The organism is Roseibium algicola (assembly GCF_001999245.1).
GTDB classification, from domain to species: domain Bacteria; phylum Pseudomonadota; class Alphaproteobacteria; order Rhizobiales; family Stappiaceae; genus Roseibium; species Roseibium algicola.
In genome coordinates, this window is the sequence record NZ_CP019630.1 from 1,709,714 (window position 1) to 1,823,874 (window position 114,161).

Here is a 114,161-nt window from a genome sequence, read left to right on the forward strand (position 1 = left end):
CTTCGCACGCGCGCCGGAAGCCTTTGCCGTCGACATGCAAGGACGGCAATGGACCGCAGGCGCCGCATCGGGCGCGAGCTGACCCGGGCCCGTCATGTCCTCTGCCCCAGCCTTCGCGGCACCACTGCCGATCGACGGTGTCCTGCCGGAGCTTCTGGCAACGCTTGATACAGGGCTGAACGCGGTTCTTGTTGCCGAACCGGGCGCGGGCAAGACGACCCGCGTGCCGCTGGCTCTTTTGAACGCGACCTGGCGCGGCGACGGCAAGATCCTGGTGCTGGAACCGAGACGTCTTGCTGCCCGTGCCGCTGCACGCCGGATGGCAGCCGAACTTGGCGAAAAGCCCGGCGAGACCGTCGGCTACCGTGTGCGCATGGAAACGAAAGTCAGCGCCCGTACCCGGATCGAGGTCATCACGGAAGGTGTATTCACTCGACTGATCCTGGACGATCCGGAACTGACGGGCGTTGCCGCCATTCTCTTTGACGAATTTCACGAACGCTCGCTTGACGGCGACCTCGGGCTGGCGCTGGCGCTGGATGTGCAGGCTGCACTGCGCGACGACCTGCGTCTGCTGCCGATGTCCGCAACGCTCGATGCTGCAGGAATTTCAGCCCTGCTTGGCGACGCGCCGGTTATCGAAAGCACGGGGCGCAGCTACCCGGTTGAAACGCGTTACCTGGGGCGAACACCCAACGAGCGCATCGAACCGCAGATGGTGAGGGCGATCCGGCAGGCTCTTTCTGAAGAAACAGGTTCCATGCTGGTGTTTCTGCCCGGCCAGGGCGAAATCCGCCGCACCGCTGAGATGCTGGAGGGCAAGCTCCCTGCCGGCTGCCAGGTGGCACCACTTTACGGCGGACTGGACGCCAAAGCCCAGGACGCAGCCATTCGGCCGGCCGATGCCGGCAGCCGCAAGATCGTGCTGGCCAGTGCCATCGCACAGACCTCGCTGACCATCGAAGGTGTGCGTGTCGTTATCGACAGCGGTCTGGCACGGGTGCCGAAATATGAACCGCAGACCGGACTGACCCGGCTGGAAACCGTGCGCGTCTCCCGCGCTTCCGCTGATCAGCGACGAGGCCGCGCCGGACGTACCGAGCCCGGTGTCTGCTACAGGCTCTGGGACGAAGCCCAGACCGTGGCCCTGCCACAGGCAGAGGCTCCGGAAATCCTGGAAGCGGATCTCACCGGCCTGGTGCTGGACCTGGCGGCCTGGGGGACGCTCGATCCGGCAGCCCTCGCCTTTGCCGACCAGCCCCCACTTGCGGCCTGGAGCGAAGCGAAGCTTCTGCTTCAGGATCTGCACGCTCTGGATGACCACGGACGTCTGACCAATGACGGCAAGGCACTGGCGAAACTCCCGCTGCATCCACGCCTGGCCCACATGGTGATCGAAGGTGTTGCCCGCGATCTCGGCTTTACCGCCGCGATGATCGCGCTGGTGCTGTCCGAACCGGGTCTTGGCGGCCGGGATCCCGACCTGCGTGCGCGTTTGCAGGCTTTGCGCCACGACAAGAGCCAACGTGTAAAAGACGGCCGCCAACTTGCCGAGCGCTGGCTGAAGCAGGCAGGCGGCACAGGCAGGGAGATAGATCCGGAAAGCGCCGGACTTCTGCTCGCCCTTGCCTATCCTGACCGGGTGGCCCAGCAGCGCGGGCAGACAGGACGCTTCCGCCTTGCGAACGGCCGTGGCGCAGAATTGGAGGCGGAACATGCCCTTTCCCGGCAAGCCTTCCTGACTGTTGCCGATACTCAGGGCAAGGCGGCAAGCGGGCGTATCCAGCTCTGCGCGCCAATTTCCAAATCCGATATCGAAGACCTGTTTGCTGCAGACATCGTCGAGCAGGATGAAGTCCAGTTGACAGGAGATGGTGCGCTGAAGGCGCGGCGTGTCACCCGCTACAAGGCGGTTGAACTGAAGTCCGTCCAGATCCAGTCAGCAGATCCGGCAGCTGTCGAACGGGCCCTGATTGCCGAGATCCGCCGGCGCGGCGTCTCCCGCCTGCCCTGGAGCAAGGAACAGGAACGGCTGAAGAAACGTGTCGCCTATGCCCGGGAGAACGGCGCGCAGGATCTGCCGGACCTTTCCGACGGCACCTTGACGGAAACCCTGGAAACCTGGCTGCAGCCCTATCTCGCCGGCTGCACGAGCCTTGCCGCAATCGATACCGCCGTGCTGGGCAACGCGCTTGCGGCGCTCCTGCCCTATGATGCATCTGCACGGCTGGACAACCTTGCCCCCTCGCACTTCACGGCCCCGACAGGCAGCAAGGTGCCGATCGACTATGGTGCGGCCGCAGGTCCGACGCTTTCCATTCGCGTGCAGGAACTCTTCGGCCTCAAGGATCATCCGAGCGTCTGTGACGGCAGACTGCCGCTGATCCTGGAACTACTCTCCCCGGCACAGCGCCCGATCCAGATCACGAAGGATCTCCCCGGCTTCTGGCAGGGTTCCTGGGCGGATGTGAAAGCCGACATGAAAGGCCGCTACCCCAGGCACCCCTGGCCGGACGACCCGACCGCAGCCGAGGCAACGCGCAGGGCGAAGCCGCGGGGAACCTAGCTCCGCATTTCAGCCTCGCACGGCCTTCCCTTCAGGAGAGAAAACGGCATGAATCCCGTGGTCGAACTATGGGAAGACACAGGAGGGACTGACGCTTCAGAAGTCCCCTGTCCCGCGACCTGCCGCAGCCGAGTCCTCCTCCCCCTTGTGGGGAGGGGTTAGGGGTGGGGGTATGAAGCCCCGGCCCTAGTTACCGCTTTGCGGTTCACCCCCATCCCTACCCCTTCCCCACAAGGGGGAAGGGAACCGGTCCGTATATGGGCGAAACCCAGGTTGCAAATCGGACTATGCTTAGCTCCGAGAAGGCCTTGGCCCTCAATCGTCCGAGGCTGCCACCAGGCTGGCGTTACCGCCGGCAGCGGCCGTGTTGATGGAGACCACCTGTTCCAGGGCAAACCGGGTCAGGTAGGCCGGGCCGCCGGCCTTGGGGCCGGTGCCGGACAGGCCGGAGCCGCCGAAGGGCTGGGTGCCGACAACCGCGCCGATGGTGTTGCGGTTGACATAGACATTGCCGACAGAGAGCCGGTCAACCACCTTCTTCACCGTTGCATCAATACGGCTGTGAACACCGAGTGTCAGACCGTAGCCGGTACCGGCAATCTGGTTCAGCACCTTGTCCAGGTCGCCCGCCTTGTATCGAACCACATGCAGGACAGGTCCGAAGACTTCCCGGGTCAGGGCCTCGGCCTTGTCCAGCTCGATGATGTGCGGGGCAACCCAGGAGCCATTGGCCAGCTTCCCGTGCGGCGTCTTGCCGGCATAGCGCAGTTTCTGGCTCTCCTTCATGTCGTCGACATGGGAGAGAATGTTGTCGCGTGCTTCCTCATCAATCACCGGACCGATGTCTGTCGACGGCAGCCGCGGGTCGCCCAGGCTGAGTTCTTTCGCTGCGCCTTCCAGCATGTCCAGCAGATGATCGGCGACGTCTTCCTGCACATAAAGCAAACGCAGTGCCGAGCAGCGCTGACCGGCGGAGCGAAAGGCGGACATCATGACGTCATCGCAGACCTGTTCCGGCAGAGCCGTCGCGTCGACGATCATCGCGTTGATCCCGCCCGTTTCGGCAACGAGCGGAACGATCGGGCCGCGTTTTGCGGCCAGCGTGCCGTTGATCAGCCAGGCGGTTTCGGTCGATCCGGTAAAGGCCACCCCGGCAACAGCCGGATGGGACGTCAGCGCCGCACCGACATCGCCTTCTCCCGGGAGCAGGTAAAAGACATCTTCCGGGACACCGGCCTGATACATCAGCTTGGCCGTTTCATAAGCGATCAGCGGTGTCTGTTCCGCGGGCTTGGCGATGACGGCGTTGCCCGCCATCAAAGCTGCGCTGACCTGACCGAGGAAGATCGCCAGCGGGAAGTTCCAGGGAGAAATGCAGACGAAGACGCCGCGGCCACGATAGCGGTAGCGGTTTTCCTCGCCTGTCGGTCCGGGCATCAGCTTGCCTTCACCGAAAAGGTTTCTGGCTTCGGCCGCGTAGTATCGGCAGAAGTCGACTGCCTCGCGGATTTCGGCAATGCCATCGGTCAGGCACTTGCCGGCTTCCAATGAGAGGATCGTCATCAGACGGTCCCGGTTGGCCTCCAGCAGGTCGCCAACCTTGTCGATGGCAGCTGCCCGCTCTTCAACCGGTCTGCGCGACCATTTCTCGAACCCCTTCTGGGCATTTTCGACAGCAAGGCGGGCCGTTTCGCTGTCCGCGAAGCGCACCGTGCCGACCTTGGTCGAGCCGTCCATCGGGGCAAACACCGGATTGGCGTCGCCCGACGGTTTCAGCCCCGCTCCAAGCGGGGCGGCTTCGGTGAACGGTGCTGTGGTTTTCGCCATGCCGGACGTCAGCAAATTGCGTTCTGCCGCACAGCCGAATTCCACGCCGTCGGAATTTTGCCGGCTATCACCGTAAAGGTCCTTCGGCAGCGGGATCGAACGGTTGATGGAATGGTGGCCGCTATCCAGCAGTTCCTTCGGCCGCTTGAGCATCTTTTCAACCGGCACGGAGGCATCGCCCACGATGGTGACGAAGGAGGAGTTGGCACCGTTTTCCAGAAGGCGGCGGACGAGATAGGCCAAGAGGTCCTTGTGACCACCGACCGGGGCATAGATCCGGCACGGGAAGCCGTCGCGTTCGACAACGGATTTGTAAAGGCTTTCGCCCATGCCGTGCAGGCGCTGGAACTCGTACCCTTCCGCCTTGCCACCGGAGAGTTCGATGATCTGGGCAACTGTCAGTGCGTTGTGGGTGGCGAACTGCGGGTAGAGCACATCCCGTGCCGCCAGCATCCGCTTGGCGCAGCACAGATAGGACAGATCCGTCGCCGCCTTGCGCGAGAACACCGGATAGCCTTCCGCGCCGCCTTCCTGAGCGTGCTTGATTTCCGTATCCCAATAGGCGCCCTTTACGAGACGCACCATCAGTTTGCGGTTGGTCTTGCGGGCTGCGTTGACCAGCCAGTCGATCACGTGAATGCCGCGCTTCTGATAGGCCTGAACCGCCAGTCCAAAGCCATCCCAGCCCTCGGTGACCGGATCGGTCAGCATGGCCGCGATGATATCCAGAGAGATCTCCAGCCGGTCGGCTTCTTCAGCGTCGACGGTGAAGTTCAGGTTGTGGTCCTTGGCCATCTGCGCCAGTTCGCGCAACTTCGGCAGGAGTTCGTCGCGCACGCGTTCGCCGTTGACGGCCTGATAGCGCGGATGCAGCGCGGAAAGCTTCACCGAAATACCCGGACGGTCCGGCAGCTGCTTGTCACCGGCGGCCTTGCCGATGGCGGCAATCGCCTTGGCATAGGACTGGAAGTAACGCTCTGCATCCTTCTGGGTACGCGCTCCCTCGCCCAGCATGTCATAGGAATAGCGATAGCCCTTCGCTTCCTGGGTCCTGGCGCGTTCCAGAGCCTTTTGGATGGTTTCGCCAAGCACGAACTGATGACCGAGCAGGCGCATCGCCTTGCGGGTTGCCATGCGCACGGTCGGCATGCCCATGCGCTTGACGAGGCTCGACAGGATCGACTGGGGCGTGTCGCCCGGATGCAGCAGACGAGAGGTGACGCCCAGCGCCCAGGAAGAGGCGGAGACAAGCCAGGTGTCGGATTTCGGGCCTGAGAGATCATCGAAGCGGGCTGCCGCCAGCTTGTCTTCGATCAGCTTGTCCGCGGTCTTTGCGTCAGGAACGCGCAGCAGCGCTTCTGCCAGCACCATCATGGCCAGGCCTTCACGGGTGGTCAGACCGAATTCGCGCATGAAGTCTTCCACGCCGCCGAGACCGACCTGGACCGAGCGCATGTCCTGAATATAACCGCGGGTGCGCTGGTCGATCAGTTTCTCCACCACGGGGTCGGTGTTGGCTTCCTTTAGAAGCGCTTCGACAAGCGTCTTGTCATCGGGGGCGTAAGCCGGGCGAAATGGCTCGAGTTCGGTCGAATTGATTGTCTTCATGGCTGCAACAGTTGCGGTCATGAGAGCCTCCCAAAGGGGCCCCGCGGGGCCAGGTCACTAGATGCCTCCAAAATATCTTGAATCGAAGTCCGCTTTTCGCTGTTTTTGAAGCCAATCTCCGTGTATTTCTCTGCAAATTTCTTTTTTCTAGGGAAATTCGCCATGCTTGATGCAACAGACCGGAGGATTCTGAAGGTTCTCCAACAGGACGGCCGCATTACCAATACGGACCTTGCCGAACGGGTGCATCTTTCGGCAACCGCGACCGCCGAACGCATGAAGCGGCTGGTGCGCGAAGGGTACATCGAGCACTTCTCCGCCAGCCTCAATCCGAAGATGGTGGACCGGGGTTTGCTGGTCTTCGTCGAAATCCGGCTTGACCGCACCTCACCGGAAATTTTCGACGCCTTCAAGATTGCCGTCGAACGTTCGACCGACATCATGGAATGTCACATGGTGGCAGGCGGCTTCGACTACCTCATGAAAAGCCGCGTCAAGGACATGGAAGCCTATCGGGCCTTCCTGTCTGATGTGGTTTTGGCGCTGCCAGGCGTGCGTGAAACACATACTTACGCCGTCATGGAAGAGATCAAGGACACCCATATCTTGCCGGTCTGATTTGCGCTGGAACCTAACGGACACGAACACTCATCGTTCACAAAGCCTTGTCTTGACCATGCCATGCGCCTTGCGCGAGGGAACGAGGACCGGACACGATCCGCAACAGGGGAAATTCTGATGAAACGCATGCTTGCCGCAACGCTTGGTCTTCTCGGATCACTGATGGCACCGGTGGCTGCTTCTGCACAGGAAGCGGCCAATGATCCGGCGTGGCAGGCAGTGCTGGATGAGGCCAGAGGCGAGACCGTTTATTTCCACGCCTGGGGCGGCGAGCCGCGCATCAACGCCTATATCGCCTGGGCTGCCCGGGAAGTGGCAAATGAATTTGACGTTCGCGTGCTTCAGGTGAAGGTCAGTGACACCGCATCTGTGGTCTCACAGGTGCTTGCCGAAAAATCGGTTGGCAAGGTCTCTGGCGGCGCGGTCGATCTGGTCTGGATCAACGGCGAAAATTTCGCGGCCATGAAGGAACAGGGGCTGCTGGCAGCACCTGGATGGGCGCAGACGTTGCCGAACTGGGATTACGTCGACGTGGAAAACAAGCCGACGGTCGTCCAGGATTTCACCGTGCCTACGGATGGCCAGGAAAGCCCGTGGGGGATGGCCAAGCTCGTGTTCATGTATGACAGTGCCCGCCTGGACACCCCACCTGCGACGCTCGATGCGCTGCTGAGCTACGCCAAGGCGAACCCGGGCCGATTTGCCTATCCGCAACCGCCCAATTTCTATGGCACGACCTTTCTGAAACAGGTTCTCGTCAGCACGGTTCCGGACAAGGCCGCTCTGACGAAACCGGTGGATGAAGCCCGCTTCGAAGAAATGACTGCACCGTTGTTTGCCTATCTGGACGCATTGAACGGCTCGCTCTGGCGCCAGGGCCGCGCTTTCCCGAAGGATGCAGCGCATATGCGCCAGCTGCTTGCCGACGGAGAACTGGATATTGCATTTTCCTTCAATCCGTCCGATGCCTCGAGCGCAATTGCCAACGGCGAACAGCCGCCCAGCGTGCGCACCTTCGTTCTGGATGGCGGCACCATCGGCAACACCCACTTCGTTGCAATTCCGTTCAACAGTTCCAGCCAGGCAGGCGCCAAGGTCTTCGCCAACTTCCTGTTGTCACCCGCGGCACAGGCTCGCAAGCAGGATCCCGGTATCTGGGGCGACCCGACAGTTCTGAACGTTGCCGGACTGCCTGAAACCGAAAAGGTTCTCTTCGATACACTCGACCTTGGGCCTGCGACCTTGACGCCCGAACAGCTCGGCCCGGTCCTGCCGGAACCGCATCCGAGCTGGGTCAGTGCGCTTGAAGAGGCCTGGACCACCCGCTACGGCGCCGAGTGAGCCGGAGTACGTGGCAACCCAGCCGAAAGCCGTCCCGGCCATACCGATCATCCTTGTGTCGGTTCTTCTGGCCGGGCCGGTTCTTGCCGGCCTGGCGGGTACGATCCTGCCTGCCATCGGTTACCTGCCCGCGCTGGGCCACAACAGCTTCTCCCTTGAACCCGTCCGGCACCTGTTCCAACAACCCGGTCTGCTAACTTCCGTTTGGCTCAGTATTGCCACCGGCCTGACGGCCTCCGTCGCGTCGCTGGCGATCGTGCTCCTGTTCGTGGCAGGCTGGTCCGGAACGGCGGCGTTCCGGCGCCTGACCCGGTTTCTGTCGCCACTGCTTTCGGTACCACACGCGGCGGCGGCCATCGGTCTTGCTTTTCTGATTGCGCCATCGGGATTTCTGGTTCGCCTCGTTTCGCCCTGGGCGACTGGCTGGACCAGGCCACCCGACGTTCTGATCCTCAACGATCCGTTCGGCATCGCCATGACGGTTGGTCTTGTCGCCAAGGAAGTGCCTTTTCTGTTCCTGATGACGCTCGCCGCGCTAAACCGCCCTCACGTTCAGGAGTATTTCAAGGCAGGTGCCAGCCTTGGCTATGGCCGTGTCGCAACCTTCTTCAAGATCGTTCTGCCGCAGATCTACCCGCTCATCCGCCTGCCGGTGCTGGCAGTGGTCGCCTATGCCACATCCGTCGTTGATGTCGCCGCTATCCTTGGGCCAACGACACCGGCTCCGCTCGCCCCGCGTCTCGTCAGCTGGATGAACGACCCGGATCTGACCAAACGTCTGATGGCATCTGCCGGGGCGTTGCTGCAACTTGCCGTCAGCGCGACTGCTCTGGCCACCTATCTGGCAGGCGAACGGCTGGTCGCCTCGGCCTCCAGGCGTCGCCTCGTTACAGGGCATCGTCACTTGCGCGAGCGTGCGGCAAGATATGGCGGACTTCTGGTGATGGTAATCATCATCGTGGCCATGATCCTCTCGCTTCTGCTGCTCGGGATCTGGTCTGCCGCCCGCTCATGGTGGTTTCCCTCCGTTCTGCCGCAGGTCTGGAATGTCATGCAAATGACCGACACGCTTGGCATGAGCCTCGGGCTACTCGGAACAACCGTCGCTCTGGCCTGTGCCTCCGCGCTTGTTGCAACAGCGCTGACACTTTGGGTTCTGGAAGCGCGTGATCACCGCAAGTCAGCCTCTTCGCGCCGCCTCAAGACACTCGTCTTCCTGCCGCTGCTGCTGCCGCAGATCAGCTTTCTGTTCGGTCTGCAGCTGCTTTTCCTGTCAGCGGATTTCAGCGGCACATTCTCCGCTGTTTTGCTGGCCCACCTGGTTTTCGTCCTGCCCTACGCCTTCCTTGCCTTGAGCGATCCCTGGGCCCGGCTCGATCCGCGCTTTGCCAAGGCCGCAGCCTCCATCGGCGCGTCGCGTGCCCGCATCTTCTGGCAGATCCGTTTGCCATTGCTGCTGCGGCCTGTTCTGGTAACGCTTGCAGTGGCAGCCGCGGTTTCCGTCGGCCAGTATCTGCCGACCTTGATGATCGGTGCCGGACGGGTCGCCACGGTCACGACCGAGAGTGTCGCCCTGGCCAGCGGCGGCAGCCGGCAGGCAACTGCGCTGCTGGCCCTGCTGCAACTTGGCATACCACTGGCCGGATTTACGCTGGCCGCACTGTTACCGGCGTTGCTTCATCGCAACCGGGCCGCCATGCGGCTGGAAAGGTGAGGCAAGCAATGCAAACCCCAAACGAGCCATTGGGCCTGGTTCTTCAGGACGTCACCCTCCACCTGGACGGAGCGCCCCTGCTTGGGATCGACTGCCGGATAGAACCGGGAACAGTACTCACCGTGATGGGCGAAAGCGGCAGCGGCAAATCCAGCCTGCTCGACTTCATTGCCGGTTTCCTCCGGCCGGATTTCAAGGCGAGCGGCAAGGTGATGCTTGATGGCAAGGACCTGACACCTCTGCCTGCACAGGAGCGGCATATCGGCCTGATGTTCCAGACGCCGCTGTTGTTCCCGCATATGTCCGTGCTGCAGAACCTGATGTTCGCCATTCCCGCTGCAATCCGCAAAAGATCCCTCCGGCGGGACATGGCTCAACAGGCACTCGCCGATGTCGGGCTTTCCGGTTTCGGCAGCCGGGACCCTGCGACGCTGTCCGGCGGTCAGCAGACCCGCGTCGCCCTGATGCGAACGCTTCTTGCCGAGCCGCATGCGCTGCTGCTGGACGAACCTTTCTCAAGTCTCGACAAGGCCCGGCGAGCCGACATCCGGGCATTGGTCTTCGACGCAGCCAGACAAAAGGGCTTGCCCGTCCTGCTTGTCACGCACGACGAGGAAGACGCTGTGGCAGCCGGCGGCAAGGTGCATTTTCTTGATGAAAGCGGATCAAGCAACGGCTGCGCCTGAGAAGGGGTCACATAGGTGCAATTGTCGGCGAACAGGGCGTACGGCCAAAACGCGCGGAAGAACTGAGCCGCCTAAATAGTCTTCTGATGGCAGACAGAAGATGTCTGCCGTTGCCGGGTTAGCTCCGACGACGGCAGACGGAAATCAGGTTTGTGAACCTTGGTGCTTATTCGGCGGTGTCCGCAGACTTGGCCTGCAGCAGGGAATAGTTGTCGATGCCGATCCGTTCGATCAGTTCGAGCTGCGTTTCGAGGAAATCGATGTGGCTTTCCTCGTCGCTCAGAAGCTGTTCAAACAGCGCCATGGAAACATAGTCGCCGAGCTCGCGGCAGACTTCGCGGGCTTCGTGGTAAAGGGCCCGGGCGACGTATTCCGCTGCAAGGTCGCCTTCAAGGCATTCCTTGACCGACTGGCCGATCCGCAGCGGGTCCAGGGTCTGAAGATTGGGCAGACCTTCCAGGAAGATGATCCGGTCCATCAGATCCTGTGCATGCTGACGCTCTTCTTCAGCTTCCGCCAGTTCCTTGTCGGCCAGCTTGCCGAAGCCCCAGTCGGCCAGCAGCCGGGCATGGACCCAATATTGGTTCACTGCCGTCAACTCGTGCCGCAGGGCCTTGTTGAGATACTCGATTACGCGCGCTTCGCCCTTCATGACCCTCTCCCTGCGAGATCCCCCCGGGGTGCTCTGTCACTTGGACATGTGCCCGGATGTTGATCGAAATCCATGTTCCGGACCAAGCCATTTCTCTGGCAGGGGCCGGTAAGTCCTAGCGGTTTGAAGCCTGCTTCAATTCTGCAGGCGACTCTTCCGACTTTGGTTGCTCTTCAGAACTTTTTTCGTGAATGATGTCAATGACCGACGGAAAACAGCTTCCGCAACGCGGCCTGCACCCCAGATGACGGAACACCGCTCCGGGCGTTGGCACCTTGCCATTCGGGTCTGCACGCATTTCTTCCGCGGCTTCGCGAAGTTGCTTGTCAGACAGTACGTTACAGGAGCAAATGATCATTGTAGGATCCGGCGCGCGTCCTCATATGCGAACATATTGGCATTGACGAATTCCAGCGCAATAACGAAACTCGACTGCAAGAGTCAACTTTTTCCACGACTTTTGCACGCCAGCAGGGAAATAACATGACCGGCCAGGGTATCCCCGACGAGCGTCCGACACTCGTGCTGACAGGCGCGAGCCGCGGCATCGGACATGCCACCGTCAAGCGGTTTTCCGCGGAAGGCTGGCGGGTGATCACCTGCTCCCGGCAGGCGTTTTCGGACAAGTGTCCATGGCCGATGGGGCCTGAGGACCATATCCAGGTGGATCTTTCCGATCCGGAAAACCTCGGGTTTGCCACCCAGGAAATCCGCAAGCGTCTGGAGCCCAACGGTTCGCGCCTTCATGCGCTGGTCAACAATGCGGGGATAAGCCCCAAGGGGCCCGACGGGGAACGACTGGATTCGCTGACAACGGCCATGCACGAATGGCGAACCGTTTTTCAGGTCAACTTCTTTGCCCCCATCCTTCTCGGCCGGGGCCTTTTCAAGGAACTGAAGAATGCCAAGGGTTCGGTCGTCAACGTGACGTCGATCGCCGGCATGAAGGTGCATCCCTTCGCCGGTACCGCCTATTCCACCTCGAAGGCAGCCCTCGCATCGCTTACGCGGGAGATGGCGGCCGACTTCGGTCCGCACGGCATTCGCGTCAATGCAATCGCACCGGGCGAAATCGATACATCCATCCTGTCACCTGGCACCGAAAAGATGATCGAAGACATTCCGCTCCGCCGCCTTGGCCTACCGAATGAAGTTGCCGACACGATCTATTACTTGTGCTCCGAGAAGTCTTCCTACGTCAGTGGATCAGAAATTCACATCAACGGCGGTCAGCATGTATAAATCATTTATACAACCTGCCCTTCGTCTAGCTTGCCGATATATTTGCGGCACCTAAACCTGACTTTCAAAATGACGCATTTATTCTTCAGCTAAATATTACCTGAAGCTAAAAATGCGTGATTTACCTAATGTTCATTGCGCTCCGCAATACTGACAGAACGACAATGCAGTTGTTCCGGCTGTGCGGGGATAAAATGAAACGAATATTGAAAGTTCTGACCGACCTGAAATTTGGCTTCAAGGTCGGCGGCGGTTTTCTGGCTGTCTTGCTGCTGACGGCAGTCGTAGGTGGCGTGGGATTTCTGGCCATCCATGGTCTGTCCGCGCGGTTCGTCGTTGCCGATCAGGCGGCCAAGGTTGCCGGACAGGTCCAGGCAACGTCCCTGCTTCGTGAAGACTATCTCAACAATCCTTCGGCAGACCTTCGCAATTCCGTGCTTGAAGGCGTGGCGACGCTGCAAGGCGAACTGGACCTCCTGACCAACGAGATTGCGGGCGACACCGCCTCTGAAGCTCAGGTTGCGGGGGCCAAGGGCGCGGTCTCCAGTTTCTCGACCACTTTCGATCAGGTCGCCGAGCAGACGGTGCAGCAGGCCGAGCGTATCGCGACACTTCAGAAAAGCACCAATGATCTGGAAGCACTGGCGACCAACATCAGTGACGCCGTTCTGACGGAAGAAAAACGCATCAGCGCCGAAGCCTTCGCGGCGAACAGCCAGCTGGACGATGCCAATCAGCTTCAGAGAACCGTGTTCGAACTGAAAGACGAAGTCGTCAAGGTTCACATGCTTTACCTGCAGGGCAGTGGCAATATTGACGGTGAAGATCTTACCTCAGCCATCGACACCGCACGCAACCTCGTCTCTTCCACGAAGCAGATGAAGTACAAGCAGATCGACGGTATCGACCGCAAGACCGTGAGCAAGCTGGCCTCGCAGGCGAACAAGCTCAACGCGGCTCTGGAGAACCTCACCAAGGATCTCGGCTTTTCCGAAGCCTATGAAGCACGCCAGGCCGTCGGCAATGCAATCGACGGGATGAACGGCTTTACAGAAGAAATTCTCGGGCAAGTCCACCCGGTCGTTTCCAAGGCAAAAACCGACGCACTGACCGCCTCCACCCGCCTTGCAACGGTGCGCTCCATTGCCGAAAAAGCTACCAGCCTGAATGAGATGGCGCTGGCTGCCCGTGCGGAAACACTCTACCTCTTCGGCGCCTTTGGTGTCAGCGACCAGTCGGCCGTGGAAGAACAGATCGCCAATCTGCAGGGCCTGGAAAAGGACATGGTCAAATACGCCATGATCCTTCCCTCCGCCGCAGACGCGATCAACGCCATCCCTGAATCCGTTGCAACGCTCGACAAGTCTTTCCGCGAGATGCTTGTCACCAAGGCTGATCTGGCCGCCAAACGAGTGGAACTTGACGATCTGACCCGCAAGGTCAGCGCCGACATCACGTCCATCTCCGCTGCCCAGTCGCAGGCCGCCAATTCCGCCGCCACGGCTGCAAAGGTCCAGATTGCCGTCACGATCCTGCTCGCCATCCTGGGCGGCATCGGTCTTGCCTTCATTCTCAACCTGGCCATCACGCGTCCGATCCGCACGATCACCGGCGTCATGGACCGCCTGGCAAACGGCAACAATGAAGTTGTGATCCCGGGTATCGATCGCGGCGACGAGATCGGCGACATGAGCCGCACGGTGCAGGTGTTCCGCGACAACGCTGTCGAACGCGCTCAGCTGCAGGGGCAGAATGCCCGCGAGGAAGCCTCCCGCCAGGAACGCCAGGCCCGTATCGACAGTCTGATCCATTCATTCCGCACCAAGGCGGAAGAAGCGCTCGGCTCCGTGGAAACCACCGCGGGCGGCCTCGACAACACCGCACAGGCCCTGACGGAAATCGCCCGGGACAGCGCCGGTTACGCCAGCGAAACCCAGGCATCGTCCAACGAGACCACCAACAACGTTCAGACCGTGGCAAGCGCCGCCGAAGAACTGGCGGCTTCGATCGGCGAGATCTCCCGCCAGGTTGCCCAGACGACAGAAATCGTCGACCGGGCCACCACCGGAACACGGATCACCAACCAGAAGGTCGAAGGGCTGGCAGAAGCCGCCACAAAGATCGGCGAAGTGGTGACCCTCATCCAGGCGATTGCCGAACAGACCAACCTTCTGGCCCTCAACGCCACCATCGAAGCGGCACGCGCCGGTGAAGCCGGAAGAGGTTTCGCGGTTGTTGCTGCCGAGGTGAAGGAACTGGCGACACAGACGTCCAAGGCAACGGAGGAGATCTCCAGCCAGATCACCGAGATCCAGAACGCGACCAAGGAATCCGTCGTTGCCATTGGCGAGATCGCGGAGACCATGACCGAGGTGAACACCTACACCACAGCCATCGCATCGGCTGTCGAACAGCAGGGTGCCGCCACCGCGGAGATTTCGCAGAACGTGCAGCGCGCGGCGGAAGGAACCGGTGCCGTGTCCTCTTCCATGTCGCAGCTTTCGCAGGCCGTTGACCAGACCTCCTCGTCTGCGGACATGGTGCTGTCGGCTTCCGGAGAACTGACCCAGAAGACCCACGAACTGAAGCGTGAAGTCGAGCAGTTCCTCTCCGAGGTTGCCGCGGCCTGATCGCACACATCTGACCAAAGAGGGCGGGTGAGCTTCGGCTCCCCGCCCTTTTCTTTTGCGCTCGACAGGATTGCCGACCGCAGTGGGAAATTGCCTTTGCGGTGCTGTTGTGGCCGGTCACGAAACCTTTGGACCGGAGGGGTTCAAAAGCCGGCCAGCAAACCTTTTCGACCACACAGGAACGTCTAATCTACTTTCAAATGAAGGCAGGATGTTCTATGGCGGAACAACTTCAAACCTGACAGAAAACGAGTGAGACCCGTGGCGGATCAGACCAGTGCCTCCACCTATGCCCCGTCCGGCGAGCCTGCACACCAGAGCTGGCCGGTGATCCTTGAAACCAAGGGCTGGAAGGACTATCGGCTGCTGGACATGGGCCAGGGCGAAAAGCTGGAGCGTTATGGCCGGTTCACCATCGTGCGTCCGGAACCGCAGGCCATGGGGGCTCGGCGGCAGAAGGAAAGTGTCTGGAACCGTGCCGATGCCGTCTTTTCCGGCGACACGGAAGAAGAAGGCCCGGGCCGCTGGAAGTTTTCCGGAAGCGTGCCGGAAACCTGGCCGATGTCATATGGCCCTGTTCGCTACAAAGGTCGCTTCATGTCGTTCCGCCACGTCGGCGTCTTCCCCGAGCAGGCCGCCCATTGGGACTGGGTCAACGGCAAGATCCGCGCTGAACGCGAGCGCGCACCGGAAAAGCCGCTGAAGATCCTGAACCTTTTCGGCTACACCGGCCTTGCCTCGTTGCTGCCGGCGACGGAAGGGGCGCAGGTGACCCATGTGGACGCCTCCAAGAAGGCGATTGGTTATGCCCGCGAGAACCAGGAAATGTCAGGTCTCGAAGACCTGCCGATCCGATGGATCTGCGAGGACGCCTCGAAATTTGTTGCCCGCGAAGTGCGGCGCGGCAACACCTATGACGGCATCATTCTCGACCCACCGAAATACGGCCGCGGCCCGAAGGGGGAAGTCTGGGACATCTACACCAGCCTGCCCGGCATGCTTGCGGACCTGAAGCAGCTTCTGGACAAGGACGCATTGTTCATGATCCTGACCGCCTATGCGATCCGCTCCAGTTTCGTGTCCATTCACGAACTCATGGCCGAAACCCTGGACACCGAAGGCGGCCTGCTGGAATCCGGCGAACTGGTCATCCGCGAGGAGGACGGCAAGCGCGCGCTGTCCACGTCGCTCTTTTCGCGCTGGAGCAGCAGATGATCGAAAAACGCCAGGGGGCGGTGAAACAGATCACCAGCCATTCCAACCCGATCGTCAAGGAGATCAAGGGGCTCGTCGCGCAGCGCAAGCACCGCAGCCAGTCGGGCCTGTTCGTGGCCGAAGGCCTGAAGCTGGCCACCGATGCCCTGGAAGCCGGCTGGGGCGTGCGTTATCTCGCGCTCGGCCCGGAAGCGCGGGACAATCCTGTCGCGCAGAAGGCTGCTGCTGCCGCGAAGGCGCGCGGCGCCCTGATCCTGGAAGCATCGACCGCCGTCATGTCCGCCATGACGCGCAAGGACAATCCGCAGATGGTTGTCGGTGTTTACGAGCAGAAGCTTCTGGGAGCCCGCGACATTGATCCCGCCGGTACCACGCTCTGGGTCGCTCTCGACCGGGTGCGCGATCCGGGCAACCTTGGCACGATCATCCGCACGGTCGATGCGGTCGGTGGCGCAGGTGTCATGCTGGTCGGCGATTGCACGGATCCCTTCGCGGTTGAAGCGGTGCGCGCCACCATGGGCTCGCTGTTTCATGTGCCGCTGGCCAAACTCGGCAAGGACGAATTCAAGTCACTGGCCGAAAAGTGGCCCGGCACCGTTGCGGCCACCCACCTGAAGGGATCGGTCGACTATCGCACGCCCGACTATGCCGAGCCGGTGCTGCTGGTCATGGGCAACGAGCAGAAGGGCCTGGAAGACGACATGGCAGCTGCCTGCCGTACCTTGATCCGTATTCCGCAGGTCGGACAGGCCGACAGCCTGAACCTGGCCGTTGCCACGGGCGTTGCGCTTTATGAAATCCGCCGCAAGCATCTGGAGCTTTAGAACCTATGCGTCTGTTTATCTTTGGCACCGGGTTTTCCTCCAAGGCGTTCGTGGAAGAAGTGCGTGACCAGTTCGACTGGATCGGCGGCACAACGCGTTCTTCGGACAAAATGGAGGCGCTCCGGACACTGGGTGTCGAACCGTTTCTCTTCGACGGCAATTCTCAAGGCGACGGCGTTGCCGAAGCACTGAAGCAAGCGACGCATATACTGGTCTCGATTGCTCCGAATGAGGCCGGCGACCCGGTGCTGAACCAGTACGCCAATGAGATTGTCGGTGCGAAACCGCGCTGGATAGGATACCTCTCCACAGTCGGTGTCTACGGCAATCACGACGGTGCCTGGGTCGATGAGGAAACTCCGCTCAACCCCGTTTCCAAACGCTCCGTCCAGCGTGTCGCGGCAGAAGAGGCCTGGTTGGCATTTGCCGAACAGAATGACCTGCCGGTGCAGATTTTCCGCCTTTCGGGCATTTATGGCCCGGGCCGGAATGCATTCGAGAATTTCAGGAAGGGCACGGCGCGGCGGCTGGTGAAGCCGGGTCAGGTCTTCAACCGCATTCACGTTGCCGATATTGCGGGCGCATTGAAGGCTGCCATGGCAAAGCCGTCGACGCGGGTTTTCAACGTCACGGACGATGAACCGGCCCCGCCGCAGGATGTGGTGGCCTTTGCCGCGGAGCTGCTCGGCGTCGAAGCCCCGCCCGAGATCCCGTTCGAAACCGCGGATCTCACACCGATGGCCAGGTCCTTCTACGGCGAAAACAAGCGGGTTTCCAACCAGCGCGTCAAGGACGAGCTTGGGTTTACATTCCGCTATCCGGACTACCGTGTTGCCCTGAAGGCCTTGTTGGAGACGGTGTGATCCCGTCGCAGGTCCCTGCCCTGACCAGCCCCTGACACGGCGGCGCCTTTTTTCATGCGCCGCCAGCCGTTTCATCCATTCATTTCAGCCGTTATTTGGGCTGCGGCACGACGCGCAGATAAGGCTTCAGAGTCTTCCAGCCTTCAGGGAATTTCTCCTTCGCCTCTTCATCGCTCACCGCCGGGACGATGATGACATCCTCACCGGACACCCAGTTGGCCGGGGTGGCGACCTTGTGGGCGGAGGTGAGCTGCAGACTGTCGATCACGCGGATGACTTCATCGAAGTTTCTGCCCGTGGAGGCCGGGTATTCGATCTTGAGCTTGATCTTCTTGTCCGGGCCGATAACGAACAGCGACCGCACGGTCAGCGTGTCATTGGCATTGGGATGGATCATGCCGTATGCGGTGGCCACCTTACGATCCGGATCGGCAATCAGCGGGAAGTTCAGGGCAACGCCTTGCGTATCCGCGATGTCACCAACCCAGGCGTGGTGATCCTCGATGGGATCGACCGAAACGCCGAAAACCTTGACGCCACGGGCTGCGAACTTGTCCTTGAGCTTGGCGGTCATTCCCAGTTCGGTGGTGCAGACCGGCGTGAAATCCTTGGGGTGGGAAAACAGAACCGCCCAGGACCCTTCGATCGCCTCATGAAAACGGATCGGACCATCCGTGCTGTCGGCTTCGAAATCCGGTGCCTCGTCTCCGAGCAAAAGTGCAGACATGAATGAGCTCCTTAAAATTACGGACCGCAATCTCAGTTTTGCGGCGGTTTACCCTTCAGTTTTTGCGCAGACTTGTCGAGTCTCCCGGCCCCTTCCACCAAGGGGCAAATGAACGCAGGGGTTGACGTTGCCTGGTTCAGCCCCCAGTTTCGGATCACAACAAGGCGGGGATTTTCGCCACATAATTCAAAAGCTTGCATGGGAGAACCTTATGACCACCTGGCGCGTCTACTTATCCGGCGAAATCCATACCGACTGGCGTGACAGGATCATGGAAGGCACATCCGCACTCAAGTTGCCGGTGGAATTTTCCTCTCCCGTAACGGATCACGATGCCAGCGACGATTGCGGCGCGACCATCCTGGGTGGTGAGGACAACAAGTTCTGGTACGACCACAAGGGCGCAAAGGTGAACGCGATCCGCACACGGACGCTGCTGGAAAAAGCCGACATCGTCGTGGTCCGCTTCGGCGATAAATACAAGCAATGGAACGCAGCCTTCGATGCCGGCTATGCTGCCGCGCTCGGCAAGTCTCTGATTGTCGTTCATGACCCGTCGCTGACCCACCCGCTCAAGGAAGTTGACGCAGCTGCTCTTGCGGTCGCCGAGACCTCCGAACAAGTCGTCGATATCCTCAAATATGTTATACTTGGGAAGCTCGATCGGTGAGCAGGTCTTGAAATTAACAATTTCATTACCATACTAATAGACACTATGGAAAAGCCCGGGTGTTTTTACCGGGCAACCAGACCTCCGCCAAATGGAACGGCTTCTTGAAGTGAGGCAGTCGCGAAAAGACTGCGCACGTCGATGTCCAGTTCCGAGCAGGGTCTGAAAAGTACTTTAGTATTATCATCAACACTGTCATCAAGGCGTTGAAAAAGGCAGCTATGGAAGCCGTCGTATGCCAAGATGCCAAGAATTGGAAAGAAGACTCCATGCTACATGGAAACGTGAAATGGTTTGATCAGCGCCGAGGTATCGGCACGATCGAACCGCAGGACGGCGAGGACATCCTTGTCGACATCTCGGCCCTGCGCCGGTCCGGTATTGACACTCTGAAGGAAGGCCAGCTTGTGGCATTCGACCTGGAGTGGCGCCGCGGTCAAATGGTGGCTGAAGACCTGAAAGTCCTGTAAGGTCACTTACAGGTCATTACCGGGTACAAGGGCGGTTCGACCGCCCTTTTTTATTGGATTTTTTTCAGATGCAAATTGACGAGAGATTACAACAGGGCATCTCCGCCCACCGCAGCGGCAATCTGGAAGCCGCCCTCAGCGCCTACAAGGATGTGCTATCGGAAGATCCCGACCATGCGGACGGCCTGCATTTCCTGGGGCTGCTCCATTTCGATGCCGGCAAGGCGGACAATGCGGTTGCGCTTATCCATGCTTCCCTGGAAAGGAACCCGCGCAATTTCTCCGCCTGGAACAACCTCGGCAACATCCTGAAGCTTTCAGGCGACAAGGACGAAGCCTTGAAGGCCTATTTGCGCGCAGTTGAAATTGAAGTCCGCCACGAGGAAGCCTGGAAGAACATCTCGATGATGCTGCAGGAAGCCAGCAACAACGACGAGCTTCTGCCCATGCTGCGAGAAGTCGTGCGCCTCGACCCGAACAATCACAGCGGCTGGCACAACTTCGGCATATCGCTGATGCTTGCCGGCAAAAGAGAGGAAGCGGCAGACGCTTTCGAACGGTGTCTGCAGTTCCCGCCAGACGTCTGGAGCGACAAGGGCTGGCATCCGCGCGTACTGTGCGCGCTTGGACGGGCCGAAGTCGCCACACGGCATATGGAGATGCTTGTCGCAACCTACCCCGACGACCCGGTCATCCGCTATCAGTTTGCTGCGATCCGCGGAGAAGACCTGTCGCTTGCCCCCGCGGACTATGTCCGGGATCATTTCGACAGCTTTTCGGAAAGCTTTGACGACGTCCTGAACGGGCTCGGCTACCAGGCGCCGAAGCTTGTTGCCGAGGAAGTCGCGGAGCTGGCCAGGGAGCGCGACTTGCCGTTTGCCCATGTGGTCGACCTTGGCTGCGGGACCGGCCTTTGTGGACCACTGATCCGCGACCACTGTGCCCGGCTCACCGGCATCGACCTGTCACCGGGCATGCTGCGCAAGGCCGCGGCACTGAAGGTCTACGACTTCCTGGTCGAGGGGGAGCTCGTTGGATTTCTGTCCTCCGACCTGCCGGCCCAATTCGATCTGGCAGTCTGTGTCGACACGCTGTGTTATCTCGGCGAGCTGGAGCCTTTCATGCGGGCGCTTGCAGGAGCCCTTGCCCCGGGTGGCATGCTCGTCGCGAGCGTCGAGCATCTCGACACGTCAGACGGGCCGGACTACCGCGTGGATGCTACGGGGCGCTACGCCCACCGGCCCGAATATCTAAAGCGCTGCGCGGAGGCCGCGGGCCTTCTCTATGCGCTGGAGAAACGGGATATTCTGCGCAAAGAACTCGGCAAGGATGTGCAAGGGCTCGTTTTTCACATCCGCAAGCCAGGCGCCAGCCAAACGTGACAGTCTGTCCGCGCGGACGGCAAGTGAATTCGTGCAAGGACATTCAAAGCGGTTGTGCCGGGGCGTAAAGTTGTTACGGTGTCGCCGTTGGGAACGAGTGTCCGTTTGGAGGGACCGTTAATGTCGGAATGCAATGTTCTGCTGGTGTATCCGCGCTTCAATGCCGGGTCATTCTGGAACTATGGTGCGACCTGCGAAATGGTCGGCGCCAAATATCCCGCTCCTCCTCTCGGCCTGATCACAGTTGCGGCAATGCTGCCGGAAAACTGGAATGTCCGGCTGATCGACCGCAACACCGGCGCCCTGACGAACGACGATCTCGCCTGGGCCGACATGGTGATGACCGGCGGCATGCTGCCCCAGCAGGCCGATTGCCTCGCCGTCATCCGCCGTTCGCAGGAAAAGAATGTTCCCGTCGTGGTCGGCGGTCCGGACGCAACCTCTTCTCCGGAAGTTTATGAAGCGGCCGACTTCCTGGTCCTTGGGGAAGCCGAAGGCATTCTCACCACCTTTGTCGACGCCTGGAAGGAAGGTGTCCGCAACGGCCGTTTCTCGGCCGAGAAATTCAAGGCAGACGTTTCCTCCAGCCCCGTACCGCGCTTTGACCTTCTGAGATTCGACGATTATGTCCAGATCGGCGTGCAATATTCGCGCGGCTGCCCGTTTACCTGCGAATTCTGCGACATCATCGAGCTGTATGGCCGGGTGCCGCGCACCAAGACCAACGACCAGATGCTGGCCGAACTCGACCGGCTGTACGAACTTGGCTACCGGGGTCACGTCGACTTCGTCGATGACAACCTCATCGGCAACAAGAAGGCCGTGAAGGGCTTCCTGCCCGAACTGGCGAAATGGCAGAAGGAACGCAGCTACCCGTTCGAAATGTCGACCGAGGCTTCCCTCAACCTGGCGGATGACGAAGCCTTGTTGAAGATGATGCAGCAGGCCGGATATTTCTCGGTCTTCATCGGCATCGAAAGCCCGGACCCGGACGTTCTGGTCGCGACACGCAAGAAACAGAACACACGCCGCGACATCGCCAAGAGCGTGCACAAGATTTACGATGCCGGCATCTTCGTGCTGGCCGGCTTCATTGTCGGCTTCGACGAGGAAAGCGACAAGGTGGCGGACGAGATCTCGGCACTGATCGAGGAGGCCGCAATCCCTGTCGCGATGACCGGTCTGCTCTATGCCCTGCCGAACACCCAGCTGACGCGCCGGCTCGCCAAGGAAGGCCGTCTGCATGCGGATTTCGCCACCGATGATCCGGATACGGAACATGGCGATCAGTGCACCGCCGGGCTCAACTTCACCACAGTGCGCCCGCGCGCGCAGATCCTGGAAGACTTCAAGCAGGTCATCGACCGGGTCTATGGTCCGGAAGCCTACTTCGGCCGCGTTCAGAAGGTGGCTTCCATGCTCGACATGAGCGGCGCTAACGGCTCGATCTTTGGCGCCGGGTTCTTCCACGATATCAAGCTGTTCGGCCGTCTTATCCTGGCAATGACCTTCAAGGAAACCACCTATCGCGGGCCCTTCTGGAAAACCCTGATCAAGACCGCCTTCACCAATTTCAGGGCGATCAAGCCGGTCATGATGATGCTTGCGCTCTATGTGCATCTGGGGCCGTTCTCCCGGTTCGTGGTTGCCCAGATCGACAAGCAGATTGCCGATATCGAAAAGGGCAACTGGGAACAGCCGGCGCTGGTGGCCGCCGAGTAATCGGATAAGGTCACCCTCCTTCAGCTGACGGGATTGGCGGGAAAAGAGTTGCGGTCCGGTATCTCCAAACGCAGCGCGCTGGGGTTCATCCTGGTCACGCTGGTTCTCAATTCCATGGGCATCGGCCTGATGATGCCGGTCATGCCCTCGCTCCTGACCGAACTCACCTCGCTGCCTGTGAGCGAAGCCGCCCGCTGGGGCGGTGCACTGAGCGTCGTCTACGCCTTGATGCAGTTCGCCTTCGGTCCGACGCTCGGCAATCTGTCCGACCGCTTTGGCCGCCGTCCGGTGCTGCTGGTGTCCATGTTCGCCATGGCTGTCGACTACCTGATCATGGCCTTCTCCTGGCATCTGGCCGTGCTGTTCATCGGCAGAACCCTGTCAGGTGTTGCCGGAGCAACCTTCTCGGCCGCATCAGCCTTCATTGCCGACGTGTCGTCCAAGGAAGATAGGGCCAAGAACTTCGGCCTTGTCGGGGCCGGATTTGGTGTCGGCTTCGTACTCGGGCCGATGATCGGCGGTTACCTCGGCGAATACGGACCGCGTGCGCCCTTTTATGCCGCCGCAGGCCTTTCCTTCGTCAATTTCCTCTTCGGCTATTTCATGCTGCCGGAAACGCTGAAGGACGAAAACAGAAGAGATTTTGACTGGAAACGGGCCAATCCATTCGGGGCCTTCAAGCAGATCGCCGCCTATCCGGCGGTGCGCACGCTGCTTCTGGCCATCTTCCTGTTCGACATCGCCCATTACGTCTACCCGTCCGTCTGGAGCTACTATGCGGAGGAGGTCTTCGCCTGGAGCCCCGGAGACATCGGTCTGTCACTTGCGGCCGTCGGTGTCGGGTTTGCCTTCGTTCAGGGATACCTGATCCGTGTCCTGGAACCAAAGCTCGGGCCCGGCCGGACACTCTTCATCGGGCTGGCCGCCAATCTCGTGGCCTTTGCCGGTCTCGCCGTCGCCGATACCGGCTGGATGGCCTATCTGCTGATCTCGTTCGCGGCGCTTGGTGCGATGGCAACGCCTGCCTTCACCGGTCTGATGTCGGTCCGTGTCCCGGACAATGCGCAAGGCGAATTGCAGGGCCTGATTGCCAGTGCCGCCGGCCTTTCCATGGTGGTGAGCCCGCTGGTGATGACCCAGGTCTTTGCCACGTTTTCAGGTCCTGATGCGGCGATTTCTTTTCCCGGCGCGCCGTTTGCCCTGGCAGGCGTGCTGATCCTCGCCGCCATGCTGATCGCCCTTCCCTTCATGCGTCTTCAGGAAAGACTGCCGTCACCTTCCGAGGCGGCAGACCGGAAGACACCAGCCGAATAATCAGGTTTCCCCAAAAGTGACAGGCACCTTTCCTCCCCTTCTCGACGGTCCACGTCTTGCACCGGCCTCCGGCAAACCCGCTCGTCAGCTGGTTGTGATCCTGCATGGCTACGGCGCGGATGGCCTTGACCTGATCGACCTCGGGCGCGCCTGGCAGGGACAGCTTCCCGATGCGGCTTTCGTTGCGCCGAACGCTCCTGAACACCTTCCCTTCGAAGCGCTCGGCGGACGGCAATGGTTTGCGCTCGAAGAGCGCGATCCCAATGAATACCGCCTCGGCGCGCAGGCCGCCCAACCGGTGCTCGACCGGTTTCTGGACGACGAACTGGCCCGCCATTCGCTGGACGGCAGCGCGTTGGCATTGGTCGGCTTCAGCCAGGGAGCCATGATGACCTTTCAATGCGGCCTGCGCCGCCCGTCTCCGCCAGCGGCCCTGATCGGTTTTTCCGGACTGTTGCCGGGAGCCGGCCAGCTGGGTCCGGTCAACACGCAAAGCCCGGTGCTGATTGTTCATGGCGAGGAAGACGATGTCGTTGCCAGCTATCATGCCCAGGCAGCACAAAAGGCGCTTGACGATGCCGGGGTTTCCTCAAGCCTGCACCTTTTGGCCGGCCTCGGCCATTCGATCGACGAGCGCGGCATGGTGCTGGGCGGGCGGTTTCTGGAAAAGGCATTTGGCCCGGCAATGCCGGTCTGAAGACGGTCTTGCATTGGTTAATAGCCTGTTAACGGTTTTGCAGGATGCTTTCTGCAACTGTGCCGGACCAGAAAGGGCCGGACAAGCCGGGATCCGAAGCCATGCAGATTTCCATCGAAACCACTACGCAAAGCGCGAGCCTTTTTACGGCTTCCTTTTCGAATGGCGGCGCTGAAGGCCCGAAGAACGATCCCAAGGGCAACGCCTACGGCCACGAGATCGGCCAGCGGAATGGCCACGACAAGTCCCCCGCCGTCAATGCTCTGGAAGCAGCCAGCAAACAGGCCGAGGAAGACGCGGTCGTGATCGCCGCCCTTCAGGATGCGGTCGAAAAAGGCAAAGGCAAGGACGACGACAAGGAAAAGGACGGCGCGCTGGCGACCGTCGAGGACTATCAGAAGACCGCCGGCAAACTGAAGGTGGCTCTTGGTGAAGAGGAAAGCGGCGCTTCGGCGAATGTCGCCTATGAAAGCGCGACGATTTCAACGACCACTATTGAAGCTGAAATCGGTGGTGAAACCGTTTCAGCGCAGTTCGTATCCTTCGAGCGGGTGTCCTACGACAGCGAAACCGGGCTGTCCGTCCGCTCCGCAAACGCCTCTTCCATCGAAGGCAACTTCGACAACGGCTCCTTCAGCTACCAGAGCGCTGCCGTCAGCGAGCTTTATGCAGGCACCGGCGACCAGGTTTCGAACCTCCTCGGCCTGGTAGCCTGAGCAGGCAGCCCTTCCGCGTACGCTCCGGTTGGGACGTGGGCTGGACCGGACTGCCGGATCAAGTCCGGCAATGACGCACGTTGGAAAAAGCCAGATCTGACACCTGACTTAAAAAGGGGAGCCGAGCTCCCCTTTTCCATGCCTTACGCCTTTTTCAGGTAGGCGACGATGATGTCCAGAGCCGCCTGAAGGTCACCCTTGTCGATCATTTCAGTGACCGTGTGGATGTAGCGGGTGCCGACGACGATGCCGATTGCCTTGGCACCGGCAGCCGCCTGCTGGGCAGCCGCGCCGTCCTGGCCACCAGCCGCCAGCATGGTGCGCTGGAACGGGATCTTTTCCTTGACCGCAATGGCTTCGATTTCCTTCACCAGATCGCGGTCCGCGATGAAGCTGGAATCCTTGACGTGCAGACCGAAGCCTTCGCCCTGCACCGTGGTGCGGTCCTGCTCGGGAACGCCCGGCGTGTCGCAGGCAAGCGTGGTATCGATGCCAAGCCCGATATCCGGCGCAATGGCGAAGGACGCGGTGCGCGCGCCGCGCAGGCCGACTTCTTCCTGGCAGGTGAAGGCGACGTGAATTTCGCAATCATGCTTGGCCTTGCCCAGACCCCTGATCGCCTCGATGCCGAGCCAGCAGGCGATGCGGTTGTCGAGCGCCTTGGAGACGACCTTGTCGCCGACCTCGATCAGCGGCTCGTCCATGGTCACCATGTCGCCGACCTTGACGATCTCCTTGGTCTTTTCGCCAAGGCCCATGTCGATGACGAATTCCTTGGGCTCCGGCACCTTCTTGCGCTCTTCCGGAGAAGAGATGTGGATCGGCTTGCCGCCCGGGTTCATCACCCCCTTGAAGTCGCCTTCATCGGTAGACACCAGCACGCGGCGGGAGAACAGGTTACGGGCATCGAAGCCACCAACCGGCTGCACGTGAACGAAGCCCTTGTCCGTGACATGTGACACCAGGAAGCCGATCTCATCCATGTGGCACAGAAGCATGACCTTCTTCGGGGTTCCCTTCTTGGAAGCCTTGCGGCTGTCGCGGCGGCAAAGCAGCGAACCCATCGGATCGACGGTAACCTCGTCGAACAAGCCCTTGATTTCCGCCTGAATCAGGTCGCGGACCCGGTGTTCGTGACCCGGTACACCCGGCGTTTCGCAAAGTCGGCGAAGCAGATCGATATTCATGGAACTTCCTGTGAAGGTTGGAAAATCGGCACGATCCTAGTCCGAAAGACCGCGCGGGATAAAGAGCCAAGACAGATTAGTTCGAAAAGAGAGGCTTGTTGCAGGTGCATGGCCTGCGATAAGCCTCGGCAGGAAACCGCATCCCCCATGCGAATCCTGACAGACCGTTCCGCCGTTTTCCGGCACAGCCCTTCAATGCGAATGGAAAGGTTTTCTTCTTTGACCACTCTCTTGTCCGGCACCGTCCATGTCGAAACGCGCGCCGTCACGGTCGGCAACTACACCGTTCACGTTCGCTGCTGGACACCTGAAGTTCGTTTGCCCGGCAAGGTGCCGGTGCTTCTGTTTCACGATTCTCTTGGCTGTATCGCCCTCTGGCGCGATTTTCCCGAGCGCCTTGCCGTGGCCAGCGGACGGGTCGTGATTGCCTATGACAGGCCCGGCTTCGGCCAGTCGTCGGTGCGCGAAGACATCCTGCCCGCAAGCTTCATTGCGGATGAAGGCAGAACGGTTGTGCCCGCGCTGTGCGAGCAGCTGGACCTCACGCGATTTGTTGTCTGTGGGCATAGCGTCGGTGGTGGCATGGCGGTGCATACGGCCGCACAGCATCCCGAGAAGGTCACGGCCCTGGTCACGATTGCCGCTCAAGCGCTTATCGAGGACCGCACCCTGGAAGGTGTCCGCGAAGCCCGCACCGCATTTGCCGATCCAGGCGCGTTCGACAGACTTGCGCTCTATCACGGCGACAAGGCGCGCTGGGTGCTGGATGCCTGGACGGAATCATGGCTTTCGCCCGCCTTCGCCCATTGGTCCCTTGACGATGCGCTTGCCGGTGTCCGCTGCAGCACCCTTGCGATCCACGGCGCAATGGACGAATACGGATCAATCCGCCACCCGGAACACATCGCCAATAGCACCGGCGGACAAAAGGTCATCCTGGAAGGAAGAGGGCACACGCCTCACAGGGAATGCCCGGACCTGCTGGTTGAAACCATTTCCAGTTTCCTGGTGAATATTTCGTGATCCGGCACCCGGGCAGGCTGCTTGCCGTCGCAAGAAAAGGAAAACTGCGGTCGGTCTTCGCAGATTAGCGAAGTCGGTTTAACTTCTTGCTCGCCAATTTCGAAAAATCGTCCACCTGTTTTTCGCTTTGCCATTGCAGTGTCGCAATTGATGACAACATTCTAAAGGTAAGCAAAAAGCGTCTCCCGTCTTCTCGGAGAGATGTAGCGCCTTCCATTGCGACGATCCCGGGGAATCCCATGACCCAGAAAAAACGTTTTATTCTTTCCATTGACGGCGGCGGCATTCGTGGCCTCATTCCGCTTCGGCTGCTTGAGACACTTGAAAGCCGATTGAGCCAGCGCGGCGTTAGCGAGCCGCTGCACCAGGTTTTCGATCTGATGGCCGGTTCTTCTACCGGCGGCCTCATTGCTGCAGGCCTATCCGCCCCGCGCCCAGGCGGCACCGCTGGCGCACCTGCCGCGACCATTGATGAGCTGCGCAGCTTCTTCGAACGCGACGCGCGGGAAATCTTCAAATCATCAATCTCGGCACGACTGGCCAGAACCGTCACCAGTTCGCTTGGCCTGTTCGATGAAACCTACGATCCGCGGCCGCTTGAAAAGCTGCTGAAGGAACGCTTCGGCTGGACCTCCATGGCCAGTGGCCTGACCCATCTTGTCCTGACCGCCTACGATCTGGAACAGCGCAAGCCTGTGTTCCTGACAAACGGCCTTGAAGCAAGCAGCGGCCGGCCGGATGACTACTACTTCTGGCAGGCTGTGCGTGCGACCACCGCCACCCCCTCGTATTTCGAACCGGCACGCGTTGAAAATCTCAGTCGCCGGCGCGAGGAAGCCCTGATCGATGGAACGGTCTTCATGAAAGACCCGACAGTGGCAGCGTATCTGGAAGCCCGCAATCTTGGCTGGGGCGACGACGAGATCGTCATCCTGTCGCTTGGCACCGGCAGGGCACCGGCACGGTCGTTCCTTTACAAGGACGCCGTTGGCTGGGGTGCCCTCGGCTGGCTGCAGCCCTCCAAGGGCGCGCCGCTGATGTCGATCCTGGCCGACGCGCAAAGCCAGACGACCTCCGATCAGGCACGGCAGCTCTTTGCAGAACTGCCGAACGTGACCTATCACAGGCTCGACGCCGATCTTCCACCGGAAGCCGAAGACATCGACAATGCCCGTCCCGGCAACATCATCACGCTGAATGGTGCTGCAGACAGGGTGATCCGCGACAACACTGTTTTCCTCGACGCGTTCGCCGACATGATCGCGGCGCATGTGGATAATAGCGAATCGGATGCGGAAGCACCCGATTTAGTGCATGCTGCCTGACGAGTGAGGTGATCGTCGCGGCGGGAGCAACGACGGCGGAACACCCAGACTGGCGCACGAGGTTTCGACGTGAGAACGGGGAAAACAGGCAAGCGAAATCGCTGGGCACCCTCGGTGTCCGGCTTCATGGCATTTGCAGCCGCGTTCCAGGTATCCTGTCTCGTTGCGTCAGCCGCGCCGGTGCCGACAGCCAAACCGGCCGATCCTGTCTCCGAGGACTATTCGCCGACCGTCGAACTGGTTGCAGGTGTGCCTGTCCCGGTAAAGAAGCGCGATGTGCCGGAAGGCTATGTCGCGAACAAGCCCAAGCTGGTGCTTTATGGGGACCAGCCGGCACGAGACTATTTCGGCGCCGCCACCGGCCCCGCTCAACTGAAAGCCCGCTCGATCGGATCCTACGCCAAGGGTTGCCTCGCAGGCGGAGCGGAACTGCCGACGGACGGCCCGACCTGGCAGGCAATGCGCCTGTCGCGCAATCGCAATTGGGGCCACCCTGTCCTGATCGATTATCTCAAGGATCTGGCGAGCGATGCCCCCAAGGTCGGCTGGAACGGTTTGCTTGTCGGCGATATCGCGCAGCCGCGCGGCGGGCCGATGACATCCGGCCATGCCAGCCACCAGATTGGCCTCGATGCCGATATCTGGCTGACGGAAATGCCGAACCGGCGCCTGACCGCCCAGGAACGCGAAGACATCTCCGCTATTTCGATGCTGATCGGTCCGATGGACGTCAAGGGTGCAGACCGGCGTGTCGACCCCAGGAAATGGTCGGATGACCATGCTCGGCTGATCCGGCGCGCCGCATCGGACCAGCGTGTTGCACGCATCTTCGTCAGCCCGACGATCAAGAAAGCTCTGTGCGATTTCGAGAAGGGCGGCAACCGCGCCTGGTTGCGCAAGGTACGGCCGTGGTGGGGGCACCACTATCACTTCCACGTACGCCTTTCCTGCCCTGCAGGCAGTGCCGGCTGCAAGAACCAGAACCCGCCGCCCCCGGGCGATGGCTGTGGCGCGGACCTTGCCTATTGGCTGTCCGACGAACCCTGGGTTCCCAAAAATCCCCCCAAGCCTGGAGAACCTCCGAAGGTGGTCAAGAAACGGCCCATGGCTCTGGCAGCCCTGCCGAATGACTGCCGGTCGGTGCTGACGGCCAATTGAGACCGGCTGGGTGACGCCTAGGCGTTCGGCGATTGCATCGGCCCCAGAACCCTGGCAACGAAGACCAGATCCAGCCAGCGGCCGAACTTGGTGCCGGCTTCCGGCAGACGGCCGGCAACATGAAAACCAAGTTTCTCGTGAAGGGCGATGGAGGCAGAATTGTCCCCGTCGATGACGCCGACCAGCACATGTAATTTCATGTCGGTGGCAATGTCGACCAACCGCTCCAGAAGCGCCTTCCCAATGCCGCGCCGCTGTGCCGCCGGGTCGACATAGACGGAATGTTCCGCCGTCAGACGGTACCCTTCGCGAGGCCGGAACGGCCCGAAGCTGGCGAACCCGAGAACAGTATCTGCATCGTCCACGGCCACCAGAACCGGCAGCCCCTGCTTTACCCGGCCTTCGTACCAGGTCAGCCTGTCGTCCAGCGTTTCCTCACGATTTGTCCAGGCAGCCGTCGTCTCGCGCACAGCCTGGTTATAAAGCGCCAGGATCGACGGGACATCCTTCGGTTCTGCATTACGGATCAACATCATGCTCTCTTGTCAGGCTGCTCGACACATCAGTGCCGCTGCAATCTAGATCACACTTTGAGGTTGATTTGCCACGACAAATGTCACCTGCGGGCTACGTCATTTGCCGGAGGCGCCATATCCCTGTCGGAGCGGTGAAACCCGGCATTCGCCCGAGGGTGCAAAAAAGCACCGGAATTCAACGCCCGAAGGCTTCAATCTACTAGGCGAAATCGAATTGCAATGGTAAAGGGGCGGCCATGACGACGAAGAAGCTTTCCAACATCCGCAACTTTTCCATCGTGGCTCATATCGATCACGGCAAGTCGACGCTGGCCGACCGCCTGATCCAGATGACCGGCACGCTGACCGACCGCGAAATGACCGAGCAGGTGCTCGATTCGATGGACATCGAACGCGAGCGCGGCATCACGATCAAGGCGCAAACAGTGCGACTGATCTACAATGCCAAGGACGGCGAACAATATACGCTGAACCTGATCGACACGCCGGGCCACGTGGACTTTGCCTATGAAGTGTCCCGCTCGCTGGCGGCCTGTGAAGGCTCGCTGCTGGTGGTCGACGCCTCTCAGGGTGTGGAAGCCCAGACGCTCGCCAACGTGTATCAGGCCATCGACAACGATCATGAGATCGTCACCGTCCTCAACAAGATCGACCTGCCTGCGGCCGAACCGGACCGCATCAAGGAACAGATCGAGGACGTGATCGGCATTGATGCGTCAGAAGCCTGCATGATCTCCGCCAAGACCGGCCTTGGTGTCGACGACGTGCTGGAAGCGATCGTTTCCAAGCTGCCGCCTCCGGAAGGTGACCCGGAAGCGACACTGAAGGCGATGCTGGTCGACAGCTGGTACGACACCTATCTCGGCGTGATGGTGCTCGTCCGTGTCATCGACGGCTCCCTGAAGCGGGGCCAGAAGATCAAGATGATGGGTACGGGCGCTGCCTATGATGTCGACCGCGTCGGCGTCATGACCCCGAAATTCCTGCAAGTGGACGAGCTGAAGGCCGGCGAGATCGGCGTCATCACCGGGTCCATCAAGGAAGTGGCCGACACCCGTGTCGGTGATACCATCACCCTGGAAAAGAAACCCTGCACGGAAGCCCTTCCGGGCTTCAAGCCGGCTCAGCCGGTCGTGTTCTGCGGTCTCTTCCCGGTCGACGCGAACGACTTCGAGGATCTGCGCGCTGCCATGGGCAAGCTGCGCCTCAACGATGCCTCGTTCTCGTTTGAAATGGAAACATCCGCAGCTCTTGGCTTCGGCTTCCGCTGTGGCTTCCTCGGTCTGCTGCACCTGGAAATCATCCAGGAACGTCTCTACCGCGAATTCGACCTCGACCTGATCGCGACCGCGCCGTCGGTGGTCTACCAGATGTCCCTGACGGACGGTGCGGAAGTCGAACTTCACAACCCGGCTGACATGCCGGATGTGGTGAAGATTTCCGAAATCCGCGAGCCCTGGATCCGCGCAACCATCATGACGCCGGACGAGTATCTGGGCGGCATCCTGAAACTGTGCCAGGAACGGCGCGGTCTTCAGATCGACCTGTCCTATGTCGGCTCCCGCGCGATGGTAACCTACGACCTGCCGCTCAACGAAGTCGTGTTCGACTTCTACGATCGCCTGAAGTCGATCTCCAAGGGCTACGCGTCGTTCGACTATCAGATTTCGGACTACCGGGCCGGCGATCTGGTCAGGATGTCGATCCTGGTCAACGAAGAGCCGGTGGATGCGCTTTCCGTGCTCGTGCACCGCAGCCAGGCGGAACGCCGTGGCCGCGCCATGTGCGAAAAGCTGAAAGAGCTGATCCCGCGGCACATGTTCAAGATACCGATCCAGGCTGCCATCGGTGGCCGCGTGATCGCCCGCGAGACCATCTCCGCCCTGCGCAAGGACGTGACTGCCAAGTGTTATGGCGGCGACGCCACCCGTAAGCGCAAGCTGCTTGAGAAGCAGAAGGCCGGCAAGAAGAAGATGCGTCAGTTCGGCAAGGTCGAGATCCCGCAGGAAGCCTTTATCCAGGCCCTGAAGATGGACGAGTGAGAAACCGATTGGCGCGCCGCGCCAATCCCAGCAAGGCCTTGCCATGAGTATTGAACAGACCCTTTCCGACCGCGCCGGCGACGTTTGCGAGTTCTGCGGCGCTACCGAGGCGCTGCGGCCGCTGGATGTCGGCCCCGATACGGATGGCACGGCCGAAATGGCGGTTCTGGCTTGCACCACATGTGCCGACCAGATTTCAGGTGCCGCCGATATCGACCCGAAGCATTGGCTCTGCCTCAACGAAGCCGCCTGGAGCCAGGTTCCCCCGGTTCAGGTTGTCGCCTACCGCATGCTTTCCAGAATGCGCGACGAGAGCTGGGCGCGTGATCTTCTGGACGTGCTGTATCTGGACGACGAAACGCTTGCCTGGGCCAAGGCCGGCCTTGGCGGCAGCGCGGGCGAAGGTGACGACGGCGTGGTCCACAAGGATACGCACGGTGCTGTTCTTGCCGCGGGCGACACGGTGACATTGATCAAGGATCTCAAGGTCAAGGGCGCCAACTTCACCGCCAAGCGCGGCACCGCCGTGCGCAACATCTCCCTTGTTGCGGACAATGCCTCCCAGATCGAAGGCCGCGTGAACGATCAGCGGATCGTCATCCTGACAGAGTTCGTGAAGAAGGCCTGATCAGTTCGTTTCTGAGCTGATCAACACGCCCCGGGAGAGCGCTTACGCCGCATCCCGGAAGACCTGAAGGATAGCCGAAACAATTGTCGGGTCTTCCCGGCAGAAGAGCGTCATCCTTGTTTTCGGCAATTCTGGCAGCCGATAGAGTTCCCCGACTTCGCGGCATCCCTCCGGAATATTTCGCCGGTCGAGACAGGCAATGCCGAGCCCTGCGCTGACCGCCCCCTGTATTGCGCCGACACCGGTGCCGGTGAAGGCGTCTTCAAAAACGATCCCCGCATCCTTGAGCGTGCCAGTTGCCAGGCGCCGGAGGGCGCAGGTTTCCGAAAGCGCCACCAAGGGGAACGGCGTACCGGTTTCCCAGGTGAAATCCCTGGCGGCTGTCCAGACGAGATTTTCCTCGAAAGCCATGTGACCCGTGCCCTCGACGTCCTCAGAGCGCACCATGATCGCGCTGAACAGACCTGCCTTGAAGTCGTTGTACAGCGTATCCGAATAACCGACCGCAACATGGAGACGATGTTCCGGCAAGGCCTTGCTGAGGGAGGCGATAATCTCCGGGAGGCGGCCACCCGCCGCGTGATCGCTGATACCGCACCGAAGCCGCTTTTGAACGGAAGGACCTGAAACGCGGGCCGTCACCCTGTCATGCAGATCGATCAGACTGCGGGCGTCACTTAAAAAACGAGCACCGAAGCTCGTCAATCGGACGGACCGGGGCGATCGGCTGAGCAAGGCGCTGCCGAGACGGTCTTCCAGTTTCTTGATCTTGACGCTGACAGCAGACTGGCTTGCCCCCGTCATCTGTCCTGCCCGGGTAAAGCTGCCTGTTTCGGCAACTCGAACAAAAGCGCGCAAGAGATCCATGTCGAGATCGGTCATGCAATCATTCTAATTTATGATTTTTGAAATATCAAAGATTTGTTTCTGTTATCTTTGATGCCACAATAAGGTTGGCAGCATCACCGAATGACGGAGGACAAGATGCCGCTTACCAATGTTTCCCTGCTGAAAGGCTCCAGGACCGCTGCACAGAAATCAGCAATCCTGGACGAGATCTATCAGGCAATGCGCGAGACCTTCGGCGTGCCGCAGGACGACAAGTTCATGATGATCACCGAACATCCACGCGAAGATTTCCTGTTCGGCCGCCACTTCATGAATATCGACCGGTCGGACGACCTGATCATCATCCAGCTGACGGTCAGCGATACCCGCAGCGTCGACCAGAAGAAAGCGCTGTTTGCCCGGATCGCAAAGGGCCTGGCCCGCGAAGTCGGCATCCGTTCCGAAGACATCTTCATCAACCTGGTCGAGACAAGGCTTGAGAACTGGTCGTTCGGCCATGGCGTCGCGCAATATGCCGACAGGCAACCGGTCGCCATTTGATCCGAACCGGACAGGAAGCCGGTCGACCTGATCACCAGGCAAGATAGCGAACGCACTAAAATGCGGGATTGCCTCCCAAAGACAGAAACGGCGCCGGGCTTGCCGCCCAGGCGCCGTTTTCTGGTTTGGAAGTCTTGTCCAACCGGCCTGTCCTTGCGGAGGGTCGATAGGAAGGTTTGGGGACCGGCCTTTCAGCCGGTCTTCAGCCTTAGCGCCGGTTGAGCGGAAGGTCGGCCAGTTCACGCTGGGACATGCGCACGATTGCCGGATGGGACATCGGGTCGGTGCGGTCATATGCGGAAGCCGGACGAGCCGTCAGGTGTCGGCGCATAAACAGTTTCATCATGAGTTTCATTCTCCTTATTATTGTTTTTTGCATGGCCAAATTCCTTCTTTGAATTTAGCTATGCTCCTTATATAGACGCCACTACTCGCTAAAAAAATCGACTTATTCTGATTTTCAGTTTAGCTTTTCTAAAATGAAAAACCTCAATCGCATTCACCTCTCCGGCCTTCGCGCCGTGGAAGCCGTCGCCCGGTTGGGCTCTGTCAAGGCGGCCGCGGACGAACTTGGCGTTACCGTGGGCGCCGTCAGCCAGCAGGTTCACAAGACCGAGGCCCAGCTTGGCGTGCAGCTGTTCGAGCGGCAGAACCGTATGCTGTTGCCAACTGCTCATGTGCTTGCAATGCAGCCACATCTGACCAGCGCCATGTCCTCGCTCTCGACCGCGATCGCCACCACCCAGCGCGGACGGGAAGATGCGTTGACGATTTCGGTTGCCCCGGTCTTCGCCGGAAAATGGCTGGTTTGGCATCTCAAGAACTTCAACAAGATGCATCCAGGCATCCGGGTTCGGGTAGAAGCGACGGTGGATCTGGTCGATCCGGACATGAGCGATGTCGATCTGTGTATCCGTGTCGGCAAGGGACCCTATCCGGGCGTCAAGGCAGAGCAATTGCTGCACCAGCGGGTGTTTCCCGTCTGCAGCCCGGCGCTGGCCAGACAGATCAAGGTGCCGAAGGACATCGGCAAGCTGCCGATCATCCGTGACCCCGGACAAATGTTTACCTGGAAAACGTGGCTTGATCTCTTCGGCCTCGATGAGAGCATCCTGCAGGACGGCCCGACCTTTTCAGACGGTTCACTGTGCCTGGATGCGGCAATCGCCGGCCACGGGGTGTTTCTGGCCTGGGAAACGCTTGCGGTTTATGCAGTGAAGTCCGGCCAGGTGATTGCCCCCTTCCCCGAGCGCCCCGCCACGGGCAGCGCCTACTGGCTGGTCAGCGGTAAAAACGCCCCTCAGACAAAGGCCAAGAAGGCTTTCGGCGACTGGCTGCGGGAAGAGCTGCAAGGCTCCATCGGCAGACCGAAAGGAGCCGATATGGTAGAGGCGTGAGCGTTTTTCGCTCATCGCGCACATCTACTCGGCACCTGCAATGGATTTGCCCAGTATGTCGGCCTTCACGGCACCACGTGTGCCCATTGGCCGGTCCGGACCAACGGTGCTGTCGCGGCGGGTCTGCGCTTCCATCTCGCCATTCAACTCGGCCCCGAGCAAGATGATATACGCCGAAATCCAGAGCCACATCAGCAGGATGATGACGCCGGCAAGGCTGCCGAACGTTTTGTTGTAGCTGGCAAAGTTCGCCACATAGACCGAGAACCCGTAGGACGCGGCAAGCCACAGGAGGCAGGCGATGACTGCCCCGGGCGTGATCCATTTCCATTTGGCATCGGTTCGAGACGGCCCGAACCTGTAAACGAAGGAAAGACCGGTGACGGTCAGAAATCCCAGGATGATCCAGCGGGCCGATGACAGGACCTTCTCCAACCAGTCCGGCAAGGCGAGATAACTGAAGACAACCGGCAGCAGAAGGGCGGACACCAACCCCAGCACCAGAGCGAAAACAAGCAGGATCGTCATCACGAAGGTTCGGGCTTTCAGCGCAATGAAGCCCCGCTTCTCAACCTCGTCATAGGCGATGTTAAGTCCTTCCATGAGGCTGGCCATGCCCTTGGAGGTGGAATAGAGCGCGATGCCCAGACCGATAACGAAGGCGAAGCCGAGCCCCGCATTCTCGCTGCCCGCTACATCTGCGGCCTGCGCCAGAATGATTTGCGACGCCTCCTTCGGCAGAAAGTTCTCGATCATTTCAAGCTGACGACTGACCTCAACTGGTTCAACCACAAGCCCTGACAGTGCCGTGAACGCAGTTATGGTCGGGAAGATCGCAAGAAGACCGTAGAAGGCAACGCCGGCGGCAATCAGGTCGATGTGGTCGCGCTGGACCGCGTTCCACACCCGGTAGCTGATATCCAACCAGCCCATTGGCGGGATCTTTTCCGGACTGCCCGCATCTCTTCCACGTGCCATGTTACCCCCTCAGTTGCCTGCCCACGCCCTTCTGTCCACGGACGTTGGCAAACAGCAGGGAGTTCAAGGGTAAACGCCCAGGTGGGGATTGAGTTCCGGTGCCTAGGGGCTCGCCGCTACGTGTTGGCCAGATTGAGGCGCAAGGCTGCCTCTCCTTTTCCGCTTGCCAACGCCTCGCCTTTCGCTACATTGACGCCCCATGAGCGACCTTACCGCACATATCCGCCGTTCCGGCCTTTGCAGTGGCTCTCAGCCTCTCTCCGGGATCGACGTGCGCCTCATCGAGCTGCAGGGCCCCGCCTGCGGTCGATTTACGCGCTAACGCGCTTTAATTCCGGCGCTTTTCTTCTCTTCGGGAACTCACGCAATAATGCGCATGAGGCCGTGGCAATCACCGCCATTATTCGCTAAAAGACCCCGACTTTCTGTTTCGACACCTCCGCGCGCACCGCGCGAACCGACGACCGAGTACGCATGTCCAACCTCGACACACTTGAATCCGATCTTCTGGCCGCCATCGAAGGCGCCGGGACCGAAGCCGCCCTGGAAGACATCCGCGTTGCCGCCCTTGGCAAGAAGGGCTCAATTTCCGAGCAGATGAAAACGCTCGGCAAGATGACGCCTGAAGAGCGCCAGGTGATGGGCCCTGCCCTCAACGGCCTCAAGGCGAAGGTCACCGACGCCATCGCCGCCCGCAAGGATGTGCTGGCGGAAGCGGCCCTGGAAGCACGGCTGGCCAGCGAGAAGGTGGATATCACCCTGCCGCTGCGCGCAACATCGGCGGAGACCGGCCGTATTCACCCGGTCAGCCAGGTCATCGACGAACTGACGGCGATCTTCGCCGACATGGGCTTTTCCATTGCGGAAGGCCCGGACATCGAGACCGACGAGCTGAACTTCACCGCGCTGAACTTTCCAGAAGGCCACCCGGCGCGCGAGATGCACGACACGTTCTTCTTCAATCCGAAGGAAGACGGCGAACGGCTGCTGCTGCGCACGCACACCTCGCCGGTGCAGATCCGCACCATGCGCAATCAGGAACCACCGATCCGCGTCATCATTCCGGGCCGGACCTATCGCTGCGACAGTGACCAGACCCACACGCCGATGTTCCACCAGGTGGAAGGCCTCGTGATCGACAAGGACAGCCATTTCGGTCATCTGAAATGGGTGCTGCGGGAATTCTGCAAGGCCTTCTTCGAAGTCGACGACATCAAGATGCGCTTCCGTCCGAGCTTCTTCCCGTTCACCGAACCGTCCATGGAAGTCGACATCCAGTGTGACCGGTCCGGCGGCGAAGTGAAGATCGGCCAGGGCGAAGACTGGCTGGAAATTCTCGGCTGCGGCATGGTTCATCCGAACGTCATCCGCAACTGCGGCCTCGACCCGGATGTCTACCAGGGTTTTGCCTGGGGCATGGGGATCGACCGCATCGCGATGCTGAAATACGGCATGCCGGACCTGCGCGCCTTCTTCGACGCCGACGTCCGCTGGATCCAGCATTACGGCTTCCGCCCACTCGACCTGCCGACACTGTTCGGCGGTCTGTCCAGTTAACCGCCTGAATTTGGGGGCGCCATCATGTCATTGCTGATCCGCATCGTTCTTGCCGCCATGCTGACCGTTGCCGCCCTGTTGCCGGCAGCCGCGCAGACCAGCGACCAGGAAACACGCGTCGCGACGCCGACCTCGTTCCTCGAGGCCTGCGCGGACAAGATCGAGAACCGGGGCCGGCTGCGGTTCTGCGATACCTATTTCCGGGAGAAGCTGGGCACCGAAGCCGATGCGCTGCTTTATCTCCGTGACCGGATCACGCGTCTGCGTGCCGGCCACGAGGCAAGCTCGGCCGAAAAGTACCAGAGCTTCCTGCAGGCAATCTATATCGTGGCGTTCCTGACCATTGCTTCGATCGTTCTGATCGCCAGCGACCGGCGGATCGGCGGTACCGCCAAGTGGGCCGGCTTGACCAGCACCGCGGCCCTTCTGGTGATGGTTTTGATTGTCGCCATGGGCTGGCTCGGAAAGTACCGGGCCGAATATGCCGCCCAGGTCGAACTCGGCATCCTGCGGGACCGGATCGAGACGGAAGCTGCCCAGGCGATTGCCACCAAACAGCAGATCACGCCCGAGATCGTGCGCGGCTGGACCCGCGACTTTTCCGACATCGGCCGCCGCTTTGCCGAAAACTACGGCGCTGCGACCATCATTCCCGAAGTGGACCGGCTCGGCAACTGAGGCCTCCACGTCCCGTTTCGCGGTCCTGAGACCGCACCAAGTTTGAAGAGATCGAAAGATGAAATTCACCCTTTCCTGGCTCAAGGAGCATCTGGAAACCGACGCCAGCCTGGAAGAGATCGTTGAACGTCTCACCCTGATCGGACTGGAAGTCGAGGAAGTCACCAACCGCGCCGACCGCCTGAAGCCGTTCAGAATCGCAAAGGTTCTGGAAGCCGAACAGCACCCGAATGCCGACCGGCTGCGCGTCCTGAAGGTTGACACCGGCGAGGGCGACCCGGTGCAGGTTGTGTGCGGTGCGCCGAATGCCCGCGCCGGCCTTGTCGGCGTGCTCGGCAAGCCGGGCGACTATGTTCCCGGCCTTGATGTCACGCTTTCCGTCGGCAAGATCCGCGACGTGGAAAGCTTCGGCATGATGTGCTCGGAGCGCGAGCTGGAACTTTCCAACGAACATGACGGCATCATTGACCTGCCGGCGGATGCACCGGTCGGCATGGCCTATGCCGAATGGGCCGGCCTGGATGAGCCGGTCATCGAAATCGGCCTGACGCCGAACCGCCCGGACTGCACCGGCGTATACGGCATTGCCCGTGATCTTGCCGCAGCCGGCCTCGGCAAGCTGAAGGAACGCAGCAACGAACAGGTTCGCGGCAGTTTCCCCTGCCCGGTCGACGTGACGCTCGATTTCGGCGACACCAAGCCGATGTGCAAGGCCTTCGGCCTGCGCCTGGTCAAGGGCGTGAAGAACGGCCCCTCGCCGAAATGGCTGCAGGACCGCCTGACCGCCATCGGCTTGCGTCCGATCAACGCCCTCGTCGATATGACCAACTACATCACCTTCGATCAGGGCCGGCCGCTGCACGTGTTCGACGCCGACAAGGTTCACGGCAATCTGGTTGTCCGCCGCGGAAAGCAGGGCGAGAAGATCGACGGCCTCAACGGCAAGAGCTACGAACTCGATGACACGATCTGCGTCATTTCCGACGACAACGGCGTTGAAAGTCTCGGCGGCATCCTGGGTGGCGAGCCTTCCGGCTGCACGGAAGAGACTGTCAATGTGCTGATCGAATCCGCCCTTTGGGACGAGGACGACATTGCCGCCACCGGGCGCAAGCTCGGCGTCAATACGGATGCACGCTATCGCTTCGAACGTGGTGTCGATCCCAACTACATGATGCCGGGTCTGGAATATGCCACGCGCATGGTCATGGACCTGTGCGGCGGCGAGCCGTCCGAAACGGTGCAGGCCGGCTCCGTGCCGGATACCAGCAACATCATCGATTTCCCCTATTCGGAAATCAGGCGCCTGTCCGGCGTCGATGTTCTGCCTGCTGAAGCAAACGTCACCCTGAAGTCGCTCGGTTTCTGGATCTCAGGCGCCGGTGACACGGTCAAGGTGGCCGCGCCCAGCTGGCGACCGGACATCGAAGGCAAGGCCGACCTCGTGGAAGAGGTGGTGCGCATCATCGGTCTGGAGCGTGTTCCGTTCACACCACTGCCGCGCACCGGTACCGTCGGCCAGAAGGTGCTGACCACCGGACAGATCCGCCGCAACAAGGCGCGCCGGGCACTGGCCGCCCGTGGCTTCAATGAAGCGGTTACCTGGTCGTTCATTGCCAAGGATCACGCTGAACTCTTCGGTGGCGGCAGCGCTGCGCTTGCGCTGGCCAATCCGATTTCCAGCGAGATGTCCGACATGCGCCCGAGCCTGCTTCCGGGCCTTTTGTTGGCGGCACAGCGCAATGCCGACCGGGGCTATGGCAACGTCGCCCTGTTCGAAGTCGGTCAGGTGTTCGAGAACGATACTCCGGAAGGCCAGAAGATGGTCGCAACCGGCGTGCGCCGCGGGTCTGCCAAGCTTCAGGGTTCCGGCCGGCACTGGTCGGGTGTTTCCCAGGCCGTTGACGTGTTCGACGCCAAGGCGGACGCCGAAGCAGCGTTGGCGGCCATCGGCGCACCGGTAGACAAACTGATGGTGTCTGCAGATGCCCCGGCGACGTTCCACCCGGGCCGGTCCGGCTGTCTCAAGCTTGGCCCGAAAAACGTTCTGGCGGTGTTCGGTGAAGTTCATCCGCGCACGCTGCAGCTGCTCGACATCGAAGGACCGCTGGTCGCCTTCGAGATCTTCCTTGATGCGTTGCCCGAACCCAAAGGCAAGGGTGGCCGTTCCAAGGGTGCCCTCAATGTCAGTGGCCTTATGCCGGTTCAACGCGACTTCGCGTTCCTTGTCGGCAAGGACATTTCGGCCGAGGCCTTGCTCAAAGCGGCTCGTGGCGCGGAAAAGACGCTGATCAGCGATGTCACGCTATTCGACATTTACGAAGGTCAGGGTGTGCCGGAGGGCCAGAAGTCAGTCGCCATCGACGTGACACTGCAGCCGCGTCAGAAGACCCTTACGGACGAGGAAATCGACGCCGTGGCAAAGAAGATCATTGCCAATGTCGAGAAGGCAACCGGTGGCACGCTGAGAGGCTGAGCCGGCGTTTCACAAGACTGGAAAAAAGGCTGCGCGAACACCATCGCGCGGCCTTTTTTACTGGCGGGCCTGCCCCATCTCTGCACAGACAAGGACGGAACATTTCGGGTTGTCCTTGGTCGGCACGAATGTCGGCCGCACCGTCTGGCCCGAGAAACACTGGTTCCGACCGACGACAAACCGGTCGAACTTGTAAGGGCCTGATTTCAGATTGATGCCCCCGAATCTCTTGATCAGGTCCTGCGTCTGGTCACAGGTCAGTTGCGTGGTATCGGGCTGACGCCGGGTTTGCGCTTCCGCCTGCAGCACAGGGACAAGAGCCGCACACATAAACAGGCCTGCCTGAAGTGCGGACTTCGCAATTAACAGTTGTTTTCTTGTATTATTCTCGTTCATCGCAAGGCCTTTCCTGAGTATTCAGGCGAAGTCATGTATTAAATGGCTATGATTTCCAGCAGTAGGCAATCCGTATTTCATATTTGTGAAACGGTTTCCAAATGCAACACAGCGTTGCCCCGTCCGCGCATGAAATAGCAAGAAAAGCCTGCAAGGCGGTTAAGACTTGTGCCTCTTTATCCTGTTTTTGCAGAAGGATCCCGTTTACCGCTGCGTCCGGTTCTGGAAACACCTGTAGCCGACGGAGCACTGCGGATTGTCGCGCGTGGGAGCAAATTTCGCACGGACCTGCCCCGTTTGCGGCCGGCAATAGCTACCGTTTGCAACGAAGCGGTCAAAGGTCGACTGGCCGGTCGTCAGGACGATGCTGCCACTTTTCCTGACCAGTTCCTGAGCCTGGGCACATGTCATTGAACGCGTGTCCGGACGCCCGGCCTGGGCCATGGCCGGTTCTACGGCGGCAGTGCCCCCGAGCCAGGTAAACGCCAGGAAGCCGAAACATGCGCTTCTGGAAAGTCGGTTCACATGACGTCTCCTGTTGAAGTCCGGGAGGGCAACCGGCCCGGATACGGCTCAGTCATACCGCCAGGGTTGGGGATTGATACAGCGAAGCACGTAGCATTTCGCATTGTCCTTCGTTGGAATGTAGTCCCGGCGCGTGACCTCGCCATGCTGGCAGTAGCTCCGGTTGGCCACATACCGGTCGAACGTATAGCGCCCGGTGCTGAGCACGACAGCCCCACGCTGATTGATCATGGACTGAACCTGTCCGCAGGACATGGCGGTAGAATTCGGCCGTCCGGATTGGGCCGCGGATGGCAGAGCGGTGACAAGCACCGCCCCGCAAGCGGCCAGTGCGGCGATCATTTGTGTGCGTGGCAAGAGGTACATCGGCAATTCCTGAAAAGACCAAACGTCTCCGAAGGAGATGGCGCCTACCCGCTTCATGTCAAGACGGTGCCCCTCTCATCCGCTGGCGGCACTTATCTGCGAAGGACACATTCGCGTGCATGGTCCTCATCATGCACGGCGCGCGATACGTTGAGAATCGGATAGGTTGCCCCTTCGCGAAAAGAGGATCCGGAAATGACCGCCGATTTGCAGATGGATGTACGCGACGCAAGGCTGGGCGATCCCTATGCCGCCAGTGAGGAGACGCGGCTGGCAGGTCTTGAGCAGATCCTCAGGACCGTGCCTCATGTGATGGAAATCCTGACCACCGTCCGCAACCTTGCCCTTCCTGATGCCTGGCTGGTGTCGGGCGGTATCTACCAGACTGTCTGGAACGTCCTCACCAACCGCCCCCTGCTGCACGGCATCAAGGATTTCGACATCATCTATTTCGACGGAACCGATCTATCCTATGAGGCCGAGGACGCTGTTATCGGCAAGGTCAACCAGGCCCTGCCCGACTTGGCGAGCCTTCTGGAAGTGAGAAATCAGGCTCGCGTCCACCTGTGGTACGAGAGCCGTTTCGGCAGGCCATACCGCCCTCTCGACTGTGCCATGGATTCGCTGACGACCTATGCCTCGCGCACCCATTCGGTGGCGGCACGGCTCGAAGAAGACGGGCGCATGGTGTTGCATGCGCCTTTCGGCCTTGCCAACCTGTTCGGCATGCGGCTGGTGCCCAATTACACACAGCCGAACCCGGAAACCTATGCGGAAAAGGCGGCGCGGATGATGGCCCTCTGGCCGGAGCTGACAGTCATTCCCTGGGACAATGCCTGAGACGTCAGCGCTGCTCTGTTAGCGTACCGGTTATCACCCTGCCTTGCGGGTGGCTTCATTGTGTTGCCCGGCTTCCATGTGCCACGAACGACTCGCTTGTTCCGAAAGCAGGCGAGCGCGTATCAGACCGCGCACGGAATTGCCGACGTAGACTTCTTCGGCCTCTTGCAGATCCTGAAGCGTAAGGTCTGCCTCGCTTGCCAGACCACGTTCCAGAAGCCCCGCCCGGAAGGTGCCGGGGAGAAGCCCGTGACGAAGCGCAGGCGTCTGCAAGCTGCCGTTCCGTTTCACGAAAAGAGTGGTGTAGCTGCCCTCGGTGAGATAGCCGTTCTCGTTCAGGAACAGCACCTCCTGGCAACCGGTTTCCGCCTGATACCGCTGGCGCGTGTCATCGTAGAAGGCCCGGTTGGTGGTCTTGTGGAACAGGAACCTGTCGGTTGACCACGTGGTTTCTTGCGCAATCACCAGATTGAAAACGGCCTCCTGACCGGCCGGCGGAAGATCCGTCGACGTGACCGAAATGCCGCCATCCGCCGACAGCAACAGCCGCACACGCCTGGAAGCGGCAAAGGTGCGAACATGCTGCAGAAGCTCCTCACGCACATCTTCTTCGCGGAAAGGAAAGCCGAAATAGGCCGCTGAGGCCTGCAGGCGCTGCATGTGCCGTTCCAGAAGCAAATAGCCGTCGCCCGGGTGATAAGCCAGCGTCTCGATCAGATCGAAGCCGGGCGTGTCCTCGCTCATGAACCTCAGTTTCAGGGCGCATTCGTCGTATTCGGGAGACGCGCCACTGTCGAAGATCACACCGGACCCGCTTCCGGCTTCGCCGCTGCCGTCGTTTCGCAGCACCAGCGTCCGGATGGCGACATTCAACCGGAAATCGCCTCCAGGCGCGAGATAGCCGATCGAACCGGTGTAGACGCCACGCGGGCCGGTTTCCAGATCCTGGGCAATCTGCATGGCGCTGAGTTTCGGCGCTCCCGTAATCGAACCGCAGGGGAAGAGATGTTCGGCGATGCGTGCAAAGCCGACGTCATCGGGAACTTCAGCTTCGACCGTCGAGGTCATCTGGTGAAGGCTTTGGTAGCGCTCCACCTCGCACAGTTTGGTCACCTTGACCGTGCCGGTGTCGGCGATGCGTGAAAGGTCGTTGCGCATCAGGTCGACGATCATGGTGTTTTCGGACCGCTGCTTGGGATCGCTTGAGAGCGTGCGCGCAATCTTGGCGTCCTCGGAAGCGTAACGCCCTCGGGGCGCGGTGCCCTTCATGGGTTTGGTCCGCAGGCAGGTGCCCCGGCGCTCCAGGAAGAGTTCCGGCGAGAGAGACAGGATCGTCCGGTCTTCAAGGCGCAGGAAAGCGGCAAATTCCACCGGCTGGCGACGCAGAAGGGTCTGGAAGATCCGTTCAGGAGCCCCCTGGTGCCGGAACCGCGCGCGCATGGTCAGGTTGACCTGATAGATGTCGCCCTTCGCCAGATGGTCGCGGACGCGGGCAAAGGCCGTATCGTAAGCGGCCCTGTCCATATCGAACTCCGGCTTGCCGATGGCAGCCTCGCCATCGCCAGTCACGCTTTCCAGCATAGCTTTGGCTTCGTCGAGACCCAGTTCCGCCGGCGCGCCATACAGCCCGAACCAGAGCAACGGCTCTTCTGTTTGATGAAACCGTTTCCGCAGCTTTTCCTCGAAGGCAAAACCCAGTTCATAGGCAAGGTAGCCTGCCGCATGGCGCCCGTCCGCTTGGGCGGCCTCAAGCTGTTCGAGGCAGCCCTGAACCTCCTCGAGCCGGGAGCAGGTGATCACCTCATCCGGCGCCTGAAACAACAGCGCAGACCGCTGCTTCAACAGGTCCAGCAGCAGGACCGTTCCGGGCGCGAAGGAGGATGCAGGCATCGTTTGGCGTCAGTGTCCGCAAGGGTGAAGAATGCTGCCAGCGTGGCACGTTTTCATTCGCAACGCTGGTTCGTTAGGGGCGGCTCATGGCATTCAAGCGACATCAGGTCAAGCATGCAGGACAGGAGAGCACCCCAAGAACGAAAAAACCGGCGGACTGGCCGCCGGTTTCAGAAGATCACGATCTGTTGCGGCCGTACTCTCAGGCCGCGACATCCTTCAGGAAGGCAGTGATTGCCCGGCGCATGTCCTGGGTCTCCAGATCGAGGGTCTCGGCCGCCTCGACCATGGAGCCGACCGAGTGGCTGGTGCGTTCGACAGATTCCCGCACACCGTCGATGTTGTTGGCAACCCGTCCCGTGCCGTCCGCGGCTTCCGCCACATTGCGCGAGATTTCCTGGGTCGCCGCGCCTTGTTCACCAACGGCGGCAGCAATGGCGGCCGTATAGCTGTTGACCTCGTCCATCGTCGTCGCAATCACTCCGATGGATTCCACCGCGTCCTTGGTTTCCGCCTGGATCGCCGCGATCTGGGCGCCGATTTCTTCCGTTGCCTTGGACGTCTGTGTCGCCAGTTCCTTCACTTCGGCAGCAACAACCGCAAAGCCCCTGCCAGCTTCGCCCGCGCGGGCCGCCTCGATGGTGGCATTGAGAGCCAGAAGGTTGGTCTGTTCGGCGATCGCCTGAATCAGCGTGACGACCTCGCCGATCCGATTGGCCGCATTCGCAAGGCCCGCGACCTTGCTGTTGCTGGTTTGCGCATTTTCCGTCGCCCGGTTGACGATGCCGGTGGTCTGTTCGACCTGGCGCGAAATCTCCGCGATCGAGGACGACAGCTCTTCTGCGGCGGAAGCAACCATCTGCACGTTTGAGGACGCCGTTTCGGACGCATCCGATACGGAGCCTGCACGCGACGAGGTGTTTTCGGCAACTGTGCCCAGCTCGGTTGCGGCATCCCGCATTTCGCGCACCTTCAGGCCGACACCGTCCAGCTTGGCAGCGATATCACTTTCAAACGCCATGATGCGTTCGTTGATGACCTTCTGCTTGGCGCGCTCCATTTCGTCATTTTCAGCGGTCCGGTGCTGCAGCACCATTGCCTGGGCCCGAGCGGCCTCGGCCTCCTCGCGTGCCTTGTCGGAAGCGGCAAACGCTCGTGCCAGGCTGTCGGTCATCCACCAGAGTGCCCCGACTTCCGCAACCACGACAAGCGCATGAAAGACCACGCGGCTGAAATCCGCCCCACCGGGAAACACGGCCCAGGGCATCGCGAAATTCAACACAAGGTGGTGCACGGCGACGACGGCTGCATAGGCAACCAGCGCCCGCCAGTCGACCCAGCTGGCCAGGATCGCCAGAACGGCGAAGAAATACATATGTGCGTCGAGCTGATAGGTGATCTGCCCATCCGGCGTCGCCAGAGCGGCCACGAACAGGGCAACCAGCCCGGCAAGGGACATGGAGGTGGCAAGGCGCGTTTCGACGCCGGCTCCGAACTTGATCCATGTACCGGTGGCCGCAACACCCAGGAGCAAGGCTGCCCCGCAAACCGCCACGAGCGAAACATAGCCAACCCACCAGGCCGTTCCCATGACCAGGAAGACATTCACCCAGATAAAATGGATCAGCATCCGCGCAAACTTCTGCCGGAACTGGTCCAGACCGGAAAGCTGACCCGACATCTGATCCGCTTGAGACATTTCCACACCGTTCATTTCAACTGCTCCAGGGAGACACCGCTCAATCGCGCACAGGCTTGCGCGATGAAGGAAGACGCCACAAAACCGGCGCCTGACCGGTAAAGATTTGCGATGGACTGTTGTTCACCGGCTTCGGTGAGCGCCACCCAGCTTCTGTCCCCGACGAACAGTACCGGGCCACCCGATCTGGCGATGACACTGACCGCGCTTTCACCCCAGGGCCATGCGAATACCGCGACCGGCCCTTCGCGCGCTGGCATCAACGAGCCGACCAGCATCAACAGGCAGCTGGCCAGGAAGTATCCGGTTGCAAAAATTTTTGCCGAACGGCTCACGAAGTCGATCCTTAAACGCCCATGCGTCAGGTCAATCCTCGCAGCGCAAATTTAAAAAAGCCTGAAACTTCCCTAGAGTACTGAAAGATATAAGCTATCTACGAAATTGTACTTATATAGATCCTGACTTTCTTGACCCGCGACAGCTGGCTTTCAATATGGGCGATCCTGGCAAGGAAAAGACTGAGACACTGCCAGCCTCAAGAGCCGGAGAATTCAAAAAGACGGGGCAGCGCCGTCACTGGCACTGCCCCGTCTTGAACTCAACCGGAACCAAGCTAGCGATCGGACAGCCTTCAGGCGGTCTGGCCCAGCCCGGCCGGGCACGAGATGCCCGTGCCGCCGATCCCGCAATAGCCGGCCGGGTTCTTGGCCAGATACTGCTGATGGTAATCCTCGGCGAAATAGAATGTATCCAGCTCCCGGATTTCCGTCGTGATGGTGCTTGCCACGCCGCCGGCCTTCAGGGCGGCCTGATAGGCTTGCCTCGACTGTTCGGCACCGGCAAGGTCGTCTCCTTCGCTCACGTAGACGGCCGAGCGATACTGGGTACCGGTATCATTGCCCTGGCGCATGCCTTGGGTCGGGTCGTGATTTTCCCAGAAGACTTTCAGAAGATCTCCGAGGGAAATCTCTGCCGGGTCATAAACGACCAGGACCACTTCCGTGTGGCCCGTGCGCCCGGTGCAGGTTTCATGGTAGGTCGGGTTGGGCGTATATCCGCCCGCGTAGCCGACCGCGGTGACATAGACACCGGGTAGCTGCCAGAACAGGCGTTCAGCGCCCCAGAAGCAGCCCATTCCGACAACAAGGGTTTTCATGTTGTCCGGATAGGGGCCTGCGAGCGGCCGTCCGTTGACGAAATGCGGCTCAGCCGGCCGGATCGCTTCGGAACGCCCCGGCAGGGCCTCGTCCTTGGCCGGCAGCGAAAATTTCTTGGTCAGCATCGTCATGAACGACATGGCTTTCTCCCACACATGCCAACAAAGCCTATCGAGGATCCCGGGAAGCAGTCGGCTTAATTCAGGAGCTAATGTGGCGCAGCTGCGCCCGCTTTCCAAGAGGCCCGTCACGCAACGGTGTTCGCGTGTGAGCGGAAACTGCCGTTTTGCGACACCTCGTCTGGTTCTGCAAGAAGCAGCGTCAGGCGTAAAGCGCACGCTGGCTGCGGCGCTTGGCTCCCAGCCAAAGCAGCGCCAGGCCGATCGGAGCGAAGACCGCCCAGACCGGCCAGGTCAGAACAGTCTCTTTCAAGGTCTGCCAGACCGTCGGGTCAAAAGACGCCACGATGTGGGCTTCCGCCATTTCGAGAGAGACAGGCGACAGGTTCTGCCAGACCTGGCCAAGCTGGGCCAGACGGATTTCGGACAGGGCAATGGAAGAACTGGCATCGGAAATGCCGGCAATAATGGCGACGGCGACAAAGCCGTAGCCGAGGATGCGGAATAAAAACTTCAAAACACTGATCATCGCTTTGCTTTCAGCTTCGCCAAAATATTAAACGGAGCGCTCGTTCCAGTCAGGCCTTCAAATAGTAGCCGCCGGATGTTGAGCATTCCTTTAGGGTAATATCACCCCGCGCAGGAACAAGATTTGATATTCAACACATTCTTGTGACTTTGGTTCCCGGCTTTCGCAAGTGTTTTCGTTTCAAATGCTTCGAAATTAATTCAGGCAGCGCGTTAGTTGCAGTGCAGCATTTCTCGAATACGCAAGCACAAAGCCGCCTGCTCAGACCTGTGTCACACCGTGGCCACCTCGTCTCCCCGGCCTATCGCAATGCCGAACCCCAAGCGAGGTTATCTTCCCGCACAGAGACTGAGCCATGCCATGACCTTGCCTGCGAGACGTCTCTCGACCTTCGAAAACACCAGACGCTGATTCTGCGCGGCCATACATGCGCCCGGCCAGCCTCCAGCCGCAGACAAACCGCCTTGGTACTGCCACGACAGGAAAGATTTTTTCGGTCCAGGCATTGCCGGCTGCTTGGCACGTTACAGCCGTTTTTTGCAGCTCGTCCGAGCCCCGCAACCCCTCGACAATCCACAGCGGCGAGGCACCGAAAAAAAAACTTGTTCAAGTGCTTGCACTTGATCGCGCCATGGGTATATTGCGCCCCACTCAAGCGGGTGACGCTTGCGACGGACAGGTGGCCGAGTGGTTGAAGGCGCACGCCTGGAACGCGTGTATACGGGCAACCGTATCGAGGGTTCGAATCCCTCTCTGTCCGCCATTTCTCTTTCCAAGACATTGAAATTTTTTGTTTTTAAGGTTGGCCTATCGATCAACCCATCATTCTGGCCGTGGCAGGCCCGGTCTTTCCACAATCTGTCCAAATTATGCTCATGCCGCACTATTTCAGCTGCAACCTGAAGCATCGCTGCTTATCGCTTGAGGCGTAGGTGGCAACCAAGACGCACGCAGCGTGCTGGAGACCGAGGCCCGCGTTGTATGTCAGCGCCTGGCGAGCGAAGAAGGCATCTTCGCCGGAACATCGACTGGAATAAACGTGCTGGAAGCAATCGAGCTCGCCAAAGAACTCGGACCGACCGCGACCGTCGTTACAGTCGCTTGTGACAGCGGCCTCAAATACACGAACGGAGTGTTGTTCAACAGTTCGCGGTCAATCACTTCCTAAGTGGCTTACCTCTTAAAAGACATCGAATGTTAGCTGCTGGAATTCAAATCAATTCCCGACAGGAGTTGCGCTGCCTATGTCTGCTTCAGGGAAACTTGCATACGGAACTAAACGACCTATGTGGGGCCGCGAAGCCGCCATTGAACCAATCGAAGGTGAATGTCCGGAATAGGCCGTTTGTGTCGACCAGCACCACGAGATAGGGATACGCGCGTCACGACGGCGAAAGGCAGCTTTGAGCCCAAACCTACCGGTCTTTCGGCCAATTATGGTGCATGTAAGCTGCCAGTTCTTCCTTTTCCGAATACACTTCGAAACGGTGTCTAATACCCGAGTTCGCAAGTGTCCTCGACACACGGTGAGAGAAGGCCACAAGTTCTTCGGTCGACCTGTGATCGGCGCTTACAGAACCAAGACTCAGATCGCCACCTAATTCTCTGAAAACAAAGTGATTGAAGTCCGCCAACCTTAACGAGAACTTTCCTTCAATGACGGCGTAGCCATCAGACCTAAAAATGCTCGCCAGTTCATTCATTGAAGGCCATCTGGATATCTCAGCGGCAAGTAGCGCGTATCCATTGCTCATGCATTCGAACCCTTGCTGAAAAACGTTCGACAAGAGTATCTGGGCGGATTTCAAATGTCAGCTAAGTCCCCTAAGTGGGCCTTGGCAGTGAGGTAGATAACGCAGCAGCGGATGGGTGGTATGGCGGGCCGGCGCGCAGCATGCAGTTCCACCGATGAACGGCAGCGGACCGTCGGATAATGCCCGCAGCGATTAACAATGCGGACATTGGTGCGCCACGCAGCCAAGGTCCGGATCGTGTCAGAGAGTAGGTTGTCGGGAATTGCGCGCCTTCTCACTGCAACTGAGATGACCCCAGCCAACAGAAAGTCAATTCAATCCGTTCAAATAGCCTGACGCAGAACCGCTTCCGGACATGGAGAAAAAGACGCCGCTATCACGCTCAGCGCTGTTTGGCTTCTGCCGAACCCTGTTCCTCAGGGCTTCCGCTGTAATGGATACCCCAACCTCAAGATTTGAATGGTGTTCACCAAGGCTCGGATCAATCAGGCCATGCTGGTAACGGTCGACAAGCGTTTCTGGGAGGTCAACCAGCCAGAAGTTTTCGTCAGAATGGAAGGACAGAAGGATCGTATAAGGGGCAATCCCATGTTCTTTGATCATCGCCTCAATCAGAAGCATGCCGCCATCAGGCGATAGGCCCACCTCCTCGCGAATGGCCTGGGGTGCTTCTGTGTATCTGTAGGCGGGTGGTGCCCTGCGCGGCATTCGAAAAAACAATGGTGGCTTTTCAAGCAGGCTGGGGCAGAAAGTGCCAATTTTTTCGATGAAGACCTTTCCTATGCCAAACTCATCGCCATGAAAGGCTATCATGTGTTCAACCGACTTGTAGGCAATGTGTTCGTGCCCAACGAATTCGGCTGAATTCGCATCACCAACCAAAACGTCGTTCTGGTAATCGACATCCAAAAGCGTGAATTCACATCCGGTGATCCCAATACTGAAATTCCATTGGTGCTCAAAAAGACGATTTACGTCTCCGGGATTGTGCACCAGGATCTTGATCCCAATGACACCAAATGGCGCTTCGCGTGAGATCATCTTTTGAACGGCGCCGTCTTGAATATCAAAGACTGTGGAGGTGTTCCGCAAGTCGATGAGATGAGACTGAAATTCTGCGCCTATCCTATCAATCAGTCTTTCAACGCGGCCCTTACTTGGTGACACATCAGTCTCCGGTCTCTTTCTGGTCGCTCATGCTTCAGACCAATATATGTGATCCGCGCATTGTCGGTAACTCCCTGCCTTTGAAAATAGCGCACCTGGTAAGGTTTAGAAGGTCCTACCCATAGCACCTTCACCCGACGCGAAATGAACGGTCAATCCGTATGCGATGAATGATGGCTTTTGGGAGCAAACGGAAAGCCGACGAACGACCAAAATGGGGACGCATTCCGGACCACCAGCTTCCATAAATACCGACACCGCGTTTCTGGGCGATTCTGGGTGGTGCTGTGGTCCGGAGAGCGCTCAAGGGAGTTTCAGAGACGGTCCCGTCAATAAGAAGCTTGCAGCATCCTGAGATAGTCGTCGGCGGTTGCGTCAATGGGGTTGGTCTTGTGGCTGTGGTCGGCCAATGCACCCTGAATGATGCGGTCGAAGAGATCTTCCGAAACACCCAGCTCCGACAGGCTGACGGGCAACCCGATGGCCGCCGTCATCTCCTTGATGGCCGCGCCGATATCCGTTCCGGTTGCCAGCCCCATGGCACCGGCCATCCGGGCATACTTGTTCTCGCTGACGGATGTCGGGGCCGCCTTGTTGAATTCCAGAACCGCAGGCATGAACACCGCGTTCAAGGTGCCGTGGTGCAGTTTCGGATTGAGCCCGCCGAGCGCATGACTGAGACTGTGCACACAGCCCAGCCCTTTTTGGAAGGCCATGGCGCCCATGGTTGCGGCGATTGCCATGTTGGCGCGGGCGTCCTTGTCATCCGGTGTTTCCGTCGCCTTGCGGATATTCGCCCAGGCGCGGCGCAGTCCTTCAAGTGCGATGCCGTCTGCCGGAGGATTGAAGGACGGGGCAAGATAGGTCTCGATGCAGTGCGAGATAGCGTCCATTCCGGTGGCTGCAGTCAAAACGGGCGGCAGCGTCATGGTCAATTCCGGATCGACAATCGCGGCTTTCGGAACAAGGAATGGAGACAACAAGCCGACTTTTCGGCCATCATCCAGTATCACAATCGCCCCGCGTCCAACTTCGCTACCTGTGCCTGACGTTGTCGGAATAGCGATGGTCGGCCAGGTCTTGGCCGTGATTTTTTGCAGGCCACCCTCGATGACCGCATAGGTCTTCAGGGCGCCACCATGTGCGGCGAGGATGGCAACCGCCTTTGCAAGATCGATCGCCGATCCGCCACCAATGGCGATAATTCCGTCGGCTTCAACCTCTTTGAACAAGTCAGTCGCGACACGAACGGCCGCCTCATTCGGATTTCCGGGGGTCTCGTCGTAGACGCCTGCCAGCTCCTTGCCGAGGACGGCTTCAATCTTGTCGAGAAATCCGAGCCCGCGCACGCCCTTGTCCGTCACTACGAGCGGGCGCGAAATTCCGGCGAGCGCCAGTTCCTCCTTCAACGTGGCAAGCTCGCCAAAACCGAACTGGACCCGGGTTACGTAATTGATCAGAGGCATGCCGCTCCCTTTGCTGATATGCCCAATGGAAACCGATCCGGATTGAAGGCTAGCCATTTGGGCGAATATTTTTGGTTCGCCGCAAGATAAACTCTAAATGTGACCTGTAAATCCACTCTCTTTCAATTCGGGTATAACGAGAAGAGAATTGACGCTTCCCGCAATGCCGTCTCTCTCGAGAGAGACAGACTTGGTTTGCTTTCAGTCATTTCGGCGATCGAAGACAACGGATGACTGGCAACGGCTTATCCGCCAAGGGTCAGCAGCGAACTGGCGGCTTGCGTGCTTCGATCGGGTTTAGCTGCGTCCACAAGCGCTCTCCATTCCAACGACCTTCATCTTACCTGTCTTCTGACGAGTGCTCTGAAAGGTACTTCAGGACGGCAAGTCTGCGGCCCGTGGGCTCGCCTGGCAGGCGCTGAAATGGTCTGTGTCCCGGCATCGCCGGTGACCCGTTTAAATTCTGAACTAAAAATTCAACTTTTTTAATCCGGACCGGTTCCCTCACCCGCTGCTTTCGGTGTAAAGATCGATTAGCCAGGGCAGCGACGGTCTTGATGAGGATCGCGCAGACCGCCTCAGCCTTCAAAAAACTCCAGCAGTTCTGAAAGCCAATCGTGCGTTTCGTGCGTCCCGACAGGACAGCCCTTTTCGCGGATTGATACCCCCATCCGGCTTCGCCGATGCCACCCACGTGCTGCCCTGGAGACAAGTCTTTAACTCGAATGGCGCGCGGTCGGAGTTCTTTTCCGGAACCAGGCCGCGAGCCGCTACGGGAGAGCGAAGGGATGAAGAGATCTTTGGTTTCGGCGCCGGTTCGGGCGGTTGCGCTCGCCTTGATGCTGAGCAGTCAGTTTGCTGCCGCAGCCAACGCGCAATCGGCGTCTCAGGCAGCGTCCCAAACCGCCTCCAAGACAAGCGAAGCAATCTCCGTCCAGTTGAACGATGCGGAGACGGTCGACGGGTCCTGCCGGTTGACCTTCGTCATCCGCAACACCTTGCCAACACCCGTCAACGCCCTTGGCCTCGACCTGGTGATGTTCGACACGTCCGACGGCGTTTCCGGCTATGCGGCGATCGACTTCGGCGATCTCCCCACCGGCAAGACGCGTGTCCGGCAATATGACGTTGCCAAGGGAGACTGTACCGGCATCTCTCGCGTCCTTGTGAACGAGGTGCGCGCCTGTGACCTTCAGGACACCGCCCAACAGGACTGCCTGCCGCTGCTGCGGATCGACTCGCGGTCGGAAATCGACCTGATCCTCTGATGAAAACCCAAGCGTGATCAAAATGCCTGATGTCCCTACCGCGGCCCTGCCGCACTTCCTGTCTCCGTTGACCGGCCTCGTCGATCAGGGCGGCCCGGTGGTGTTGTTCCTGCTTGCCCTTTCCCTGGTGGCGGCAGCGCTGATTGCCGCCAAGCTGCTGCAGTTCCTGTATCTGGGTGTCGGCCGTTTCGGTACTGCCCGCAAGGCGCTGGACCTTTGGCTGGACGGCCGGCCTCAGGAAGCGAAAACGATAGCGTCCGGCGGAAAATCCGTGGTTGCCGACATCATGCTGAAGCTCGTGCAGGGCAGCGCTCGCAGCGACACCAGGACCGAGCTTCTGAAAGAGGACGTCGAGCGGATCTGCATTCAGCGGATCAACACGCTGAGGGCATACCTTCGCCCGCTCGACATGATCGCGCAGACTGCACCGCTGATCGGCCTTCTGGGGACCGTACTCGGCATGATCGAGGCCTTTCAGGCCATGCAGGGCGCCGGCGCGGCGGTGGACCCTTCCGTTCTCGCCGGCGGTATTTGGGTAGCCTTGCTGACGACCGCCGTCGGCCTTTCGGTCGCAATACCCGTGTCGGCCATTGTCGGCTGGTTCGACAGCCGTATCGAGGCGGAGCAATCCGAGATGGAAGCGCTGGTCACGGCGTTCTTCACCGGGGCGATCGCCGAACGCGGTGCGGCCCGGATCGTGGCCCTGGAGGCTTCGGAGACGAGGCATGCAGTTTAAAGCAAGAGTGCGGCGCAAGCCCGTCGGCCTGACCTCGCTGATCGACGTCATCTTCCTGCTGCTGCTGTTCTTCATGCTGGCGTCCAGCTTCACACGGTACCAGTCGCTGGACATTTCCAGCGGTGCTGAAGGTGGCGGCGCGGCGGAAAGGCCCGCCTATCTGCGTATTCACACGTCGGAAAAGCTGGACCTGAATGGCCGCCCCCTGATGAAGGCGGACATGGCGGAACTGTTTTCCGCGCTCAAGGAAAACAGTGTCGTCGCGATCTGGTCCGGCCCGGATGCAAACGTCCAGGACGTGGTTGATGTCATGTCCGAGGTTCGCAGAAGCGGGCTGAAGAGCGTTCTGGTGACGGGACAATAGGTGACCTCATGCGCACGAAATCCCCACAGCGCCGCGAACCGCCGGAAAACACCATTCCGCTGATCAACGTCGTTTTCCTGATGCTGATCTTCTTCCTGTTTGCAGGGTCGGTTGCCCGGGACGATGCCAGGAAAATCGAACCGCCGCTGAACATACTGGAAGACGAGACCATCCGGTCCACCGGCGCACTCATTGTTGACCCGCAAGGCCGCACCTTTGCCGGAGAGGCTGAAGTCGACGTTGCCGACTGGCTTGCGCAGCAGGAAGAGCCAGGCGGCACTGACGGCCCGATCAAGGTGGCTGCGGACGGCACGCTGAAGGCGGACGCCCTGGAAAAGGTGTTGCGCGAGCTGAAGGATGCCGGACGCACCGACATCGTGCTCATAACAAGAAGAGGCTCTAAGTGAGTTTCGCGCGTTTCCTGGCTGCCGGGGCCATCCTTTCTCTGGTGCTGCACGGCACCGGCGCCGCCTTTTTCGCGAAAGATCCGAATGAGATCTCCATTGCAGCTTCTGAAGGCGGCGGCGTTTCGGTGATCGGGTCCATCGAGGATCTTGTAGCCGGAGCACAAGTGGATGCCGTAGCCGATCCTCAGCCTGTCGAGGACGTGAAGCCGGACGTAGAGCCAATCGAAGAAGTACAGGTGGACACCGCAAAGCCCGAGGTGCGGTCCGGCACGCCGGTGAGACCGGTAGAAGTGCAGCCAAGCCCGGCCGTTGCCGAGGCAGTGCCTGACACGCCAGCTTCAGAACCTGCTCCGTCCGTTCCGATGGTCGCAAGCGTTACTTCATTGGAACCGGTGAAAGCGCCGGCGACAACGCCGGAGGTGGCGACGGCGTCCGAAACGTTGCAGGGCAGTGTCACACCGGAACCGGTCAAGCCGCCAGTAGAGCCAGTCGAGCCGGCACCGGAGCAAAAACCTGTCGAAATTGCACGGGTGGAGCCAGCCGCACCGGTCGAGACTGTTCAGCCGGTGGACCTGCAAACCGAAGTGCAACAGCCTGTTGCCGATCCGCTGGCCGAGGTCACGCAGACACCGAACCGCAAACCCAAGCCGCCCGTGCGAAATGCGGAAGCCCCCAAGACCGAAGAGCGGGAAAAAGCCAGGAAGGTTGTGAAAGCGCAGAGGAAGGGTGTGGAAACCAGCGCCCGAAAGGGTGGTGAACGCGTCACCAGCCAGAACGCAAAATCCAACACCAATGGCCGGGCGAATGCCCGTACCAATGATGGCGGCACCAGAGCAACGTCCAACTATCAGGGCAAGGTGGTGGCCAAACTGCGCCGCGCAAAACGTTATCCCCGTGAAGCGAAACGTCAGAGACTGGAGGGAACGGTGAGTGTCGGCTTCACGATTTCATCCAACGGTGCTGTTTCCGGTATTCGCGTGACCCGGTCTTCCGGGCACCCGGTGCTGGACCAGGCCGCGCTCGACATGGTGCGCAGGGCTTCGCCCATGCCCAAGTTTCCGGGTGATATTCGTGTTGCGCGCATGAACATGCAGGTGCCAGTCCGCTTCGACCACTAACACGCCGAACCAAAACGAGGGCAAGGCGAGCACCGTCAAGCAGCAGGGGTCTGCCGGTAGCTCTGCTCCAGTTCGATCAGGCGTTGCTTGCGCCAGAGCCCCCCACCATACCCGGTGAGGGAGCCGTCCGCGCCGATCACCCTGTGGCACGGCACGACGAGAGCCAGTTGGTTGGCCCCGTTGGCCCGGGCAACCGCCCGCACAGCTTCCGGCCTCCCCAGCGCCCTTGCCAGTTCGGAATAGCTGCGGGTCTCGCCAGGCGGAATGGTCAGCAGCTCGCGCCAGACATCCCGCGTGAAGGCAGAACCGTGAAGGGCAAGCCTTGTCTGGAATTGGCCGCCGGTTCCGGCAAAGAAACGATCGAGTTCTCCCTGGATCTGGTCGGTGACCTCCGTTCGCCCAAAGCCGATCTCACCCTTGGCGTAGGTCTGCAGCTTCCTGAACTCTGTCGGAAAGGCCTTTCGGTCGAGAAATTCCAACAGATGCAGCTGGGTCCTGTCGGTGACGGCAATCAGCGGACCGAGCGGCGATGCCACCCAGTCGGCGAAAAGCAGGGGCTTGGCGGAAAAGACCCCAGGAGACTGGCCAAGAATCCTGGCAAAGGCTTCGCGAAACGCGCTCGGCGAGTCGAACCCGGCCGTGATCTGCGCATCGATCACCTTGCCGCCGTCGGCAAGTGTCGAGAACCCTTCCTGCAGGCGCCGCTGGCGCGCCATTTCCAGAAAGGTCATGCCGAAATGCCGCTTGAAGGCCCGGCGCACCGTTGAGGTGTCGAACCCCATGCGCACGAGATCCGGTTCGCCCCAGCGGTAGGATGGACGCTTTTCCAGTGCCTCGATCAACGGCTTCACCACCGGGTCGGCAGTGGCCTCCGGCGTGGTTGGACGGCAGCGCTTGCAAGGGCGGAAACCGGCGTCAAAACATTCGGACACGGTGTCATAGAAGGTGCAGTTCTCCCGCTTCGGCTTGCGCGCCGGACAGGTTAGCCGGCAGAAAATCCCGGTAGAAGCTACACAGACAAAAACGCGTCCGTCGTAGGACGGATCACGGTTCAGAAGCGCTTCATAGAGCATGTCGAAACTGGGTCGGGTCATAAGCATGACCCGACCTTACGCCCGGCGAGAATTCACTGCAGCCGGAAATCGGGCGTTAATTTCATTCCATCGGTTAGCGCCGGAAAACCAACCTTTCCGTCGTCATCCTGGCAAGCGTCAGCGCGAGCCGGGATCGGAGAGCCACCGGCGGTCGGCGTGGGCACGCGTTCAAAAGGCAAGGCGCGGGCGCTCCGATCCCGGATCTCCGTTTCACTGCGTCCGGGATGACCAACTGAGAGGAGAGAAGTCACGCGGCCAGATATTTCGTGAAACACCATGGCAAACCCACTCCATCGTCATCCCGGCCAAGCGCAGCGCGAGCCGGGATCGGAGAGCCACCGGCGGTCGGTGTGAGCACACGTGCAAAAGGCAAGGCACGGGCGCCCCGATCCCGGATCTCCGTTTCACTGCGTCCGGGATGACCAACTGAGAGGAGAGAAGTCACGCGGCCAGATATTTCGTGAAACACCATGGCAAACCCACTCCATCGTCATCCCGGCCAAGCGCAGCGCGAGCCGGGATCGGAGAGCCACCGGCGGTCGGTGTGAGCACACGTGCAAAAGGCAAGGCACGGGCGCCCCGATCCCGGATCTCCGTTTCACTGCGTCCGGGATGACCAACCGAGAGGTAAAAAACTGGTCTTACCGGTAAACCTCGCTCTCACCGGGGAAGCTGCGGTCCTTGACCTCTTCCGAATAGGCTTTCACCGCTGCCTCGATCTGGCCGCCAAGATTGCCGTAGACCTTGACGAATTTCGGTGGCGTCGGATTAAGGCCGAGCATGTCCTCCAGCACCAGGATCTGACCGTCGCACTCCGCGGACGCTCCGATTCCGATGGTCGGTATCGCGATCTGTTTGGTGATCCTCGCCGCCAGCGGCTCGACCATACCTTCCAGAACCAGCGCGAAAGCACCGGCCTCGGCAACGGCCTTTGCGTCTTCCTCGTGGCTGGCCCAGCTGTCCTCGTCGCGCCCTTGCGTCTTGAAACCGCCCATGACGTTGACCGATTGCGGCGTCAGACCGATGTGGGCCATCACCGGAATGCCTCGCTCGCTCAGGAAGCGGATGGTTTCGGCCATGCGCGCACCCCCTTCAAGCTTGACGGCCCCGCACTGGGTTTCCTTCATCACGCGGGCAGCGTTGCGGAAGGCCACCGACGGGCTTTCCTCATAGGTGCCAAACGGCATGTCGACCACCACCAGCGCCCGGCTGGTGCCGCGTACCACGGCCTTGCCGTGCATGATCATCAGTTCCAGCGAGACACCGACGGTGGATTCCATGCCGTGCATGACCATGCCGAGGCTGTCACCCACCAGGATGAAATCGGCGTATTTGTCGACGATGGCCGCCGTATGCGCGTGATAGGAGGTCAGCGAGACGATGGGATCACCGCCCTTGCGGCGGGTGATCTGCGGGGCCGTGATGCGGCGAACGGGTTTCTGGGTGCTCATGCGGCGTCCTTTCGATAAGGGGCTTGAGACGGATTGTCAGGCGGCAGGTGCAATCACCCGCTGGTCGATCAGGAGAACAGTGCCGAAGCGCACGGCCAGCAGCACCACGGCCGGGCGGTCAAGCATGCCGGAAAGCTCTTCAAGGGTTTCCGCATCGCGAATGTCGACGCTTTCCACCTTTCCCGAGGGCGCTTCGGCAAGGCTTTTGCGGACAGCAGCTTCCAGCACCGAAATTGCCGGGGCCGATTTCGCGAGTTCCTCCGCAGCGCTGAGCGACCGGCTGAGCTGGACAGCGTCGGCCCGGTGCGCCGCCGTCAGGCGAACGTTGCGCGACGACATCGCGAGCCCATCTGCCTCACGCACCGTCTTGTGCGGCACGATTTCCAGCGGCATGTCGAGATCACGGACCATCTGCCGGATCAAGGTCAGCTGCTGATAGTCCTTTTCGCCGAAGACAGCGAAATCCGGCGTGACAATGTTGAAGAGCTTGGTGACGACCGTAGAGACACCCCGGAAATGACCAGGCCTGAGAGCGCCCTGCAAAATGGCGGAGAGGCCCGGAACCTCGACGAAGGTATCTCCGCCGACGCCGTACATTTCCTCAACGCTCGGCAGAAACACGGCGTCGGTGCCTTCCGCCTCCAGAAGCGCCAGATCACGCGCTTCATCACGCGGATAGGTCGACAGATCCTCATTGGCGCCAAACTGGGTGGGGTTGACGAAAATGGTGGCAACCACGCGGCCTGCCTTTTGCCGCGCCATGCGCACGAGGCCGAGATGGCCCTCATGCAGATAGCCCATTGTCGGCACCACCCCGACGGTTTCACCCGCGCGTTTCCAGCCTCGCACAGCTTCGCGCATCTCCGCCTTCGTCCGGCAGATGATCATCTGTTTCATCCTCCCGCGACCCCGTTTCCCGCCCGGGGTTTCTTTTCGCAGGTGCAGCATAGTGACGGCGAAACGAAAGTCCAGTGGGCAAAGAGGGGAACAGACCTTGCCAGGTGCCGCCTCCATGTCGTTTGGTGCATGCTGGATCCGCAGGCTGGGGAAGTCGATGGAACCTGTCCGAACAAGAATAATAGCCGGCTCGCAAAGACCGGTTAAACGAGCAGTATTGTCAGGAGAGAAAAATAAAGAACCGCCTGAACCGACTGGTGATCTATTTTCCTGGCTATGATTTGCGTCCGGCCCGTTACTGCTTCCCGTTGCTCCGCAAGGAGTTCGACACCCTCCTGAAGATCCGGAAGGTGAACGGTGCCCTTTCCCAGCTCACCGAAGGTCTTGATCCCGGCGGCACCACGGCCAGTTGGAGCGGGCATGTCGACTGGCCGGACAGCCGTGTCGAGACAACGTTTGTGCAGCTTGGCTGGCGGGACGTCATCAAGGCCGATTTTCGGCGCTCCTGGCCACGCACGATTGCAGATGCCATCCGGTCCTTCATGATGATCGCCCAGGCGGGCGGATATCGGGCTGCATTGAAAAGCAACTGGGCGCATGGGGTCTTCTGTCTTTATCCCCCCGTTGGACTGCTTCTCTATTTCCTGGCCAGCCTGTTGCCACCCATTCTTCTGGCACCGGTCATTCTGCGCAATGTGGGCGCGGCGGTTCGGCAAGGCCATGCCGAAGAAATCGCCTGGTCCGTGTTGCTGGGAGGCAGCGCGGCGTGGATGCTCGCGGTTTACCTGCTCATGACCTGGCTGGAACCCAGGTCCTACTTCCGGTACCTGGTCAACAGCTGGCACTTCATGGCCCGGCTTGCCCGTAACGACCACCCCGAGATGCTTGCCCGTATCGAAGAAAGCGCCGACCTCATCGTTGCCGCGGCCGCGGAAGCGGACGAAGATACGGACCTGGTGTTCGTGTCGCACAGCTGCGGCACGTTCGTGGCGATCTACATTCTTGCCGCTGTCCTGCGCCGGCAGCCGGATATCGTTCGACGCCCCGGCGGCTTCTCTTTTGTCACGATGGGACCGGCGTTCGATTGCCTCGGCGGGTTCGGGGCGCAAGACGGCTTTGGTGATGCCATGACGGCGGTGGCACGGTCCGGTGTCGACTGGACGGATCTTTACGGCCCGCATGACCCGCTTTGCGGTGGCCGCACCACGCCTGTGGCGCGTTATGCGCAGCCGAACAAATCGGGCGAGACGTTGCCGGAACCCAGACGGTACAGCGTGTGCATTCCGGACCGAATGACCGCAAAGAGGTTTCGCTACCTGCGCTTTCGCTTCTTTGCGCTTCACTTCAATTACTTTTTCGCCTCGGTGCGTCCGGGTCTCTTCGACTTCTACCGCCTGACCCTTGGCCCCAAACGGGCCGTGGACCAGCTCAAGGCCTGGGACAACGGGCGGGATTAGTGGGCGACGCGATCTCCCGAGAGCTATCCAAACCTAGCGATCACCGGGGAAGCTAACGGTCTGCAAGAGTTCGATGATCTCGCCGGCCGGCCCTTCAAAAATTGCGTTGCGAACCCGCACTTCGGGTTGGCCAAGTGTCAGTGCTTCCGGGCCGTGCAGATGCCTCGCACCGGCTTCGACAATCCGCACGCAAGCCTGATCAAGATCCGTCACGCTCAAGCAGAGATGTGCGAGCGCACCTGTCGAAACCTTTTGCCCTTGCTGCGCACCAACACCTTGCATCGGGATCTCGGCCCTCAGGTCGAACAATTCGATCCAGCTTTTCCTGTCGGGTGCCTGCATCATTATCGCGCGATCGATGCCGTAGCTCGGCAGTCTCCAGTCGTGCACCTGGTGGAAACCGATTTCCTCATAAAAGGAAACGGAGCGCTGAAGGTCCGGCGAGCGGATCGCAGAGTGATGAAATCCGGTGAAAACTTGTACTGACATCGCGTGGTCTCCATGTTTCGGGAGACACCTATCGGAGTTTCCCGCGCATGGACCAGTCTGACAATTTTGACACAGCCCGCCGGACCTGGTCGACGATCCAGGAGCGAAACCGAGGGAACCTCCACGGATGGTGTGATCTTGCAGCCGGCCTCCAGACCGTGAGCGGACAATGGAAAGCGTCGATCCTGATTGTGCTGTCCGAGAAGGATAGCGGCCTACCGGACATTCAGCGCCGCCTAGAATTTGCAAGCCGCCGCGTCCTCGTCCGGGCATTGCGCGAACTTGAAAAAGATGGGTTGGTGTCCCGATCGGCACATGTTGCAACCGGCTATTCATTGACACGCGATGGCCTCGCCCTGGTGCCAATCCTGCGGCACCTTGCGGATTGGAACGCCGCACGGGCGGGCTGATTACAAGAAGACGATACTCAATGAATTGACGCTTGAACTGCCCTGCGTCTTAAACCGCTGCAATTGCCAGAAAATCTGTGGAGTCAGGTCGGCTTGAAGGGTCTGCAAAACTGTCCTTCGGGATCAGGACGTGCCTCGCTCATGCGCCACGGGATGCAGGAATGCTTCGATTTCCCTCCCTCCACAACCTTTGATCGAATTCGCCCAAGCCTCCTTGTCGATTGAATAGATTGGATTTCTTTCCACAGGCCCGGGATATTAACTAATGCAAAGAAGCTCCCTTTACACGCTTCACGCGATACGGGAGTTTGCGCTGGGGGCATTCATTCTCGACAGACTCATTTGAGAGGTCCGATGCGGATTCTGAGATTGTTGCTTGCAGGCCTGGTCATCGTCGCCGCGGGGTTTGTGATTGCAGGGGAGCAGTTGTCAGGCACCAGCGCAGATGCGGTTATCAATGCAAGGCTCACAACGGTACGGGCGCCGACAGCCGGACAACTGACGCTGGAGCACCGGCTGCTCGGATCGTCTGTTACAGAGGGTGAACAACTGGGGTCGATTGATGATCCCCTTGTCGACAACATCTACCTCAACGACATGATCCGCGAAAAGGCGTTTGCGACAGCCGAGGTCGACCGACTGTCGACCGTGATAGCCGCGATCGAACAGTCCGTCAGTGATTTGCAGGCGAGATCGGAGCGCTATCAGCAGCAGCGGATCCTGCAGCTTCAAGCGGAGCTGCGTGCCTTGACCTTCGAAATCGGTGCTGCTGAAGCCAGGGGGGATGAGGCGGAGGCGGCTTTCCAGCGCTCCAAACAGCTGACAGATCGCGGCCTGGAGGCCTCAGCCTCCTTCGAGCGGATCAGAGCGACGCAAAGGGTTGCAGCGCAGGATCTGGAAAGTGCACGCCAACGGGCGGCCGTTGTCGAAATCGAACTGCAGGCGGCTCAAGACGGAACGTTTCTGGGCGATGGTTACAATGATGCTCCCTACTCCGAACAACGCATTTCGGAACTGACACTGGAACAATCCGAAAACCAGGCCTTGCTCAATGCGGAAAAGGAAAAGGCAAAGGCCTTGGACAATCGCATCAATGTCGAGCGGCTGAGAGTGAACCGGCTGGCCTCCTCGAAACTCATTTCGAACGTCGACGGAACCGTTTGGGAAGTGCTGACGGCAAACGGCGAGACGGTTGAACGAGGCGAGCCGTTGATGCGCCTGGTGAATTGCACCTCCACGATCATCACCTTGAGTGTCGCGGAATCCGTCTATAACCGCCTCAAGATCGGAGACCTTGCCAAGTTTCGCGTGAGCAACGACCAGAAGGTTCTGGAAGGTACAATCACGCGTCTGGCCGGTTCCGGGGCAGAGACGATTTACCGAAACCTTGCCGTTGCGCCCAGCGAAAGACACCTGCAGCGCTTCGACGTGACGCTTGTCGTACCCGCAATCCGCGAAGATCCGGCACTCGCCTGTGCGATCGGAAGGACGGGCCGGGTTTTCTTCGAAGCAAGACCTCTCGATTTCCTGCGCACCCTCTGGCTCTGAGATGTTCCCGGTCCTTTACCTAAGCGACACCGTTTCCAGCATCGTGCAGCTCAACCTTGTGCTGGCGCTTGGAATGCTTGTTCCTTTGCTTCTGTCCCGGGAAAAAACCTGGCACAGGGCCCTGCTCTTTGCAGTCTGCGCCGTGCTGACAGCGCGATATCTGTATTGGCGCGCCGCCTACACGCTCGCACCGCTGGACCTGACCTTCGACTGCCTCGCAAGCTGGTCCTTCTTCGCGATCGAATGCGCAGCGTGCCTGTCCTCGCTCAGTGCATTTCTTATCCTGTCGAGGCACCGCGACCGCAAGCAGGAGGCAGACCGGCAGCAAGACTGGTGGGAACCGGAGCCCGCTCCAAAGGTGGCCGTTCTCATTCCCACCTACAACGAAGAGCGGGACGTTCTGGAACGGACGATCGTTGGAGCACTTGCCCTCGATTATCCGGATTTCAGCGTCCATGTGCTTGATGACAGCAGGCGCGACTGGCTGAAGGACTATTGTGTTGCGCAAGGGGTTACCTACGTCAGCCGGCCTGAAAACACAGGGGCCAAGGCAGGCAACATGAACCATGCGCTTCGCCAAATGGCCGAAGAAGATACAGCGCCCAGTTACATTGCCGTCCTCGATGCAGACTTCGTTCCACACAGCAATTTCCTGAAAAGAACGGTCGCTCTTCTCAAGGATGAAAAGGTTGGACTGGTTCAAACGCCGCAACATTTCTTCAACTCGGATCCGATCCAGCACAATCTCGGCCTCAGCCGGTCCTATCCGGACGAACAGCGCTTTTTCTTCGACTACCTGCAGCCGTCGCGTGATGCCTGGGGCATTGCCTTTTGTTGCGGAACCTCTTCCGTCATCCGCTGGAACGCGCTTCAGAAGATCGGATGGTTTTCGACGGAAAGCATTACAGAGGATTTCCTTCTGACGCTTTGCCTGAAGGATGCCGGTTACAACACGGTCTACCTGAATGAAGCCCTTTCCGAGGGCCTCGCACCGGAAGGTCTCAAGGAATACATCAGCCAGCGCGCCAGATGGTGCCTCGGCATGATGCAGATCGCCCGCAGCCGGTTCGGCCCCTTTTCCAACAATCGCTTGGGACTTGCCGATCGGTGGAGCGTGATCGACAGCGTGCTTTACTGGACGACCAACTTTCCGTTCCGGATCGCAATCCTCGTCTACCCGCTGCTCTACTGGTACTTCAACATCATGGTCGTCGATGCGACCTTGCAGGAAGTGCTGCGCTATTTCGGCACCTATTACCTCTGGATCCTGATCACCTTGAACTTTGTGTCCGGAGGCCTGGTCGTTCCGATCGTCAACGACATCAGCCAGCTGCTCGGCGCAGTGCCGATTACCAGGGCCGCCTTCACGGGACTGTTCTTTCCGAAGGGACATCCCTTCTCGGTGACCGCAAAAGGCGGCGACAGAAGCCGTGTGGTCGTTCAGTGGCGCTTGATTGGCCTCTTCGGCACGTTCTTCCTGCTGACCATTCTCGGCTTGCTGCTCGGCATCATCTCCGATCACTTTGCGTATAATGACGCGGGCGATGGCAAGCTCGTGATCATGTTCTGGACGTTCTACAACCTGATTGTCCTCGGCGTGACGATGATTGTCTGCGTGGAACTTCCCAGGCGCGAGATCCATTTCCAGGACAAACCCGAACGGGCCATTCTTCATTCAGACACTGGCAGAACCCGGGTCTGGATCGTGGGATTGACGCAGAACTCCGTCAGGATCCGAGGTGCGTCCATACACGACGATACCCCGGTCCGGATCGAAATCGACGGTGTTGGCATCGTCAATGCCATTGTGACGATGCCGGACGACGACGGCGCCCGCCTCCTGCTGGAGCCGCAACCGGAACAGCATGAAGCCCTGCTACGCCGCTTCTACACAACGGGAGAAGCCCCGGGCGTAACCAAAACCCGGTACCGCGCGTTGCTTGGTGACCTTGCACAAAGGCTGTCAGCGCCACAGCGCTGACAGCACAAGATCTTACGGCTGCATCTTGTTTTGTAACCGTGCGACAGCCGCACTCAGCACGCTCGCTTCCGCCGTGGTCCTTGCTTCATAGGGGTAGATGTCCTCACCGCGCATGACAGCCCTGGCGGTTTTTGCCAGTTTGCGAAAAGGTCGAACGAAAATCAGGATGAACAAGGCCGTAAGAGCGGCAAGGACGATGCCGAGGGTCACGAAGTAGACGATGAAAAGGTTCGTGAATTCGCCGATGGGGTGCGCAGTGTTGTTGATGCGCGCGATCATGCTCCAGCCGAATGCGGGCAGGTCCGCATAGCCGAGCACCGGGATCACTGTCGTAAAGTAAGTTGCGCCATCCGGCCATTTCTCCACCCCGGTTTGCCGGGCACCGGTCATTGCGGACCGAAAACTCTGCAGCTTGTCGATCGGCTCGGAAAGGCCATCTGTTCGTGCAACAATGTTCCCTGTCCGGTCGATCACATAGACATCCAGCCCCATGGAATGGGCGGTTTCAGTCAGATATTGCTCGACCCAGTGGTGATTGATATGGAAGGCTAACACCCCTTCGACCGACCCGAACTCATCCGTTACAGGCGTTGCCATATCGAGAAAGCGGCGAGGCTCGTTTCCAATGGGTGGCAGCAGCTCCGCCAGAAGAACGGCTGGATGAACATCCCCGGCGAAATCTCCTCCAAGTCCATTCGTGAACCAGGGGCGCGAGGAAACATCGGCCCCTTCCAGCATGCCTGATGAGGCCGTCAGGACCTTTCCATCGACCGACGCAAGACCGGCCCAGGAGATTCGCTCCTTTTCGGCGACGATCAGATCCAATGCTGTTCTGACGGCAGGCTCGCCGCGCCCTGTCATCTCAACCGCAACAAGCCGAAGATTGCGCCAATCCTGGTGAAGTTCCCGGGCAAAATCCAGCCCAACACCCCTGGCCCTGACCGAGACGGCTTCCGCAAGTGCAGCGTCGCGGCTTTCCTTCAGCCGCTGGCCGACGAACGACCAGGCACTGAGCACCGCGATCACACCTCCAAGTGCAACAAAACCACATATGGCCACCACCAAAGAGGGGTAGCCAGTTCTGGCACGCTTCTCCGTCATCAATCACTCCTCATCCCACGGAAAGTGAATCAGACACAGCGAATAGGGGAAATTGTGTGACACCCACGACCACCGATAGTGGGTAACAATGCTTGGCAGGCGGTTTCAGGCTCGATGGTTAAGGGTTTCTTGCCAGACTGATTAAAATTCACCCCGTCGTGGAGGCTAGCGAACTAGGTAATAATGGCAGCGTCGCTACACATGGATGCATCAGGCAGTCACTCCGCCAATGCCTTCCACCACAAGTCGCACAATCTTGCGAATGTCTGCCTCTGGAACCACGCCAGCCTGCAAACCGTTCAGCATGGCCTGTCCATAGACACCCAGTACGATCAGGGCCATGAATTCCGGTCCTTCATCCTTGCGGATCAACCCCTGGGCCTGGCCGAGAGCCAGGATGTCCCGCACGAGCCCCTGAAACGAGGGGCGGTCTGACGGTGGCTCGAGGGAAGGTCTTTGAACCGGCACCAGTGCAAGCCGCGCCACTGCGGGGTTGGCCATGCACCAATGGGCACTGTCTATCAGCACCGCTTCGAGCAACGTTACCGCATGCTGCCCCTCGGCCATGCGGTCACGATAGTCTGTGTCCCGGGCTTCCACCCGCGCTATGAGGCTGAGAGCAATGTCTTCCTTCGACCCGAAGAGATTATAGACGGTCTTGCGCGTCAGACCTGCTCGCTCGGCAATCACATGAACCGTAGCCCCTTCGAACCCAAGTTCGCGAAACGCGATTTCCGCAGCATCGAGGATGAGTGCGCGCGAGCGCTCGGTGCGTTTCAGACTTGTCATTTTTATACTCTAGTGTAATTTTACACTCGTGTAAACAAATGGAACCAAGCGATGCTCGAGGAATTCGGACCGGAAATCTGGATTGCGGAAGGCCCGACAGTGAGAGCCGCTGCCGGATTTCACTATCCCACGCGCATGGCGATCATCCGCCTTTCCAACGAAGGGTTAGTCGTCTGGTCGCCCGTTGCCTTTTCTCCGGAGCTCGGTTGTGCCGTCGATGCGCTCGGCACGGTCCGATACATCGTTCCGCCGAACAGTCTGCATGACACCTTCCTTGCCGAATGGCAGCAGGCCTATCCCGACGCCGAAATTCTCGCACCACCGGGTCTGCGTAAAAAGCGCCCGGATCTTGTCTTCGCTGGCGAGCTCGCTGGCATCACGGTGCCCGGCTGGCAGGCAGAGATTGATGTCGTGGTGGTTCCAGGAAACCGGATTACCAGCGAAGCCGTATTGTTCCACCGGGCCAGCGGCACGGCTATCTTCGCGGATCTGCTGCAGCAGTTTTCACCGGGCTGGTTCAAGGGATGGCGTGCCCTGGTAGCCCGCCTCGACCTGATGACAAGGCAAACGCCTTCTGTTCCACGGAAATTCCGGCTCGCTTTCACGAACCGGGATGCCGCCCGGTTTGCCGTGCGGCAAATCTTGGACTGGCCCAGCAAGAGGGTTCTGATCGCGCACGGCACCCCGGTGTCCGAAAACGGCCAGGCCTTTCTCCGGGATGCCTTCCACTGGCTAATCAAATCGTGACGTCCAGAGACATTGCGCAAATCTCAGCTAGGTCTAGCCTTCTCTAAAACGTCCCGTCATATGCCCGCCGCTCAATCCGGCAGGCCAGCAGGGTGAAACCTTCGCGGGCGAGCGCGTCCTCGGCCTCACGGTGCAAAGTTTCTGCATCCTCCACCCACACACCGTGGCCGCCATAGGCCCTGGCGACGGCCGGGAAATCCGTTTCGCCGAAATCCACACCCACATTCGGGCGCTGGCTGGAGCGCTGTTTCAACTCGATCAGCGACAGGCTTGTGTCGACCAGCACACAGATGATGACGGGGATCTTGAGGTCACGCAGGGTGGAAAGTTCACCGAGGCACATTTCCAGACCTGCGTCGCCGACAAAGGCAATCACAGGGGACGCGCCTTCGACAACGCGATGGCCCATAGCCAGCGGCACGGCGCAGCCCATGGTGCAGAGCGCGGAAGACTGCAGCATCTGACGAGGCATCGGACAGCGCCAGATCTGGCTGACAAGAATGCGGTGAGCACCGCTGTCGGCGGTTGCCACCGTGTCGGCCGGCAAGGCCGCGCGCAGCGTGTGGAAGACCGTGCCCGGGCCCCAGCCGGACGCTTCCGGTGCGAAGGCCTTGTCCAGCTCGGCCCGGACGGCGGCAGGTTCCCCTTCCGGCCAGGAGGGCTTTGCCGGCTGGCGCGCGGCGCCCAATAGATCAAGCGCCGGCTGCACTGCGCTGCGCAGCGTTGACCGTACACTGTGCATGCCATGGGTGCGCAGCACCGGAGTGATGTCGACCACAGGCGCGTCGGCATCCCACGGATTGCGCCAGTTGATACGCATCTCGATGGGGTCGTAGCCGAGCAGTAGAATGCAGTCGCTCTTGTTGATGAGCGGCAGCAGCAGGCCATCGGCCTTGGGTGAGAGGCCGGCTCCGCCAAGGGCAAGCGAATTGTTTTCGTCGAGCAGGCCCTTGCCCTTGTAGCTGGTGACAAGCGGGATTTGGAACGCTTCGCAGAATTCGGAAATTGCAGCCGAAGCTGCCTCGTTGACGGCATCGACACCGGCGATCGCAATCGGCCGTTCGGCCTTTCTGAAAAGGTCCAGCGCAGTGTCGAGATCCGGGCCGGGCACCGGTGCGGTTGCGACCGGTGAAGACTGGAACACACGGCTCCAGGCTTCCTGTGTTTCCCCCTCGGCAACACGGATCGGTACGTCGATGTGCACCGGGCCAGGCTGGCCGTCGAGCGCAATGGCCAGCGCCTTTTCCATCATCACGTCCAGAGCGCCCAGGCGAGCAGAGAAGCTGGCCTTGACGATGGGGCGCAGCAACTGTTGATGATCGAACACCTGGTGGGTGTAGCTTTCCGCCTCTCCCTGGTCGACACACCCGGTGAGGAAGATCAGCGGCACCCGGTCCTGCCAGGCATTGGCAACGACGTTGACCGCATTGGCCGCCCCCGGCCCGAGCGTTGCCAGAAGCACGCCTGGCGCGCCGTCGGCATGCCAGCCGCCTTCGGCCATGAAGCCACCCGCATTCTCGTGCTTCACCAGCACGAAGTTGAGGCCCGCCTCGTCCAGCGCCTGCATGAGGGCTAGCACCTCGCCGCCCGGAATGCCGAAGGCGTGACGGCAGCCTGCCGCGTGAAGTTTGCCTGCGATGATATCCGCACCGGTGGTCATTTGCTGCTGTGTCCTTCAGTCGCCGTGTCTGGCGGGGTTGGGCCGAGGTCGAGAATGCCTCTGCCGGCAAGATCGGAAAGGGTGTCTGCACCAAGTCCAAGCAGACGGGTCAGAACATCCGCAGTATCCGCTCCCACAAGCGGTGGCGCGCTGCGGTAGGCAACCGGCGTCTTTTCCAGGTTGATGGGCGAGCCGATCAGATCGACTTCGCCGCCAAGCGGATGCGGCAGGGTGATCCGCATCTGGCGCGCCAGCACCTGCGGATCGGCAAAAACCTGTTCCAGATCGTTCACCGGGCCGCAGGGAACGCCTGCAGCTTCAAGCTCGGCAATCCACTCTGCCGCGGCCTTCTCGATTGTCAGACGCCGGATCTTCGGGACCAGCTCCGCACGGTTGCGCACCCGGTCGGCATTCCTGGCATAACGCGGATCTTCGGCCAGTTCCGGCGCACCGGCAACCTTGCAGAACTTGCCGAACTGGCTGTCATTGCCAACTGCCAGAATGAAGGACTGATCGCTCGCCGGAAACGTCTCGTAGGGCACGATGGTGGGATGGCCGTTGCCGAGGCGGCCCGGCACCTTGCCGGAGGTAAGATAGGCCACACCCTGGTTGATCAGCCAGGAGACCTGAGCATCCAGCAGCGAGATATCGATGGACTGACCTTCTCCGGTGCTGTTGCGGTGGTTGAGTGCGGCGAGGATGGAGACGGTCGCATACATCCCGCACATGACGTCGGCGATGCCGACACCGCATTTGGTTTCCGTGCCGCCGTCCTCATCCGCAAAGCCTGTCAGCGACATGATCCCGCCCATGCCCTGGATCAGGAAATCATATCCTGCCCGCTGTGCGTAGGGGCCGGTTTGCCCGAAGCCGGTTATGGAACAGTATATCAGGCGCGGGTTGCGGACCTTCAGCGTGTCATAATCAAGCCCACGCCGCTTCAGGTCACCGACCTTGAAGTTCTCCACCAGAATGTCGGCCTTTGCCGCCAGATCGGCAATTAGCCGCTGCCCTTCGGGGCTGGCGAGATCAATGGCGACGGACGCCTTGTTGCGATTGGAGGAAAGGTAGTAGGCGCTTTCGCCGGTCTCCCTGCCCTCACCATCTTTCAGGAAGGGCGGTCCCCAACCGCGCGTGTCGTCCCCCCGGCCCGGCCGTTCGATCTTGATCACCTCCGCACCGAGATCGCCCAGGATCTGGGTGCAGGTCGGTCCGGCGAGAATGCGGGAAAGGTCGAGGACAACAAGGCCGGACAAGGCGCCGGATGCGGCAGGAGACGGCTGGGACAAGGCTCACCTTCAAAATGACGTTTCCCGGTAAAGGCCACAGGCTGATGGGCGCCGTCAACAAGCCAGCATCAGCCCCCCGGACAAGCCGCCTCACTTTCTCGTTAGAAAACGAGAAGGAGGGGCGTTCGGAAAAGAACGTCTGGCAGGCAGAGGAATGGCCCAGACCGGGCAAAGGGATTGTCGGGATCAACACACCTAAGTGCCAGGAGAAGCGGTTGCGAGACAATTGATGCCCTGGAACCGAGTAGGCCCCGGGTCTCGCGGTGCTCGCCCGGGAGGACGACGGAGAGGGTTTTCTTGCGGCAGGTCAGTTTCCAACCCTATGAATATCCAACCATCTTTGGTGCCCCCATCCAGTTCGTCATGCCTTGAAATCCAACTTGGCTCAGCGCACGCCTCGTTCTTGCCTAGGTCGTCCAGCCCTTCATCTCGGCAAGCTCGTTCCAGGCGCGTTTGATCCAGCTGGCGCTCACGCTGTGGCCGCCGTCGTGGAGGCAAAGCTCCAGGAAGCCGTGTTTCGGCTGCCAGGTTTCACAGGTGAGGTTGCCTTCGGTATGGGTCTTCGGCGCGGTTTCAGAGAGACCGTCCTTGCGGCGCCAGACGTCGAAACTCTTGAAAACGTCCCCCTGTTTCCACTTGCCCCCGCCAAGCCAGCGTCCCTCGAGCGGCACAACGGTGTCCGACGTGCCATGCACGTGGAAAAGATAGGGGGTCTCCGTCACGCAGGACTGCGGCAAAGGTTCCCAGAAGGCGCCCGCGATCGGTGCATATCCTGCAAACATGCCGGAATCCTCGCAGGCCATGTACCAGGTCATGAAACCGCCGGAGGAAAAGCCGGACAGCATGGTGCGGCTTCGGTCGATGCCGAAGCGGTCGGATAGATCCTGAAGGACGCTGTCGAAGAACGCCGGTTCGTTCCGCAGGTTGCGCGGCGCTGTCGGGAAAGACCAAGTGCCGTTCATGCCCTGAACAGCAACGAAGGCAACACCCAGATCGTCCGCCATCTTGCGGAAGCTCTGGTTGCGGATCTCGTTGATGGCCTTGCCGCGATGGCCATGCAGGAAGAAGATTGCACCCAGAGGCTTGTCGACCGGCCGGTTCTCCGGCAGGTGGATGAAATATTCGCCGTTCGTGACGTCGCAGGGTTTTTCCTCGCCGCAGGCTGCGGTGCCTGCCGCGTGCGATGGTGCGCCGAATGCGCCCAGAGCCAGAACCACGGCGCCCGCCAGCAGGCCGAGGCGTCTGGAAAACCCGGTAACTGTCGCCAATGACATGAAGTGCTCCTTGCACGGTAAAAACCATTGCCCCGCTCCGCCGGTAAGGATGGCTCCCGGACGGCGTTTGTCCAGCGGTTCGTCTTCACAAATCGGCGAGAGGGCTTAAGGCCTGCAAGGTGGCTAGTCCCACGTGCCTTCAGTCGGAATATTGAGAATTCGGCCACAATGCTTGCAGTGCACCGCATCCGGATCGTGCCTGTTGAGACCGCAATCGGGGCACGACAGATTGACCTTTGCCGGGCGGAAGATCGTCTGCACCAGTCGCAGGAACAGGGCGACGCCGAAGATCATGATCACCACCGTCATCAGCCGGCCGACGCTGTCGGTCATGGTGATGTCGCCGAAGCCGGTTGTCGTCAGCGTGGTTACGGTGAAATAGAGCGCGTCGAGATAGTTGTTGATGTTGGCGTTGCGGTCGTTCTCGACCACGAAGACGAGGGCCGTCACGACAAAAATGAAGACGATCAGGTTGATGCCCGACTGAAAAATCTCCTCGTTGCGGCGGAACCACTTCGACGCCTGGCGCAGCTCCTTCAGCAGGTGATAGGAGCGCATTAGCCGCAGCATGCGCACAACGCGCAGGAAGGCGAAATTCTCGAAGAAGGCCGGAGCGACCAGAGAGACGATCACGACAAGATCAGCAAGCGATGTGAAGCTGAAGACGTATTTGGTCCGCCGTCTTTCGGCGATCAGACGCGCAACATAGTCGAGAGCAAGAACCGCGGCGATCGCATAATCCAGCTCATGATGGATGCGGTCCTTGTCGATCATCGACGAGACGATGAAATAGCCGATGGTGACCAGGTCGAACAGCAAAAGCGCATACCGGAACGCCCGCGACCCGACCGTGTCGCCAAAATAGAGCTGGCGCAGGATCGTCTGCAAACTCCGCTTCGTGTCCGCCATCGGCTTCCCCTGTTTCCTTGCGAACTGACCGGCATACGCTTTGCGCGCTGGCTGGATCATTCGTGCAGATGCCGCACGATGCTGTTGCAAACAAGCTGTTTATTCTCGCGGCCGACCGCACTAATGTCCGCTGTCGATCAACCAGAGCCTCCTGAATTCCGCTGAATGCAGGACGCTCGAACCTTTGTCAGAACCCGCCCGCATTCCGACGTTTGTGCAAACGTCCGCGAATACCGGCAGGTCCAGAGGCCGTAAAGGCCCATCCAGAACGGGAACGTTACATGTTTGATTTGTCGGGACAAGTTGCCCTGGTGACGGGCGCGAGCCGAGGCATTGGAGAAGCTGCCGCCCGCAGCCTGGCGAAATATGGTGCCAAGGTCCTTCTGGCGGCACGCTCCGGCACGGATATCGAACGCATCGCCAGCGAAATCCGCGCGGAAGGTCGCGATGCGACGGCAGTCGTTTGCGACGTCGCGGATTATGACGAGGTGGTCAAGGCAGTACAGACGGCCATCGACACCTATGGTGGCCTCGACATCCTGGTGAACAATGCCGGCGTGATCGAACCGATCTCCCGGATCGAGGACAGCGATCCGGCGGAGTGGGGCAAGGTCATCGATATCAATGTGAAGGGCGTCTACTACGGCCTGCGTGCCGTGGCGCCGCATATGCTGGCCAAGGGCGCCGGTACCGTTGTCAACATCAGCTCGGGAGCTGCGGTCAGTGCGCTGGAAGGCTGGAGCCATTACTGTGCTTCCAAGGCGGCTGCGCTTTCCCTCACCCGCTGTGCGGACAAGGAATTCGGTGACAAGGGCCTGCGCATCGTCGGCCTCAGCCCGGGCACGGTCGCAACGCAGATGCAGGTCGATATCAAGGCCTCCGGACTGAACCCGGTCAGCCAGCTGGATCCGTCGGTGCATATTCCGGCCAGTTGGGTCGGTGAAGCCATCTGCTGGCTGTGCACGCCCGCGGGCGATGCCTACCGTGGTGTGGATTGCTCGCTGCGCGACGAGGATGTACGCAAGTCTGTCGGCCTGATCTGAGTTCCGTCAGCACGCCGGTCGGCTGTCCAGCCCCCAAGATCCCGGATCTCCGCTGCGCTGCGTCCGGGATGACCGTCTGAAATATGGAACGAGGTAGGCCCTCAACAGGCCAACGAGGCTTCAAAAACAAAAGAGGGCCGCGCTAGCGGCCCTCCCATGAGATCGACGTGACACAGGTCCCGGATCAGATCCCAGCGAAATCTCTCACTACCAGAGGCTGCTCCAGCACCGTTCGATTCCGCCCAGACACTTGGGCCACGCACCGATACTCATTAGACATGGGCACACCTCCTTTCAGTTGTTGAACACACTAAGAGTGTGGGGTCGCCCAGACAGTTTCACAAGCCCAAAAACAAGGCGTGGTTGCCAATCGATTACGCAATTCACAGGACTGTCACTGTGCGGCAACAGCCTTGTCGGCGATAGAGGTGAAGACCTGATCGAGTTCCCTTGCAAGTTCTTGCAAGGCCGGGCCGCCCTCGTCCATGTAGGGTGCGAAGACAAAACCGGGCGTTTTCCAGGAAAGCGTTGCGGTGCCGTCGGTGTTTTCGGTGACATAGAACCGGATCGGTGCTTCGATACCCGCGGCAACGGAGGCTTCCAGCATCCGGACGGCATAATCATTGCGATAGACGCCAATGATGCGGTTGCCGGGAATGGTAATTCCCCTGCCCTTCGCACCGTCCGAGGCACTGGCCTGGGTTACCAGCAACATGCCTTCTCCCTCGATCGCACTTTTGAGATCATAAACCAGCGCAGGGTAACTTTTGGTCGTGGGCAGGACCTGCCAGCCTTCGCGATCGGTCAGGCTGTCCGCTCTGGCCAATCCGACGGCAAACAGGCTTGTGACGACAACCAGGGCAAACAGACGCATTTTCTTTCTCCCGCAGGCGATGTTGCAATGCCGCGCACTCTAGCGGGGCCTGCCTCACGAACGCGTCACAATGCGGTGTGCTTCAGGACGTCTTCAGTCCATGCCAAGCCGCAAGCGCAAGCGGGTTCCGGCAAGACTGCCGAGGAAGCCAAAGACCAGCCACAGCCAGCCGTGCAGCGAGCCCGACGCCAGACCGCCCAGGTAAGCACCGATATTGCAGCCATACGCCAGGCGGGCGCCGTAGCCCATCATCAACCCGCCCGCGATTGCCGTCAGCACGTCGCGGCGGTTCAGACGCCAGACCGGAGCAAAGCGTCCGGCGAGGCCCGCCGCCGCCATTGCACCCAGAATGATGCCGAAGTCCATGACGGAGGTCGTGTCGCGCAGCACGGGGTTTTCCAAAGCTCCGCGCTGCCAGGTCCAGTAGGGCCAGCTGTCCACCGGCACGCCTGCCGCGTGAAAAAGCTTGCCGCCCCAAAGCGCAAAGGCAGAGGTGATGCCCCAGGGGCGTCCAATCACCACGAATGTGGCAATGCCGACGATCGCCAGCATCACCGCACCCAGCATGGGGGACCAGGGACCGCTGAGAAACGAAACTGTCGGCTTCGGTTGGGCAATCGAGCCATGAGCGCGCCGCTCTATGATGATGGTTGCAATTGCCAACAGGCCGAGGATGAGCGCGGTCAGAAGAAAAGCGCCATGCGGGCCGAATTCCCGGATGAGGGACTTCGGCGGCAATTTGGGCAAGCGGCCCCAGAGATGCAGATGCGCCGTGGCAGCCACTGACCCGAGGACAAAGCACGCCAGGGTAATCATCATGCGGGTGGAACCGCCACCGGCGGTAAACAGCGTGCCGGATCCGCAGCCGCCGCCCAGTTGCATGCCGAGACCGAACAGGAAGGCACCGAAGGCAGCTGCCACCCCGAAGGGAAAGACGAAGCCGCCCGTGGGCCAGCCAAGCGCGTGTCCCCAGGCAATCAGGGGAAAGGAAACCGCGCTGGTCAGAAGAATGAGAACGAATTGCGCCCTGAGCCCCCCGCCGCGTTTTTCCGTGACGATCCGTCGCCATGCGGCCGTGAAACCAAAGCTTGCATGATAGAGCGACAGGCCTGCGAGACCGCCGATCAGGACCGCCACTGCCTGGCGCGGTCCGGCTTCGCCATAGGCCCCCAGTGCGACCATGGCCAGAAGGCCGCCCGCAATGGCGACAACAGCTGCTTGAGTTTTCCCGATGGCCAAGGCCATGTGTTCCTGCTCCCGCGCAGATCCGACTTTAAAACCTCGATACGAAGACTTGCACTTCCCGCCTTAATTTCGCAACGAAGGTATCTTTTCTTCACCTACACATTGCCAACACCTTTTTGTGTTTTGCAGTTCAAGTGCCGCCTGCGGATTTTGGATAGGAATATTCAGCCATCCGGCCATTTACAGCCGCAGTTGGCGGGACCCGGTTTCAGAGGACCGGAATGAGAAACAAAAAGGCCTGTTATGCGTCTAACTGATCAATTCGGATATGAGCTTACCCTGTCGGACAAGGAAGCCTTGACCGCCTGGAACGAGACCGTGAAAGCCTTTCTGGCGCATGGCAGGACTACTCCCCAACATCTCGAGACATGCCTCGCCCTGGCGCCGGACTTCGCGCTTGGGCATGCAGCACGCGGGATTTTCTGCCTGCTGCTCGGCCGAAAGGAACTGACAGCGACGGCACAGGAATGCCTGGCGATTGCCAGAACCTCGGTCCAGCATACGCCGGTCACGGCACGCGAACTTGCCGTGGTCGACGCCCTCGGGTCCTGGTTGCAGGGATATCCCACAAGATCTGCCGACCTTCTAGATACCGTGCTGGTAACGGTTCCCGAAGATGCCCTGATCATGAAACTGGTTCACGCTATCCGCTTCGTGCTGGGCGATGCCACGGGTATGCGCCAGTCGATCGAGCGGGTGCATGCGGCCTATGGCGAAACCCACCCGGCCTATGGCTACATGCTTGGCTGCCGGGCGTTTTCTCTGGAAGAAACCGGCGACTACCGCCTGGCAGAAGCTGCCGGCCGCAAGGGACTGGAATTTGCCCGCGATGATGCCTGGGGCCTTCACGCCGTCGCCCATGTGCACGACATGACCGGCCGCTCCGAAGAAGGGGCTGGCTGGCTGGAAACACAGCCGGAAGGCTGGGCCCACTGCAACAACTTCGGCTATCACGTTTGGTGGCACCTGGCGTTGATGTATCTGGACCAGGGCCAGGCCGACAAGGCGCTTGCGCTCTATGACACCGACATCCGCAAGGACAAGACCGACGACTACCGGGACATTTCCAATGCGGCCTCGCTGCTTGTCCGCCTGGAGCTTGAAGGGGTCGATACTGGCCCCCGCTGGGACGAGCTGGCACTTTTGTCCGACAAGCGCGCCGAAGACGGCTGCAATGTCTTCGCCGACCTGCATTACCTGCTGGCCCTGTTGAACGGTGGTCGCCGCATGGGTGCCGAGCGGTTGCTGACCGGACTGAAGGAACGGGCGCAAACCGAAACGGATCTTGGCCGAATTACCGCGGAAACCGGACTGCCGACCGGCCTCGGCCTGGAACAGTACCGGAAGGGCAATTATGCCTCCGCCTTTGCCCTGCTGGACTCGGCGAGAGACAATCTATACATGGTCGGCGGCTCGCACGCTCAGCGCGATGTCTTCGAGCGAATCACAATCGATGCAGCCCTGCGGGCAGGCATGCCGGAAGATGCGGAACGGCTGCTCAACAGCCGGACGCACAAACGCGGTGCACTGGACAGATTCGCCGAACAACGTCTTGAAATATGCGACAAAATGCACCGCGCCCACCGAGTGATGGAAGACCAAAAACTCAGGGCTACCGGCTCGGTCTGACCCACTGCCGGCACTCGACTGACCAATTATCTCTGGACCCAACGTGAACGCTCACACACAAACGAAACGCCCACGCGATCCGCGGCTAGATTTCTTCCGCGGCCTTGGAATGTTCATTATCTACGTTGCCCACCTGCCCTGGAACTGGTGGACGCTCTGGATTCCCGCCCGGTTCGGGTTTTCCGATGCGACTGAAATCTTCGTCTTCTGTTCGGGCATGGCCTCCGCGCTCGCCTTCGGCAAGATCTTCGACGTTCATGGCTGGGGCATGGGGGCAGCACGCATCCTGCACCGCATGTGGCAGGTGTACTGGGCGCATATCGGCCAGTTCCTGGTCCTCGCCGTCGGCCTTGTCATGCTTCAGAACAGCGGTTACCTGGCTGAGTGCTGCGGCCTGGAAGAAAATTATGTCGCCTCGCTCAACCTCCTGCATCTCTATGACAACGCCGAAATGGCCCTGCCCGGGTTGCTGACGATGACCTGGGTGCCCAACTACTTCGACATTCTGCCGATGTATGTGGTGATCCTGTCGCTGATCCCGGCGATCATGCTTGTCGCCCGCTATTCCGTACCGGGCGCTTTCGCATTGTCGATCGGCCTGTGGCTGGCTGCCCAGTTCGACCTTCTGAGCCTGCCGGCCGAGCCCTGGTCGGACCGGGAATGGTTCTTCAATCCCTTCGCCTGGCAGATGCTGTTCTTCACCGGCTTTGCGTTCATGCGTGGCTGGATACCGGCACCTCCCGTCAGCAAGACGTTGATCGTGCTTTGCGCGGTGGTGCTTGTCGCCACGGTTCCCTTCGCCTACTTCCGCGCCTATCAGGAAAATCACCTGAACCTGGTCTGGGCCCGCGAAATCCGCGAGATCATCAAGCCGCTCTGGATCAAGACGGAATTCGGCCTGTTCCGCTACCTGCACTTCCTGGCCCTAGCCTATCTGGCCTGGGTTGCTGCCGGTGAGCACGGCAGACGCCTGCTCGGACATGGCGAGATCTGGGGCCGGTTCGTGCGTGTTGTCCAGAAGGTCGGACAGCAGTCACTGCCCGTGTTCATGGCAAGCCTGGTCATTGCCCAGGCTGCGGGCATCCTGCGCGACATGGTCTGGGGCCGCGGCGAATGGCTTCCGCAGATCCTGTCGAACCTGCTCGGTTTCGTGGCGCTGATTGCCGTTGCCTATGTGGCTGGCTGGTACAAGAGCCAGCCCTGGCGCAAACCGCCTGCGACTTCCTCCACCGGACCGTCCGAACGACCGAAGACACCTCCGGCAGATGGCGGTGAACCTGCTGCCAAGGCAAAGGCCGAAACCCGGGAACCGGCCCTCACCTGATCAGGCCGGCCTCCCGCCCGACACAAGAACGCCCGCAGAAGTCCTGCTCCTGCGGGCGTTTCGTTTGTGGGGAATACCTTCATTCGATAACCAAAGGCCCCGAGCTTCACCATTTGGAAGCGCTCACCTGTGAAGCAGTAAGACCCGGCCCCACTCAATACAGGGCCTCAAAAACAAAAACACCGGCCAGATGGCCGGTGTCGCATTCGTTACGCAGTCTTGTCAGTTGACGTCAGTGCAGTGACGCCATTTCCAGTTCTGCTTCAAAGGCATTGGCAACGGCAGCTTCGCGGCTGTCTGCCAGCAGGATCGGCGTACCGTCCGCATTGAGAAGCGCGTAAAGCGTCATGTTGTCGTGCAGCGGCGGGACATCCGGAAACATTTCCTTCAGATCCCGGGCCTTGATCGGCTTGATGTAGGCGACATCTCCGGTGCCCAGTTCGGTCAGTTCATCGACCGACATGAATTCGGAAAGTAGCGTGCGGTCTGCCCATGACGGGCTATTGGGGTTTTGCATCAGTCATTCTCCATATGTTGGCCGACGAGCGTTCATTCGCCGCTGGAGATTTCTATTTTTCTGATGACACGCTCCGGTTCCGGGCGTGCCAGGTCGATGGACAGGAGCCCATCTTTCAAGTCGGCTCCGAGGATCTCGATCCCCTCGGCCAGGACAAAGGCCCGCTGGAACTGACGGGCGGCAATGCCGCGATGCAGATACTGCCGGGTCTTGTCGTCTACCTGACGCCCCCGGATGACCAGCTGACTCTCTTCTACCGAGACTTCAAGCTGCTCTCGTGTGAACCCTGCCACCGCCAGGGTGATCCGAATGACATCGCCTTGATCTTCTGTTTTCGGAAGTCTCTCGATGTTATAGGGCGGATAACCGTCGTTGGCGGCCTTGGAGACGCGATCGAGCACGCGCTCGATATCGTCGAACCCGAGCATGAACGGGCTAGAAAACGCTGACATGCGTGACATCCTCAAAGTCCTTGTCGAAGCGACCTTGCGCCCGGACCCTTTCAAGGCATCCGGACCGGAACCAACCGGTTCCTTTCATGATTAAATATGGAGCTTCGTTAAAATTGATTCAAGGAGCCATGCTTTCACCCATTTTTGCTTTCACTGTTCTGTGAATTTTTCAGGAGAATGAAGACAAAATCGGGTTCTCTTTCAAGAACTTCGTCAGAGCGGATACCGCTTGGCGAACTGTTGGTACATGGCGCTCGTCCTGATGCATGACCAGCCACCGCTCGGTTTCCATGGTGTCGAACGGGCCGTCGATGCGCATCAGATCGGGATATGCATCGCCGACAAAGGTCGGCAACAGCATGCGGGCATTGCCTTTTCGTACGAGTGAAAGAGCAAGCGAGGCCTTGTTGACGGTGATTACCGCATCAGTGCCATGGTTCTCCTTCAGCCAGAGACCCGTCGGCGAATGGGCATCGTCTTCCACCAGCCCGACCCAACCAAGCTCCGCAGCGTTCGAAACCTTTGCAGCCTGATAGGCGGCATATTGGACCTTTCCAACCTTCTGTCCGGCCAACCAGGCCTGTTTGGGCCGGCTGTTGCGGATACCGATATCGATCTGCCGGCGGGCAATGTCCCGGTTTCTGAGATCCGCAAGGATTTCCGGCAGCCAGCCCGCGTCTGGGGTCCAGAAGGACGACAGGTTGTCGATGAGCAGCCGCGCGGTCCAGTCTCCCGCCGATATCCGGATCCTCCGGCGCAGGCCTTCTCCTTCTTTCCACGCATCGATGCTGCGGGCGGTCTGGTCCATGTCTTCCAGGTAGCGCAGGAGATCATGTGCGGCAGCGGTCAGCTGGTAACCTCGCGCCTCGCGCTCCACAAGGCGAACGTCGAGGCTTTTCTCCAGAGCGGCAACCCGGCGGCCGAGCGTTGCGGAGCTGACGCCGGTCTTGTCAGCCGCTCCGGCAAGGCCGCCTGCTTTCGCGACAGCCAGGAACAGTCGAAGATCTTCCCAATCGATATTTCGTTTCATTTTTGAAATCTCGTTTTCAATTAGAAAACATGGGAATAGACGCGTCTCGTGAGACTATCTGCAAATACCTCTTCAACAAAATCAAAATTGAAGGGAGCAGCAGATGCTCATTCCCTATTCCTTGCCATTGCGAAAAAAACACTGTGTGAGCCGCCTGCCCGCCTGGGACGATCCTGTCAGATCGCTCTATCCGCATCATGCGGAATTCTGGCCGCAGCAGATCCCGGAGCATGTCCGGCTGCTCAAACTCGGAAAGAGGCTGGCCCGTAAACGACGCCGGCTGGCCGTGATGAAATTCCTGAGGATGTGCCTTGGTCATCCCCGCAGACGGAAGAGGCCCCGGAGTATCTCCGAGGCCCCTTGCGGCGACCCGCCTGGCAAGCGCGCAACAGATCGTGGCTGCGCAGGCCAGGCCCGTGTCACCGTTTCTCCGGCAGTACCGGCTAACTGACGCGGCTCAGTTCGCGACCGGGATCAGGCGGCTGCCATAAGGATTGTCGATCACCATCTTCCAGCTGCCATCGGGCTGCCGCCGCAACACGGCGATGGAAAGGCCTTCGCCGGCCACCGGTTTTCCTTCCGGATCGGTGCCGGTCATCGTCCAGGGCGCAATGTGGACAGCAAGATCGCCTTCCACGATCACTTCGTGGCCGGAATAGGTGAATTTCGGCGAAACGGAGCGGAACTGGTGAAACAGTTCGCGCGCCAGGGTGCTGTCGGACACCGGATTTCCGGGCTCGAACGCAATGCTCTGGCTTGGTTCATAGGTCTGCATCACCGTATCGATGTCTCCCTTTTCAAAGGAGGTCGTCATTTTTTCGATAAGGGTGATGACGTTCTGTTGTTCCGGGCTCATGTCTTTCGTTCCTTCTGCGAGGCTGGGTTGGGAAAAGGTGACGACGGCAACGGTGGCCGCCATGGCTGCGAGCTGTTTCAACTGGGTCACGGAGGTCTTCCTTTCGATCGGCAAGGCGGTGCCAGTCCCGCCCGTTGCCGGGCTGGTTGATGCATTGTGCGATTACTGGCGGGTCTGGTTGCGTCAGTGGCCGGGGGACAGGATCTCGGTCAGCTGAACGCGGATGTCTTCAGGGCAACGTTGCCGGGGAACCGCATTCTGAAGTTCAAAGGCCTTCAGACCGTCGATCACCGATGCGACCTGCCGCCGGGCGTCGTGATAGGTTTGCGCCCCTCCGGCGGAATTGGGATAGGATCCGGGTTGAATTCGGCCGGAAGCGACGGCTGCAGGAAGCCGCTTCGGACAAATGCATTTCGCCTTTGCCGAAACGATGCCGCAGTGGCGCGAGGTAAACGCCATCACTTCTTCCCGCGCCCGCGACAACCGCTTGCGGTAGGCCGCAGGAGCAATTTCCAGAATGCTGGAAGCTTCGCCGTGTTCCAGTTCCAGGATATCGCCCAGCACATAGGCCAGTCTCAGGTCCATGGTCAGACAAAGCAGCATGGCCATGGTGCAGGAAATCCTGAGTTCATTCAGCAGAAGCACATCGTCCGGCGCCTTGGGCGGCTCAGACACCAGGCCGTCTTCCAGATCGGCGGCAAAGGCATCGAATGTCAGTCCGAGATCCCGGTCGCGAACCTTCTTGGCGCTCACCAGGTAGCGAACGGCTACGCGGTAAACCCAGGTCGAAAACCGGCTCTCGCCCTTGAAGGTTGAAAGTTTGGTCAGGATCAGGATGAGAATTTCCTGCGTCGCCTCGCGTGCATCTTCCGGATTGACCAGAATGCGGCGGGCCAGATGATGGATCTGGTCCTGTACGCCCTCCAGAACCCGTTCCAGAGCAATCCTGTCACCTTCCTGGGCCGCCTGGACCGTTTCCGTTTTTACGCTGATTGCCGTCATGTCGTGTTCCGTCTCTTGGTGTCTTGTAATGTTAGAGAGCGCGGGGCTGGAATGTGTGACACGTTTTTTTCATTGCGATGCAGCTTGCGTGATTCAGCTGGAAAAGCCACTCTGCCGCTCCTGCCGACGGACCCCGTTTCCGGTCCCACGACTTTACGAGCACGCCAATGACCCGCGACGAGTTTGACGCCTTCTGCAAAAAGCTTCCGGCAACCACGCATGTGATCCAATGGGGCAATGCATCGGTCTGGAAGGTTGGCGGCAAGATTTTCGCCATCTGCTCTGGTTGGGGCGAAGGCGATTTTCCGCGGTTCAGCTTCAAATGCTCCGATATTTCCTATTCCCTGCTCATCCAGCAGGTAGGAATGATCCCCGCGCCTTATCTTGCCCGTGCCAAATGGGTGCAGATGGAAGAAGAAGGCGCGCTGTCCGATGCGGACCTGAAGGCCTATATCGAAGCCGCGCACAAGATCATCGCGGCCAAGCTGACCAGGAAGCAGCAGAAGGAACTGGGTCTTGCCGGGTGAGATGGCGGGCAAATGGCGATCACTCGGCCTGCTGATGCTGGCCGAGATCGCCGCCATGAGCCTGTGGTTCATGTCCGCAGCGATCCTGCCCGATCTGACCCGTGAATTTCCCATATCCGACTTTGCCCAGGCCGCTCTCTCCAGCGCCGTCCAGATCGGCTTCGTGTTCGGCGCCGTCGCGTCGGCCTTTCTTGGCCTCGCCGACAGGATCGACCCTCGGCGGTTCTTCGCTTTCAGCGCGATCACCGCTGCCCTGTTCAACGCAAGCCTGCTGGTGGTCGAGCCGGGTGGCCTGGCCTCTATCCTTGCGCGTTTTGCAACCGGCGTCCTGCTGGCTGGCGTCTATCCGGTCGGCATGAAGATCGCCGTCGGCTGGGGCCAGAAGGATCGCGGGTTTCTGGTCGGTACGCTTGTCGGCGCGCTCACCTTCGGTTCCGCCGCCCCTCATCTTCTGGCCTTGCTTGGTGGCACCGACTGGCGCTGGAGCCTGAGCGTTGCCTCTCTTGCGTCCGCTGCAGGAGGCGTGCTGTGCCTTTTTGCCGGCCTCGGGCCGTTCCATGCCAAGGCGCCCCGCATGAAGATGAAGGCCATCTTCACCGCGTGGACAAACCCAAAGATCCGCTACGCCTATGCAGGCTATCTCGGCCACATGTGGGAGCTTTACGCCATGTGGGCCTGGATCGGCGTTGCCCTTGCCGTTTCCTTCTCCGCCCATATGCCCGCAGAAACCGCGATCCCGCTGTCTCGCCTGATCGCGTTTCTGACCATTGCAGCGGGTGGTGCTGCCTGCGTTGTCGCGGGGATCATGGCCGACCGCGTCGGCAAGGCGAATATCGCGATTGCCGCCATGGTCATCAGTGGCACGGCCGCGCTCGCCTCGGCCCTCACCTTCGGCGGTCCCGTCTGGCTGACAATCCTGTGCGTCCTCATCTGGGGTGCCTCCATCCTGCCGGATTCGGCCCAGTTCTCGGCCCTTGTCGCCGACTACGCTCCGCCCGACCAGGCCGGCAGCCTGATGAGCTTCCAGACCGCCCTCGGCTTCGCGCTGACTTTCTTCACGGTGCAACTGACGCCGCTTGGCGCAGAACTGATCGGCTGGCCCGGCGTGTTTGTCCTGATGGCCATCGGCCCGGCGCTCGGAATTTTGGGGATGCTCAGGCTTAAGCGGCTTTCCTGAACCGCGATCAGTTCATTGCCGTCGGCATCACCAGCTCGAACTCCGAAAATCCGAAATCCTGACCGTTGATCCTGAGGCTGACCGCCTGCGTGCCTCCGTAATAGACCCGCGTTGTGATCGGCCGGATGGCGTGGCTGCGGGACAGCGTCAGCCGCTCCCCCGGAGCCAGTGTCAGCTTGGTCCATTTGAACACCTTGGGCGCCAGTGTGCCGTTGGCCTTCTTGAAATGGATCAGGTAGTCGATCACCAGATCCTGCGTTTTACTGCTGGTCGAAACCAGCTCGATGTTGAAGCCGAGGGCGCCTCCATAAGCAACCTCTGACGTCAGGACATGCGGGCCTTCGACCCGGATCTCCGGCGGATTGAGCCCGAAGGCTTCCAGTGTTGCCGTGTGGCCCTGCTTGATCAGCGACCGGCAGGCGTGACGTACGAGTTTTTCACGGTTCCTGTCCGCCCCCTTCAGCCAACGTTTCGCGATATCGGCCACCAGTTCAGGATGGTCCTTGGCGATATCGTTGAGGTGATTGGCTACGGACCGGCGAACATAGTCCTCCGGGTCGTCCTTCAGGGCTTCCAGAAGCGGCAGAGTGGGTGTGGGGTCTGCCACCAGAGCCTGGAGCCGCATGCCCCACGGCAGGCGCGGCCGGGTTCCTTCGGAAACCAGCCGGCGGACATGGACACTTTCGTCCTTCACCCAGGGCGCCATGATGGCGAGTGCCTGGTCCTGGTCGCTGGCCAGGAAGGGGCGCACATCGAATTCGGCCGTCGCCCGCTTGGTCATTTCCTTCAGCAGTGCGAACGAGGCGTCGAAATCCTCCAGTCCGCTGGCCGCGACGACCATGCCGAGCGGCATCATGCCCCATCCTCGGATACCCTGCTCGTCGCTGCCCCTGTCGAAGGCGACTTCCGTCATCGGATGCAGCATAGCCTGCATGATGGCAAAGCGGGCAGACAGTTCCCGTGGCAGATGATGATCCAGATGCCTTGCGATCAGGGCGGCACGCTGCTTGAGTTCCAGACTGTCCAGCTCTTCCAGGATATCCGCTTCAAAACCCAACCGGTCAAAATCGGCATGATGTTGCGCGACATGGCCACCGATGCAGCGCACCAGATCCGGTGAAATGTTGTTCTTGAAGGGTTCCAAAGGTTTCTCCCTGAAGCGGTTTCGAGGTGTTTGCCAGAGCTTCCGAAGGAGTTCCAGACATCTCCTGCCGCTCTCCTGACAAGCACCGTCAGGAGGATGTTCGAATGGCCAAAAACAAAAAGCCACCCCGGTTGCCCGGGGTGGCTCTGTCCTGGTCCGGCGGCCCTCGTTAAACCGCCTCGCCTGACGTTTCCTGATCAGTCGATCCGCCGTCCGGTTTCAGCGTCGAAGTAGTGAACGTTTTCCGGAGCCGCCCGCAGATAAAGCTTCTCGCCCGGCTCATGACGGGCATGGCTCGATACGCGAACCAGGATCTCGTCGCCGCCATCGGCAAAGCTGGAATAGAGATAGCTTTCCGCGCCGACCGGCTCGAGCACGTTGACGCTGGCTTCCAGATGAAGGCCTTCGCCTTCACCGGGTGCAGTCACCACTTCGAGATGCTCCGGCCGAATACCGATGGTGTAGGCATCACGGCCCTTTGCATTGGCGCCCTTGAGGCCGGTGCCGGTTGCAAGAGCAAGACCGTTCCCATCCGCCTTGACCTTCAGAAGGTTCATGGCGGGTGAACCGATGAAGCTGGCCACAAAGGTTGAGGCCGGCTTGTCGTAGACATCGATCGGCGCGCCGATCTGCTCGATGTTGCCGCCATTCAGAACCACGAGCCGGTCTGCCAGTGTCATCGCTTCCAGCTGGTCGTGGGTGACGTAGACGCTGGTGGTGCCGAGCGAGCGCTGCAGGCGCTTGATCTCGACGCGCATCTGCACACGCAGCTTGGCATCAAGGTTGGACAGCGGTTCATCGAAGAGAAAGGCCGCCGGTTCGCGCACGATGGCGCGGCCCATGGCAACGCGCTGGCGCTGGCCGCCGGAAAGTGCGCGCGGCTTGCGTTCCAGGTAGTCGCCGATTTCCAGGATGCGCGCGGCTTCCTTGACCCGGCGGTCGATCTCGTCCTTGGCCATGCCGCGGTTTTTGAGGCCGTAGGCAAGGTTGTTGTAGACCGACATGTGCGGATAGAGCGCGTAGTTCTGGAACACCATCGCGATATCGCGATCCGCCGGATCGACATTGTTGACGACGCGGTCGCCGATCTTGATGTCACCGGTGGTGATTTCCTCAAGGCCTGCCATCATGCGCAGCAGTGTGGACTTGCCGCAGCCGGACGGACCGACCAGGACGATGAATTCACCGTCCGCGATGTCGATGGAAACGCCTTTGACCGCTTCCACACTGCCGCCGTAGACCTTGCGGACCTTGTCGAGAGTTATCGTTGCCATTTATCTAAAAACCTCACTTGTCGCTCTCGACGAGCCCTTTGACGAACCAGCTCTGGAAAATCACCACGATGAGCACCGGCGGCACGATGGCGAGGATCGCCAGTGCCATGGCCTCGTTGAAGTCCGGGATCTGGGCTCCGACCCAGACCTGCAGGATCTGCTTGATGCCGCGAACCAGGGTAAACAGGCTCTCGTCGGTGGTGATCAGCGTCGGCCAGAGGTACTGGTTCCAGCCATAGACGAACATGATGATGAAGATTGCCGCGATCATGGTCTGCGACAGCGGTACCAGGATGTCCTTGAAGAACTTCCAGGGACCGGCTCCGTCGATGCGGGCGGCTTCCAGAAGTTCGTCCGGTACCGACATGAAAAACTGCCGGAAGAAGAAGGTGCCGGTTGCCGAAGCGATGAGCGGCACGATCAGGCCGGAATAGGTGTTCACCATGCCGAGGGACTGGACGATTTCGTAAGACGGCAAAATGCGCACTTCCAGCGGCAGCAGGAGCGTTGCGAAGATCACCCAGAAGCAGAGGGTTGCCATCGGAAAGCGGAAATAGACGATGGCATAGGCCGCAAGCATGGAGATGACGATCTTGCCGATGGCAAAGCCAAGGCCGAGGATCATCGAGTTCTTGAGCATGACGAAGCCGTCGACTTCCTTGGTGAAGCCACCGGCCTCGAACAGGACCGTCTGATAGTTCTCGAAGAACTTGCCACCCGGCGTGAACTGGATGCCTTCCTTGTAGATGGTGATCGCATCGTGCGTGCTGGTCAGAAACGCCAGCACGACCGGAGTGACCATGAAGAAGACGCCGAGAAGAAGAATGACGTGATCCGAGATCTGCAATTTTTTCATCGTCGCCTCCCTTACGTGTAGTGCACGCGCCGCTCGATCAGGCGGAACTGGATGATTGTCAGGATGAACACCATCAGCATCAGGATCACGGACTGGGCCGAGGACCCGCCGAGGTCGTTGCCGCGGAAGCCGTCCAGGTAGACCTTGTAAACAAGTGTCACCGGGTTGTTGCCGGGCTCATTCTTCACGATGACGTCGATGATGCCGAACGTGTCGAAGAAGGCGTAGGTGATGTTGATGATCAGTAGGAAGAAGCCGGTGGGAGCCAGCAGCGGGAAGGTAACGGTCCAGAAACGCCTGAAGCCGGACCGGCAGTCGATGCTGGCGGCTTCCTGAACAGATTTGGAAATGCCCTGCAGACCGGACAGGAAGAAGATGAAGTTCACCGGGATCTGCTTCCAGACGGCGGTGACGATCATGGCAAAGCTGGTGTCGAAATAGCTTACGCCTATCTGCATCTTCCAGCCGAACAGGGCGAACAAGTCAACGATGGGGCCGACATGCTGGTCGAACAGAAGCACGCCGATCAGGCCGGCGACGGGCGGCGCAACCGCGTAGACCCACATCAGCAGGGTCTTGTAGGAAGACGCACCGCGCAGAACCTTGTCTGCCTTGACCGCCAGCAGAAGAGCAAGCCCTAGCGACAGGAATGTCACGAAGAAGGTGAAGACCGCCGTGAACCGCGCCACCCGGCCGTAGTCGGTCGAGGTGATCATGTCCTTGAAATTATCGAGCCCGACGTAGGTCGAGCCGAAACCGAACGGATCTTCGAGATAGAAGGAGGACTGGATCGCTTGCGCGGCCGGCCACAGGAAGAAAACCGTCACGATGCCGAGCTGCGGCAGAAGCAGCAGGTAAGGCAGCCACGGAGACTGAAACTGGACTTTTTTCATTATTTCGTTTCTCGACCACCGGGAACGATTGGCGCCGGCCTCCCCTTGTGGGACGACCTGCCCGAAACATCAGGCATTGGATCTAATGCCGGAGGCTTCATTCATTTCGCTGCGGATCGACATCCGACCACCCAGACCCCTCTGGCTGAATGTCGGTCGATCCGGGCCATAAACGCATGATATTCGGCTGAATTGGTATGCGTATACAGCCACGCTCAAAGGTCGATAGGGGCGCAAGGCGCCCCTATCGGTCTGGCGACTAAGTCGAGCTTAGTTGCTGGTGGTCTTGGCGAAACGCTCAAGGAGCTTGTCGCCGTCGGCCTTGATGGTCGCGAATGCGTCGTCAACGCTGGTCTCACCGGAGAAGACCTTGCCGAGTTCGCGGTTCATGACGTCGCGGATCTGGACGTAGAAGCCCATGCGGTAGCCCTTGGTCCACTCGCCGCCTTCCAGGGAAAGCTGCTGGATGCCAACTTCAGCTGCCGGGGTGCGCTCGTAGTGGCCGTCCTTCTTGGCCAGCTCATAGGCAGCTTCGGTGACCGGCACGTAACCGGTTTCCTTGTGCCACATGTACTGGACTTCCGGAGAGGTCAGGTATTCGAAGAAAGATGCAACGCAGTTGTTTTCTTCAGCCGGCTTGCCGGACATTGCAAACAGAGCCGCGCCACCGATGAAGGAAGCCTTGTTGGCGCCTTCAACTGCTTCCCAGTAAGGCAGGTAGGTTGCGGAGAACGGGAAGTCGACCGTGTCGGCGATGCCGCCGAAGGACCCGGAAGAACCGATCCACAGAGCCACTTTGCCTTCGTTGAACGGGGTCTGGTTGTCACCCCAGCCGGTGCCGTAGTAGCCGAACAGACCTTCGTCGAGCCACTTCTTGGCAGCCTTGAAGTGGTTCTTGATCGGCTCGCCGAAGACCAGCTCGGTGCCTTCTGCGCCGTCGTAACCGTTGTTGTTGGTTGCGAACTGCAGGTTATGACGGGACTTGAAGTTCTCGACGAATTCCCACGGCAGGTGCGACTGAACGAGCGGCACGTAACCGGCTTCCTTCAGCTTCGGAGCGATTGCTTCGAACTCTTCGTAGGTCTTCGGAGCTTCGACACCGGCCTTCTTCATCGCATCGTCGTTGATGTAGAGGATCGGAGCGGAGGAGTTGAACGGCATGCCGATCATCTTGCCGTTGCTGTCGGCATAGAAATAACGGACACCGGCGATGTAATCTTCGATGTTGAACTCGGCACCGCTCTCGTTGAGCAGGTCTTCAACCGGAACGACAGCACCCTTGGCACCGATGATGGTGGCGGCGCCAGCGTCGAACACCTGCAGGATGTTCGGCTGTTCGCCAGCGCGGAACGCTGCGATACCGGCGGTCAGGGTTTCTTCGTAGGTGCCCTTGAATACCGGCGTGATCTGGCAGGCGTCCTGGGATCCGTTGTAGCCGTTGGAAATTTCGACAACCACTTCGCCGAGCTTGCCGCCCATGGCGTGCCACCAGGTGATGTCAGTGGCCGCATAAGAAGCGGAGGACGTGCCCAGGAGGGCGGCCGCAGCCACGAGGCTGGCGACGGTCTTGCGATAAGCCATGTTCATTTGCTCCCATCTAGCAGGGCGTCTTTGCCCCGGTCAGCAGTTGGTTCTCTCTCGGTGCCGAAATGGCTTCATCGGCACCCGAAACGATAACGCCTGCGTTTCGTATTGTTTTCATATGAACGTTATATGACGCTCATATGAACATTAAAAGACGCCTTGACCGCGTCCGCAAGAGGGAACGCAGGAAATTTGAAGAATCCCGACCCTTGATGGGATCCAGGGCTGCATTTCCTACGGAAGCCAAGTTCTCGTCCGACAGTAAAAGCGTGCCCCCGGACACGGCTCCACCCTTGCCGCAATCCCGGCTAATGCTGGACTTTTTGCAGAATTTAGTTGGCTCATATGAAACTGTTCCGTCGTTCATATGAACTCTTGGTGACATTCACCGGCCTGTGGAAAGTGCAGATTTTTTCAATCGCCTGCAGGCCCGAAGCTGGAGCTGCGGACACGGCAAGGCACTTTGCGGGTGCTTGTCAGATACCTTTATGATGCTTTTGGCGCCTCAGGCGTCCTGTCCGAAGATCCGGCGTTTCGTGCTTTCGGAGGAATGCAGGATCTTGTTGTGGAGATAATGCTTGGCCCGCTTCTCCAGAAACCGGAAGGCGTATTCCAGCTTGCCCTTGAGGCTCCGCCGGGGCTTCGGCCCTGGTGTCAGGTGTTTGTGGATCCGTCCCTCGTCGCTGAGCTGCTGGACCCACTGCTTTTCCGCATCCCAGTCGTGGGTGTGCTGCTTGCCCTGATGGGTGAAGCCGAAGAGGTGAATTTCGGCGTCCGGCAGAACATCCAGGAATTCGGCGATGATGGACGCGCCCGATGTCGGGTTGCTGCGGTCGAACGGATCGAATCTCTTCAGGTGTTCCCGCGCCTTGTTCGTTGGGCCGAAGCCCAGATAGCGCGGCTTGCATTCGTGCGCGAACAGCCAGTCGACCTCGCCGTTTTCCTTTATGTCGTTCACCCAGACTTCCGGCGCGCGTTCAAGGGCAAGCGGGTTGATCCGCTTCGACATATAGACCCTGGCCCGGTTGAGCATCAGAACGTCGACCCGCTGGCCCGCAACCCCGAGGGCCGGCGCACTGTTGAAGCGCAGCACCAGGTCCGCCTTGTCGATTTCCGGCGCATCGGCCTCGGAAATCGGTCCGTTGCCGACGATGGAAATCGTCCTGATCTTCCGGCCGTCCAGAAGGCTGCTGGTCATTGGTGCTTTCCTGCCTGTTGTGCCGGGCGTATAGCAACCCGGGTCGCGCCCGGCAACGGCTGTTTGGAATGGATACTGACCGTATCCGGTTCCGCAAACAGCTTCCATGAGTTAGGCTTTGCTCAACCGATTGCTACAAACGATCCTTGCATGTCCTTGAAATTTTCCTCCGTCTTTCCGTTGAAACACGCCCGCGCGCACGAAGTGTGCGGCGACAGCGCGTTGAGCTTTGCCGCGATCGCCGCCGGAATGGCAAAGGGGGCCGTCGTGTGGATTTCGGAAGACTGGCGCCCGACGGTGAACCCGGAAGGCCTTGCGGCGTACTGCGATCCGGGCCGGCTGCTTCTGACCCGCGCCGGCAACCAGCTGACTGCTCTGGCAAGTGCGGAAACCGCGCTCAGGTCCGGCGCCGCCGGGCTGGTGGTGGCTGAACTTTCCGGCACCGTCGGACTGACGGAGGGCCGCCGGCTGCAGCTGGCGGCCGAGGCCGGACGCACCACGGCCATCCTGCTGATCCCGGAAGGCGCGGGCAGCAATGCCGCCGAAACCCGCTGGCGCAGCACCTGTCTTCCGGCCCAATCCGCCCCCTCTTCCGGTCTTGCACCGGAGCCTCGTCAAAATGGTCACGACTCGACTCATTGGCGCTGGTCGCTTATAAAGAACAAAATAGGAACATTGTCGGAATGGGTAGTACGTTGGGATGCAGCGGCGCATCGTGTCATTGTGGTTTCCGAGGCTGGCGGCTGAGCGCTCCCTGCGTGCCCGGCCCGTCGACGCACCCTTTGCGCTGAGCCTCTTCGACCGCAATTCCGAACGCCTTTACGACCTGTGCCCGCGTGCCGAAAGCTTCGGTCTCAACCGCGGCATGACGCTGGTTCACGCGCGCAGCTTCTGCCCCGGTCTGCTGACCCGCCCGGCGGACCCGGCCGCCGACCAGCGTTTTTTGAGGCTGCTGGCCCGGTGGGCAACCCGCTACTGCCCCTGGGTCGGCCTTGACGGGCGCAACGGCCTCTTTCTCGACATCACCGGCTCGGCTCACCTGCTTGGCGGCGAGGAGCCGCTGCTGGACGATATCCGTGCCCGGCTCGCCCGGGCGGGGCTGACCGCCCGGCTCGGCCTTGCCGATACCCCGGGAACGGCCTGGGCGCTGTCCCGGTTTGCGGAAGGCATTGCCGGGACCGGCGAGACCCTTGCCCGCATCGGCCCGCTGCCCTTGTCGGCCCTGCGGCTGTCCGACCAGACCTGCACCAGTCTGGAACGGCTCGGCATCGCCACGGTTTCGCAGCTCTACAATCTGCCGCGCGCCACTGTTGCCCGGCGATACGAGCCTGATGTCCTGCGCCGCCTCGACCAGGCGCTGGGGGCGCTGCCCGAGCAGATTTCTCCCCTTGGCGAGGAGCCGGGCTTTGCCGTGCGCATGACCCTGCCCGACCCCATCGGCCTTCTGGACGATGTCATGGCTGCGGCACGCCGGCTGACCGCGCATCTGTGCCAGCGGCTCGACACCGCGCAGAAAGGCGCCCGCAGCCTGAAGCTGACCTTTCGCCGGGTCGATCAGGAAAACCAGGCGGTGGAACTGAAACTCGCCCGGCCGATGCGCGACCCGGAACGGATCCTGGCCCTTTTCGAGCGCGGGGTCAGCGCGGTCGATGCGGGCTATGGCATCGACATGATCCGCCTGGAGGCAACAGAGGTGGAACCGCTCGGCATGCGCCAGCTGGACCGCACCGAAGGCCTGGAGAAAGACGGGTTAGATGATCTCATCACCCAGCTCGGCAACCGGGTGGGCCTCGACAACATCCTGCGGTTCCAGCCGGTCGACAGCCACATTCCCGAGCGCAGCTTCAAGCTGGTGCCCGCCGCCTACAGCCGCCCGGCGCAAGCCTGGCCCGCCAACCGGCCGCGGCCGATCCGCCTGTTCGCGCCCGAGCCGATTTCCGGCACCGGCTTCGAACCGCCCCGGCGCTTTCGCTGGCGCGGCCGGGCCCTGACCGTGTTCGAGGCCGAAGGGCCGGAACGGATCACCCCCGCCTGGTGGGACCTGGACGACAGCTGGGCCAAGGGCCTGCGCGACTACTGGCGCATCGCCACCCACCAGGGCCAGCGCCTGTGGCTGTTCCACACGCCCCAGCACCCGGCCTGGTTCGTACAAGGGGAGTTCGGCTGATGGGTTTCCGCAGTTTGCGCCCCGCCTCTATCGCCTTCCCGGTCCCGGGCTCGCAGATCCTGGGCTCGCAGATCCTGGTCTCCCCGGTCCCGGATCTCCGCTGCGCTGCGTCCGGGATGACGGCGGAGAGGACGGTTGTTGTTCCGGCCCTCGCCACCCCTTGCCCGGTGTCACTCCAGACGGGCATCGCGAGATCCGGGGCCCACTCGTTTGCAGAGCGGTGCCGGCAGGGGCTTCCGGTGCCTGAAGGGCAAGCGGACCGGCGATTGGGACCGGGCTTTGCGCTTTTGCTTTGCCAGGACGGCACGCGGGGACACGGGGATCCCGCGCATCTGTCCTGCAAGGACAGCTTTGGAAAGAACAGGGAGGCCCTTCGGTGAGCGTGCTTCCGTCGCCTGACGAGTTCCAGCCCGAGCCGGTCCGTTATGCGGAGCTGGCCGTGACGTCGAATTTTTCGTTCCTGCGGGGGGCCTCCCATCCGGAGGAGCTGGTGACCCGTGCCGCCATGCTCAATCTCGATGCGGTTGCCATTACCGACCGCAATTCGCTGGCCGGGGTTGTCCGGGCCTATTCGGCGCTGAAAGAGATCAAGCGGGCGGCGGCCGAGGAAGGCGTTCAGATCCGCTCGCATTCGCAGATCGACACCTCCTCCCGCAAGGAGACGAACACGAGCCCGCCCCTGCCTGCCCCGCAGACGCTGAAGCTGCCGCGGCTGATCGTCGGCGCGCGGCTTTGCCTGCAGGACAGCCCGCTGCACTGGGTGGCGCTGCCGACCGACCGCGCCGCCTATGAGCGGCTGAGCCAGTTGCTTACCCTCGGCAAGCGGCGTGCGGAAAAGGGCGAGTGTCACCTGAATTTCACCGACCTGATGAACGCCTGCAAGGGCATGATCCTGATTGCCCTGCCGCAGCCGGAGATGGCGCGCGAGACGATTTGTGAGACGGCTAAGGATCACATTCGCCGCCTGCGCCAGGAAGCGCCGGGACATGTGTTTCTGGGCGCGGCGCCCCGCTATGACGGCACCGACCAGGCCTGGTTCCGCACCTGCGCCCGCGCGGCGCATTCGCTTGCCGCGCCGATGGTCGCCGTCGGCGACGTGATGATGCACCATGCCGGCCGGCGCCGGCTGGCCGATGTGCTGACGTGCCTGCGCGAAGGCTGTACCATCGACGATATCGGCACACGGGCCCTGCCCAATGGCGAACGCCGGCTGAAGGCGCCGGAGGATATGGCCAGGCTGTTCCGCCACCATCCGGCAGCCCTGCGCCGGACGCTTGAGATCGCCACCCGCTGCAGCTTCGATCTTTCCGAACTTTCCTACCAATATCCGGACGAGATCACGGGCAACGAACCGCCCCAGGAGCGGTTGGAACGGCTGACCTACGAGGGGCTGGAAAGACGGTATCCCGCGGGCGTGCCGGACCATGCGCTGGCGCTGGCGGAAAAGGAACTGAAGCTGATCCGCAAACTTGCCTTTGCCGCCTATTTCCTGACCGTGCATGACATCATCCGCTTTGCCCGCAGCAAGAACATCCTGTGCCAGGGGCGCGGCTCGGCGGCCAATTCCATCATCTGCTATGCGCTCGGCATCACCGATGTGGGGCCGGAAACCATCACCATGGTGTCGGAGCGCTTCATCTCCGAGCACCGGGGCGAGCCGCCGGACATCGATGTCGATTTCGAGCATGAACGCCGCGAGGAGGTGATCCAGTATGTCTATGAAAAATACGGCCGCCACCGCGCCGGGCTCTGCGCCACGGTGATCCACTTCCGCACCCGCGCGGCGATCCGCGAGGTCGGCAAGGTGATGGGCCTGAATGCGGATGTCACCGCCGCGCTGGCCGGGCAGATCTGGGGCAGTTCCAGCAAGGGGCCGGAAGAAACGCGGATGCGGGAGATCGGGCTCGATCTCGACAATTCGCGCGTTCGCCAGACCATCGAGCTGATCCGCGAAATCATCGGCTTTCCGCGCCATCTCAGCCAGCATGTCGGCGGGTTCGTGATCACGCAGGGGCGGCTCGACGCGCTCTGCCCGATCGAGAACGCGGCCATGGAAAACCGCACGGTGATCGAATGGGACAAGGACGATATCGACGCGCTCGGCATCCTGAAGGTGGATCTGCTCAGCCTCGGCATGCTGACCTGCATCCGCAAGTGCTTCGAGCTGATCGACACCCACCATGGCCAGGAACTGACACTCGGCACCGTGCCCCAGGCCGACAGGAAGACCTATGACATGCTGTGCGTAGCCGATGCCATCGGCGTCTTTCAGGTGGAAAGCCGGGCGCAGATGAACTTCCTGCCGCGCATGCGCCCGCGCCAGTTCTACGACCTCGTCATCGAGGTGGCGATCGTGCGCCCCGGCCCGATCCAGGGCGGCATGGTGCACCCTTACATCAACCGCCGCCAGGGCCGGGAGAAGGTCACCTTCCCCTCAAAGGCGCTGGAGGAGGTGCTGGGCAAGACGCTTGGCGTGCCGCTGTTCCAGGAACAGGCGATGCAGATTGCCGTGGTTGCCGCCGGGTTCACACCGTCGGAAGCCGACAAGCTGCGCCGCTCCATGGCCACCTTTCGGCGCATGGGCACCATCGGGCAGCTGAAGGACAAGTTCATCTCCGGCATGCTGGAGCGCGGCTACGAGCTGGAATTCGCCCAGAACTGCTTCGGCCAGATCGAAGGGTTCGGCGAATACGGCTTTCCGGAAAGCCATGCCGCCGCCTTTGCCATGCTGGCCTATGTCTCGGCCTATCTGAAATGCCACTTCCCGGCAGAGTTCGCCTGCGCGCTGCTGAACGCCCAGCCGATGGGCTTCTATGCCCCGGCGCAGATCGTGCGCGATGCCCGCGAGCACCAGGTGGAGGTGCGCCCGGTGTGCGTCAACACCAGCCTGTGGGACAACACCCTGGAGCGGCGCAGCGACGGCGCGCTGGCGCTGCGCCTGGGGTTTCGCCAGATCAAGGGCCTGCGCGAGGAGGACGCGGCCTGGATCGTCGCGGCCCGCGGCAACGGCTATCCGGATACGGAAACCCTGTGGCTGCGCACCGGCGTCATGCCGGCCACGCTGGAGCGGCTGGCCGAAGCCGATGCCTTTGCCGGCATGGGGCTCAGCCGCCGGGCCGCGCTCTGGCAGGTGAAGACCATCCGCAGCCCCAAGCCGCTGCCGCTCTTCAACGACCCCATCGACGGCGAGGCGATCTTCGAGCCGGATGTCCTCCTGCCCACCATGCATCTGGGGCAGGAAGTGGTGGAGGATTACCTGTCCACCCGGCTGACCTTGCGCGCCCACCCGATGGAGCTGCTGCGCCCGCATATCGCGCATCTGACCCCGCATGACCGGCTGGCGGCGCTGACCCCGCGCGAGGCGCGCCGCGTTTCCGTCTGCGGGCTGGTGATCACCCGCCAGCGCCCGGGCACGGCCTCGGGCGTGATCTTCCTGACGCTGGAGGACGAGACCGGCGTTTCCAACGTGGTCGTCTGGCCGAAGATGTACGAAAAATTCCGGCCCGCCGTTCTCGGCGGACGGCTCCTCAAGGTCACCGGGCGGCTGGAGCGCGAAGGCATGGTCGTTCACCTGATCGCCGACCACATCGAAGACCGCTCCCGCGACCTGTCGCTTCTCGGCCACCCGAACGACGACGTTCTGGGCCAGACGACCACCAAGACCGACGACGTGCCGGTGCACCTGAAATCAGACGCACAACGCACCCGCGCCATGCACCCGCGCGAACAGGCCAAGCGGCTGTTCCCGAGCCGGGATTTTCATTGAGGAGTGGTGTCTTGGATGGGCGGGGAGCGGACGTTTGCTGCGCGAGAAGCGGACAGACCGAAAAGCGCAGAAAACAGACTGACTGCTTTCAATCATTAAAAGCATTGGCTTGCCGTTCAGAATCCTATCGTAACTCAATCAGCTCACGGCCAACAAAATTAGTTTAAAAACTGACCGTGTCACCACCACTCTTTCACCCGCCACACCGAGCGCGATATTGATCGCGGCTACTTGATCGCAGGCACCGTGGCAGGACAGCCTAGCCTTTCGTTTTCAGCTGAAGCAGCCTCGTCTCCATCTCTGCGACGAACTGCCTGTCGTGCGACCGGCCAAGGTATTTCTCGGCCCATTCACCCGTAACCACATAACGACGCAGCCAGACTTCAAGTGCTGGCACATCCTCGGCGTTCTTGTCCAGTAAACCCGAGAAATAGTTGCCAGCCTGTGCAGCGAGCTGAGCCATCTCTTGGAGTACGGCCTTCATCAGTGGTGCATCAAAAAAAGGTCCCATGACGACTTGGCCGCCACCGGTCGGTCGCATCAGCGCGAAGCCATGCAAAGTCGCATGTGCAGCATACTCGCAGAATAACTTGTATGCCGCGCCGCGCTTGCGTTCCTTGAAATTATCAAAGTTATCGAGGAACTCACGAACCTTTACCGGCGCAAAAATCTGTCGGCGCTTTTTATCGTCAGATTCCCGCCACTCAGTTATCTTGCTTGGATCGCGATCGAACCAGCCCCACAAATATACAATCTCCATAATGTCGCGCAAAGTCGCTGCTGCAAGCTGATAGTAACCTCGGGTGAGCTGGCCAAACGCCGATCCGAGGTCATTGAATATCCGAGCGCCGAGCAGCTGTATGGTTTCCTGATCGAGATCGACTGCATCGCGCTTTGCAAAGAAATCTATATGATCCATCACCGCTTCAATTAATTCGACATGGTTCAGAAGTTCTACATCGGCCTCAATCACGGCAATTGACTGTTTGCGGATGTACTCCTCGCCTTCATTAAGCCGTGCCATGTTCTTAGGAATTTTACCGCCTTGGGCAGGCATCAGCGACACCTTTCAATTTAGCCAGGAGGGGACTGGCGGCTCTTGCACATGGATAGGCAAAGCTGCTGACCTGTTCGCCTTTCGCGGGCCGATCATAAATATCGGCCCTGAGCGAGTGTTCATAGCGTAGCAACGAATGGAGATCTCGCGTCTCAACCTACTTAATCGGAGCTGCAAAAACTGAGATTTCTGCTTCCATTTTGGCGATCAATTGTGCGGCCAGTTCGATGTATTCAATTGCCTGAGCTTCTGTAGCGGTAAATTCAGAGTGGGTAATTTTGTTTCTAAGTTGACGTAGATCACGGAATATTTTCAGCTCTCTCGTTCCCAGGGCTTTAGTCTTCTCGAGTACACGCTCGATTAACCTGTACGGCGCTGCCACCTTATAGTCTGGTGTGACCCCTTTCACTTCAAGAAGCTTTTTCGCTGACCTCTCAATTTCTCGAAATGCTTCTACTATTGCCGCATTTGGAGAGATTCTTGAAATTTGTTTTAAGTTCTCTTGAAAGTCCTCAATTACTTCATCGTCTTGAATGTTCTCAAATCCTGCTTCCTTGGCTTCTTTTTCAATTCTAACCAGCTCGCGATCAAACTCTGCCTCCAATTCTTTATATTTGAGCTTGTGAAGACGGGGGATCGCTCTTTCTATTGGCTCTTTGAGAACCAAAAGAGTAACTACGACAACAACAGGCCAAGCCAATGAACTAACAACCGAGGCTATGAAATCTAACCAATTCATGCGTACACACTCTGTTTGTGGTGACTAACGGCCAGTCCAATTTCCTTCCTCATCGAAATAAGGGCATCTCTCAAAATCAAAGGCGTTCCAAAGATAATTCATCTGTTCGGCGACAACGTTCTGATAGTTGCCATCATCTCGATGGTTAGCAATGATAGTAGACGGTAGGTGTAACTCCTCACGTTCGTAAGGTGGAGGTGTATCGAAATACTCTTGAGGAACAGCCAGCTGCACGCCGTTCATCCTAAAGAATGACAGTTGCAGCAAAACAGGCGTTGACGTTTCCAGAGCCTGAAGTCCGCCCATATATGATGAAACAGCTTCGAAAATTCTCCGAGGTTGCACACCACCAGCGAAGTACTGTCCCTCGTTTCTGTTCGAAATAACGCTTGCGCTTGTTGCCTCGACACTTCCGTTACGGAAAATCTGGGTATATCCATGACAAACTTCGCCTGGCCGGAATACAACAAAGCCGTCCAAATTAATTCGAAACGAGTCCCCAGACGATCCTAGGGGGCGAAACGCTGCTCTTTGCCGACCAAGCGTCGTGACATCAAGCCGACGATCCGCACCAAAATCTGGCAAAGGAATTAAATGCACAACCAGGACAGCTCTGTCCGATGGCAGAGTTAAGGCACCATCGTTTGCTTGAATCCGCAAAAACCTTTCATTAACAAAACTTCTGGCTCGTTCCTCAATAGAGCGCTGCTGACCAAAAAGGGCACGCAACTCCTCCAAAGAAAGCTCATACGCGCCTGAAGAATTCCTAGAATAGTAACGATTTCTGTTCTTAAAAATTACTCTGTGAGGGGGATTGTAACTGTGAGGAACGTGAATGACAATGCAGTCTCCATCGTCAACTTGTACACGTTTCATGCGCAAGCCTATGATCGACGGCTCTAACCCCGTGCGGGCAATATTCTCTAGGCGTAGTAGTTCGCTGTCTACATCAATTCCGGAGAGAGGCATCAACTCCCTTGCCACTCCGTTTTCTTCGTTAATACCGATAATTAAATGTCCACCAAGGCTGTTGGCCAAGGATGAAATGTCTTTTAGAAACTCTTTCTTATCATTATCGGAATTGCCGTAGGTTTCGCGCTTAAACTCAAGGTGGACTGATTCCGTTGCACCCGCATCCAACAAACCTTGCATGGTTGTAAGATCAATGTTGTCAAAATTCGTTCCAAGCAACATGTATTCGGTGTTCCTCAGTGTGCCTCACGGTGCCGTTAGCATTCCGAAATTGAATTGATTTCTATTTATGGTAGCGACCCCACTCCTCTACAGTCAAATAGGTTGGAAGTGCTCTCTGTATTGGAAGCAGGAATATCCAAGCGGCCTGAGGTAAACGTTATCCTTATTGCTCGATATTGGTCTTCGGTGCAGAGAAAAATCACTTTCCGTCTATATGAAACTTCACAGCCTGCGCAATCAATGGCAGCTTTACAGATCAGGCTGAATCCTGCGAACTATCGAAGTGAAAGCGTAGACTGGCAGCACACAGCAGGACCTGTTTTTGCTTGGGGCAAATTCCTGATATTCTGACTTTGAAGAAGCGAAATTTTTAAGCTGCCGCTGCGCAGCCTTCATTTGCACACCGCCAACCGCCCTCGGTCCATCCTATCAAACAAAATTTTCGAAGAGTCAAAGCCGCAACCAGTCACTTCACGCATTGATGCGGTCTATACTACATTTGGTTAATGGGCCTAGGAGAACTGCTATGGCGAAGAAACCTACAGGTAATGAAGGATCCAACCGGCTAGAGATCAAGAAGGATGGCTCAGCGGAGTTGTCATTCGAGCGTGTCAGTCTCGGCGATGACAAGGCAGAGATCGAACGCAACATCATGGAACGTTTCGCGGCCGCTATGAAGGCGATGGGCTCTAGTTTCACATGGGTCCAAAACGAAGAGAATGATCTGGACTTTACCCTCACTTTTGAAGGCGGTGACTGCGTCGATTTAGATTTAACTGAGTTGATCTTGCCCGCCGCCAGAGGGGCGCCATTTGATCAGCCTAATCGCAGCCGTACATTTGGCATGGTGGCCGACACAATCGAAGACCTCGTTCGGAGAAAAGACGACCACTACCCTCCAGCTGGGCGTCCCAAGCATCTGTTAGTTTACACAACCCACTGGTCTTTCATGCCAACGTGGCAAGTTCTACGACTTGTTCAGGCTAACTTTCTAAAAGTTCCGCCAAAGGCGCTTGAGAACGTATTCTTTCTGTACAATGTCGGCGAAGGTGACCGCCCCGTACCATTACATCCGGCAGTAGCAGAATTAGTGGCGACCTTCGACGCAGAAGGGGCGCGAGATTTGGAATTTGTCCGCCTAGACCCATCTCTTGCAACGCTGGATACGCAGTAGCGTCTGGGTGAGAACGATGTCTGATTCCTGAGCTTGGTAACGACTGTCTTTATGGCCGGAATGGTAGATGAAGCAGCCATTGATTGAGACCACGGCCCATGTCGGCTCCGCACCGAGTGCACAAGACCGCCCTGAAAGACCAGTCCACGCTTACCCAGCAAATCAACACCGGCTGAGCTGCCACTTCCGCCCTTTCAGCGCCCGGGACAATGGCTTAAGAAAAGAACTCTTCAGCTTTTCCAGCGCTTAGAGGGAACACATGGAACAACGCAGATTGGGCGCCAACGGGCCGGAAGTGGGTGCCATCGGCTATGGGGCGATGTCCTTCTCCGACATGTACGGGCCGACGAACGAAACGGAAAGCCACGCCATTTTGAATGCCTGCCGCGATCTGGGAGTCACGCATCTGGACACGGCCAATGTCTACGGCATGGGCAAATCGGAAAGCGCCCTCGGCACCTATCTGAAAGCCAATCCGGGTGCGCGGGACGAATTCGTGATCGCGACAAAGGCCACGATCACCACCGATGCGGACGGCAACCGCAGCTTCGACAATTCGGCGGAGCACCTTGAAGCCGAGCTGGACAAGTCTCTGCAGCGGCTCGGCGTGGAGTGTGTGGACCTGTTCTACGCCCATCGCCGCGACCCGCGCTTCACGCCGGAAGAAACGGCGGCCAATCTCGGCCGGCTGGTTGAAAAGGGCAAGACCCGCGCCATCGGCCTGTCGGAAATCGCGCCATCTACCCTGCGGCGCGCCATGAAGGTGTTTCCTGTCGCGGCCGTTCAATCGGAATATTCGCTTTCCACGCGCGCGCCCGATCTCGGGCTGGTGCAGGCCTGCGCCGAGCTTGGTGTTGCCATGGTGGCGTTCTCGCCCGTCGGCCGCTCGCTGCTGACGGACCATCCGATCCCGCGCGAGCGGATCGCCGAGCTGCCGTTCCTCAGCACCAACCCGCGGTTCATGGAGCCGAACCTGACGGAGAACCTGCGCATCATGGAAGGCTTCCGCAAGCTTGCGGCGGACATGGGCACGACGGCGGCGGGGCTTGCGAATGCCTGGCTGCTGACCCGCGGGCCGCATGTGATCCCGATCCCGGGAACGCGCTCCGTGGAGCACCTGCGGGAATGCATCTCGGGCGCGGCGCTGAACCTGACGGCAGCGGATCTGGAGCGTATCGAGGCCGTGCTGCCCGTTGGCTGGGCCCACGGCGACCGTTACTCGGACGTGCAAAGCATCGGGCCGGAGCGCTATTGCTGAGATGAGCAAGCTGTTTGAAGAACTGGACTACGCGCCGACACCGATCGGCGCGATTTCCCTGCGCCGCCGGCATATCCTGGCGCTGAAGACCGACGTCTTCGAAATCCTCCTTGGCGAGGAACACCTGATGTCGAGCCTTTTTACCGCGTCGGAAATCGCGCTGGCGGACAAGGGGCTTGCGGCCCTTAGCGGCGACAAGCTGGACGTGCTGGTGGGCGGACTTGGGCTTGGTTATACAGCGCAGGCCGTCCTGGCCCATGAGAGCGTTGCCGACCTTACCGTGGTTGACCTCTTGGCACCCGTCATTCGCTGGCATGAGGAAGGTCTCGTGCCGATGAAAACCGAGCTTGCCGACAACCCACGCTGCCGGCTGGTGCAGGGCGATTTCTTCGCCATGGCAGCCTCGGAAGACGGCTTCGATGCCGACAGGCCCGGCCGCCAGTATGACGCGCTGCTGATCGACATCGACCACACTCCGGAACGTCTGCTGCACGGCGGATCCAAAGGCTTTTACACGCCCGAGGGCCTGCGCGCCGTCCAGCGTTTCGTGAAGCCGGGCGGGATCGTCGGGTTGTGGTCGGACGAGGCCCCGGACGAGGCCATCACGACCTTGCTTGGCCAGGCGTTTGACGCGGCCTGGGCCGAACCGGTGGTGTTCGCAAACCCCCTGCAGGACGGGCGCGAGGTGACCCAGGCGGTCTATCTGGGGCGCAAGGGGTGAGTTGCTTGCGCTCAGGCGCGCGGGAAATAGCTTTCCCGCTCGGCATCCATGGCCTTCCGCCAGCGGTCCTTTAAAGAGCCGCGGCTTTCCGGATAGCGTTGATCCAGCGCCTCGGCGAAGGTCATGCGGTCGGTGCGGAAATAGCGGAAGCCCTGGCGCAGCTCGCACCAGGCCGCAAGGATGCGGCCTTCGTCCCGGTAGCCCAGCAACACGGGCCAGACCACGCGCTTACTCTCCTTGCCATCACCGTCGCGGTACCCCAGCGACACCTTCCTGCCTTCCAGAATGGCCCGCCGCAGCATGGCCGCATCGACCTTGTCCTCTGATGCCGGGCTGACAGGCCGCACGCTCATCGCGGCTGCCGCAATGTGGCGGCGCAAGGGCCCGGGCGTGATGGCCTCTATCTTGGCGATCAGGTTCTCCGCTGCCCTGGCGAGCTCCGGCTCGGCGCGGGTGGAAACCCACAAGGCGCCCAGAACCGCGGCATCGATTTCCTCGGCCGTCAGCATCAGGGGCGGCATGTCGAAGCCCTCTTCCAGAACATAGCCGACACCGGCCTCCCCCCGGATCGGCACGCGCTGCGCCGTCAAGGTGGCGATGTCGCGATAGACCGAGCGCTTGGAAACCTCCAGCTCGTCCGCGATCGCCTGCGCCGACACCGGCCGGCGCACCCTGCGCAGGATCTGGATGATTTCAAACAGTCTGTCCGCGCGCCGCATGGCCCGTCTCCCCGGCACGATGCTGCCAACACGGTGTCAGCAGGGGGCCTTTATAGGACCCGGACACCAGAGTTGAAAGCGTCCGGAAGACCATGACCCGAAACCTGACAAAACACCTTTATTGGATCCTCGCGATCCTTTTTCTGACCAGCGGAACAGCGCTTCGCGCGCAGGAGACAGACATGACAAATTCACAAGCAGCAGCCGTTCAAAGACTTGGCGTCTATGTGCTGTCCAGCGACCTGAGCCGTTCACGTGAGTTCTATGGAGCGATCTTCGGCACAGCGCCAAAAGTGGAGACGGACGTGTTCATAGGTTTTGATGTGGCGGGGGGCCTGTTTGCCGTCATTTCAAAACAGACCTTTGCGCCGGACGCCAAGCTTGGCGGCAACACCGTGCCCTATCTGAAGGTCGACGACATTCAGGCGGCCCTGCAGCATGTCGAGACAGTCGCCCCCAATGCGCTGAAGGCCCCCGGCCTGATCAGCGAAGGGCCGATCAGCCTGTTCAAGGTCACCGATCCGGATGGCAACATCCTCGAGTATTATGCGCTCAACACCCCGATCGACGGGCTTTAGAACTGCTATTCGGCGGTTTCGTCCGGTGTGCCCAGAGACGCCAGTCCCTTGGGCGTCAGGGCGTAGATGCCTCTTTCCACCCGCTCGAACCAGCCGTAGTGATCGTCGGCCATCATGCGGGTTGCGGTGGCAACGCCGGTTGCCCTGGCGACATCCGCGCCGCGGCTGGGGCCGTTGGTGGAAAGATGTTCTGCGCAGCGGATCGCGTCCTGTCGGTAGGCTGTCACGAGCGTGGTGCGCGTCGAACCGCCGGTGTTCGGGTCACCGACCCGGCGGGCGAACTCCCGCAGGAGCCGATCCTTGCGCGCCCTGGACTTGCGCGGGGTGAAAGGCGCCGGGTCCAGGTGCACCTCGACAACGCCATCCGGCAGCCTGACGGTGATCACGCCAAGGCCCAGCCTTCGGGCAAGCTGCAGGTTCTTCTTCAGGGACTGGAGGAACTGCCGCCCCTTGCCCCGGACGACCGCGACATAGACTGCGTCGGTCACCGACTGGCGCACGACCGCCTGATGAAACAGGCTCAAGGTGAACCCTGTCTTGAGTTCGACAATCACCGGATCTGTACCCTCACGGCACGCGACGATATCGGCCGAACCGACTTCGGCCTTCACCTCATATCCCTGCTCAACAAGAAAAGCTTTGACCGGCGGATAGAGCTCGGTTTCCAGAATGCGCCCCATGGCGGCATCCTACGTGCGAAGCCATGGGCGGGCAATCTTCCGGCCAGGGCAGCTGCGCGAAATCCAACGAATTGACCAGGTGTGGCGCTTGAGGGGTCGGAGCCGAAAGCTGGCTCTTTCAAAAAAGACCGGACCACATTGCGTGACCCGGTCCGATCCGTCCTTGCGCGCTCCAGATGAGAACGCAGGCAGCCATGGTTACTGCGCCGTCTGAGGTTCGCCCACTGCAGGGGCATTCAACTGCTCGGCCTCCTGCCGTGCCTTTGCGGCTTCTTCCGCCTGGCGTATCTGCAGTGACGTCAGAAACGCAGGAGCTGCATCAACCTCGTCCAGAGAGGCCTTGATCACAAGCTTCTGGTCACCCGGCTCCACCTTGCTGTGCTCGACCGCATCATAGGGAACGCCGATCAGCTTGGTGCCGAGGCCCAGAAACCCTCCTGCCTCGATCACGACACCAACGACCTTGCCTTCGCTATCGATTTCAAGCGCGGCCACCTCGCCAATCGTGTCGCCAGCCGGATTGGTGACTTCCTGCCCGATCAGGTTGCTGGAAAGCCAATGGCCGGATTCCTGCTGGGCAAGGAACGGGGTCACGCCTTCGAACGCGATTTCAGGCGCATCGCCCTCGGGCATTGTTTCCTGGATCATCGGGTCTGCTTCGCGGGGTTGAGAGGTCTCCTGCGCCAGCGCGGGACTGAGCGACAGCGCCAGGGCGGCGATTGTGGCCGGAACGATGTTGCGTTTCATGATTCACTCCCTTGTTGCCGCGCCGGCAGAGCAGACAACCCGTTCGCCCTCACCGATGCGTAGACAAACAGATAGGAAGCAAAATTGGCCTTTTCGGGCAAAGGCCGGATAAAATTAGCTTTTAAATATCAGCAGGTTACCCATTGATACGTGACGGGACATACCCGCAAAACGTGTCAATTTGATGATCGATTCAATCTATACGGGCACCGTACAGCCACCGAACTCCCTCGATATCGCTCGGCTGCAGACCCTCGAAGGTTTCCCGGTACTTGAAGTGCATGATCGAGCTCTTGCGAAGGTAGTGATCGAGGCCGATCGCATGACCGATTTCATGGGCAAAGGTGTACTGCAAATCGTAGGTCTTCAAATCGCCGTCGAAACCGATTTTCCATTTGTGAACCGGATTGAGACAAACGGCAGACCGGGTGATGCGGGCAAGCTTGGCCGCCGCCGTGGCACCTGACCGTGCTTCCGGTTGCCGGCCGGGTTTTCCGAGACCCCGGTCCGAAACGTCGGTCACATTCGACTTCGGACGATCTGCAAAGTCGGACTGAAACCTGACGTTGGTGAACGCAAATCCCCTTGGAATGGACTGCACGCCCAGCAGAATATCTGCCGCGTTCACGTCCGCGATCTCTTCGAAGGTGAGCCCGCTGACATTTTGCCAAAGCTGGAAAGCGAGCGACGCCTGGCGCCGCACGTCCTCAAGGCCCAGGGAACTCAAGCGCGCAAGGCGCGCAAGGCTGTCCATCGCCCCGCAATTTCGTGCTTTCTCCTGCACGATGGGCTGCTGCACGAAGGCGTAGGTGACGTGAGCCGGCGTGCCGAGCTCCGCCTTTCCCCATTTCACGAGATGTCCTTCCAGCTTGAGCGGGGCAAAACCTGCGGCGTTGCCTGCCAGTGAAGGAACCAATGAACAAAAAGTCACAATTGCAGCGATGAGGAAAATGAAGCCGGTCTTCAATGTCTCACTCTTTGGTCGTTCAAGGGTCGGGTAAGACTGCTGACCGTAACGCCAAGGCCGCGTCCTGGATCAGTTTACAATGCGGCAGCTTTACCGCGCCTTGCGAAGGCCCTCAGGCCTGCATCCAAGAGCCAACACCAAGGCAACTCCCGGCTTCTTGCATCTGCACTGAACGTTACGTCACATTGCCGGTGAAGAAAATCCGGAAAAATCCCAAGCAGACGCGAAATCCCGAGAAAATTTCAAGCGATTGAAAAATTGCAACAGTCCAACCACCCGAATGCGATGCCGTTTGCTCACGCAGGTGTGAGCACGATCGGCCGAATGAAACGTCCCGATGCCTCGGAAATGCCCGGAAACACCCTATACTTGAACATCGGACGCGCCCGGTGCCCACAAGGAGCCGGGCCCAAACGCCCGACAGGAGATTACTCATGACATCCGGTCTCATTACCCGTCGAAACCTGCTTGTCACCGGAACCGCCCTGCTGGTGTCGGGAGCATCCGGGTTGAGTGTTCCCGCACAGGCCAAAGGCGTGGCGCCGACAGCGTCGATGCGGGGCGGGTCCAACAACTATCGGCCCGGTGCGCCCATTGTCGACAGGATTGGCGGTGGCGGTTTCTGGATGAGCGGAACCGTGCGGCGCGCAGGTGACGGTGCCCCTCTGGCAGGCCAGCGCATCCAAATCTGGGCACATACGACCGAGGGGAACGAACGCGACCAGCGCAGCCATGGCGCGACGCTCACCGATGCCAATGGCGTCTTCCGCCTGGAAATGCCGCAGATCGTTCCGGCCTTCGGCCAGCCCCACGGGCATCTGGCCTATGACAGCGGGGAGTTCGAAACCGTCTTTCTGCGACCGGTGATGAGAAGCTCGGCCGATACCAGCCTGGAAGCACATTTCGTGCTGCAGCCTGCTTGACCCGGACTTGCCCGACGGCATGAACCGCCTTCGTGCTCTTCTGATATGGGCCATCCTGGCAACGATCCTTGCTGTGCCCCTGCTCGCGGCGGCGGCAAGCCCGCTGCTGCAATGGCGCCAGCCGGTCTATATCGCGGCAGGCTTTGCAGGCATCACAGCGATGGCGCTGCTCTTGTTGCAGCCCTTGCTGGCTGGAGGATATATGCCCGGCGTTTCCGGCCTGCGCGGACGGCGCGTCCACCGCTGGACCGGTCTTTTGCTGGTAGGGGCGATCATTCTCCACGTCGGTGGGCTCTGGCTCACCAGCCCGCCGGACGTGATCGACGCCCTTCTCTTCAGATCACCGACACCCTTTTCTGTCTGGGGTGTCATCGCCATGTGGGCGGTCTTTGCCGCAGCCTTTCTTGCCGCCTTCCGGCGGAGCCTTGCCCTTTCCCCCCGCCTCTGGCGCCGTCTGCACACCCTGCTGGCCATGGTGATCGTCGCCGGCAGCGTGGTTCATGCGCTGTTGATCGAGGGCACCATGGAGACATACTCCAAAGCAGCACTTTGCGCGCTGGCCGTAGCCGCGACGGTGAAGGTGATTTTTGACCTGAAGATCTGGGCGAGGCGTTCACGCGGGGAAAGCTGAAACTCCCTCGCGCAGCGGGCCAGGCTTCAATTTATCAGCTCATGAACCCTAGAACTGGGATGCCCAGTAGCCGAAGGTTATGTTTTTCGGATCCTGTGGCAATTTCTTGATCAACGCTGTTTGCGGGTTCGTCAGAGGGCCGCTGTTCTTTCCATCGATGTAATGGCGCCGAAAATTCTGCCTGCACGCACCGAATTCCGCCGTGCGGATAATCTGTTCGCAAAGATACAGAACCGTTCTTGTGCTTGGAGTTTTTAAATCCACGTTTTCCATCAGGAGCGGATAGATTTTTAAATAGTCTTCACGCGCTAGTACGCGACCGCAAATGACATCAACGGCATACTCCGCAAAGGGAACTTCGGAGATAGCAGCTCCGAGGCCTTTGCACGACAAATCAAACAAAGACACGCTGTTTGGGTCGTCAACTGAATTCAGGTTACCGGCCATTTTACCCCCCAACAAAAAGTATCAAATACAACCATCGAAAAAACTTCTCGTTGAAGAAAATAGTCCCGAAGTCTTTCGCAAATCAACACGTAAAAGTTCGTTGACGACCACACCGGAAGGGCCTCTGGCGAAGAGAGGATACGTCGAGGTACATCATTTCACGTGGCGTAAGTACTCAGTTCGAAATGGCAGCGCCGCACATCGCTTGTCTGCCTTTTTCCGCAATTTCTAATGTAAATTTTGCGCCGGAGCGCCGCGTCTCAAGCTGTGTGTGAACGGCCGTTCCCGTGCTATGTTTTTGCGGAATTCTGCTGCAAATGAAAGAGCAGCCCACCTGTTGTCTCGCCTGAGGAATTTCGTCCTGAGAAACAGTGCAGCTGCTGCGCCCTTTTCGAAAGCCTGATTTGCCATGCCCTTCCGTTTTCCTACCCGGCCCTTTTTCTTTCTTGCCACACTGCTGCTGTGCGCCCAGAGCGCCTCATCCGCTGAGTTGACGCTTGTCTCCTTCCGCTACAGCAATGCTGCGCCGGTGGTGCATCTGCGGCTGGGAGGGGAAATACGGGCGGAGGACGGCGAGCGCGTGGAGGAGGCCTTCGCGCAACTGGCGCGCTGTTCGGGTGAGGCCTGCAACAACGATTTTGGCGGGCCGCGTGCCGTCGTCTCGCTGTCGAGCCCCGGCGGTTCCTATTCAGCCGGGGTAAAGCTGGCGGACTTCTTCAGAAACAACACCATCGCAACAGTGGTCGAAGCCGGAGACAGCTGCGTCTCGGCCTGTGCCATGGCGTTTCTGGGCGGCTCGTCCTTCTGGCCGACCGGCGGCATCGGCACCTTCATCGACCGCACCATCGAACCAGGTGCAAGGATCGGTTTCCACTCGCCCTATTTTACCGAAGAGACTGCGGTTGCCGCCGTCCGCAGCGGTCAATTGGGTCAGTTGCTCGAGCTGACCCGGCTTGCGATTGCCGACATCGTCAAGAACCTGACGCGCTATTCGGTCAGTCAGCATGTGCTGGACCGGATCATCAGCATGGGCCCGGAAGGATTTTATGAAGTCGATACGCCCGCCGCGCTCTTTGCGATCAGGGCGCAACTGCCCAGCTTCGACCCGGCCCTTTTGAACATCCCGTTCGAGAACCAGATCCTGAACGTGTGCAGCCGTCTGGCCGCGCTGCACTACGAGCAACCCCTGGGCCTGCTCGATGCGTCGCTACTGGAAAATACCAACGACGGCCGCACACCGGAGGGCGACAGGATCAGGCTCTACGACCTTGCCGACCGGCCGCTCAACGTTGCTGGCTGCGGCGTTCCGCGTGACAAGCAGTCCGGCACTATCGATACCATGTCACTCTACCGGCTGGTCAGCGACGGCGAAATCTTCGAGCCGCTGTTGTCGTTTCACAATTCGAAAGACGGCGGCTGGTCGTCGCTTGGTTATCGGGGAGGACGGGCAACGGACGCTTTCATCAAGCTGGGGCCGCTCAACCATGTGCTGATGGCTCCGGACGAAAAGCTGAACGACATGCCACGCGCGGTTTGGGAAGAAATAGAAGCCGCCAAAGGCCGGGTCGCCAACCCGCACCTGCCGAGCCACAGCCGCCCCTGGCCCGTGGAAACCATGGCCGCCACACAATGGTCGCGCAGCTACCTTGGCGAAGGGCTGACGATTGTCGAACAGACCGGCCCGGCGAAGCTCTTTGAAGAGCTGGCCGAGCAGGCGGAAGGAACCAGCATTCTCTATAGCCAGGACAAGCCGGACACTCTGGTACGGTCCGGCGAAGACACCGAAACCGGCACCTCCTACTACTGGCTCGCCCTTCGCACCGGCAACCGGGCCGCCACCATTCGCGTTGAAGCGCCCGTACCGGCAGCAGGCCTCACCAACGCCCAGAAATCCCTCATGAGCCTGGTGGCCTGCTCAAGCGATTTCGAAGGCGTTCATCTGGAGTGTTTCAAGTAAGGAACTAATTGGCGTGACGGGTTTAACAGGTTCATTGATCCGTTCTGGTTTCTACAGTCCAAGCAAAGCCAAAATCATTTGACAACTCGCCATTCCTGTCCGCTTCACTCACCCGAAACTGGCCTGAAAACTCGTGGCGGTCAGCGCCACGTGCGCCTCTAAAGGCGGCCGGATCTCAAAAGCTTTGGGAGCCCTTGCAAAATCATAGAGGCGGAAAAGGTACCAGTCATCGCGACGGGCATTGGCAACCTCCAACTCGTTCCGGGAAATATGAAACGGCGTGCGTTCCCAGCCATTTGTGGTTTTTACCTCAATGAGGCGCTCTCCTCCATCTGGCAAAAAACTGAGGATGTCGTATCCTGCGCCGTCTCCGTCTTCTTGCGATGTCCAGCGGACTCGTCTTGCCAAGTCGTGAAGGCCAAGTTCTTTCAGCTGAGCACGCTCTCGGTGAAAAACAACCTCTTCACCGGCACGACCCAGTTTCCGGTTACGTTCGTCGCGCCCAGCGATATCAAAGCGCATAGCGACTGCACGCAATTTTTCCGTTTCTTCTGGAGGCGGAGTGTTTCTAAGCGTGGGCGCCACTCCGACAAACAGTGTTGTTGCTTCAGCGAATTCAGAGTGAAGAGGATTATGAAGCGCTGTTTCCCACTCTGGATGTTTTGCCAACCATCGTGAAATCGCCTCGGCCAGCGTCATCTGAAAATTGAAGCGTGGTTGGTATCCCTTGATGATTGGGAGCCCGAATCCCTTGGCTGCCGCTGACACGTTGCAATACTTGAACTCGATCGAACCGCGAGTACGGCCAATTTGCTCTTGCAGCAGGCGATTGTGGGAAGCTTTGACATAAGATTGGCCAGCAAGCTCATCGCTAAGCATTGCAAAATACGACGCCACAACGGCGTCATTCTCCGTGTCTGACCAGTCATCCAACCTCATATTTGGCAGATTAGTCTACCAGGGCAGTTGTGTCATTCTTGAAACTTCAAGGACTTACGGGCTGCCTCCCATAGGTGTTTCATCTTGCTGACTTTCGCGAAAACGCACCTCAGT

The 114,161-nt window shown here is 59.9% G+C and carries 105 protein-coding genes and 1 tRNA gene (1 of these 106 cut by a window edge); 55 read left to right on the forward strand and 51 right to left on the reverse strand.

The window, feature by feature from the left end:
• Both B0E33_RS07975 and hrpB read left to right on the forward strand, forming a co-directional pair.
• Positions 1-82, forward strand: the 3' portion of a protein-coding gene (locus tag B0E33_RS07975) for an ROK family protein (protein ID WP_077290888.1). The gene continues 959 nt to the left of window position 1, outside the view; 82 of the gene's 1,041 nt are visible here — the last part of the coding sequence; its start codon lies off the left edge, out of view; it ends in the stop codon at positions 80-82.
• A gap of 12 nt (positions 83-94) precedes the next feature.
• Positions 95-2,566 carry an ATP-dependent helicase HrpB gene (gene hrpB / locus B0E33_RS07980; RefSeq protein WP_077290889.1) on the forward strand — a complete coding sequence of 824 codons (2,472 nt, stop codon included), beginning with the start codon at positions 95-97 and terminating at the stop codon, positions 2,564-2,566.
• A gap of 315 nt (positions 2,567-2,881) precedes the next feature.
• Here hrpB and putA read toward each other — a convergent pair whose 3' ends face one another.
• On the reverse strand, positions 2,882-6,022 hold the full coding sequence (putA, locus tag B0E33_RS07985; protein ID WP_077290890.1) for a bifunctional proline dehydrogenase/L-glutamate gamma-semialdehyde dehydrogenase PutA: 3,141 nt from the start codon (positions 6,020-6,022) through the stop codon (positions 2,882-2,884).
• A gap of 141 nt (positions 6,023-6,163) precedes the next feature.
• Between putA and B0E33_RS07990 the strand changes: the two genes are divergently transcribed.
• The 4 genes from B0E33_RS07990 (at position 6,164) to B0E33_RS08005 (ending at position 10,363) form a co-directional block, all read left to right on the forward strand.
• Positions 6,164-6,619: an Lrp/AsnC ligand binding domain-containing protein gene (locus tag B0E33_RS07990; RefSeq protein ID WP_022999714.1), complete on the forward strand. Its 456-nt coding sequence runs from the start codon at positions 6,164-6,166 to the stop codon at positions 6,617-6,619.
• Between the two features lie 120 nt (positions 6,620-6,739).
• Positions 6,740-7,963, forward strand: a complete 1,224-nt coding sequence (locus B0E33_RS07995) for an ABC transporter substrate-binding protein (RefSeq protein WP_077290891.1) — start codon at positions 6,740-6,742, stop codon at positions 7,961-7,963.
• Between the two features lie 10 nt (positions 7,964-7,973).
• Positions 7,974-9,677, forward strand: coding sequence for an ABC transporter permease (locus B0E33_RS08000; RefSeq protein WP_077290892.1), 1,704 nt, complete (start codon positions 7,974-7,976; stop codon positions 9,675-9,677).
• An 8-nt stretch (positions 9,678-9,685) separates the two neighbouring features.
• The gene (locus B0E33_RS08005; protein WP_077290893.1) at positions 9,686-10,363 is read left to right on the forward strand and encodes an ATP-binding cassette domain-containing protein; all 678 of its coding nucleotides are present in this window, start codon (positions 9,686-9,688) and stop codon (positions 10,361-10,363) included.
• Positions 10,364-10,529: 166 nt separating this feature from the next.
• Here B0E33_RS08005 and bfr read toward each other — a convergent pair whose 3' ends face one another.
• Both bfr and B0E33_RS08015 read right to left on the reverse strand, forming a co-directional pair.
• Complete coding sequence (gene bfr, locus B0E33_RS08010) at positions 10,530-11,015, reverse strand: bacterioferritin (protein WP_022999710.1); 486 nt, start codon at positions 11,013-11,015, stop codon at positions 10,530-10,532.
• 115 nt (positions 11,016-11,130) lie between these two features.
• Positions 11,131-11,373 (reverse strand): (2Fe-2S)-binding protein, encoded by a 243-nt coding sequence (locus B0E33_RS08015; protein WP_062490562.1) that lies wholly within the window; start codon positions 11,371-11,373, stop codon positions 11,131-11,133.
• A gap of 125 nt (positions 11,374-11,498) precedes the next feature.
• Between B0E33_RS08015 and B0E33_RS08020 the strand changes: the two genes are divergently transcribed.
• The 5 genes from B0E33_RS08020 to B0E33_RS08040 all read left to right on the forward strand — a co-directional run bounded on the left by B0E33_RS08020 (position 11,499) and on the right by B0E33_RS08040 (position 17,789).
• Entirely contained in the window at positions 11,499-12,257 is a 759-nt protein-coding gene (locus B0E33_RS08020; protein ID WP_077290894.1) for an SDR family NAD(P)-dependent oxidoreductase, read from the forward strand.
• A gap of 194 nt (positions 12,258-12,451) precedes the next feature.
• A complete protein-coding gene (locus B0E33_RS08025; RefSeq protein WP_208997785.1) occupies positions 12,452-14,887 on the forward strand; it encodes a methyl-accepting chemotaxis protein in 2,436 nt (811 codons plus the stop codon).
• Between the two features lie 261 nt (positions 14,888-15,148).
• Complete coding sequence (locus B0E33_RS08030; RefSeq protein ID WP_077290895.1) at positions 15,149-16,102, forward strand: class I SAM-dependent rRNA methyltransferase; 954 nt, start codon at positions 15,149-15,151, stop codon at positions 16,100-16,102.
• The gene (locus B0E33_RS08035; protein WP_022999705.1) at positions 16,099-16,926 is read left to right on the forward strand and encodes a TrmH family RNA methyltransferase; all 828 of its coding nucleotides are present in this window, start codon (positions 16,099-16,101) and stop codon (positions 16,924-16,926) included. Before B0E33_RS08030 ends, B0E33_RS08035 begins: the two co-directional genes overlap by 4 nt.
• A 5-nt stretch (positions 16,927-16,931) precedes the next feature.
• Positions 16,932-17,789, forward strand: coding sequence for an SDR family oxidoreductase (locus B0E33_RS08040; protein WP_055657427.1), 858 nt, complete (start codon positions 16,932-16,934; stop codon positions 17,787-17,789).
• A 91-nt stretch (positions 17,790-17,880) separates the two neighbouring features.
• Here the strand turns inward: B0E33_RS08040 and B0E33_RS08045 are convergent, their stop codons facing one another.
• A complete protein-coding gene (locus B0E33_RS08045; protein ID WP_022999703.1) occupies positions 17,881-18,516 on the reverse strand; it encodes a peroxiredoxin in 636 nt (211 codons plus the stop codon).
• Between the two features lie 211 nt (positions 18,517-18,727).
• On the opposite strand from B0E33_RS08045, the gene B0E33_RS08050 reads away from it, so the two are divergent.
• From B0E33_RS08050 to B0E33_RS08080, 7 genes are all read left to right on the forward strand, one after another.
• Complete coding sequence (locus B0E33_RS08050) at positions 18,728-19,186, forward strand: YtoQ family protein (RefSeq protein ID WP_022999702.1); 459 nt, start codon at positions 18,728-18,730, stop codon at positions 19,184-19,186.
• A gap of 269 nt (positions 19,187-19,455) precedes the next feature.
• Positions 19,456-19,656 carry a cold-shock protein gene (locus B0E33_RS08055; RefSeq protein ID WP_031268890.1) on the forward strand — a complete coding sequence of 67 codons (201 nt, stop codon included), beginning with the start codon at positions 19,456-19,458 and terminating at the stop codon, positions 19,654-19,656.
• Between the two features lie 68 nt (positions 19,657-19,724).
• On the forward strand, positions 19,725-21,038 hold the full coding sequence (locus tag B0E33_RS08060; RefSeq protein WP_156912359.1) for a tetratricopeptide repeat protein: 1,314 nt from the start codon (positions 19,725-19,727) through the stop codon (positions 21,036-21,038).
• Between the two features lie 120 nt (positions 21,039-21,158).
• Positions 21,159-22,760, forward strand: coding sequence for a B12-binding domain-containing radical SAM protein (locus tag B0E33_RS08065; protein WP_055657417.1), 1,602 nt, complete (start codon positions 21,159-21,161; stop codon positions 22,758-22,760).
• A 48-nt stretch (positions 22,761-22,808) separates the two neighbouring features.
• Entirely contained in the window at positions 22,809-24,074 is a 1,266-nt protein-coding gene (locus B0E33_RS08070) for a TCR/Tet family MFS transporter (RefSeq protein ID WP_077290897.1), read from the forward strand.
• 16 nt (positions 24,075-24,090) lie between these two features.
• Positions 24,091-24,771: an alpha/beta hydrolase gene (locus tag B0E33_RS08075; protein ID WP_062490581.1), complete on the forward strand. Its 681-nt coding sequence runs from the start codon at positions 24,091-24,093 to the stop codon at positions 24,769-24,771.
• A 44-nt stretch (positions 24,772-24,815) separates the two neighbouring features.
• The gene (locus B0E33_RS08080) at positions 24,816-25,487 is read left to right on the forward strand and encodes a hypothetical protein (RefSeq protein WP_077290898.1); all 672 of its coding nucleotides are present in this window, start codon (positions 24,816-24,818) and stop codon (positions 25,485-25,487) included.
• A 143-nt stretch (positions 25,488-25,630) separates the two neighbouring features.
• On the opposite strand, the gene B0E33_RS08085 is transcribed toward B0E33_RS08080, so the two are convergent.
• On the reverse strand, positions 25,631-26,674 hold the full coding sequence (locus tag B0E33_RS08085; RefSeq protein ID WP_062490583.1) for a M42 family metallopeptidase: 1,044 nt from the start codon (positions 26,672-26,674) through the stop codon (positions 25,631-25,633).
• A 219-nt stretch (positions 26,675-26,893) separates the two neighbouring features.
• Between B0E33_RS08085 and B0E33_RS08090 the strand changes: the two genes are divergently transcribed.
• From B0E33_RS08090 to mepA, 3 genes are all read left to right on the forward strand, one after another.
• Positions 26,894-27,697: an alpha/beta fold hydrolase gene (locus B0E33_RS08090; protein WP_062491963.1), complete on the forward strand. Its 804-nt coding sequence runs from the start codon at positions 26,894-26,896 to the stop codon at positions 27,695-27,697.
• Positions 27,698-27,936: 239 nt separating this feature from the next.
• The gene (locus B0E33_RS08095; protein ID WP_022999692.1) at positions 27,937-29,022 is read left to right on the forward strand and encodes a patatin-like phospholipase family protein; all 1,086 of its coding nucleotides are present in this window, start codon (positions 27,937-27,939) and stop codon (positions 29,020-29,022) included.
• A gap of 126 nt (positions 29,023-29,148) precedes the next feature.
• On the forward strand, positions 29,149-30,180 hold the full coding sequence (gene mepA, locus B0E33_RS08100; protein ID WP_022999691.1) for a penicillin-insensitive murein endopeptidase: 1,032 nt from the start codon (positions 29,149-29,151) through the stop codon (positions 30,178-30,180).
• A gap of 17 nt (positions 30,181-30,197) precedes the next feature.
• Here the strand turns inward: mepA and B0E33_RS08105 are convergent, their stop codons facing one another.
• Positions 30,198-30,716 (reverse strand): GNAT family N-acetyltransferase, encoded by a 519-nt coding sequence (locus tag B0E33_RS08105; RefSeq protein WP_228148068.1) that lies wholly within the window; start codon positions 30,714-30,716, stop codon positions 30,198-30,200.
• Between the two features lie 236 nt (positions 30,717-30,952).
• Between B0E33_RS08105 and lepA the strand changes: the two genes are divergently transcribed.
• Together lepA and B0E33_RS31360 are read left to right on the forward strand one after the other, a co-directional pair.
• On the forward strand, positions 30,953-32,758 hold the full coding sequence (gene lepA, locus B0E33_RS08110; RefSeq protein WP_022999689.1) for a translation elongation factor 4: 1,806 nt from the start codon (positions 30,953-30,955) through the stop codon (positions 32,756-32,758).
• Positions 32,759-32,801: 43 nt separating this feature from the next.
• A complete protein-coding gene (locus B0E33_RS31360; protein ID WP_077290899.1) occupies positions 32,802-33,386 on the forward strand; it encodes a PhnA domain-containing protein in 585 nt (194 codons plus the stop codon).
• Between the two features lie 42 nt (positions 33,387-33,428).
• On the opposite strand, the gene B0E33_RS08120 is transcribed toward B0E33_RS31360, so the two are convergent.
• Positions 33,429-34,268: a LysR family transcriptional regulator gene (locus tag B0E33_RS08120; protein ID WP_055657405.1), complete on the reverse strand. Its 840-nt coding sequence runs from the start codon at positions 34,266-34,268 to the stop codon at positions 33,429-33,431.
• 102 nt (positions 34,269-34,370) lie between these two features.
• Here B0E33_RS08120 and B0E33_RS08125 point away from each other — a divergent pair, with 102 nt between their 5' ends.
• Positions 34,371-34,775, forward strand: a complete 405-nt coding sequence (locus tag B0E33_RS08125; RefSeq protein WP_077293188.1) for a tautomerase family protein — start codon at positions 34,371-34,373, stop codon at positions 34,773-34,775.
• A gap of 208 nt (positions 34,776-34,983) precedes the next feature.
• On the opposite strand, the gene B0E33_RS31095 is transcribed toward B0E33_RS08125, so the two are convergent.
• On the reverse strand, positions 34,984-35,121 hold the full coding sequence (locus B0E33_RS31095) for a hypothetical protein (RefSeq protein WP_167579506.1): 138 nt from the start codon (positions 35,119-35,121) through the stop codon (positions 34,984-34,986).
• A 133-nt stretch (positions 35,122-35,254) separates the two neighbouring features.
• Here B0E33_RS31095 and B0E33_RS08130 point away from each other — a divergent pair, with 133 nt between their 5' ends.
• Positions 35,255-36,172, forward strand: coding sequence for a LysR substrate-binding domain-containing protein (locus B0E33_RS08130; protein ID WP_077290900.1), 918 nt, complete (start codon positions 35,255-35,257; stop codon positions 36,170-36,172).
• Between the two features lie 24 nt (positions 36,173-36,196).
• On the opposite strand, the gene B0E33_RS08135 is transcribed toward B0E33_RS08130, so the two are convergent.
• Positions 36,197-37,150: a YihY/virulence factor BrkB family protein gene (locus B0E33_RS08135; protein ID WP_031268882.1), complete on the reverse strand. Its 954-nt coding sequence runs from the start codon at positions 37,148-37,150 to the stop codon at positions 36,197-36,199.
• 474 nt (positions 37,151-37,624) lie between these two features.
• Between B0E33_RS08135 and pheS the strand changes: the two genes are divergently transcribed.
• The 3 genes from pheS to pheT are packed head-to-tail and all read left to right on the forward strand — an operon-like array spanning position 37,625 to position 41,861.
• A complete protein-coding gene (gene pheS / locus B0E33_RS08140; protein ID WP_077290901.1) occupies positions 37,625-38,707 on the forward strand; it encodes a phenylalanine--tRNA ligase subunit alpha in 1,083 nt (360 codons plus the stop codon).
• Between the two features lie 24 nt (positions 38,708-38,731).
• Positions 38,732-39,385 carry a hypothetical protein gene (locus B0E33_RS08145; protein ID WP_022999681.1) on the forward strand — a complete coding sequence of 218 codons (654 nt, stop codon included), beginning with the start codon at positions 38,732-38,734 and terminating at the stop codon, positions 39,383-39,385.
• Positions 39,386-39,443: 58 nt separating this feature from the next.
• Positions 39,444-41,861 (forward strand): phenylalanine--tRNA ligase subunit beta, encoded by a 2,418-nt coding sequence (pheT, locus tag B0E33_RS08150; RefSeq protein WP_022999680.1) that lies wholly within the window; start codon positions 39,444-39,446, stop codon positions 41,859-41,861.
• 57 nt (positions 41,862-41,918) lie between these two features.
• Here the strand turns inward: pheT and B0E33_RS08155 are convergent, their stop codons facing one another.
• The 3 genes from B0E33_RS08155 to B0E33_RS08165 all read right to left on the reverse strand — a co-directional run bounded on the left by B0E33_RS08155 (position 41,919) and on the right by B0E33_RS08165 (position 43,205).
• Positions 41,919-42,257, reverse strand: coding sequence for a hypothetical protein (locus B0E33_RS08155; protein ID WP_145915833.1), 339 nt, complete (start codon positions 42,255-42,257; stop codon positions 41,919-41,921).
• A gap of 204 nt (positions 42,258-42,461) precedes the next feature.
• Positions 42,462-42,782 carry a hypothetical protein gene (locus B0E33_RS08160; RefSeq protein ID WP_228148069.1) on the reverse strand — a complete coding sequence of 107 codons (321 nt, stop codon included), beginning with the start codon at positions 42,780-42,782 and terminating at the stop codon, positions 42,462-42,464.
• Positions 42,783-42,830: 48 nt separating this feature from the next.
• Positions 42,831-43,205 carry a hypothetical protein gene (locus B0E33_RS08165; protein ID WP_206051415.1) on the reverse strand — a complete coding sequence of 125 codons (375 nt, stop codon included), beginning with the start codon at positions 43,203-43,205 and terminating at the stop codon, positions 42,831-42,833.
• A 138-nt stretch (positions 43,206-43,343) separates the two neighbouring features.
• On the opposite strand from B0E33_RS08165, the gene B0E33_RS08170 reads away from it, so the two are divergent.
• The gene (locus tag B0E33_RS08170) at positions 43,344-43,988 is read left to right on the forward strand and encodes a nucleotidyltransferase family protein (protein ID WP_077290902.1); all 645 of its coding nucleotides are present in this window, start codon (positions 43,344-43,346) and stop codon (positions 43,986-43,988) included.
• Positions 43,989-44,021: 33 nt separating this feature from the next.
• On the opposite strand, the gene pabB is transcribed toward B0E33_RS08170, so the two are convergent.
• From pabB to B0E33_RS08195, 5 genes are all read right to left on the reverse strand, one after another.
• The gene (gene pabB, locus B0E33_RS08175; protein WP_077290903.1) at positions 44,022-45,878 is read right to left on the reverse strand and encodes an aminodeoxychorismate synthase component I; all 1,857 of its coding nucleotides are present in this window, start codon (positions 45,876-45,878) and stop codon (positions 44,022-44,024) included.
• A 202-nt stretch (positions 45,879-46,080) separates the two neighbouring features.
• Positions 46,081-47,592 (reverse strand): methyl-accepting chemotaxis protein, encoded by a 1,512-nt coding sequence (locus B0E33_RS08180; protein WP_062490604.1) that lies wholly within the window; start codon positions 47,590-47,592, stop codon positions 46,081-46,083.
• Positions 47,589-47,912, reverse strand: coding sequence for a hypothetical protein (locus tag B0E33_RS08185; RefSeq protein ID WP_022999673.1), 324 nt, complete (start codon positions 47,910-47,912; stop codon positions 47,589-47,591). The genes B0E33_RS08180 and B0E33_RS08185 overlap by 4 nt, the downstream gene beginning before the upstream one ends.
• Before the next feature lie 296 nt (positions 47,913-48,208).
• Positions 48,209-48,874, reverse strand: coding sequence for a peptide-methionine (S)-S-oxide reductase MsrA (msrA, locus tag B0E33_RS08190; RefSeq protein ID WP_167579507.1), 666 nt, complete (start codon positions 48,872-48,874; stop codon positions 48,209-48,211).
• Between the two features lie 181 nt (positions 48,875-49,055).
• Complete coding sequence (locus B0E33_RS08195; RefSeq protein WP_077290904.1) at positions 49,056-49,382, reverse strand: hypothetical protein; 327 nt, start codon at positions 49,380-49,382, stop codon at positions 49,056-49,058.
• A 673-nt stretch (positions 49,383-50,055) separates the two neighbouring features.
• Between B0E33_RS08195 and B0E33_RS08200 the strand changes: the two genes are divergently transcribed.
• Positions 50,056-50,145: transfer RNA gene (locus B0E33_RS08200), tRNA-Ser, on the forward strand.
• A 1,300-nt stretch (positions 50,146-51,445) separates the two neighbouring features.
• On the opposite strand, the gene B0E33_RS08215 is transcribed toward B0E33_RS08200, so the two are convergent.
• Positions 51,446-52,303 (reverse strand): hypothetical protein, encoded by an 858-nt coding sequence (locus tag B0E33_RS08215; RefSeq protein ID WP_156912360.1) that lies wholly within the window; start codon positions 52,301-52,303, stop codon positions 51,446-51,448.
• A 329-nt stretch (positions 52,304-52,632) separates the two neighbouring features.
• Positions 52,633-53,769, reverse strand: a complete 1,137-nt coding sequence (gene gbd, locus B0E33_RS08220; protein WP_077290908.1) for a 4-hydroxybutyrate dehydrogenase — start codon at positions 53,767-53,769, stop codon at positions 52,633-52,635.
• 788 nt (positions 53,770-54,557) lie between these two features.
• On the opposite strand from gbd, the gene B0E33_RS08230 reads away from it, so the two are divergent.
• The 5 genes from B0E33_RS08230 to B0E33_RS08250 are packed head-to-tail and all read left to right on the forward strand — an operon-like array spanning position 54,558 to position 57,662.
• Positions 54,558-55,037 (forward strand): hypothetical protein, encoded by a 480-nt coding sequence (locus tag B0E33_RS08230; RefSeq protein ID WP_062491970.1) that lies wholly within the window; start codon positions 54,558-54,560, stop codon positions 55,035-55,037.
• 22 nt (positions 55,038-55,059) lie between these two features.
• Positions 55,060-55,773 carry a MotA/TolQ/ExbB proton channel family protein gene (locus tag B0E33_RS08235; protein WP_208997786.1) on the forward strand — a complete coding sequence of 238 codons (714 nt, stop codon included), beginning with the start codon at positions 55,060-55,062 and terminating at the stop codon, positions 55,771-55,773.
• On the forward strand, positions 55,763-56,137 hold the full coding sequence (locus B0E33_RS08240; RefSeq protein WP_055657393.1) for an ExbD/TolR family protein: 375 nt from the start codon (positions 55,763-55,765) through the stop codon (positions 56,135-56,137). Before B0E33_RS08235 ends, B0E33_RS08240 begins: the two co-directional genes overlap by 11 nt.
• Before the next feature lie 8 nt (positions 56,138-56,145).
• Positions 56,146-56,544 (forward strand): ExbD/TolR family protein, encoded by a 399-nt coding sequence (locus B0E33_RS08245; RefSeq protein ID WP_062490616.1) that lies wholly within the window; start codon positions 56,146-56,148, stop codon positions 56,542-56,544.
• Positions 56,541-57,662 carry an energy transducer TonB gene (locus tag B0E33_RS08250; protein ID WP_077290911.1) on the forward strand — a complete coding sequence of 374 codons (1,122 nt, stop codon included), beginning with the start codon at positions 56,541-56,543 and terminating at the stop codon, positions 57,660-57,662. The genes B0E33_RS08245 and B0E33_RS08250 overlap by 4 nt, the downstream gene beginning before the upstream one ends.
• Positions 57,663-57,697: 35 nt before the next feature.
• On the opposite strand, the gene B0E33_RS08255 is transcribed toward B0E33_RS08250, so the two are convergent.
• From B0E33_RS08255 to panC, 3 genes are all read right to left on the reverse strand, one after another.
• A complete protein-coding gene (locus tag B0E33_RS08255) occupies positions 57,698-58,762 on the reverse strand; it encodes a bifunctional transcriptional activator/DNA repair enzyme AdaA (RefSeq protein WP_077290912.1) in 1,065 nt (354 codons plus the stop codon).
• A gap of 635 nt (positions 58,763-59,397) precedes the next feature.
• Positions 59,398-60,207, reverse strand: a complete 810-nt coding sequence (panB, locus tag B0E33_RS08260; RefSeq protein ID WP_077290913.1) for a 3-methyl-2-oxobutanoate hydroxymethyltransferase — start codon at positions 60,205-60,207, stop codon at positions 59,398-59,400.
• 36 nt (positions 60,208-60,243) lie between these two features.
• Entirely contained in the window at positions 60,244-61,095 is an 852-nt protein-coding gene (panC, locus tag B0E33_RS08265) for a pantoate--beta-alanine ligase (protein WP_167579628.1), read from the reverse strand.
• Positions 61,096-61,361: 266 nt separating this feature from the next.
• Between panC and B0E33_RS08270 the strand changes: the two genes are divergently transcribed.
• A complete protein-coding gene (locus B0E33_RS08270) occupies positions 61,362-62,561 on the forward strand; it encodes a hypothetical protein (RefSeq protein ID WP_077290915.1) in 1,200 nt (399 codons plus the stop codon).
• Positions 62,562-62,594: 33 nt separating this feature from the next.
• Here the strand turns inward: B0E33_RS08270 and B0E33_RS08275 are convergent, their stop codons facing one another.
• A complete protein-coding gene (locus tag B0E33_RS08275; protein WP_077290916.1) occupies positions 62,595-63,050 on the reverse strand; it encodes a VOC family protein in 456 nt (151 codons plus the stop codon).
• 47 nt (positions 63,051-63,097) lie between these two features.
• On the opposite strand from B0E33_RS08275, the gene B0E33_RS08280 reads away from it, so the two are divergent.
• The 3 genes from B0E33_RS08280 to B0E33_RS08290 all read left to right on the forward strand — a co-directional run bounded on the left by B0E33_RS08280 (position 63,098) and on the right by B0E33_RS08290 (position 66,989).
• Positions 63,098-63,460 carry a winged helix-turn-helix transcriptional regulator gene (locus tag B0E33_RS08280; RefSeq protein WP_077290917.1) on the forward strand — a complete coding sequence of 121 codons (363 nt, stop codon included), beginning with the start codon at positions 63,098-63,100 and terminating at the stop codon, positions 63,458-63,460.
• 354 nt (positions 63,461-63,814) lie between these two features.
• A complete protein-coding gene (locus B0E33_RS08285) occupies positions 63,815-65,008 on the forward strand; it encodes an HlyD family secretion protein (protein ID WP_077290918.1) in 1,194 nt (397 codons plus the stop codon).
• A 1-nt stretch (position 65,009) separates the two neighbouring features.
• A complete protein-coding gene (locus B0E33_RS08290) occupies positions 65,010-66,989 on the forward strand; it encodes a glycosyltransferase family 2 protein (RefSeq protein ID WP_077290919.1) in 1,980 nt (659 codons plus the stop codon).
• Between the two features lie 12 nt (positions 66,990-67,001).
• Here the strand turns inward: B0E33_RS08290 and B0E33_RS08295 are convergent, their stop codons facing one another.
• Both B0E33_RS08295 and B0E33_RS08300 read right to left on the reverse strand, forming a co-directional pair.
• Positions 67,002-68,090: a cache domain-containing protein gene (locus B0E33_RS08295; protein WP_077290920.1), complete on the reverse strand. Its 1,089-nt coding sequence runs from the start codon at positions 68,088-68,090 to the stop codon at positions 67,002-67,004.
• 210 nt (positions 68,091-68,300) lie between these two features.
• Positions 68,301-68,879, reverse strand: coding sequence for a TetR/AcrR family transcriptional regulator (locus B0E33_RS08300; protein ID WP_077290921.1), 579 nt, complete (start codon positions 68,877-68,879; stop codon positions 68,301-68,303).
• Between the two features lie 51 nt (positions 68,880-68,930).
• Here B0E33_RS08300 and B0E33_RS08305 point away from each other — a divergent pair, with 51 nt between their 5' ends.
• Positions 68,931-69,626, forward strand: a complete 696-nt coding sequence (locus B0E33_RS08305) for a DUF4336 domain-containing protein (RefSeq protein WP_077290922.1) — start codon at positions 68,931-68,933, stop codon at positions 69,624-69,626.
• A gap of 43 nt (positions 69,627-69,669) precedes the next feature.
• On the opposite strand, the gene B0E33_RS08310 is transcribed toward B0E33_RS08305, so the two are convergent.
• From B0E33_RS08310 to B0E33_RS08330, 4 genes are all read right to left on the reverse strand, one after another.
• Positions 69,670-71,286: a thiamine pyrophosphate-binding protein gene (locus B0E33_RS08310; RefSeq protein WP_077290923.1), complete on the reverse strand. Its 1,617-nt coding sequence runs from the start codon at positions 71,284-71,286 to the stop codon at positions 69,670-69,672.
• Positions 71,283-72,575 carry a CaiB/BaiF CoA transferase family protein gene (locus tag B0E33_RS08315; protein ID WP_077290924.1) on the reverse strand — a complete coding sequence of 431 codons (1,293 nt, stop codon included), beginning with the start codon at positions 72,573-72,575 and terminating at the stop codon, positions 71,283-71,285. Before B0E33_RS08315 ends, B0E33_RS08310 begins: the two co-directional genes overlap by 4 nt.
• Before the next feature lie 407 nt (positions 72,576-72,982).
• A complete protein-coding gene (locus B0E33_RS08325; protein WP_208984392.1) occupies positions 72,983-73,849 on the reverse strand; it encodes a CE1 family esterase in 867 nt (288 codons plus the stop codon).
• Between the two features lie 123 nt (positions 73,850-73,972).
• The gene (locus tag B0E33_RS08330) at positions 73,973-74,758 is read right to left on the reverse strand and encodes an ion channel (RefSeq protein ID WP_055659316.1); all 786 of its coding nucleotides are present in this window, start codon (positions 74,756-74,758) and stop codon (positions 73,973-73,975) included.
• A 281-nt stretch (positions 74,759-75,039) separates the two neighbouring features.
• On the opposite strand from B0E33_RS08330, the gene B0E33_RS08335 reads away from it, so the two are divergent.
• A complete protein-coding gene (locus B0E33_RS08335; protein ID WP_077290926.1) occupies positions 75,040-75,801 on the forward strand; it encodes an SDR family NAD(P)-dependent oxidoreductase in 762 nt (253 codons plus the stop codon).
• Between the two features lie 394 nt (positions 75,802-76,195).
• Here B0E33_RS08335 and B0E33_RS08340 read toward each other — a convergent pair whose 3' ends face one another.
• Complete coding sequence (locus B0E33_RS08340; protein ID WP_077290927.1) at positions 76,196-76,675, reverse strand: DUF302 domain-containing protein; 480 nt, start codon at positions 76,673-76,675, stop codon at positions 76,196-76,198.
• Positions 76,676-76,768: 93 nt separating this feature from the next.
• A complete protein-coding gene (locus tag B0E33_RS08345) occupies positions 76,769-77,920 on the reverse strand; it encodes a YeeE/YedE family protein (protein ID WP_077290928.1) in 1,152 nt (383 codons plus the stop codon).
• Positions 77,921-78,163: 243 nt separating this feature from the next.
• On the opposite strand from B0E33_RS08345, the gene B0E33_RS08350 reads away from it, so the two are divergent.
• Complete coding sequence (locus B0E33_RS08350) at positions 78,164-79,549, forward strand: tetratricopeptide repeat protein (RefSeq protein ID WP_055657352.1); 1,386 nt, start codon at positions 78,164-78,166, stop codon at positions 79,547-79,549.
• A gap of 43 nt (positions 79,550-79,592) precedes the next feature.
• Positions 79,593-80,873 (forward strand): OpgC family protein, encoded by a 1,281-nt coding sequence (locus tag B0E33_RS08355; protein ID WP_208993848.1) that lies wholly within the window; start codon positions 79,593-79,595, stop codon positions 80,871-80,873.
• Between the two features lie 232 nt (positions 80,874-81,105).
• Here the strand turns inward: B0E33_RS08355 and B0E33_RS08360 are convergent, their stop codons facing one another.
• The 5 genes from B0E33_RS08360 to B0E33_RS08385 all read right to left on the reverse strand — a co-directional run bounded on the left by B0E33_RS08360 (position 81,106) and on the right by B0E33_RS08385 (position 84,730).
• Complete coding sequence (locus tag B0E33_RS08360) at positions 81,106-81,390, reverse strand: BQ00720 family protein (protein WP_031268868.1); 285 nt, start codon at positions 81,388-81,390, stop codon at positions 81,106-81,108.
• A 32-nt stretch (positions 81,391-81,422) separates the two neighbouring features.
• Entirely contained in the window at positions 81,423-81,851 is a 429-nt protein-coding gene (locus tag B0E33_RS08365; protein ID WP_006934007.1) for an Hsp20 family protein, read from the reverse strand.
• Between the two features lie 160 nt (positions 81,852-82,011).
• Positions 82,012-82,872 (reverse strand): LysR family transcriptional regulator, encoded by an 861-nt coding sequence (locus tag B0E33_RS08370; protein ID WP_077290929.1) that lies wholly within the window; start codon positions 82,870-82,872, stop codon positions 82,012-82,014.
• A gap of 457 nt (positions 82,873-83,329) precedes the next feature.
• Complete coding sequence (locus tag B0E33_RS08380; RefSeq protein ID WP_156912361.1) at positions 83,330-83,818, reverse strand: YybH family protein; 489 nt, start codon at positions 83,816-83,818, stop codon at positions 83,330-83,332.
• 93 nt (positions 83,819-83,911) lie between these two features.
• Positions 83,912-84,730, reverse strand: a complete 819-nt coding sequence (locus tag B0E33_RS08385) for an RNA polymerase sigma factor (RefSeq protein WP_077290932.1) — start codon at positions 84,728-84,730, stop codon at positions 83,912-83,914.
• 167 nt (positions 84,731-84,897) lie between these two features.
• Here B0E33_RS08385 and B0E33_RS08390 point away from each other — a divergent pair, with 167 nt between their 5' ends.
• Both B0E33_RS08390 and B0E33_RS08395 read left to right on the forward strand, forming a co-directional pair.
• A complete protein-coding gene (locus B0E33_RS08390) occupies positions 84,898-85,257 on the forward strand; it encodes an MmcQ/YjbR family DNA-binding protein (protein WP_077290933.1) in 360 nt (119 codons plus the stop codon).
• Positions 85,247-86,434 carry an MFS transporter gene (locus B0E33_RS08395; protein WP_208997788.1) on the forward strand — a complete coding sequence of 396 codons (1,188 nt, stop codon included), beginning with the start codon at positions 85,247-85,249 and terminating at the stop codon, positions 86,432-86,434. Before B0E33_RS08390 ends, B0E33_RS08395 begins: the two co-directional genes overlap by 11 nt.
• Before the next feature lie 7 nt (positions 86,435-86,441).
• Here B0E33_RS08395 and B0E33_RS08400 read toward each other — a convergent pair whose 3' ends face one another.
• The 6 genes from B0E33_RS08400 to B0E33_RS08425 form a co-directional block, all read right to left on the reverse strand.
• Positions 86,442-87,578: a DNA alkylation repair protein gene (locus tag B0E33_RS08400; RefSeq protein ID WP_077290934.1), complete on the reverse strand. Its 1,137-nt coding sequence runs from the start codon at positions 87,576-87,578 to the stop codon at positions 86,442-86,444.
• A 197-nt stretch (positions 87,579-87,775) separates the two neighbouring features.
• Complete coding sequence (locus B0E33_RS08405; protein WP_022999631.1) at positions 87,776-88,852, reverse strand: sn-glycerol-3-phosphate import ATP-binding protein UgpC; 1,077 nt, start codon at positions 88,850-88,852, stop codon at positions 87,776-87,778.
• A gap of 13 nt (positions 88,853-88,865) precedes the next feature.
• Entirely contained in the window at positions 88,866-89,708 is an 843-nt protein-coding gene (gene ugpE / locus B0E33_RS08410; protein WP_022999630.1) for a sn-glycerol-3-phosphate ABC transporter permease UgpE, read from the reverse strand.
• 11 nt (positions 89,709-89,719) lie between these two features.
• Positions 89,720-90,601: an ABC transporter permease subunit gene (locus B0E33_RS08415; RefSeq protein ID WP_055657334.1), complete on the reverse strand. Its 882-nt coding sequence runs from the start codon at positions 90,599-90,601 to the stop codon at positions 89,720-89,722.
• Between the two features lie 270 nt (positions 90,602-90,871).
• Positions 90,872-92,182 carry an extracellular solute-binding protein gene (locus B0E33_RS08420; protein WP_031268865.1) on the reverse strand — a complete coding sequence of 437 codons (1,311 nt, stop codon included), beginning with the start codon at positions 92,180-92,182 and terminating at the stop codon, positions 90,872-90,874.
• Positions 92,183-92,690: 508 nt separating this feature from the next.
• On the reverse strand, positions 92,691-93,383 hold the full coding sequence (locus tag B0E33_RS08425) for a glycosyltransferase family 29 protein (protein WP_077290935.1): 693 nt from the start codon (positions 93,381-93,383) through the stop codon (positions 92,691-92,693).
• A gap of 150 nt (positions 93,384-93,533) precedes the next feature.
• On the opposite strand from B0E33_RS08425, the gene B0E33_RS08430 reads away from it, so the two are divergent.
• From B0E33_RS08430 to B0E33_RS08445, 3 genes are all read left to right on the forward strand, one after another.
• The gene (locus tag B0E33_RS08430; RefSeq protein ID WP_022999626.1) at positions 93,534-94,130 is read left to right on the forward strand and encodes an ImuA family protein; all 597 of its coding nucleotides are present in this window, start codon (positions 93,534-93,536) and stop codon (positions 94,128-94,130) included.
• Entirely contained in the window at positions 94,084-95,550 is a 1,467-nt protein-coding gene (locus B0E33_RS08435) for a Y-family DNA polymerase (protein WP_022999625.1), read from the forward strand. Before B0E33_RS08430 ends, B0E33_RS08435 begins: the two co-directional genes overlap by 47 nt.
• 376 nt (positions 95,551-95,926) lie before the next feature.
• Complete coding sequence (locus B0E33_RS08445) at positions 95,927-99,316, forward strand: error-prone DNA polymerase (protein WP_077290937.1); 3,390 nt, start codon at positions 95,927-95,929, stop codon at positions 99,314-99,316.
• A gap of 259 nt (positions 99,317-99,575) precedes the next feature.
• Here the strand turns inward: B0E33_RS08445 and B0E33_RS08450 are convergent, their stop codons facing one another.
• The 3 genes from B0E33_RS08450 to B0E33_RS08460 all read right to left on the reverse strand — a co-directional run bounded on the left by B0E33_RS08450 (position 99,576) and on the right by B0E33_RS08460 (position 102,306).
• The gene (locus B0E33_RS08450; RefSeq protein ID WP_077290938.1) at positions 99,576-100,373 is read right to left on the reverse strand and encodes a hypothetical protein; all 798 of its coding nucleotides are present in this window, start codon (positions 100,371-100,373) and stop codon (positions 99,576-99,578) included.
• A gap of 157 nt (positions 100,374-100,530) precedes the next feature.
• On the reverse strand, positions 100,531-101,112 hold the full coding sequence (locus B0E33_RS08455; RefSeq protein ID WP_077290939.1) for a hypothetical protein: 582 nt from the start codon (positions 101,110-101,112) through the stop codon (positions 100,531-100,533).
• A gap of 24 nt (positions 101,113-101,136) precedes the next feature.
• Entirely contained in the window at positions 101,137-102,306 is a 1,170-nt protein-coding gene (locus tag B0E33_RS08460) for an AlbA family DNA-binding domain-containing protein (RefSeq protein ID WP_077290940.1), read from the reverse strand.
• 526 nt (positions 102,307-102,832) lie between these two features.
• Between B0E33_RS08460 and B0E33_RS08465 the strand changes: the two genes are divergently transcribed.
• The 3 genes from B0E33_RS08465 (at position 102,833) to B0E33_RS08475 (ending at position 105,459) form a co-directional block, all read left to right on the forward strand.
• Entirely contained in the window at positions 102,833-103,480 is a 648-nt protein-coding gene (locus B0E33_RS08465) for a hypothetical protein (protein ID WP_077290941.1), read from the forward strand.
• A gap of 259 nt (positions 103,481-103,739) precedes the next feature.
• Entirely contained in the window at positions 103,740-104,738 is a 999-nt protein-coding gene (locus B0E33_RS08470; protein ID WP_077290942.1) for an aldo/keto reductase, read from the forward strand.
• A 1-nt stretch (position 104,739) separates the two neighbouring features.
• Positions 104,740-105,459, forward strand: a complete 720-nt coding sequence (locus B0E33_RS08475) for a spermine/spermidine synthase domain-containing protein (RefSeq protein WP_167579508.1) — start codon at positions 104,740-104,742, stop codon at positions 105,457-105,459.
• Positions 105,460-105,470: 11 nt separating this feature from the next.
• Here the strand turns inward: B0E33_RS08475 and B0E33_RS08480 are convergent, their stop codons facing one another.
• Positions 105,471-106,178, reverse strand: a complete 708-nt coding sequence (locus B0E33_RS08480; protein WP_077290943.1) for a helix-turn-helix transcriptional regulator — start codon at positions 106,176-106,178, stop codon at positions 105,471-105,473.
• Between the two features lie 182 nt (positions 106,179-106,360).
• Between B0E33_RS08480 and B0E33_RS08485 the strand changes: the two genes are divergently transcribed.
• Positions 106,361-106,756 (forward strand): VOC family protein, encoded by a 396-nt coding sequence (locus tag B0E33_RS08485; protein WP_156912362.1) that lies wholly within the window; start codon positions 106,361-106,363, stop codon positions 106,754-106,756.
• A 5-nt stretch (positions 106,757-106,761) separates the two neighbouring features.
• Here the strand turns inward: B0E33_RS08485 and B0E33_RS08490 are convergent, their stop codons facing one another.
• The 3 genes from B0E33_RS08490 to B0E33_RS08500 all read right to left on the reverse strand — a co-directional run bounded on the left by B0E33_RS08490 (position 106,762) and on the right by B0E33_RS08500 (position 109,036).
• Positions 106,762-107,436, reverse strand: a complete 675-nt coding sequence (locus B0E33_RS08490) for a DUF2161 domain-containing phosphodiesterase (RefSeq protein ID WP_077290945.1) — start codon at positions 107,434-107,436, stop codon at positions 106,762-106,764.
• A 198-nt stretch (positions 107,437-107,634) separates the two neighbouring features.
• Complete coding sequence (locus tag B0E33_RS08495; RefSeq protein ID WP_077290946.1) at positions 107,635-108,183, reverse strand: PRC-barrel domain-containing protein; 549 nt, start codon at positions 108,181-108,183, stop codon at positions 107,635-107,637.
• Positions 108,184-108,376: 193 nt separating this feature from the next.
• Entirely contained in the window at positions 108,377-109,036 is a 660-nt protein-coding gene (locus tag B0E33_RS08500) for a matrixin family metalloprotease (protein ID WP_145915840.1), read from the reverse strand.
• Between the two features lie 548 nt (positions 109,037-109,584).
• Between B0E33_RS08500 and B0E33_RS08505 the strand changes: the two genes are divergently transcribed.
• Entirely contained in the window at positions 109,585-110,073 is a 489-nt protein-coding gene (locus tag B0E33_RS08505; protein ID WP_055657313.1) for a peptidase associated/transthyretin-like domain-containing protein, read from the forward strand.
• Between the two features lie 19 nt (positions 110,074-110,092).
• Positions 110,093-110,704, forward strand: a complete 612-nt coding sequence (locus tag B0E33_RS08510; protein WP_077293195.1) for a ferric reductase-like transmembrane domain-containing protein — start codon at positions 110,093-110,095, stop codon at positions 110,702-110,704.
• 48 nt (positions 110,705-110,752) lie between these two features.
• Here B0E33_RS08510 and B0E33_RS30860 read toward each other — a convergent pair whose 3' ends face one another.
• Positions 110,753-111,151: a hypothetical protein gene (locus tag B0E33_RS30860; RefSeq protein ID WP_156912363.1), complete on the reverse strand. Its 399-nt coding sequence runs from the start codon at positions 111,149-111,151 to the stop codon at positions 110,753-110,755.
• Between the two features lie 409 nt (positions 111,152-111,560).
• Here B0E33_RS30860 and B0E33_RS08520 point away from each other — a divergent pair, with 409 nt between their 5' ends.
• Positions 111,561-113,108, forward strand: a complete 1,548-nt coding sequence (locus B0E33_RS08520; protein WP_077290948.1) for a COG3904 family protein — start codon at positions 111,561-111,563, stop codon at positions 113,106-113,108.
• A 108-nt stretch (positions 113,109-113,216) separates the two neighbouring features.
• Here the strand turns inward: B0E33_RS08520 and B0E33_RS08525 are convergent, their stop codons facing one another.
• Positions 113,217-114,047 carry a protein NO VEIN domain-containing protein gene (locus B0E33_RS08525; RefSeq protein ID WP_077290949.1) on the reverse strand — a complete coding sequence of 277 codons (831 nt, stop codon included), beginning with the start codon at positions 114,045-114,047 and terminating at the stop codon, positions 113,217-113,219.
• Between the last annotated feature and the right edge of the window lie 114 nt (positions 114,048-114,161).

Bases quoted from the DNA above. Each gene is read 5' to 3' on its own strand.
- hrpB (WP_077290889.1), top strand. From the start codon at position 95: ATGTCCTCTGCCCCAGCCTTCGCGGCACCACTGCCGATCGACGGTGTC.
- putA (WP_077290890.1), bottom strand. From the start codon at position 6,022: ATGACCGCAACTGTTGCAGCCATGAAGACAATCAATTCGACCGAACTC.
- B0E33_RS07990 (WP_022999714.1), top strand. From the start codon at position 6,164: ATGCTTGATGCAACAGACCGGAGGATTCTGAAGGTTCTCCAACAGGAC.
- B0E33_RS07995 (WP_077290891.1), top strand. From the start codon at position 6,740: ATGAAACGCATGCTTGCCGCAACGCTTGGTCTTCTCGGATCACTGATG.
- B0E33_RS08005 (WP_077290893.1), top strand. From the start codon at position 9,686: ATGCAAACCCCAAACGAGCCATTGGGCCTGGTTCTTCAGGACGTCACC.
- bfr (WP_022999710.1), bottom strand. From the start codon at position 11,015: ATGAAGGGCGAAGCGCGCGTAATCGAGTATCTCAACAAGGCCCTGCGG.
- B0E33_RS08015 (WP_062490562.1), bottom strand. From the start codon at position 11,373: ATGATCATTTGCTCCTGTAACGTACTGTCTGACAAGCAACTTCGCGAA.
- B0E33_RS08020 (WP_077290894.1), top strand. From the start codon at position 11,499: ATGACCGGCCAGGGTATCCCCGACGAGCGTCCGACACTCGTGCTGACA.
- B0E33_RS08025 (WP_208997785.1), top strand. From the start codon at position 12,452: ATGAAACGAATATTGAAAGTTCTGACCGACCTGAAATTTGGCTTCAAG.
- B0E33_RS08035 (WP_022999705.1), top strand. From the start codon at position 16,099: ATGATCGAAAAACGCCAGGGGGCGGTGAAACAGATCACCAGCCATTCC.
- B0E33_RS08040 (WP_055657427.1), top strand. From the start codon at position 16,932: ATGCGTCTGTTTATCTTTGGCACCGGGTTTTCCTCCAAGGCGTTCGTG.
- B0E33_RS08045 (WP_022999703.1), bottom strand. From the start codon at position 18,516: ATGTCTGCACTTTTGCTCGGAGACGAGGCACCGGATTTCGAAGCCGAC.
- B0E33_RS08050 (WP_022999702.1), top strand. From the start codon at position 18,728: ATGACCACCTGGCGCGTCTACTTATCCGGCGAAATCCATACCGACTGG.
- B0E33_RS08055 (WP_031268890.1), top strand. From the start codon at position 19,456: ATGCTACATGGAAACGTGAAATGGTTTGATCAGCGCCGAGGTATCGGC.
- B0E33_RS08060 (WP_156912359.1), top strand. From the start codon at position 19,725: ATGCAAATTGACGAGAGATTACAACAGGGCATCTCCGCCCACCGCAGC.
- B0E33_RS08065 (WP_055657417.1), top strand. From the start codon at position 21,159: ATGTCGGAATGCAATGTTCTGCTGGTGTATCCGCGCTTCAATGCCGGG.
- B0E33_RS08080 (WP_077290898.1), top strand. From the start codon at position 24,816: ATGCTTTCTGCAACTGTGCCGGACCAGAAAGGGCCGGACAAGCCGGGA.
- B0E33_RS08085 (WP_062490583.1), bottom strand. From the start codon at position 26,674: ATGAATATCGATCTGCTTCGCCGACTTTGCGAAACGCCGGGTGTACCG.
- B0E33_RS08095 (WP_022999692.1), top strand. From the start codon at position 27,937: ATGACCCAGAAAAAACGTTTTATTCTTTCCATTGACGGCGGCGGCATT.
- mepA (WP_022999691.1), top strand. From the start codon at position 29,149: ATGGCATTTGCAGCCGCGTTCCAGGTATCCTGTCTCGTTGCGTCAGCC.
- B0E33_RS08105 (WP_228148068.1), bottom strand. From the start codon at position 30,716: ATGATGTTGATCCGTAATGCAGAACCGAAGGATGTCCCGTCGATCCTG.
- lepA (WP_022999689.1), top strand. From the start codon at position 30,953: ATGACGACGAAGAAGCTTTCCAACATCCGCAACTTTTCCATCGTGGCT.
- B0E33_RS31360 (WP_077290899.1), top strand. From the start codon at position 32,802: ATGAGTATTGAACAGACCCTTTCCGACCGCGCCGGCGACGTTTGCGAG.
- B0E33_RS08120 (WP_055657405.1), bottom strand. From the start codon at position 34,268: ATGACCGATCTCGACATGGATCTCTTGCGCGCTTTTGTTCGAGTTGCC.
- B0E33_RS08125 (WP_077293188.1), top strand. From the start codon at position 34,371: ATGCCGCTTACCAATGTTTCCCTGCTGAAAGGCTCCAGGACCGCTGCA.
- B0E33_RS31095 (WP_167579506.1), bottom strand. From the start codon at position 35,121: ATGATGAAACTGTTTATGCGCCGACACCTGACGGCTCGTCCGGCTTCC.
- B0E33_RS08130 (WP_077290900.1), top strand. From the start codon at position 35,255: ATGAAAAACCTCAATCGCATTCACCTCTCCGGCCTTCGCGCCGTGGAA.
- B0E33_RS08135 (WP_031268882.1), bottom strand. From the start codon at position 37,150: ATGGCACGTGGAAGAGATGCGGGCAGTCCGGAAAAGATCCCGCCAATG.
- pheS (WP_077290901.1), top strand. From the start codon at position 37,625: ATGTCCAACCTCGACACACTTGAATCCGATCTTCTGGCCGCCATCGAA.
- B0E33_RS08145 (WP_022999681.1), top strand. From the start codon at position 38,732: ATGTCATTGCTGATCCGCATCGTTCTTGCCGCCATGCTGACCGTTGCC.
- pheT (WP_022999680.1), top strand. From the start codon at position 39,444: ATGAAATTCACCCTTTCCTGGCTCAAGGAGCATCTGGAAACCGACGCC.
- B0E33_RS08155 (WP_145915833.1), bottom strand. From the start codon at position 42,257: ATGAACGAGAATAATACAAGAAAACAACTGTTAATTGCGAAGTCCGCA.
- B0E33_RS08165 (WP_206051415.1), bottom strand. From the start codon at position 43,205: ATGAAGCGGGTAGGCGCCATCTCCTTCGGAGACGTTTGGTCTTTTCAG.
- B0E33_RS08170 (WP_077290902.1), top strand. From the start codon at position 43,344: ATGACCGCCGATTTGCAGATGGATGTACGCGACGCAAGGCTGGGCGAT.
- pabB (WP_077290903.1), bottom strand. From the start codon at position 45,878: ATGCCTGCATCCTCCTTCGCGCCCGGAACGGTCCTGCTGCTGGACCTG.
- B0E33_RS08180 (WP_062490604.1), bottom strand. From the start codon at position 47,592: ATGAACGGTGTGGAAATGTCTCAAGCGGATCAGATGTCGGGTCAGCTT.
- msrA (WP_167579507.1), bottom strand. From the start codon at position 48,874: ATGTCGTTCATGACGATGCTGACCAAGAAATTTTCGCTGCCGGCCAAG.
- B0E33_RS08195 (WP_077290904.1), bottom strand. From the start codon at position 49,382: ATGATCAGTGTTTTGAAGTTTTTATTCCGCATCCTCGGCTACGGCTTT.
- gbd (WP_077290908.1), bottom strand. From the start codon at position 53,769: ATGCCTCTGATCAATTACGTAACCCGGGTCCAGTTCGGTTTTGGCGAG.
- B0E33_RS08230 (WP_062491970.1), top strand. From the start codon at position 54,558: ATGAAGAGATCTTTGGTTTCGGCGCCGGTTCGGGCGGTTGCGCTCGCC.
- B0E33_RS08235 (WP_208997786.1), top strand. From the start codon at position 55,060: ATGCCTGATGTCCCTACCGCGGCCCTGCCGCACTTCCTGTCTCCGTTG.
- B0E33_RS08240 (WP_055657393.1), top strand. From the start codon at position 55,763: ATGCAGTTTAAAGCAAGAGTGCGGCGCAAGCCCGTCGGCCTGACCTCG.
- B0E33_RS08245 (WP_062490616.1), top strand. From the start codon at position 56,146: ATGCGCACGAAATCCCCACAGCGCCGCGAACCGCCGGAAAACACCATT.
- B0E33_RS08255 (WP_077290912.1), bottom strand. From the start codon at position 58,762: ATGCTTATGACCCGACCCAGTTTCGACATGCTCTATGAAGCGCTTCTG.
- panB (WP_077290913.1), bottom strand. From the start codon at position 60,207: ATGAGCACCCAGAAACCCGTTCGCCGCATCACGGCCCCGCAGATCACC.
- panC (WP_167579628.1), bottom strand. From the start codon at position 61,095: ATGATCATCTGCCGGACGAAGGCGGAGATGCGCGAAGCTGTGCGAGGC.
- B0E33_RS08275 (WP_077290916.1), bottom strand. From the start codon at position 63,050: ATGTCAGTACAAGTTTTCACCGGATTTCATCACTCTGCGATCCGCTCG.
- B0E33_RS08280 (WP_077290917.1), top strand. From the start codon at position 63,098: ATGGACCAGTCTGACAATTTTGACACAGCCCGCCGGACCTGGTCGACG.
- B0E33_RS08285 (WP_077290918.1), top strand. From the start codon at position 63,815: ATGCGGATTCTGAGATTGTTGCTTGCAGGCCTGGTCATCGTCGCCGCG.
- B0E33_RS08290 (WP_077290919.1), top strand. From the start codon at position 65,010: ATGTTCCCGGTCCTTTACCTAAGCGACACCGTTTCCAGCATCGTGCAG.
- B0E33_RS08295 (WP_077290920.1), bottom strand. From the start codon at position 68,090: ATGACGGAGAAGCGTGCCAGAACTGGCTACCCCTCTTTGGTGGTGGCC.
- B0E33_RS08300 (WP_077290921.1), bottom strand. From the start codon at position 68,879: ATGACAAGTCTGAAACGCACCGAGCGCTCGCGCGCACTCATCCTCGAT.
- B0E33_RS08305 (WP_077290922.1), top strand. From the start codon at position 68,931: ATGCTCGAGGAATTCGGACCGGAAATCTGGATTGCGGAAGGCCCGACA.
- B0E33_RS08310 (WP_077290923.1), bottom strand. From the start codon at position 71,286: ATGACCACCGGTGCGGATATCATCGCAGGCAAACTTCACGCGGCAGGC.
- B0E33_RS08325 (WP_208984392.1), bottom strand. From the start codon at position 73,849: ATGTCATTGGCGACAGTTACCGGGTTTTCCAGACGCCTCGGCCTGCTG.
- B0E33_RS08330 (WP_055659316.1), bottom strand. From the start codon at position 74,758: ATGGCGGACACGAAGCGGAGTTTGCAGACGATCCTGCGCCAGCTCTAT.
- B0E33_RS08335 (WP_077290926.1), top strand. From the start codon at position 75,040: ATGTTTGATTTGTCGGGACAAGTTGCCCTGGTGACGGGCGCGAGCCGA.
- B0E33_RS08340 (WP_077290927.1), bottom strand. From the start codon at position 76,675: ATGCGTCTGTTTGCCCTGGTTGTCGTCACAAGCCTGTTTGCCGTCGGA.
- B0E33_RS08345 (WP_077290928.1), bottom strand. From the start codon at position 77,920: ATGGCCTTGGCCATCGGGAAAACTCAAGCAGCTGTTGTCGCCATTGCG.
- B0E33_RS08350 (WP_055657352.1), top strand. From the start codon at position 78,164: ATGCGTCTAACTGATCAATTCGGATATGAGCTTACCCTGTCGGACAAG.
- B0E33_RS08360 (WP_031268868.1), bottom strand. From the start codon at position 81,390: ATGCAAAACCCCAATAGCCCGTCATGGGCAGACCGCACGCTACTTTCC.
- B0E33_RS08365 (WP_006934007.1), bottom strand. From the start codon at position 81,851: ATGTCACGCATGTCAGCGTTTTCTAGCCCGTTCATGCTCGGGTTCGAC.
- B0E33_RS08370 (WP_077290929.1), bottom strand. From the start codon at position 82,872: ATGAAACGAAATATCGATTGGGAAGATCTTCGACTGTTCCTGGCTGTC.
- B0E33_RS08385 (WP_077290932.1), bottom strand. From the start codon at position 84,730: ATGACGGCAATCAGCGTAAAAACGGAAACGGTCCAGGCGGCCCAGGAA.
- B0E33_RS08390 (WP_077290933.1), top strand. From the start codon at position 84,898: ATGACCCGCGACGAGTTTGACGCCTTCTGCAAAAAGCTTCCGGCAACC.
- B0E33_RS08405 (WP_022999631.1), bottom strand. From the start codon at position 88,852: ATGGCAACGATAACTCTCGACAAGGTCCGCAAGGTCTACGGCGGCAGT.
- ugpE (WP_022999630.1), bottom strand. From the start codon at position 89,708: ATGAAAAAATTGCAGATCTCGGATCACGTCATTCTTCTTCTCGGCGTC.
- B0E33_RS08415 (WP_055657334.1), bottom strand. From the start codon at position 90,601: ATGAAAAAAGTCCAGTTTCAGTCTCCGTGGCTGCCTTACCTGCTGCTT.
- B0E33_RS08420 (WP_031268865.1), bottom strand. From the start codon at position 92,182: ATGGCTTATCGCAAGACCGTCGCCAGCCTCGTGGCTGCGGCCGCCCTC.
- B0E33_RS08425 (WP_077290935.1), bottom strand. From the start codon at position 93,383: ATGACCAGCAGCCTTCTGGACGGCCGGAAGATCAGGACGATTTCCATC.
- B0E33_RS08430 (WP_022999626.1), top strand. From the start codon at position 93,534: ATGTCCTTGAAATTTTCCTCCGTCTTTCCGTTGAAACACGCCCGCGCG.
- B0E33_RS08435 (WP_022999625.1), top strand. From the start codon at position 94,084: ATGCAGCGGCGCATCGTGTCATTGTGGTTTCCGAGGCTGGCGGCTGAG.
- B0E33_RS08450 (WP_077290938.1), bottom strand. From the start codon at position 100,373: ATGCCTGCCCAAGGCGGTAAAATTCCTAAGAACATGGCACGGCTTAAT.
- B0E33_RS08455 (WP_077290939.1), bottom strand. From the start codon at position 101,112: ATGAATTGGTTAGATTTCATAGCCTCGGTTGTTAGTTCATTGGCTTGG.
- B0E33_RS08460 (WP_077290940.1), bottom strand. From the start codon at position 102,306: ATGTTGCTTGGAACGAATTTTGACAACATTGATCTTACAACCATGCAA.
- B0E33_RS08465 (WP_077290941.1), top strand. From the start codon at position 102,833: ATGGCGAAGAAACCTACAGGTAATGAAGGATCCAACCGGCTAGAGATC.
- B0E33_RS08470 (WP_077290942.1), top strand. From the start codon at position 103,740: ATGGAACAACGCAGATTGGGCGCCAACGGGCCGGAAGTGGGTGCCATC.
- B0E33_RS08475 (WP_167579508.1), top strand. From the start codon at position 104,740: ATGAGCAAGCTGTTTGAAGAACTGGACTACGCGCCGACACCGATCGGC.
- B0E33_RS08480 (WP_077290943.1), bottom strand. From the start codon at position 106,178: ATGCGGCGCGCGGACAGACTGTTTGAAATCATCCAGATCCTGCGCAGG.
- B0E33_RS08485 (WP_156912362.1), top strand. From the start codon at position 106,361: ATGACAAATTCACAAGCAGCAGCCGTTCAAAGACTTGGCGTCTATGTG.
- B0E33_RS08490 (WP_077290945.1), bottom strand. From the start codon at position 107,436: ATGGGGCGCATTCTGGAAACCGAGCTCTATCCGCCGGTCAAAGCTTTT.
- B0E33_RS08495 (WP_077290946.1), bottom strand. From the start codon at position 108,183: ATGAAACGCAACATCGTTCCGGCCACAATCGCCGCCCTGGCGCTGTCG.
- B0E33_RS08505 (WP_055657313.1), top strand. From the start codon at position 109,585: ATGACATCCGGTCTCATTACCCGTCGAAACCTGCTTGTCACCGGAACC.
- B0E33_RS08510 (WP_077293195.1), top strand. From the start codon at position 110,093: ATGAACCGCCTTCGTGCTCTTCTGATATGGGCCATCCTGGCAACGATC.
- B0E33_RS30860 (WP_156912363.1), bottom strand. From the start codon at position 111,151: ATGGCCGGTAACCTGAATTCAGTTGACGACCCAAACAGCGTGTCTTTG.
- B0E33_RS08520 (WP_077290948.1), top strand. From the start codon at position 111,561: ATGCCCTTCCGTTTTCCTACCCGGCCCTTTTTCTTTCTTGCCACACTG.
- B0E33_RS08525 (WP_077290949.1), bottom strand. From the start codon at position 114,047: ATGAGGTTGGATGACTGGTCAGACACGGAGAATGACGCCGTTGTGGCG.